The sequence below is a fragment of the Sphingobacterium sp. UDSM-2020 genome, from assembly GCF_016132525.1.
Lineage (GTDB): Bacteria > Bacteroidota > Bacteroidia > Sphingobacteriales > Sphingobacteriaceae > Sphingobacterium > Sphingobacterium anhuiense.
The window spans coordinates 4,346,833-4,462,175 of record NZ_CP066166.1; the positions used below are offsets into that span (position 1 = coordinate 4,346,833).

The window sequence follows — 115,343 nt, forward strand, 5'->3', positions numbered from 1 at the left end:
ATGGATATATGGGCGCATTGATGCAACGACCTGAGATCGCATTTGCCTTTACCACATTTAATGCATCCTATCCACAGTATGAAATGGTTGTTGACGAAATGAAGGCCAAACAGCTTCACGTGAATGTCTCCGATTTAATGACTTTGATGCAAGGATATTACGGAAGTATGCAAGCATCCGATTTCAATCGTTTTGGAAAGTATTACCGTGTTGTCATCCAGGCATCTCCTGAGTTTAGGTCAGATCCTTCCTCTTTAGATGGAATTATGCTTAAAAATCAATTGGGCCAGATGGTACCGATTAACAGTTTAGTACAATTAAAACCTGTATCTGGTCCAGAAACAGTAGAGCATTTTAATTTATTTAATGCCATTAACATTACCGCGATGCCAAAACCTGGGTATAGTACTGGTCAGGCGATGCAAGCTATAGATGAAGTTAGTGCCACTTTTTTACCCAATGGTTTTGCGCATGATTGGAAAGGAATGAGCCGTGAAGAAAAATCATCCAGTGGCCAGACTGCTGCTATTTTTGGATTATGTATTGTTTTTATATACTTCTTGTTATCAGCTCAATATGAAAGTTATATTCTGCCATGGGCAGTTTTGATCAGCATCCCCTGTGGTCTCTTGGGCGTATTTGTAGGAATTGGTTTTGCAGGTCTATCCAACAACATCTATGTACAGGTTGCTTTGGTTATGTTGATCGGACTACTGGCCAAAAATTCTATTTTGATTATTGAGTTTGCTATTCAGCGCAGACGCGCAGGAAAGAGTATCGTAGCCGCCGCTGTTGAAGGTGCAAAGGCAAGACTTAGACCGATTTTGATGACTTCACTCGCGTTTATAGCAGGTTTGATGCCGTTGTTGTTTGCAGTAGGGCCTTCGGCGATCGGGAACCATTCCATCGGTTATGCCGCAGTATTTGGTATGCTTGCAGGAACTGTGTTCGGGGTGTTTTTAACACCGGTCTTGTTCGTCGTGTTTCAGTACCTGCAGGAACGTATGAGTGGAAAGCCTGCGGAAGAAAGCGATTGGGAGTATGAAGAAACAGAAGTTTCACATTAAAAGTAAATCAAATGTTAAGCATTAACATAAATATGAATAAAATAAATATGACTTGCCTGTGTCTCACTTTAATGGTAACGGCTGCCTGTAAGTCTGTGAAATATGTTCCTAACCCAGTAGCAGTACCTGCAACATTTACGCAGGATAATCGAGTCATTGAAAGTAATAGCAGTTCCATTGCATCACTGTCATATAAAGAGTTCTTTAGTGATCAGATTTTATTAGATCTTATCGATACCGCGCTTTTGAAAAACAATAATCTACAGGTGGCTATTAAACAGATTGATATCGCAACCGAATCTATGAAACAGGCAAAATGGGGTGATTTACCACAGATTGGATTGTCAGCAGGAACGGGAACGGTAACCAGACCATCTGATAATAGTATGAATGGTATGATGGCTGGTCAATTTATGGGAAAAAAATACATGGAGGATTACACAACTGCAGTAAATATTTCTTGGGAGGCTGATATATGGGGTAAGATCAAGGGACGTAAAGAGATGGCGCTGACCAGTTATTTACAGACTCAGGAAGCGAGCAAGGCGATTCAAACGCGTCTGGTTAGTACGGTCGCACAAGGGTATTACAACTTGTTGATGCTGGATTTACAAAAAGATATCAGCTTAAAAAATTTAAACTTGATTGATAATATTCTGCAGATGACACGCGTGCAACATACTTTGGGGCTTACAACGCTACTGGCAGTGCAACAACAGGAAGGAAATAGAGATCTCATTTTAAAATCTATCCCTGTGCTGGACGAACAGATTATCATTCAGGAAAATGCTTTGCAGGCATTGACAGGTCGTATGCCCGGTCATATAGAAAGAAAAACTTCTTTAGTCACTTTACAGGCAAAAGATCATCTAGCAACAGGTGTTCCTGCTATGATGCTCGCTTTACGTCCGGATATAAGAACTGCAGAACTGGAAGTCCAAAAGTCATTCGCACAGGTGCATGTTTCTAAAGTAAGCATGTACCCGAGTTTAAATATTACAGCACAAGGAGGATTAAATGCCTTTAAAGCAAGTGATTGGTTCAATATCCCAGGTTCGTTATTTGGAGCCTTAACGGGTTCACTGACGCAACCAATAGTACAAGGTCGACAGCTAAAGACAGCTTTCAATCAGGCCAAAATAGCAAGTGCACAGGCGGAAATTCAGTTTAAAGAAAGTGTACTACAGGCAGTAGGTGAAGTATCCAATATTCTAGCCAGTATGGCATCTTTAAAAGAGCAGGAAGAAATATCACGCGGTCTGGTTGCCCGCAATCAGGAGATGATTCGAAATGCCGATATTCTCTTTAAGAATGATATGGCAACATATTTAGAGGTGATAGCAGCGCAGCAGAGTAAGTTGCAGGCCGAACTCGATAATGCAGCTATTAAGAGTCAAAGGCTCTACACTGAAGTCAATTTATACCGTGCCTTAGGAGGGGGTAGACATTAAAAGAATAGTACGTGGTAAGTCTATTATATCTGTTTAACGAGTGTCCTGAGCCCTAGCGCTTAGGACATTTTTAACAGTGAAAAGATAATTAAATTTTATTTAAACACAACAAAATCAAGTAATAAGTGTTTAACGATGTACTCTGGTAGCTTAAGACCAGAAAATCAATAATAACGAGAATTCTAATCCATTAATTTTAAATATCACTTAAATACAACAAAATGAAACAACAAGTGAATGAAGCAAAAGGTAAGCTGGGAATATTAATTCCGGGTCTGGGTGCAGTAGCCACCACATTGATCGCAGGTGTCGCAGGTATCAATAAGGGGTATTCAAAACCCATAGGTTCAGTATCACAATTGAGCCGCATTCGTTTAGGAAAACGTACAGAAGATAGAAATCCTTTGATTAAGGACTTCGTACCCTTGGCAAAATTAGAAGATATTGTGTTTGGAGGATGGGATGTATATGCCGATAATGTCTTTGAAGCAGCTTCAAAAGCACGTGTTTTAGAACCTTATCAATTGGAGCAAGTACGGGCGGAGTTGGAGCAAATTAAACCTATGAAGGCTGTTTTTGATCGTAATTTTGTTAAGAATCTCGATGGACAGCATATTAAAGAGGGACTTACACGAAGAGCTTTGGCCGATGCTGTACAAGCAGATATCCAGAACTTTAAAAAAGAAAATAACTGTGACCGTATCGTAGTACTTTGGTGTGGCTCAACTGAAAAATATATTGAAGGAAATGCTATTTTTGATAGTCTGAAAAATTTTGAAGATGCTTTGGATCAAAATGATCTGCGTATTCCACCTAGTATGATTTATGCATATGCAGCTTTAAAGCAGGGCGCACCTTATGTTAATGGCGCACCAAATTTAAGTTGTGACGTTCCTGCCATTGTGGAGTTAGCACAGTTGATGCAAGTAGCAATAGCGGGAAAAGATTTTAAAACAGGTCAGACTTTGATGAAAACAATTGTTGCTCCCGGTTTACAAGCTCGCGCATTAGGAGTTGACGGCTGGTTTTCAACCAATATTTTAGGAAATAGAGATGGACTTGTATTAGACGATCCGGAAAATTTCAAAACAAAAGAAGTTTCCAAGCTAAGTGTGCTTGAAGAGATTTTGGATGCCAAGAAAAACCCAGAGTTGTACGGTAATCTATATCATAAAGTACGTATCAACTATTACCCGCCACATGGCGATAATAAAGAAAGCTGGGATAATATTGATATTTTTGGATGGATGGGATACAAAATGCAGATAAAAATTAACTTTTTATGTCGTGATTCTATTCTGGCTGCGCCTGTCGCATTAGATCTAGCGTTATTTATAGATCTGGCACAGCGTGCAGGTATGTTCGGTATCCAAGAGTGGTTATCGTTCTATTTAAAATCTCCACAGACTGCTCCTGGATTACCTCCAGAGCACGATATTTTTAAACAGCTCATCAAGTTGCAAAACACGTTGCGCCATATGATGGGGGAAGATCTGATTACACACTTAGGTCTGGATTACTATCAAGAGCTAGTGGATAGCATGTAACGCATTATACAATTTACAACACCCTTGAAGTATTTTTAAATACTTTAAGGGTTTTATCAATTAAGATGGAGTACGCAATTATAGCTGCCGGTGAAGGGCAGCGGTTAAAGAAGGAAGGATTTAAGAAAGCAAAGCCTTTGCTGCCTTTATTAGGTGTTCCGATGATCGAGAGACTGATCAATATTTTTGCAACGCAGGGAGCCAGATCTGTTTTCATTATTATCAACGGAAAGAATAAAGAATTACATAAGTTTTTGGTCAAACATGAATTTAAAATTCCTATTCATTTGTTGATCAAAGATACCGTGAGTTCCTTACATAGTTTTGTTGCTCTGCAAGAAGCATTTCCCCATTGGGATTCCTGCTGTCTTACAACAACAGACACGGTGTTTGAACCGGATACCTTTGGCCAATATGTAGAGGCATTTCAGCAGGGAGATATGGACGGATTATTTGCTGTTACTCCTTTTGTTGATGACGAAAGCCCTTTATATGTGACCGTAAATAGCGATAATAGAATTGTTTGTTTTTCAGATAACAAATATCCGCAGGCAGCATTCGTATCGGGTGGTATTTATTGTTTACGAAAGAAAGCCATGCAGGCTGCTGTTGAATCCTTAGCCGCAGGCAATCAGCGCATGCGAAATTATCAGCGATTCCTTATCGATAAAGGATTTATGATCAAAGCGTATCCTTTTGCCAAAATTATTGATGTGGATCATCTACATGACAGGGAGACGGCTGAATATTTTTTAATGGAGCAAAAGAGCCAATCATGAGAGTATATGCAATACTAAGGAAAAATGATTTCTCGCCAAATCATGTTAATAATGATACAGCAATTTTTCAGGCAGTAATCGGATTACTGGAAAAAGAAGGTGTCAATATCACCCAGGTAACAGAAGATGATTTTCTTTCCCTGAAAGGTTATCAAAAAGAACCCATTATCACAATGGGAAGATCCAAAGCATTAGTGCGTTATTTGCAAGAGCTGGAGCGTAACGGCGTTTTGATTATCAACTCATCATTTGGAATCCAGAGCTGCTATCGGACTATTATGACAGAAAAACTGTTAGAAAATGATGTGCCTTATCCAGCAAGTGTAGTTGTTAATACCCACGATGATATAGGAGAGCTGTTTGATCATTTTGGCTTACCGGGTATATGGATAAAAAGAGGAGATTTTCATGCCGTTCATAAGGAAGATGTCAGTTTTGTAAGCACCAAGGACGAAGCAAATAATATATTGGCAGAATATGCTTTGCGTGGTATTGATGACGCTGTCGTATCGCAACATTTATTTGGCGATTTGGTAAAGTTTTATGCAGTCTCTGGGACTGATTTTTTCTATTGGTTTCATCCTTATGATCTAAATCATCATAAATACGCCGCTTATGAGCAAATAAACGGTGCAACAGCACATTACCCTTTTGATAATGAGGCTTTAAAACAGGCTGCGGAACGAGCGGCTGAAGTTTTGGGAGTCACTATCTATGGTGGAGATGCTATCGTACAAACTGATGGAAGTTTTCATATTATAGATTTAAACGATTGGCCAAGCTTTGCGCCCTGCAGAGAACAGGCCGCAGAAGCAATAGCCACTCATATTTTTGGAAAATTTTCTGAATTTATAGATCGGATGATCTTTAATGAAGAAGATAAAGATGATCGGAATTATGTCTAAATCAGAACATACATTATTTGAACAGTCACTCAAATCGAATGACACAGAAGAGCGAATCGATATTTGGTTTTACAGGCCGATAGGTTATCGTATCGCTAAGTTTTGTGCCCGAGTAGGAGTGACACCCAATGCCGTGACGATCACCAGTATATTTTTTGGTGTAGGAGCCGGGATTCTCTTTTATTACGGTGATCTATGGATCAATATCATCGGCATGCTCTTATTGGTATTTGCCAATTCTTTAGACAGTGCAGATGGACAGTTGGCCAGGATGACCGACAATAAAAGTCGGTTTGGAAGAATTTTAGATGGATTTGCAGGTGATTTCTGGTTTGCGGCCATTCATATTGCTTTATGTTTACGCTGTATGAATGAAGGTTGGTCAGCCTGGATTTGGGTACCAGGTGTTTTAGCGGGAGTATCCCATGTATTTCAATCAGCAATGGCTGACTATTATCGCAATGTCCATTTGTATTTTATAAAGGGAAAAGCAGGTAGTGAACTAGATAATTCGAAAGAGCTTCAGGCAGAGTTGGACAAAATGAGCTGGAAGAAAGACTTCTTTCAAAAATTCGTACTGAACGGCTATAAGAATTATACCACCATGCAGGAGAATTTTTCGCCAAAACTGCAACAGTTATTGCAGATGGTTAAGCGTAAGTATGCCGACCAGATGCCAGCATCATTTGTCAACGCATTTCGTATCCGTAACCGACCATTGATGAAGTATACCAATATCGTACAGTTTAATACACGCGTACTGTTTTTATTTCTATGGATCTTTATTGATCAAGTCTGGTTATATTTCTTTTTTGACATGTTTATTTTAAATCCGATACTGATCTATATGTGTAAAAGACAGGAGCAAGTAAGTGCTCATTTCATCGATCAATTAGCGACAAATCAATATGATGAAAAACATATATAAGCTTATTTTCTTGATCATTGGAATAGCTACACTTGCTTATATGATTTTCAGTATTGGTCCAGTAAATATTTGGAACAATCTGTTGCAGACCGGGTGGTGGTTTGTGCCCATATTACTAAGTTGGTTGGTGATCTATGTAATGAATGCTTTTGCTTTTAAATCAATCATTGAAGAACCGAACTTTCCTGAAACGAAACTGCCCTTTATCAAAATTCTACAGTTGACAGTAAGTGGCTACAGCATTAATTATGTTACACCCTTTGTCGCTTTAGGCGGCGAACCTTACCGTATTATGGAATTGAAACCACATTTGGGAGAAGCAAAAGCGAGCTCCTCGGTGCTGCTGTACGGTATGGTACATATTTTATCGCATATTGTTTTTTGGCTGGTGTCCATCTTTTTGATTCTAGCAGTAGTGCCCTTAAGTGCGAGCATGCTTATTGTCTGCTTATTTATTTTATTCTTTGGACTCGGTATTTTTTGGTCCTTTTCAAAAATTTATAAACGGGGATTTACAGTCACTATCGTACGCTTTTTTCAAAAGATTCCATTTGTAGGTAAGTACGCGCGTACATTTTATGAAGATAAAAAAACAGTACTCGAACATGTTGATCAGCAGATCCAAGATTTATATACACAGCGTAGACCACAATTTTTTGTAGCACTCTTTTGGGAATTTTTCGCTCGGGTTGTCGGTTGTGCCGAACTTTATTTTATTGGAGTAGCACTGGGACTCGATATAAGTGTGATTCAGGCTTTTATTGTTAGTTCAGGATCTTCGCTTTTCGCTAACCTGATCTTTTTTCTGCCTATGCAGCTGGGTACACGTGAAGGAGGATTGGCAATGGCAGTCACAAGTATTGGTTTCCCCGCATCGGTAGGTATATTTATGGGATTGGCAACCCGTATTCGTGAAATTATTTGGATTGGTATAGGGTTGATTTGGATGAGTATAGTCCGTAAAGATTATAAATTAAGATGATGAAAATAACAGGTATAAAGGGATTATTATTTGATTACGGCGGAACATTGGATACCAATGGAAGACATTGGGCAGCTGTTTTTTGGGAATATTATCAATTTTATGGAGTAGCGACCGATAAGTCCGGTTTCTATGATGCATATGTATATGCTGAACGAAAAATGGCTACAAATCCTATTATAAAGCCACTTTTTAATTTTAAAGATGTGCTTTTAGCTAAGATAACAGCACAATTTGAATATTTAAATATGACCTCTCTGGTAGATAGTGTCGGATTGCAAATTGTTAATGCCTGCAATAAACTAGTAGAAGATTGCCTTGATCACGTTAGGCCATTACTTGATACTTTATCGAAACAATATAAAATGGTGATGGTATCTAATTTTTATGGAAATCTGGAACATGTTTTAGAGCATTATCAGTTGCTGCATTATTTTGAGGCCGTTGTCGAATCTGCACGAGTTGGAGTACGTAAGCCTAACCCTGAAATCTATACTTTAGGTGTTTCAGCTTTAGGTATACCTGCAAATGCCTGTCTGGTGATTGGAGATTCCTATACCAAAGATATGGAACCGGGAAAAGTGAACGGTTGTCAAACACTTTGGTTGAATGGAGAAAGTTGGGAGGAACAACCGCTTCATTCAACTTCATCAGCAGACTATACCATAACAGATATAGCACAACTGAAGGAATTCTTGGTATAATTCCTTTTGTTGTATTTTGGAAATCTCCTTCACTGTTGGCTTTCTTGATTTCCGCCGACAGTGATTGGAGATTTTTATTTCGCTATTATTTTAGTGCTGGTAAAGGATTGAATCCTTCGGCACGAATTGACCAATTTCCATCCTTAGGGAATCCAGGATTTTTTGAGGATGAACCATCCCAACCACCGGCCATCATGGCAATTGCAGTTAGTAATCCACCATTTGATGGAAAATAGGGAAATGGACCACCTGTAGCTAAACCATGCTGGTCAAATTGAAAATTATTACTAGGGCGCAGTAGCAAATCGATCGCCAGTTCCGGATAGCCACAACGAGCAGCAGCCATAGTTAGCATGGGAAAGTCCCATCCCCATGTGCGATCAAAGTTCCAGGTTTCCAACACTTTTTTCAGTGTACGTTTGAATGTTTCTGGATCTACACCATCTCCTGGAAGCATGCCATAAGTACCAATTAGTCCAGGGTGTTCGTAATTATATTTTTTCCACATGTCTGGTATATTCTCATAAGTCTCATACAAGCCATTTTTTTGCGGTAGGGGGGCGAGTTTATCCTGTACATTTTTCCATTTTTTATTTGTTGGCATGCCAAGTCGCTCGCGCCACTGTTGTGCTAAGCGTAGTCCAGTACGCCAATAACTTAATTCAAATGTCGGATTTTTGGTTACTAATGGATCAGAATTTTCCGATACTAAGTATAGAGGAGGACCTAAATCAAATTGATTTTTTGTTTTGTCATACGAAGCATAATCTGCCATAAAATCTGCAGTTGCAAATACCACATCTCTCCATTTCGTTAATGTTTCCTTGTTCGTATGCAATCGATAATCGAGTTCCGCAAAATAAATGGGATGGGGTTGTTGCCATACAAGTGTCGCATGAATTAAGTCTGGCCAGTCTCGATCGATATCACCAGTACACTTGGGCCAGCGTACTCCTTGATATCCTTGATTGAGTGCCCTTTCTGTTGATGTTTTTAAAAAATTTTGATATGTCGAAAGACTTTTATCCCACAATGCCCATCTGTTCCAGAGCGCATAATGTACGCCATGCCACCAAATCATTTCGAAATGGAAACGACCAAACCAGCCATTATTGACCAGACCACTTTCTTGTGGAGGTAAAGAGCCCGACTCATTCAGTCGCATCAGGTATTGCGATAGTACAATTCTCCGTTCCAACTCTTTCCATCGCTGATCTTTGCTCTCAGATAGATCGATAGCAGCTCCAGAATTCCAGAATGCTTTCCATGATTTTTCACTTTCTTCAAAAAGGTTTGAAGTGATGGGTATCTGAATATCGTTAGTTTGATTTGAATAGAGACAAGTGAAGGAAAGTTTTGCAGTATCTTTTGGTATAAGTTCAAAACGATGCATTTGTTTTGTCTTTATCATCTGAGCATCAGTCGCCCATTTAATGGAAGCGCTATAATGTGTGCTATTCATTGTACGGTCTATACGTACAGAATTTTTTTCTAAACTCTGAAGTGTGGAAGTATGTTGATCACCGCCATCATATACGCCTAGGTAATTCTCATATCCTTGTTCTATGGCATAAGGAAATGCAAAGAAAACGGCGAGTTGCCCCTTTCCGATAAGTGCACTTTGAATCGATACCCCAATTGCATCGCTATCGGGATGACAAGCTGTTTTAACAAGGACCGGTACACCTTCAAACACAAAACTGCTGCTAATGATTCCTGTCCAGAGATCAACTTCTTGATGGGTATGTGCAATATCATTCTGATTTCCCAGTTTACCATCATTTCGAATTAGTTTGAAACCTATGCGTCCTAAATTGAAGCGATGCGGATTTGCAGCAAGCCAGTTGGATAGTTGTTCCTGTTTTGGATTTGGAAGATCGTATTGAACATCTTTGCCATTGGTTTTGAGAGTAGTCTTTTTGAAGTCACTTTCCTTCATACCTTTTGGTAAAGGACTATTGTGCCAACTCCAGTTTGATAAAGTGTTAAATGGTACAAATGTTTGTAAACCGGTAATATCTACTGCAAAAGCAAATTCGCCATTACCAACCTGTGCTGGACTCAACAGATCAAGTTTGTTGCTTACAATCCGATGTCTATCTACTACTGCTTTTCGATCAATAGCAATTTGTCCACAGGTTTGATGTAGAAAAAAAGGTATACATAGTAAGCAAAAGAAGAATCTTTTCATTATAATCGGTTTTGGACAATAAGATAAGCAATAAAACCCATTCCATTGTTAATCCAGTATGAATAAAAGCCCGTAATTGTCCATTTTTAGATATATGTATGTACAATCTAATATTTATTCTTGCATATGTACGTACAAAGTTTTATTATTGTATTATAGATGAGACGTGTGATGTTTATTAAGTGTGGTTTAATTTTAATTATACCTGCATGGCATCAATTGAAAGATCGAAATTTATTTTAAATCTTGTCAAATAATTACCCTTTAAACCAGTGATGATTGTGTCTATTTTTAATTGAATATTGTCGTTTTGATCCCATTTTTGAATTGGGTCAGAAAGCAGATGTTTTTTAAGAATAACCAATAAACTAAACAGTATGAATAAACGAAATAAATTTTTAATAGCAACAGGATTATTTTTTCTTGCTTTTGGACAGGAGGCATTAGCACAGCAAAATGTGATTTGGCAATTGGGTAAACCCGATGGTTCGAGTGCAGAGTTTGCATTAGCACCAGGAGATTATAAGAATTTTTTGGCTCATGATATGGGATATGAAGACAGACAGGTGATCATTGGTCAAAGTCAGCTAAATACAGAATTGCCCTATGTTCTTCCAGGGCCTGCAAACGAGTGGGGTGGTACAGGACCTACTTCAGGTTTACGAACACATTTTCTCAATTTCTATTACGCTTTGGATAAAGCATCTGGCAACGACCCTTATGTATTGGAAGTAGACCTTGTGAATTCGGATCCTAAAAATCACCCAACTTTGCAGTTATCTATTAATGGTCGAAATTATAATTATGACATTACTAATGGAGCCGGTACAGGAGAACCTGGAGTTGGAGCTTTGGGGAAGAAGAAACTCATCATAAAACCAGATCCATCTGTAATTCGCGCAGGATATAACCATATCACCTTAACCGTTTTGAAAGGTGGATGGGTAGAATTTGATTCTTTTCGTTTGCTGGGGCCAGCAAAATCCAAATTGATCACAAATTACGATGCTTTGGTAAAGCAGATCAAGGTTGCCGATTTTGAATCTAATGGTCCTAAAGGACGTATGCAGAATCTTTTGGTAGAGGTGCTTCGTTTAAAAAATGCCCAGCGTATCCGGATTCTTGTAGATGGTAAATCGGTCTATCAAGGAAGTTTAGACAAGGGCTTATCTATGCTAGAAGTGCCTCTTGATCCCGTCAAAAAACCAAAGCAAAGTATATGTGAAATTTACGTAAATGATAAATTAACAGATCGTTTGCAGGTGACACGAGCACCGAAAAGACTTGGAGGTGCCTCCGACTATGTTAATACAATGATCGGTACAGCTCATTCACGATGGATGATTGCCCCGGGACCCTGGATGCCATTTAGTATGGTGAAGATCAGTCCAGATAATCAAAATATTGGTTGGCAGGCAGGTTATGAACCCTCAATAGAATCGATCGGTACATTTAGTCATATCCACGAATGGACAATGGCAGGATTAGGAACCTTTCCTACATCAGGAAAACTGCAGGTTAAGGTTGGAGATCAGTACGAACCCGAATCAGGATATCGCTCACAGATTGATAAGACAACCGAACGTGCTCCATTAGGATCCTATCACGTCAAGTTGACCGATCACGATATCGATGTCGACATCACACAGACGACACGAGCAAGTTTTCAACGTTATACCTTCAACGGATCTGATACCGGCCGTGTAATGATCGACCTAAAAGCTAACGGCGAGTATCCTTACCAGATTCTAGATTATAAACTAAAGAAAGTATCAGACACTAAAATCATCGGGTATAGCAGTCAGCTATCTGAAAATGTGTGGTCTACCGATGCCAAGCAAGATTACATTGTTCATTTTGCAATCGAGTTCGATCGTCCCATCATGAACTTCGGAACATGGAAAGGTGACCAGGTCAGTTCTGGCCCAGATGGCGAAGGTAAGCAGGTGACAGAAGCTGGCATGTTTGTTGAATTTGATGTCAGGAAACAAAAAACAGTTCAATTACGCACAGGCATATCCTATGTGAGTATCGAAAATGCCGAAGAGAATTTGCATCAAGAAATCACCCAACCTTTTAAATGGTCTTTCGATCAGGTTGTAGCACATCAGCACGATGTTTGGAATGAGTTGCTCGACCGCTTGGAAATCACCTCCGACGATTATTTGGAGAAAGAGAAATTCTACACCAATATGTACCGTGCACTTGCCAGTAGAAACACGTTTAGCGATATTAACGGACAATGGCGAGATTCACGTGAAGTAGTTCGTACACTCACAAACAAGAATGATCTGGCACTTGGATGTGACGCATTCTGGAATACCTTTTGGAATCTGAATCAATTTTGGAATTTGGTGACTCCTGAATGGTCAAACAAATGGGTTAAATCACAATTAGCCATGTACGATGCCGATGGCTGGTTAGCTAAAGGACCAGCAGGAATGGAGTATATACCAGTGATGGTTGCAGAACATGAAATTCCGCTGATCGTCGGAGCATATCAGATGGGAATTCGTGATTATGATGTAGAAAAAGCTTTTACAGCAGTTAAGAAAATGCAGATGACCAGTCCTCTGAAATTTGAAGGCGGATTCGCGGGAAATAGAGATCTGGATGTGTATTTAAAATATAAATATGTACCATCAGATCTGGGCCGTTTTTCCAATAGTTTAGAATATAGCTATGATGACTGGACGGTAGGTCAGTTTGCCAAATCATTAAACAAAACTGACGATTATGCATATTTCAATGACCGGGGGACCTGGTGGAAAAATGCAATCGATCCTTCAACCGGCTATGCTCGGATGAAAGATTCAAAAGGCGAATGGTTAAAAGACTTTGATCCCTTTAAATCTGGAGCAAACCATCATTACGTAGAAGGTAATGCATGGCAATTAACCTTCTTTGTCCCTCAGGATCTACCTGGGCTTTCCAAATGGATCGGTGAAGATGTGCTGTTAAAGCGATTGGAATGGGGATTTGGAGAAAGTGAAAAATGGCGTTATAATGGGCCAAATGATCAATACTGGGATTACCCCGTTGTACAAGGTAATCAGCAATCGATGCATTTTGCCTATATTTTTAATTACATGAACAAACCTTGGCTCACGCAAAAATATAGCCGTTCTATCGCCGAAAGGTATTATGGACAAGGAATTTCCAATGCCTATCTCGGTGACGAAGATCAAGGACAGATGAGTGCATGGTATATCATGACTGCAATCGGTTTATTCCAGATGGATGGAGGAACCCGAAGCAAACCGGTATATGAAATTGGAAGCCCCATGTTCAAAGAGATCAAGATTAAACTGGATAACAGATACGGTAGAGGAAAGCAATTCGTGATCAAAGCCAATAACAGCAGCAAACAGAATATCTACGTGCAGGCCGCAACCCTGAATGGAAAGAAACTTGATACATTTTATTTTGATGCTTCCGAGCTTCTGAAAGGAGGAGAGCTTGTCCTAGAAATGGGATCTGAACCAAATAAACAGTGGGGGCTTATGCATCATTAAACCATTGATTCAGGTAGATTATACGTAATCATTGTTAAAAAGCTCATCTGCACTAAAATACAGATGAGCTTTTTAATGATTTTTTCATCCAATTCACGGGTTGCTATCATCAGCTACTATGCCGATAGGTAGCGCTTTTGCATCATCTATCGCTAAATCTGCAACATCGTTTAATGCTTTCAATCGATCAGCTTGCTGATGCAAAATCTTCAACAGTCATGCGAAGAGCATGGGCATTATAATGAAGATGTGAGAAGACATCTGGTTAATGCCATTATTGTCATAGCAGCAAGGAATATTGCGATTGTTAAACCAGAAAATATTTCACAGACTGCAGATACGCGCATACTGCAATTATTGGATTATATACAGGAAAATATACGGCAACCCGAATTTTTAAAAATAGGAGTAATGGCCGAAAAATTTGGACTATCTTCCACTTATCTCGGAAGCTATTTTCGTAAACAATGTCATGAATCTATACAAAAGTATATCTCTTCGTATCGGATCCGCTTAATAGAACATCGATTAAGGTTTAGTGATAAAAGAGTTCATGAGATTGCACATGAATTTGGATTTGCGGATGAAAGTCATATTAATAAGTTTTTTAAACGTCATCATGGACTGAGTTTAAAAAAATATAGAGAGAAAACGGCTGGATAACAAACCAGAAGCAGATATTTGAACGTAAGCTTATTGATTAAGAAAGAACTGAGTATGTAGTGTATTAAATTTACGGTGCCCCAATATACTAGTTCGTTATTTTTTCACTTGAAATCATTTTTAAAATAGGGTTATCTTGACTATAAGGATTATTGACCAATGTAATTGAGTCAGCCGTATTAACTAAAAATTCAAAACTATATTTATCATCATTCGTTAAAAACTGCCATAGCGTGGTGTCATTCTCACCTCGTAACGTATATCTTTTACCTTGTGCTACGAACAATTTTTTATTCCTGTTATCATAGATACTGATAGAGAACTGTCCATCACCACTATATTCTTGATTTAGAACGATTAATGTGTATTGAGAAGATGAAGCAGCTTTTCCTTCATAGGTACGGATCAATAATTTTCCCAAAGTAGAATCAGTTTTAACCGGTTGTATGGCCGTTAAATTGCTGATTATTGAACTATCTGTCACTGTAGATAAGCTATCAGTTATCTTTTTATTGTTTACTTTAGTCGTTTGATTTGTACATCCCAAGTAGATTAAACTTAAAAAAAGGAAGGTATTTCGTATAGTCATCTGTTTACCGAATTAATCTTATAAATAGTCTCTATTTGCGCTCTTTAAGGTATTTTATTTTTTTAAATATTTCTCACAAGGCACTTTCGAGCACGCTCTACACTTTATAAAAATAACAAATTAATCCGAAAATAGGATGTCTGTCTTGATATTCAATTGATCAGGATTTAAATCTTTAAAGGAATATTTTACTTTTTTCTCCAGATACTCAATACATCCTGCCAATTGCTCATTTTCTTTTTTCATTCCAATTAATTTGAGCATTTTCGATCCATAAACCAAATAGAAATGAAAAGAACACTTTTGTTATTGCTGCTACTTTTATTTTTTAAAACCTGGGCACAGGACCAGCAGGGGAATGACTACTTTTTCGGAGAGAACTTTCATTTTCATGGTTTTTCAACAGATAAGCGTATGATGATACGTAATAATGTTGAATATGTCACATCAGCTAAATATATATGGCATGTCTATGGTAGTTTTGATAATAAAGTAAAAGTACCTGGATCTGGCCTGAATAATGTTCCCAATTCCCCAATATTGCTCGGTATAAAATTGAGCCCTAAGCTTAAAAACTATTTTACGGCACCTGTTCAAAACATATCCAAACTCTACTATAGTTATATCGTACCCGATAGTTCCGATGCTATCATTGTCGCTATGGGGATTAATAAAGATAATTATAAGGATTATGTTTACCGGGTCGTAGAGCATGATAGCATCGAGCTAGTTCCCTGGTCTCCGATACCTAAATTGTCAATGGAGTATGGAGCCAAAATCCCTTATGGTGCTGTAGGCACTTTTAATTATCCCGGAAAACAGATCCTTGTAGAGGTCAGGAATAAGAAGAATTACGGCATCAGAGATGGTTATATCATTGACTGGCGTAAAAATAATCGCCCCGTACTGAAGCAACTGATAGCAAGAGGATCAGGAAAATATGGGTATTTCAATGTATTAAACGACTCTTTGAATAAGGGGCAGGTTCAATCCTATGATACGGATACTGGAGTTCCGGTAAGATGGACCTTTCAGAAAGATAGTATTACTGAATTTGATCTAGAATTTGACAAGCATGAGACCGTTCCATATTCCATTCATTTAATTAAAAATAGCAATGGTCAGGTTGATACACTTCGTCTGGAGTGGTGGACACAGTTAGACAAGTTTACTATTTCAAATCAATATTTGAATGAAGTAGGTCAGTATGAACTGCTGGTGCATAAAACCGGAGATCTTTCGGAATATAAAGATAGCGAGATCTTGCGCATTTCCTATCGAATAGTGCCGACAGCAATAAAGACCACACAAGCGGTGTGGCCTATCATATGGCCCTATCTTTTAGCCAGCTCAATTATGGTATGCGCTGGATTCTTCATGATGAGGTCTCGAAGTCGGAGAAAGATGAAACAAGTACAGCAGCAAAAGCAGGCGGTTACACTACAGATCAAGAATATTCAGGCACAGTTAAATCCCCATTTTATGTTCAATGCTATCAATTCCATTCAAAATTTGATTCAAAAGAATGATTTGATCGGAACCAATCATTACCTAAGTAAATTTGCATCGGTTACTCGCGCAACATTAGAAAATGCAGAAAAAGAAATGAATCCACTAAGTGAAGAATTACAATTATTGGATGATTATTTACAGATGGAACAGTTAAGATTTGGTTTTCATTATCAGATAGAAAATAAAATTTCTGTTCATGCAGATCTCATTGAAATACCAACTATGCTATTACAGCCTATAGTTGAGAATGCCGTAAAACATGGTATCGCTATATTAGGAAATACAGGTATGATCAATATTATCATTGATCAGCTTGGACAGACCTTGCGTATTTGTGTCGAAGATAATGGAGCCGGATTTGATTATACGGTTGATAATAATGAAAGTGGATATGGTCTTCGATTGAGCAAAGAACGTCTAAATTTACTTAATAAGCTTTATCCAGAAAATACATTTCATATTGAGATTAAGACTACTAACAATAAAACTCAGGTCTGTATCCTAATTTCTAACTGGATTTCTAAAAATTAATCATATGATCAGATATGTAATTATAGACGATGAGGTAAACAACATCGAAATATTAAGTTCTTATTTAGAAAAGTATAGGGATAATCTACAGTTGGTCGGTACAGCTACCCATGCTGACGAAGGTGTTTTACTGATAAAAAACACACAACCGGAGTTAATTTTTCTAGATATTCAAATGCCTCAAAAAAATGGTTTTGATCTGTTACAGGAAATAGGAGAGCGTAGTTTTGAAGTGATTTTTGTAACGGCTTATGATAAATTTGGAATTCGGGCTGTTAAGTTTTCAGCATTGGATTATCTGCTCAAACCATTGAATATAAAAGAGTTGGAAGAAGCATTGTATAAAGCCGTTGAAAAAATTAGGCAGAAGAAATACAATGCCAATCTGGAGAACTTAATCCAGAATCTCAATAACAAGCAACATGATGAAGATAAAATTGCTTTAAGTACTGGAAGAGAAACCCGGTATATTCCCGTCGCTCAAATTGTTCGATGTCGTGCAGATGATAATTATACCGAGATCTACCTGTCGGAGGGAGAACCAATTGTGATCAGTAAGACCCTTAAAGAATACGATGAAATGTTAAGTCAATATGGATTTATAAGAACACATCAGAGCCATCTCATAAATCCGAAGCATGTGTTGGGGTATACCAAAGGAGATAATCCGGCAGTTCATATGCAACATAATTTTTTGGTACCGATTGCCAGACAGAAAAAAGAATATGTTTATCAAATTTTAAACCAGATTATAAAACCATGAAAACTCTTATTATTTACTTTTTTAGCATCGTTTTTCCAATAGCTTTATTTGCTCAGGGAAAAACTCATCCAATGCCACTTACAGATGCGGCTTATGATACACAATCTACTCATCAAGTACGAGCTCAGATAAAGGGAAAAGTGTTACATGCAAGCCCGTCCGATCTCGAAAGAATTACGATTGAATATAGCATCGTGAATGCGGGCAATCCTTTTCAATCAAGTTATACAACCAAAGTAGCTCCAGATGGCACTTTTAGTATTGTCATACCAGATAAATTAATGAATCAGCAAATTTGGTTCACGTTTGGAGAATATGCATATTTCTGTATCTATTTAAATGAAGAACTGGAGCTCACCTTCGATCTGGACAAATTGAAAAAGAAATTTGTTTACTGGAATGGCGAGGGAGTTACTTTTGGTGGTAAAGATGGTAAAAAAAATGAGGTGATGAATAATTATATATTATTCGATAAAAAACATAATGAAAGTTTTTCAACGAAATTGCAGGATCTAAATAAAAAAGATACAGCATTCTTAACCAATCTAGATAGCTTATTTGCTGTTCAGGATCGTGTTAATGATATGTTCTATACTACATATGGCGATACTTATCAATATTTAGTCGAAAGTGAAACAGCGGCCAGTTATTATGAAGAAAAATTGAAATATTTACTTGAAAACAATATTCAAGTAAAACAGATAGAAGACTTACTGACTCCTGTTTACGCGATATCAAATAACTCACGCACATATATACAATTTTTGAATTATTATGTAAGATCCTCTTTTAAAACTACCGGTCAAAAATATAGTCATGTCAATCTTGCTAATTACTGCGATAGCATATTACCGGCAGCTTACGCAGATTTAATCAAGTTACAGCTAGAAGATAGAGATGTTAAACTTCAGCGTGATCTTTATAAACAATTAGCACCGACCCTCCATTTCAAGTGGTCTAGCGAGTATGTACGATCTCAGATTGCCATGTTGGACAGTAAGATTGAGAAAATTGATTCAATCAACCAGGCATCAACTGTTAAAGAAAATGTCAAAGAAAATGTTGCATCAACGCTTGGAAAACACATATTAAAAACCGGATCTGGAGCATTACTTTATATCGATGAACATCAATCTGGGGCTGATTTTTTGCGAGATTTGAAATCTACATTTCCAAATAAACTTGTTGTAATTGATTTTTGGGCAACCTGGTGTATCCCATGTATTCAAGCAATGCCTTATAGTAAAGAGCTACATAAACAAGCAAAAGAAGCTGATTTACCAATTGAATTTGTCTATATCTGCACATCATCCAGTTCAAGTGAAGAGAAATGGAAAAATAAAGTGCTTGAAATAGAGCAGCCCGGTATTCATGTATTTGTTAATGAAAAGGTGACAAGCGAAGCGATGAATTTATTTAATAAAGGTGGTTTTCCTTCTTATATTATGCTAAAACCTGATGGAAGCTATGATTCCGAAACGATTACCAGTATGCAGGGATTATCGTTAGATATGTTGAAATCACAACTCTGATTCAGAGATCATGATGAATAGGATGATCATGTAATTCAGACCATTTATTATTATCTTTTGTGTTAATAGTTTAAAATGCCTTTACTCTTCGTATCTTTGTCCCATAAATATAATAACATGCCAAGAGAAACAAAAAGAGGGCTATATCAAGGAATAATTGAGCAAGACGAAAAGGGTAATTACTTTTGTGGGCCATATTTATTGGACTATCAGTTAGTAGAACTTCATTTTAGATTAGGAGATAAAGTAAGCCTTAAAAAAGTAATTGGTAATACCAGTAGAAAAAGTTTTGATGATTATCCTCAAAAATCAATCAAGTTCTCTCTAGCTGGAGAAGACCATGATGAAGATTAGTCATTAAATTATACAGATCAGCTGCGATTTATTCAATGTTGATCTGTATCTTAAATCTTTTCCTCATCATAATCCTTATTTACACCATATCAGTATGAGTTATGGGAATTTTTTAACATCGCTTGGATATTCTGGGCACTTCTGTGATCTCGGTCTATGTTAGCCACATTTAAGAGTTTTCTTGCTTTTGAAAGAGACTTAGGTAAGTGAATTCCTTCCAAATACAATTTTGCCAATATATAATTAGCCTCTTCAAATTCGTAGGCGGAATAATACTTTTCTAACCTTAAAATAGATTTATAATAACAAATTGCCCTTTTAATGTCCTGCTTGGTTCCAATTCCATAATAATAACACGTTCCTATTTCTAATGCACAATATTTACCCATATTGTCCGCTAGATGATAAAACTCAAATGCTTTTTTATATTTCCCATTCGTAGTATACAAACGAGCTAAATTAAAAGCACCTAAACAGTCATTTGCTTTAATCGCTTCTTTATATAGTTTTTTTGCTAGCGCTTCGTTTTTGTCACAGGCATACCCAACAGATAAATAATTGGCATAGCTTATCATAGCTTGTTTGCTACCATTCCTATAGGCCGCTTCTGTTAAATCGAATGCTTCTTTTTTATCTTGTTGCAAGATGGGTTCTTCATCAATCCATAATCCATCATTATAATAATTTGCAAGTAAATATTGACTATCTGAATCTCCATGTTGAGATTTATGCATAATTTCTTCCAAATCTTTAAGTGAAAAACGCTTACTTTTGTATCTGTACATGATGTGATGTGTTATAAAACAATTTCAATTTACATAATTCTAAAACACTTTTATAGTACAGCTTTCCGCAATATTTGATTTATAGTCATACACTTTATCCTCAGTTTGAAATCTTTCCCCTATTGATTATTAATTTTTTGTTACTTTATTCTAGAATTCATTGTTTTTAATAACCTTATTATTAACCCTAGTACATACTTTTTTATGTGATAAATAATTTTGTCATTACAGGAGAAATTGTTAACTTCAAAAAACCAATGTTTTCAATGTGTTTAGAAAGAAGACTCAATCAATACTCCACATAAATATGAACTTAAATAAACGCGTAAAATTATTATCATTATCAGTTTCAACTGTTGCATTGTTTTTCAGTACGGCTATTTATGCCCAATCTGATCGTTTGAAAGTACATAAAAAGGTACTGTATAATATGACTTTTCAAATGGATAGTTTAAATACAGCATCTAAAACTACCGAGTTGACCGAGTTGCTGTTATCAGATACGGTTTCTTTATTTAGAACACTTCATAAAGCTGAGCAAGATGCCACTTATGCAGCTTATATTAATAATAAAGTTATCCAACTTTCTGCCCCAGTGGTTGTGACAATTGGAAAGATCAATAACCTGAATTATCAAATATTAAAATCTAATACTGGACAGATCAAAGTCTATGATGAATATTCGGGCAGCAATTTAAATCATGTTAAAGAAATAAATTATTATACAGAGCCTGCTACAGCAATGGACAGTTGGAAATTATCTTCAGACACAATTACCATTGATCAGTTTCTTTGTCAAAAAGCTGAAATAGACTTTGGCGGTAGGCATTGGACAGCTTGGTTTTCAACAGAAATTCCAATATCGGATGGGCCTTACAAATTCGGAAAATTACCGGGACTAATATTAAGATTAGAAGATTCAAGTAAAACATGGAAATTTGAATTTCAGTCTATTCAAAATGTAGACGAGGATATAGAATTAAACAAAAAAGAAAATGTTGAAATTAAAAAAATCAACAAAGATAAGCTGTTCAAAGATAGAAGGTACTATCAAAAAAATATGCTTTCTATAATGGAATCAAATGGCGGAAGTATTGCTGAGGATAGAAAAGCGGCTCAAGAAAGGTTGAATGAGGTGATAAGAAAAGATAATAATTGGATTGAGCTTTAAATTGTATTATAAATTCAATCGACACCTTGTCCAAAAGTTAATAGATTGTTGTCAGGATCGAGCAACGAAAATTCTTTTTGCCCCCACGATTTAATTTCCAGAGGAGCATTTGGATGAATAGCGACATTATTGTCTAAGAACTGCTGATAAACGGTCTCAATATTGTCCGTTCTAATGTAAACCTGGCCATAATTTTCTTTCGGATCAAGTTCTTTAAATTCAAAAAAGTGAATTTCAATACCTTCTTTGAAAAGCATTAAATAACCTTCATAGTCGTGGTCGCCGAAAGTTTCAAAACCTAATTGCTTGACATAATAGTCTTTTGTTAGCGATTTATCACGCATAGGTAACTTCGGATGTATTGCTGTTAGCATAGTTTTATTCTTTATTTAGCGATGTTAAACCTGTATGTATGACTAGAAAACTTTAACATCATATATACTGTATGTATAAAATTAACGATTTATTTTTGAACAATGATATACAGCCATTAATAATGAGGATGTTAAAAGAATAAAATTAGCGGATTTCAGGGGTGTATTTTTCGGTTGAAAATCTAGATATTTGGAGAAACGGGTTATCAATGAAGCATATTCTTATTTTTTCACTCTTATTATCAACTGTTTTAGGTTTTTCGCAGACAGTTCAGACTGCAGATGCGATAGGCTTCGGAGGTTCGATGTCTCCATTAGTAAAAGTCAAAAAAGATAGAAAAGAATATTTTTATCATCTGGATGGCAATCATTTCATAGATGATGTGGAAGAACATGATTCAGATCTATTTGTTGTCGTGAAGAAGGGGCATTATGGTGTCTTGAATGATAAGGGAAACATGGTCGTTCCTATCGATTATGATGAAATTGAGCTCGCTACGGAATACGAAGGACAGTGGTATGCAGGAATATCATACAATTACAAATACATCATTTTAAAAAAAGATGGTAAAACCGGAGTCGCTGATGATAAGGGCAACATTATTATTCCCTTACAATTTCAGAATGCCACAGTTATTAATAAAAATAGTATTGGAATTGCCAAAAATAATCTTTGGGGCTGGGCTTCAGCCTCTGATGGTAAATTAGTACATGAGCCTGAATATGAATATATCACAAATTTTTTTTCTGACGAGTATGTGGAGGTTCGCAAGGCGGATAAAAGTGGACTTGCCAAAGCTAGCGGGCAAGTTATCATCCCCGTCGAGTATGATGACTATTTAAGGTATATTGTAGGGGGTAAGCAGACCTATATTGAGGGAACAAAAAATAAACAGCTTTATTTAATGGATACTACAGGTACCATATTACTTTCAGGAAATACCGACTATAAAGCAATTGAAGGATCAAAGCTCTTGATATTTAAGCAAAAAGACTTGTTTGGAGTTATTGATCCCATTACCCAAAAAGTAATTGTATCGCCTGCATTTGAATCATTGGGTCCTTTTATTAGAAATCTGGGAATAGCCAAAAAATCCGGTAAATACGGAGTGGTTGATATGCAGGGAAAAACACTTTTGGATTTTCAATTTGAGGAGATAAGATTTTTAGCGGCAAATGGCCATCATAAATATGACACCGGCTCCGATGCATTAACCGAGAAAATGTTGGCCAGAAAACCTCCAGAAGTTGTCAGATTGAAGTTAATTTATGAGCAGCAGATAAACCAGGCACCCTATTTTATAGAAGTCACGAAGGCTGGAAAAAAAGGGCTGTACAGCTGGAACGGAAAAACAATTATCCCATGTGGTAAATACAAGAATATACAATTTCACTATTACAGAGGTAAGTCATTCTTTCTTGTAGACTCCGAACTAAAATCTGGAATTGTGGATGAAACTGGAACCGAAATATTACCAGTTCAATACACATTTAATGATTCTTATCAATATTCCAAAGAAGCAGTACAAAACGAATTCGATCTCGCGAATCGTTTTATTGTATTCTCAGAAGGAAAAGAAGAAGGAAGTATTGCATTAAAAATTGGATTGTTTGATCTGGATCAAAACGAGATTATTTTTGCAGCGCATGAACAGTATATTACATTACTGAATCACCGTTTCTTTCTACTGCGAAAACTGATTGCCGATTATAATTACGAGTTTTTACTCTATGATATCAAACAACGTAAGCTTCGTAAATTAGGAGCTGATATTACCGATATACATGTGGTGAATGACAGTTTTCTGCAGATCGAAACGAAAGAAGGTGTTTATCAATTGACCACTTTTGATGGTACAAAGATCTATGCGAACCCCTCATGGAAGGTCCAGGGTAATTATCACCTTATTCGTTTCCCCAATTATAATAAGCATGCTATGAGTGGGTTTTATTTTGGGCTGAAAAAAATATATGCGGGAGAAGGAAATCTTTTTATTGATACCTTAGGTCAGGAGAAAAGATTTACGGGCATTGATCAAGTTGATTGTTTTTACGATGGATATGCTGTTGCGGCAAAGAAGATCGAAAACAAAGAAGCCTCGAGTGGATTCAAATACTTGAAAGGAATGATTGATTTGGATGGTAAAACAGTCGTTCCATTTGAGTATGATGAAGTGTATGCCGCTGGCGCAGATGCTGAAATATTAGCTTTTGCTAGAAAAGATAGCCAGATGTTAGTACGACGAGACGGTACGGTTATTTTAGGAGCAGAATACCATGACATAGAGACAAGTAGTGCATATCCTAATTTTACCTTTGCGAAAGGGAACAAGTATGGATTGGCAGATTGGGCTGGTAATATCCTTGTAGCACCCCTATATGACGATATTCGTAGGAATTATGAAGGAGATCAAAAAACCTGGCCCTTATTGGTAAAAGAGGGTGACTGGTATTACTTCGTTGGGAAAGATGGTCAAAAGTATTCCATAAAAGCAAAAGAACGCTCTTTTTAATCTAAATATAATCGCTTATGACATCATTTTCATCATATTTAAAATACAAGAATTTGAATTTTATACTTACTGCATGCTGTTTTGCTGCAACACTTTGTTTTTCACATCCTGCAGCGGCACAAATAAGCAGTTCATATGTTGAAGAAGATCGTATGGCACCCTTTAGAAATGGCTTCGCGAAAATAACAGATAAAGGTCGGGTTTATTATATTAATGTGCATGGAGAGAAAATTGAACTTGCAGAAACTACCCCCGTAAGTTTTAACGATGCGTATTCAGTACAAGATTATCAACGTGAGATTAAAGAGGAAGCAGATTTTCTTCCAAAAAGTGTATTGAAGTATCTGAAAAATGGAAAAATCGGAATTATTTCGCCAAAAGGAGATCTTTTGTTAGCAGCAGACTACGATGATATTGATATCGAATTTCGGCAGTTCTGGAAGGTAAAGCGCAATGGAAAGGTCAGCTTATTTTTAGCTGATAAAACTTTTTTACCTTATTTCGATGATATCGGATATTTAGATGGTGAATATTTTGATGTTAAACAAAATGGAAAATGGTATTTATACAGTAAATCGCAAAATAAAGTAATGACCAGTCAGGGCTATGATGCATTTGATTATTGTGGTGGATGTGGCAATGGTTCAACCTATGTATATGCACAGCAAAATGGTAAGTGGGGAGTAATGGATTGGAGTGAAAAAGTGCTCGTTCCATTTAAATACGAGCATGCACATTGGAATATGCGGAGTGATAACTGGGTGGCTTCCTTTTCAAAAAGTGGACAGCCGCTTATCATACATATTCCATCACAAAGAGAGTTTGTTAATGCCAAAATATTAACAGGCGTTTTACTTGTAAAAGAAAATAACAAATATGGTGTATACGGGCAGGACGGTGATCTGAAAATACCATTTGATTTCGATAATATCGAACTGCCTAACGATAATTCATATTTAGGTTATTATGGAGACTATCTGTTGACCACAAAACAGTATAAAAAAGGAATTTCAGACTTATCAGGGTCAGTTATTATACCAAATGAATATGATGATATAAAAGTATACGACGATTATTTTGTTGTTAAAAAACAGCAAAAGTCTTATCTGATGGATAAGACGCGGAAGGTGCTTTTCGAAATCGAGAATGGAGAAATAACACATGTCAATGATTACTTTTACTCATCCGGCAGTAATAACTTAGCTACTTTTAAGATTAAAAAAGGCGCATATTATGGTTTGTATTTTGCCAATACAAACACCTATATTGAGCCACAATATTATAAGATTGATCTTTTTAAGTTTAAGAACAACGAACCAAAAGAGCAATATATCATTACCGAGAAAAATAAAATCTCCAGCCTATTTGATCAAGATGGACACCTGTTGTTAAGCGATTTTGAAGGGATTTCCGAACTCTATGATGCGCCGGAAAATCTAATGACATTCATCAAAAATGGACAAATGGGGATTTACGATTTAGATACCAAAAAGGAAATCATTCCACCCGCTTACGATAGCTTTATTATGGGGAAATTGGGGAATAGAAACTTTATAAAAGCAAACAATGTCCGGAAAAAAGATGCAGATGATTTGGATAATCAGAGTAGTGATCTGTATGATCTTGTAGGAAAAAAGATATTGGAGACAGCTATTCAACGAATAGACACCATAGGAGTTAAATACTGTTTAATAAAAGATATAAAAGGAAAATACCTTTTACTCAATATGGATGACATGGAGCTGCAGGCGTTTGATTATCAATCTGTTTATCCGATCAATAATCCCAATCTTCTATTAGTGTCGAAAAATGACAAAACCGGGGTTCTTTATGATATTAAGGCAAAAAAAGAACTCAAAGGAGCATTTAGTGTAACCTATGTAAAAGAAGGTTATCTGCCAAAGGATCCCGGTAAGGAAACGGTGATCTTGCCCTATAAAGGTGACATGGCTTTGCTGTACAATGAGAGAGGATATGGCTATATCAACAATAGGGGTGAGGTAATTGTCTCACCACAATATGTTTGGGCATTTGATTTCCGGGGCGATGCCGCTATGGTATGTCAATCTGAAAACTCAGACAGCCGTGCACTGGTTTTTAAAATGGGTTTTATCAATAAAAAGGGAGCATTGATCTTTCCCCTGACATATGATCTCACAAATTCTAGGCTAAACCACGAAGAATCTGTGTTTATTAATAATTCAGTCTTTTTACCAAAAGTAAACGGTTATGAATATCTGTATGGATTGGGAGATCTTACCACAGGAAAAGAGGTGCTACCGGTTGAATACGCACAAATTCGGGCCCTTCAGAATGGAACTTATTTTCTGCTTCAAAAAAATAACAAATTTGGTATATCGGATGCTAAAGGAAAGATAATCGTGCCAATTGAATTAGAAGAAATTCTATTTGATGCACCTACCTTTTTCGACTCATCTTCAGATACAAAACAAGAAGTGTTCCCTCTATTGGTTTATCGGGACGGAGTGTGGAAATATATTGATGAAAAAGGCAATTATCTCAAAATAAAATAAGAGTTTTAGATTTAAAAAGTCTTGTAAATTCTCATGCTGTGAAAACAGCTTCAATTATCAATTGAAGCTGTTTTTTTTAAATAATTAAAGCATAATATGATTAAATTTAGTGATGAGTGTATATCCTAATTTAATTTTTCTCTTGCTTAAATAATGCCTCTAGTATGGCGGCTTGTTCCTGAAATTGATCGAATACATTTATTTCTTCCGCAAGATCTTCTTTAAGATTGTAGAGTTGAGGACCATTTTTTCCAAATGGAGGTATATACTTCCAGTCTCCAGATACAATAGCAAGGTTGCTATATCCTTCTTGTATCAATGTCTTTCTTCCTTGTTTCGCGTTGCCAACAAAGGTATCCCATAAATTTTGACTATCAGATGCTTGTCCATCTGGAAGTTTTTGATTGAAATAACTGGCAAAACTGGCAACGAAATCAATCTGACAAACCAATTCTTGACTTACAGCAGGTTTAATGTGTGCGGGCCAGCTGATAATAAAAGGGACACGGGTTCCACCTTCATATAGGTCCGTTTTCCATCCTCGTAGTGGACCTGCGGGACTGTGAATTCCGTTTAGTTCTTCTGCTTTATCAGCATATCCATCATCCAGTACAGGGCCATTGTCACTGCTGAAAACGATCATCGTATTCTGTTCAATACCAAGTTCATGAAGTTGCTTTGTTATTTGACCAACGATCCAATCCATTTCCAAAATAGCATCACCCCGATAACCTAAGTTGCTTTTACCCTTAAACATGGTGGCAGGCATTCGCGGCACATGAATATCATGCAGTGCAAAATACAGGAAAAATGGTTTCTTATGATTTTGCGCTATGAAATCCTGAGCTTTAGCTAAAAACGTAGTTCCCAATTCTTCGTCTGTCCATCTTGTTTGTTTTCCACCGGACATATAGCCAATTCTTCCTATACCGTTTACGATCGTATGGTTATGACCAACAGAAGATTGTAACTTTAACAATTCAGGATGTTCCTTTCCAGTAGGATCATTTCCTATTTTACTTTTATAATTCACGATAATAGGATCTTTGGGATCCAGGCCTATTATCCGATGGTTCTCCATAAAGACGGTCGGAACTCTGTCAGCTGTTGCAGGAAATATATATGAATAATCAAACCCGACCTCATTTGGTCCTGGTTTAATATCCGCATTCCAATCCTTATTAATTTGGTCACCTAATCCTAAGTGCCATTTACCAATGATAGCAGTGGTATAACCTTCAATTTTAAATGCCTTAGGCAAGGTAATCTGATCTGTTGGTATAATCAAAGCTGCATCTCCGGGAAGAATATTTCTTCCCGGTTTTCTCCAGGGATACTGACCAGTCATTAAACCGAATCTGGAAGGAGTACAGGTTGCAGAGGTTGCATGTCCACGCGTAAATCGCAGTCCATTTGTGGCCAATTTATCTGTATTTGGTGTCGAAATAGCCTTTGCGCCATAACAGCTTAAATCACCATATCCCAAATCATCTACGTAAATAAAGATAACATTTGGTTTGCTCTTTTTATTTTGTGCAACTATACTAAACGGAATAAAAATACCCGCGATCATAAGGGTTAATAAATGTCTTTTTTTCAAGGTATAGTGTTTCGGTTCAATGCAAATATAATAATCAATCTAAGAAAATTGCGAAATGCTTTCAGAATAAAATCGGTGTAATAAGTTTATAAATAATTGGAAAGGACAAATAATATTATTTTTACTACATACTTCAAAGGTTTTTTATGAAAAAACGGTTAAAATATTCACGATCAACTTGTAATATAAAGCTTTAATTCTTATTTTTGAGTAGACTCCCAAGTAAGACTTAAATTATGGTTAGAAAAATCTGCTTATTACTTTTAACAAGCTGTTTACTAATTTCATGTTCTGACAAAGAACTTGGTTCACTTGTCGACGAAATTGATGTCGAACATCCTACTGGCGAAGAAGAAAAAGTACCGATCAGAATAGTTGCAGATAAGAGCAATCAAAATTTCTACGAGATGGTGATGTTTGAACTAAAAGATAGTACTTATAATGGACCAAACGGATCAATGCTAATTCCCTTAAAATATCAAAATTTAGATTCGCTCACATGGGAAGTTGAAGGAAGTCCCAAGAAACTGAATCTTGTCGTTAAACAATCCGGAGGATATCGGTTTACTACAGCTTGGGGGCATTATTTTTATTTACCAGGAAATTATAAAACCTACTTAAAGGGGTATAGAGGAAAGGACTTAGTTGTAAAAGATTCTGCAACAATCCGTATTTCTGGCGATGGAGACTTTTTGCACGTTAAATGGAGTGAGCTGAGTGGTGATCCGAATGAAAATATTGGCTACACCAACAATGGAACACAAGATTATGAATTTCAAGTCTACAGCAATAAAATCGGTAAAGAAATTTTCTCGAAATTAAATGTGCGATTTGAGCATTTGGATTATAGGAAGTTTAATCCTGAAATAGGAAAACGAGAACTGGAAGTTTTTACAACATATATATCCTCCCTATATGGAGAACCTAAATATGATGAAACCACTAAAGGTATCCATGCCAAGTTCAAAAAGCTTTTTAGGAAAGGTGTAAGAGCAGAGCAGGTGATCAAGATCTGGCTCGGTAAAACTTCAAATATGGCTCTTTTAAAGAAAGAGTCCTGGAAGGAAGATGGATTTGGCTATGAAATCCATGCTGAACCAAATCATTAAATGGAATAATAAAATTTGATCACAATTATACATGTTTTACATTTTAACAGTAAAAATAAACATGATAACTGCGATCTATAGTTGATTTAAAGCGCTGTTAGTGTTTATAAAGCATATTGTTTAGCGATCTTCTCTTCCGGTTTTTCAGTGAATAAATACAGACAAAAGATAAAAAAGTACTCCAGAGGTTTCATCAATCTGTATACCAAATTGGATTTTTGAGTCGTATTAATCTTTTTTGATAAAGGATAACCAAAACGATCATAAAATCTTCTGATGACTTGATGTAGAGATGGAAAATGATCTGAAATTAGTTCTTCGAAAGCATTGGCAACGAGTAGTTGCCTGTTGACAACGACTTCATTTCCATGCCTTTTCCCTAAACGAAGTGGTTTTACAATCGTTGGATCTCCACAAACAGCTACAGTACATAAATAATGTCCCCTATGATCTAAAAAAGGTGGGTGAGTTTTGCTTGAAAAATTCCATGTAGTCGTTTCCGTAAATACTTTTGTTATGGAATTTACTTCCTGTCCAAATAAAACCAATATCGCAACAATAATCACAAAAACAGGAATAAGAAAGACGAGAATGTAAACGGGTTGATGGCTCACATTCGCCATTTTCGTGTTCAGGTAGTTAAGAAATTTATTCGAGTAATGTTTATTTGTTGCGGATATAGCTTCTTCTCCGATACATCTAAAAATTAAAGTAAATGCAGTCACCATATAGGTGACGGGCAGGAAAAAGAATAACCAAGAATCGTAGAATTGCGTATTCGATGAGATCTGTATTAAGACAGCAACGCTCATAATTATTCCGATAATGACAAAGATCAGTGACAGTACAAATAGAAGTGGAGGTGCTGATCTTCCTTTTAACCATAGCTTTATAATTCCAAGCATGGCAAGTGCGAAAAAAGTAACTAATGTCAAGCTATGTTCTAAAGCAAATGGCGAGTAACCGCCGTCGACAATATCGATTGCTTCCGTATAATGCGAACCATAAAGCATAAGTCCGAAACCAAATAGTACAGTCGAAATACAAAAAGCAACAATAATAAGGTACTCCGAAATTTTAGTAGAGGTATTAGCTTTTTTTCGCAACTGTTTATAAACCCAAAATCCTAGTAGTGGAAATGAAATTAGAAAAAATATGATCAGAAACTCCATTGGCTTTTCTACTTTAGTTTATAGTTAAGGGATGCAATTTTTTATGAATATAATCAAAATAAGGAAAGGTATTTGGTTCTCAATTATTTTTATTACTGATTATATTCTTTTTCTAGATGTCGTTTTAAAATGTGTAAAATTAATGGTTCGGACTCGTATAAAAAATACTAACTGTACCTATGAAAATTAGTATTTCTGTATCTGTACCCAAAGAAATAGAGTCTTTAAATTTGCTTATCACCAATACAATAAGAAGATGAAGATTAATGAAATTAATGGATTTAAGATTGGAAATTTTTATTTGTCCGAACTCCGTACCGTGGTTTCTTTATATAAAAAACTTCAGGAGAAATCCGATTTTCAGGGAAAGGAGGCAAGGATAAATATTTTGACGGCCGAATTTGGACTCCCTTTAGCTGTGATCATGCAGGCTAAAGAAGTTATTGGCTATGCATCTGCAATTATTAATCATTCAAACAAGGTGGAAATGACTTGTTTCTTTTTATCAGAATTTCATCAAGTCGAACTTAAGGAAGCATTAGAAGTCAAAGCAAAAAGAAATTATATCCAGACATTCGGAGATGATGATCATAGCATCTCTAAACTTAAATTGGCGATTGAACGACTTATTGATTGGCTCAACCTTTAAACTGAATGAAAAGGTGAATATTTAAAACATATAGCATAGGTGCTGTTGGATACATATGATATCCTAAAATATGTAAATTGCAGCGTGTTCTATATCCAACAATTTGAAGGCAGTGAATAATAAGATTAAAAAAAAGGGAAAATAATTAAATAGCGTAAAATCCATGAAGAAAGAATCCTTATACCTCAAGATTGCTCATATTATTGAAGAACAGATTGTTTCCGGAACAATGCAATTGGGTGATAAACTCCCTTCGCTTCGTGTGGTTCAGAAGATGTATCATGTGAGTATCAATACGGTTAAACAGGCCTTTCTAGAGTTAGAAAGCAGGTCTCTGATTGAATCTAGACCTCGATCTGGTTATTTTGTGAGTAAAATAGCGCAACGACGTTTATCACTTCCCTCAGTTGGTCGATTACAGGCCTCGGATAATGAGCACGACCAGGAAGATCTTATTGATAAAGTTTATAACTCGCTAAAAAAAGAAAATCTGACACAGTTCTCTTTAGGCGTTCCTGCACAAAGCATGCTTCCGATAGCAAAACTAAATAAAGGAATTGTGAATGTGATACGAAAACTTGACGACGGCGGGACCAGTTACGAACTTGCGCAGGGAAGTATTAATTTAAGAAGAAGCATAGCCAAATGGAGCATGGAGTTTGAAGGACAACTAACTGAAGATGATCTGGTGACCACTTCCGGAGCCATGAATGCTATTTTTAATTGTTTGTTAGCCGTGACAAAGCCAGGCGATACGATCGCAATGGAAACACCTGTATACTTCGGGACAATTCAAATAGCCAAGTCACTTGGACTTCACGTGATCGAAATACCTTCCCATCCGATTTCTGGGATCGATATGGACGCATTAAAGAAAGTTATTTCTAAAATAGATGTATGTTGCTTCACCGCAAATTTCAGTAATCCATTAGGCAGTCTTATGCCAGAAGAAAACAAAATCGAACTGGTGAAGATGCTTACCGAACGAAATATACCGTTGATCGAAGATGACCTGTATGGTAACCTTTACTTTGGCACCAATAGACCTAAGCCCTGTAAAGCCTTTGATGAAGCTGGAATAGTCATGTGGTGCGGTTCCTTTTCAAAGACACTGGCACCGGGGTACCGTGTAGGGTGGGTAGCGCCAGGAAAATTCAAGAAGAAGATCATTAGGCAAAAACTGTTGCAGACCATCTCAACACCTGTTTTATATCAGGAGGTTATTGCAGATTTTATGGAGCATGGCCGTTATGACCACCACCTTCAAAATTTTAGAAATAAGCTGTATTCAAACTGCTTTCAGTACCAACGGGCTATCGGAGAATATTTTCCGGACAATACTAAAATATCCGACCCTCAGGGCGGATTCGTGCTTTGGCTCGAATTGGATAAAAGAATTGATACAGCATCCTTGTTTGATACAGCTATCCGCCAGAATATAAGCTTTGCGCCAGGTAGAATGTTCACACTTCAGGACCGTTATCATAACTGTATGCGGTTAAATTTTGCTTTAGAGTGGAACGAACGAATCCATGCCGATCTGAAACGGCTGGGTACGATTGTGAAGAATGCTTTTTAAACACTTCTTATTCGGTATTCTTTCTGTGGTAAGACTTTATATGGTATGCTTTAATGATTTGATTTTTAGTTGTATGTAGATTAAAAATCAGATTGTGTTTCTAGGCTATCCCTTTATTGTTTTGCTATATATTGACCAGTTTTCATTCCGGTAAAAATACATCCCCCTAGAAAAGTTCCTTCCAGAGCCCTGTAACCGTGCATTCCACCACCTCCAAATCCAGAAGCTTCTCCAACAGCAAATAATCCGGGCAGGACACGACCTTCTGCGTCAAGCACTTGACCATTTAGATTGGTTTCAATGCCACCTAACGTTTTTCGAGTCAGAATATTCAGACGTACAGCGATCAATGGACCATTTTTAGGATCTAGGATTTTATGCGGTTTTGCAGTTCTGGCAATTTTATCGCCGAGATATTTTCGCGTATGCTGGATGTAGTTGATCTGTATGTCCTTGCTAAATTTATTGTCAAGTTGACGGTCCCGGTCCTGAATCTGTTTTTTTATCGTATTATAGTCGAGCAGTTCGTTTCCTGCTTTCTGATTCATTTTTGTCACCAATTCCTCCAGATTTGTTGCGACAATAAAATCATCGCCATGAGTTTTAAAAGCTTCCACAGGCGCTGTAGCAGCTTTTCCAAAAAGTCTGCTCAGAATGAGTCGATAATCTTTATTGGTCAGGTCTGGATTTTGCTCAGAACCAGAGAGTGCAAATTCTTTTTTAATAATTTTTTGAGTGAGAATAAACCACGAATAATCGTATCCCGTAGCTTGTATAAATTTCAACGTTCCGAGCGTATCAAAGCCAGGAAAGAAAGGAGCGGGGAGCCGATTGCCCGTTGCATCGAGCCAAATTGAAGATGGCCCCGGTAGAATACGAATTCCGTGGTTCGACCAGATGGGATTCCAGTTTTTTAGACCTTCAGTATAATGCCACATCCTGTCTTTGTTGATGACGTGTGCGCCAGTCTGTTCCGCGATTTCAATCATCTTGCCATCCACATAATCTGGAACTCCACATACCATATGTTGAGGAGGAGAGCCCAGTCGAATCGGCCAGTTTTTTTTCACAAGTTCCAGATTGGCTCCAATTCCACCCGAAGCGATGACAATGTGTGCTCCACGAAAACAGAACTCACCGATACAATTTCTATTAGTTTTCTCACCTCGTTTTTTATCATCAGCTTGAAGAATATCACCTTCGACACCGACAATAACTCCATTTTCGATCAATAACCGCGACACACGGTGTCGAAATTTGAACGTAAGCAAACCTTTTTCTTGAGCTTCATATGCTTTGTCAACAAAAGGCTTGACCACGCCAGTTCCTGTGCCCCATGTAATGTGGAATCTGGGTACAGAATTGCCATGTTCCGAAGCTGAACCAGCACCACGTTCAGCCCAGCCGACGATCGGAAAAAACTTCATTCCTAATTCCGAAACATAGTTGTATTTTTCTTCTGTTGCAAATTTAACATATTCAGAAGCCCATTTACGAGGCCAGAAATCTTCAGGACGATCAAACGAAGCCGTACCTTCCCAATCCTGATGAGCAAGTTGAAAAGAATCTTTAATCCCCAAAATTCGTTGTTGTGGAGAGTTTACGAAGAAAAGACCTCCAAATGACCAATATGCTTGGCCACCAATATTCGTTTCAGTTTCCTGATCTAAAATAAGCACCTTTTTACCGGCTTTCGTCGCTTCATATGCAGTAACGAGTCCTGATAATCCACTTCCAATGATAATTGTTGCATACTGTTCCATGTCAACATAATTTAGCTTTCTTGAAGTTAAGAAATTTTGAACAGTATGATCTTATTTTTTTAGAACTGTGTCAGTTATTGTCATATAGCATAGAATTTTATAAATACCAGCGTCTTCCGCTTACCGGATAAATGATGAATTATTAATGACCGTAAACCAATTCCTGTAGCAATTCCTGAAGGCGCTTTGTTAGAGGTCCTGCTGCTGGGCTAAACTCTTTATAACCCAATAAAGCAGTTACAGGAGTAATATTTTTAGTAGTTGAACTAATAAATGCCTCACTTGCCGATGCAATGTCCTCAATGCTAATATTGCGGACTTCAACCACCATGATAGTTTTTGCCAATTCGATAATTTTTTTACGTGTAATACCTTGTAAAACATCTTCACCAGCAGTTAACAATTTGCCATCTTGACTTATTAAAAAGAAGTTAGCACGCGGGCATTCCGATATCAAGCCGTTTTGTATGTAAACCACATCGTCAGCCCCCTGCGATTTAGCTGCCTTAAGCGCCTGTATACCCATCACATAATCGATAGATTTGACGAGACTAAATGGACGGTGATAGTGAAAAGGAAGTAGTTTCAGACCCTTACTTTCCAACACTAAATTTCTTTTTAAAGCTTGTTGACTGATAATTAAATTGGGCTCACCAATACTATACCCATCATTACTATATCCGCCGGTCAATAAAATTTTAATACCAGAATCCGGAATCATATTTGCTTCCATCAAACTTTTTATTTGAGCTTTCAGTTCATCTCTGGAGTAATTTACAGGTAGATCCATCAGCTCAGCAGATTGATAAAATCGATCTAGATTATCTTCTAGGAATACTGGAATACCGTGTACCGTTTTGAAAAAATCAAAAATACCGTAGCCGCGCACAAGAGCAAGATCCATAATTGATAATTTAGCTTCGTTTTCAGGAATTAATTTTCCGTTGAAGATCACATAGCCCATTTGCATATACTTTTTTATATTGAATGTTTAGCGAACACAAACCTATACAATCCTCCATTGAAAAACAAGTTCTAGCCACGTGTTTAATTTGAACTTTACCCGCAAAGTAACCTGTATTTGGTAAAGAATATCACCTTTAATTTAAGAGATTTAGCGCGAACTATATTGTTCATCATGCGCAATGGTCGTTTTCAAAAAAATCAAACTCATTCTTTTTTATTAATGATTTCAGATCAAATTCACCATTTTTATAACTTTTTACAAGTCCCATTCTATGGTATTCGACGAGTTACAGTTCAGCGTTAAAATAGATGAGCTCGCAGATTATCTTTTAGCCGAGTTTATATATACTTACAGCCCTAGATATGCATTGTAAGCTTCGATAAGTGCTTGTTTTTTTGTTTCGTCTTTTACAAACTTATAGATTGGAATTACACCATCTTTTTTAAAAAAATCAACCAGGGTAGGAGCAGTCTTCGAAATATTATTCCATTCCTGAGAAACAATTTTTTCTCCGGTGTAATTCGTGACATCGATCATCCAAAAATTGGGCGCTAGTTTATTTCCTCCAACCAGTTCAACAGCTAAATTCTGTTTTAATGGAGCGGCTTCTTTCGGTGTTTCTGTCCAAGTAGAAGGGGTGGGCATAAAATATTTATACATCGTTGGTATAAACCACTTTCTTCCATTAGACGCTTGATTATGACGATAGAGGTAATCCATTCGTTGTCCAACATCGATTTTCTTTAAAACATGTGTTCCATAAAGAGCTATTATTTCTTTGGCTGTTTTTGTCTCCAGATCATTTTTAAACGCTGAGGTTAGATACTTAGATTGAAATTCATTGAGATCCATTTCAAAGATTCCAAAAGTAGCATATACTAGTACTTGCGAAACCCCTTCATATTCATAATCTATTGATCTAAATGTTGTATCATTCTTAAATGCTGATTTGAAAGTCTCTCTAAAAATATGTTTATATTTTGCAAGCTCATCGCTGCTAAGCCCCGCTCTTTGCCCCATCGTCTGGATACATGTTTCTTTTGTTCCACTTATTTCTAATTTAGGACCACCGCTTGAACTGAAACTTTGAAAGATCGTTCCACCATCCTTGTCAAATGCTTCAACATCGATTACTTTGTTTCTAGTAGATGCAGGATGCGCATATTTACCCGTAATATCATAACCGTAGCCGAGCATATAATAGGTGTCTGTAAGATCCTTAGTTCTCCAATCTATATGAGCAGTATTAGATAGATCTATACCTGTAAAATAAGGATTGATTTTTTCTTCGTGAGTGATTAAATTATCTTCTTTTGCTTTATTACATGAAGCAAATAGAAATAAAGATAGCGCTATCAAGGGTAATTTATTTATCATGTTATTGATTTGAAATTCAAAGATAAATAACTTCTTTACATTTTATGTTTTTTTATCAATGATTTAATTAGTTGTCGCTACTGGGAAATCGATATTCAGATTTTGATCATGACTTTACGAAATACTAGGGTTAGTTTTTTAACAATTTGATCTATCATATGCTGCTAAGTACTAATTTTTTACATATCGGTATAAAATAAGACAAAAATTCAACGATAGGGAATTTATGGCAGGATGAATTTAGTAGTATGATTAGTTTTTGACGTAAAGTACTATATACTATTATAAGGTAAAGATGAAATCATCAGATCAGTTGCTACACTTCCTTTTTTAATTTCGTATCCTTTGAATCGAGGACGTTTTAATTTTTTACGTTTAAGTGTCATTAGTTTTTTTAGATTTACCGCCCCGATGTATCAGAAACAAAGCGAAAGATTTTGAAGAAGTTAAAAATAAAAGATAATCAGCAAAAGAAGGAAGACCAAGATCTGTCTTTTAGAGTGTTTGATTTAACCAAAGAAAATTTGGATCAATATATAATAGCGCATAAGAAGGATCACTTTTGCATCTACGTGATTGAAAATGGGACCATGCAAATGAGTGTAGAAGATAAAATCCATACACTAAAATCAGGTAAGATTGCCGTGATATTTCCAGAGCAGGTGAGTTTAATCGCAAATCAAAGTATAGATCTAAAAGGTAAGATCATCCTATTTGAAGAAATATTATTCTGTTCCGATATTTTGAAAAATGAATTGAGTACATACAATGTTAACCTTTCCACCCAGCTCAATTGCACGATGCTTGCCGCAGCAGATTTTCAGCGGAGTCTCGGGATGATCAATATTATTCAAGATGTTTATCAGAACCCCTCTCTAGTTAAAAAGGAGCAAGCCAGATTTTATATTAAAATTTTATTACTCGGATTAATTGAATCTGTCCATGGTTTACATCCCATAATGTATCAAGAAACTAGCGATAAGCCCATTTATATCAAGTACAAGAAATTGTTGAATATACACTACAAACAACATCGTACAGTTCAGTATTATGCGGCGGAACTGATGATAACGACAAAAAAATTAAATGCCATCACCAAAAAACATTGCGGTGAAACAGCTATTCAAACTATTCATCATCGTATTTTAATGGAAATTAAAAGGCAATTGATGTTTTCCGATCTAGCACACAAAGAGATAGCTTTTGATCTAGGGTTTAATTCGCCATCAGCATTGAACAAGTTTGTGCGCTCCAAATTAAAAGAAACACCTACACAGCTGCAGCAGGAACTGTCGCAAATGTATAACGGATAATCCCATTTGTATAACAGTGGTAATTCCTGCTCATGTACTTTTGTCAAGTACAAAAAAATATAAACATGAGTAAATTATTTATTGCAGGTGAGGTTTTCCATGGTGCTGGAAGTCTTGAAGAGCTGAAAAATATCAAAGGTCAAAAAGCTGTAATCGTAACCGGTGGCAGCTCGATGAAAAAAAGTGGTACTTTGGATAGAGCCATTTCATTTCTTGCAGAAGCAGGGGTAGAAGTAAGTGTTTTCGAGGGCGTTGAAGAAGATCCTTCTTCAACAACTTGTTTAAAGGGAGCAGCGCAGATTCAAGCATTTAAACCCGACTGGATTATCGGATTGGGAGGCTGTTCTGCTATTGATGCCGCTAAGATCATGTGGGTTTTTTACGAATATCCTGATATTGATTTTGATAGTATTATAAAACCTTTTACAGTTCCGGTTTTAAGAAATAAGGCCAAATTCATAGCGATTCCCTCAACAAGTGGTACAGGAACAGAAACAACAGGCCTTGCTGTGATTACAGATCGTGAGAAAGGTGTCAAATATCCGGTTGTTTCTTACGAACTTACACCAGATATTGCTATTGTTGACGGAGAAATCTGCGCGTCTATGCCTGCCCATGTGACAGCAAATACAGGTCTTGATGTATTGACCCACTGTGTTGAAGCTTATGTTTCCAACATTGAAAACAATTATGCTGATGCATTATCAAAAGGCGGTTTAGCGCTTGTATTTGACAATCTTAGCGAAGTTGTCCTTCATCCGGATAACATTACAGCACGTCAAAATATGCATGATGCCTCATTTATGGCCGGTTTGGCTTTCAATAACGCTTGGTTAGGTATTGTACACTCGCTATCACATCAGGTAGGAGCATTATACGGAATACCTCATGGAGCTTCCAATGCGATTTTTCTGCCCAATGTAATCCGCTATAATGCCCAAGAAACTACACGTTATCCAGATTTAGCGAAAATAGTAGGTGAAGAGACAGCAGAAGGATTAGCACAAGCTATTGAACGTTTACGCTCTGAAGTGAATAACAAAGCTTCCATCAAAGATTTTGGTATTTCAAAAGAACTTTGGGAGAAAAATTTGGATTTTATTGCTCAAAATGCACTGGTAGATCCATGTACAGGATTCAATCCACGTGTTCCTTCTTTAGAAGAATTGAAGGCAATTTATAATGCTTGTTACGAGGGAGTTGTGTTTTTGGAAGAAGTTGTAAATGCTTAATAAGATCAGCATTCTTTACAATGGTTTTGCATACAGGCAGAACCATTGTAAAGAATTTAAAGAACAGGGAGTTTATATGATTCCCTGTTTATTTTCTTAAACGCAGAAGAGATGGAATTTAAGAAGCAGTTTGTAATACGAGTTCATGAAATCGTAGTCACTTCATAAAGAGCATTTTTAAACTCACTGGGAGTTTGGTTTTTAATCGTCTTAAAGACTCTATTGAAATTTGATAAGCTATTGAAACCACAATCGTAAGCAACTCTATGTATTGAAAGTTGATTTTCTACAATTAATTTGCATGCCTGCATGATGCGTACTTCATTGACAAATTGCACAAATGTTTTTTGAGTTTGAGTTTTGAAATAACGGCAGAAAGCATTTTTGCTTAAATTCATTTCCACAGCGATTTCCTCTAAACTGATTTCTCTCGAATAATTGGTCAGTACATATTGAACTATCTTATCAATTTTTAGAGCGTTGTTAGGAAAGTGAATATTTGAGTAGTCAATGTGACATAAAACATTTTTGTCCGATGCATCTTGTAGTTTTTCGATGATTTGCAGAAATATAATTATTCTTTTCAATCCTTGGGCATCCAGAAGTTTGTACAATAATTTTTTGATCTGCTCTTTGCATTTTCCTTCATAGCGTATCCCCCTTTTAGATAGAAGCAAAAATGCCTGTAATTTCTCAGTATCATGAAATGATGATAAGATTTCCACTAAACGATCCGGATCAAAAAACAAGGCAATAGAATTAGCATGATGTTCCTTGTCCGATTCAATAACATCAGTATACCATACATGAGGGAGCTCCGTCCCAGTTAAGGTGAGGTCTTCACTTATAAAATAATCGAAATGATCACCGATTAAACGTTTACCTTGGCTCTGCACAATATAAGTCAATTGACATTCTTTATGAAAATGATAATCGGTAGAGAATGCTTGCTGCTGTGTTACCCGTACTGCAAACAAATCTTCCCCCATCGTTTCCATTACTTTTGCAAAAATTGGTTTCATAACAAGGTTGTATGTTTTTTCAATATAAAAAATAAGAAATCATTACAGCGAAGTTTTCATTGTAACCCACAAGATCGAACAGTTAAAGTTTTCGTAATGCGAATGAGTAAGATACGCGCGACCGAGCACAACGATCGTACTACATTTATGTAAAAATTCTCTTATGTGAAAATCATCAAAAAAATTTATCCTTACTACTGCTAATTTGATTTATTCTAATGTTTTTTTGCAATGCACTATAGAATCTCAACACATAGTTTTTAAACCGGGAAATATACTTTGCGCTATTAATATTATTTAAAAAAAAATAATGCCTATCTTAAGACTGTAGACAACATTTACAATTTAATAAACACGGCCAAGAGAAGAAAGGTTATCATTTGATCATAATTGTAGGTGTCTTTTTCGACGAATGATCATTACCTTGACTGGTCTGTTATTTTTTCTAAATGATGTAGAGCGCTATTCTGGTAAACTAAATTGATTGAACAGTCCAAATTATAACATTATGAATAAATATTCGAACATCATTATTGTAGCTTATATTTTAGTAGAAACCGTTAGCATAGTTTTATTTTCTATCGGGGAAATAGGTTTACGAAGTTTTTTGCTTTCAACAGGTGTGTCCGCTCGGGATATTCGCGGAGATATTGAGGACAAATAAAAAAAGAAAATTAAACGATATTAGACAGTAGAATTATACTCGATCTATATATGCTATAACTTCATAGCCTTATTTTGCAGTTCTATTTGTGATAAGACTTCTTGATCGAAACCTGACTTTTTCAAAATTTGAAGAATAAAGGCTGTTTTTCCTTCTACATAATGATCAATATCATCAGGATACTTTGCCGCTAGTTCGGTTTTTAATCGTCCATAGTCTTGTGCTTCATTCAGATTTGCGCGTAGGTAATCTCTTAACAATAAATGATTTTTTAAACTCTCACTATCTTCTACACAAACATATAAATGATGCTCATGCCAATAATAGCCAGAACCATCCATAGGCGTTAATTGGTCATCTCTTTTAAAGGCCTCTCTTCCAGGAATACCCATTTCACCGGAATACGTATAACCTAGTTTTCTGAGTATACTTTTGATCTCATCAAATTTTTCTTTATTGCTGATTATAATATCGATATCGATAATAGGTTTAGCGGAGAGACCAGGTACAGCGGTACTGCCCACATGTTCAATGTTACATATTAGCGTTTTCAAATAATCTTGGAAAACGGATTTAAGTTTTTCAAATTCATTAGCCCAATCTACAGTATAGGGTACTACTACGATCTTTTTTACTTTCTTATTTCCCATGCCGTGTGTTAGTTTGAATTTCAAAATTAAGGAATAAGTTTAAATTCAAGTTATGCTCGATCATCAAGACTTGTTTTTGCTCTATTGCGGACTGTATGTTTTAATTGCTACGTACACTGGACAACAGGTTTTTAATTTTAGAAACAATGTTGATGCCAAGGTCAGCAAGCGGCTCACTGTAGGTACCAATGTATCTTTCACGTATAATGATAACGATGAGGTCACCACAGACCGCTATGACAGCAGCCCTTCCATGGCCGCATTGATCTATTTATCAACGATACCGGTTTATAATGAGGATGGTAGCTATGCGAAATTTTTAATGGTTGTACTTTCGGCTAATAACTATGCTGTCCAGAATCCGGAAAACCCATTGGCATTACTAACCCCATAATTATAGTAATTTACAGGTCTCTTTTTGAGACCTGTAAACAGCGTTATGAAAAAATACTTGAGACAATTATCGACCAGCTTTTTAATGTCATTCATTTCCTTTTTAGCACTTCATGCTCAGACAAAGACCGAATTGACAAATGTATTTCTTGGATCTTCTGGAGATCACGGACAGCTATCTCCCGCCGCATCAAAGCATTTGTACGCACCATGGGTGACGACGCCGGCGCTATGTCAGGCTGGTTTGTACTCACGGCACTGGGTTTACATCAACCTCTGATCGGACAGCCCATTTATTATGTCAGCATCCCTTTATTTCCAGAGATTATCGTACAGCAGGGAGAGCAGAAACTGAAGGTCAAAGTGCCTAACTATAACGATAAAAACAACTATATCAAACGAGTTTTACTCAATGGTAAAAATATCAAAAGACTTTGGTTACATCATGATGAACTTGATAAAGGTGGAATACTGGAGATAGAGGCCTACGCCGAACCCTCACTTATGGTATAGATAATATTTGGGTTTCAGATCTGAAAGAATGAGATTAAAATCTGATTGATGAAGAGCCGTTTGAAATCACCAAACGGCTGTTTTATCGATTTGGTATTGAAATTTTGGTCAATGATTGTAGCCTGCATCGATTCTTTTATAAGTATTCGTCGCAATATCCTGATTCCCTGCAAAAGGAAAAAACACGAGAAAACCACCTGCTGTGGTTTCATTTGGTACGATTAAGTTGCCATTTTTAGATATGGCGAGGCAAAATGTTGTCGAGGTAAATCTATTTAATAAAATGTAAATGTCCACGTCTGTATTTCGAAACGAGATAAAGTTTTGCGGTTCCGATTTGATTTTTATTGTTTTTTCCCGTACAACATGATCCGCAGTATCAATCAATTTAAAATGGATTTTATCTTTGTTCGTTAGTTCCATTGAAGTTCTGTAAAGGTACTGCAGACTATCCCGTTTATAATAACCAGGTTCAATGAAATTCCAGAGACAATCGACATTTTCCTGTGAACTCTTTTCCAGAATGGGATTTATACGGTTTCCTATTTTTTGTGGAAAATTATCAAAGGTGTAGACCTCCTGGGATACTATTTTAGAAATAGTATAGTTATTGGCAGTTTCTGCTAAATATTTCGGAGATATTGAACCGCAGGAACTGTATAAAATCACAAGTAATGCTGAAAATAATCCAATACAAATTCGGTATGCTTTTTTTGCATAAGCTTTAGTTCTTCTCATAATCACTTAACAATTTATTTTTAATCATTCGTCAAAAGAAGCTCACGTTAAACAGTTAAAGATACGTTTACTTATTGTTAATAACATCATTTATTTGCCTTTGTGTATATGCTTTATAGATCACGCCGAGTCTCTGTGCATTATCTTCCACTGTAGAATCAAAACCAGCTTTTTTCCGTCTCTTATTTACGTTTTTAGCATCTTTAATAGGCATCACATATTCAAATGGCTCTTTTTTACCGGTTTTTGGATTATTGACCATTTGCATATATACTTGGGTACCGTATATCTGTTCTTTTCCTTCGCTAGTAAGTTTTCTATCCAGCATCATAGCAACATATCGAAAAGGTAATTCTTTATTTTTTCCTGCATTTTCAATTATTTTATAATACTTTGAGATTTTATCTGAATGCTGTACTACATAAAAAACAGCTGTATTTTCAGGTTCACCAACTAATGTTTTACCTGGGTAACCATATTTTTCAATGATATGCTCTACCTTTTCAATATTTATTGAATCAATTTTTTGCATAATTTTCCACTTACTTTTATCCAGTAAAGCTCTCGGATAATTGAGGAACTGAGCAATGGTATCTTTCCTTTCATCCGTAACCTGAGGATCTAAAAATTCTCTTATACCCTGATCAGTTCGTAGAATGCTATCCAATTGTTTCTTTAATTCCAGATTTAATGGCTGTTGAGCATAGCAGCTTATGCTAATGAGTGCTAATACTGATAGGAATACTTCTTTCATAATTACAACTTATTTTACTTACCAAAAATACACGATAGGAAGAAGCCCAAAAGGTATAAATCGGACAACTTTCACATCAGTTTAAAAACTGAACTCCCATTTCCAGGCAGGAAAGTACCTTTTGTAAATGACCTCAATGCACAACCTGTAAATTGTACAAATTCTTTTCTGAAATGCGATGAATCGTAATAGTCTTCCGTAATTAAAAACCTATGGTATGCGTTTGTATTTTTTGAGTATTGCGCATCCAGGACATTCCTAAATCTAATTATTTTTTTAAAGAGGGAAGGAGTGCAACCAACGTACTTTTTAAAATACCGTAAGAAATTTCGTTCAGACATACAGGCGGATGCTGCCAGCTCTTTCACGGTCAATTTATCGACTTTAGAAGTGCTGTTATAAATTCTTTCTAATGGATCACCTTTGTGCACGCTTAAATTTAATAAAAGAAATTCTTCGAGGCATTCAATTCTCTTTTCTAGAGGAATTGAAAAGAGTTGTGAAGCAAATCTAGACCATTTGGATTCGTTCAGTAATTGATGTGATTGAGCGGCTATTTCTAAAAATGGTAACTCGAAAAAAAAGTTGATACCGCTGGGTGTAAAATTAATGCTTATTTCGTTTACAGGATTATTAAACGTGATTAGTGTCGGTTGTGTTAATCTACCCAGTACAATAATTTCAGGCCCATGGGTTTCATCTCTTGTGAAAGTAACTTCGTTGGGCTGTATGGATATCGAGGTATGGTTAAAGAGGGCTAGACACGTGCCGAGATTTGGAAACGCTGTGTACCTTAAAGGAAAAGTCTCTCCAGGATGTGATACTGTAAAACAGGTAATATATTTTTTTAGTTGATCGGAAAGTGGTATAATATTGGTAAACATAATAGTATATCTAAAAAAATTATAAAAGGAGATATATCTTAAAGATAATAAGATTATCGCGCACTTGCACCGTTAAGAGGCACATTTCCAAAAGTTATCTCCCGTATGATCTCTAGTTTTTTCTCCCTTATCATCCTGCCTAATTCAATCACTACAATCAATATATGACCATGGCGATGGGTAATATCCCATTTCTATCGTTACTCAGAAACATGGAATTGATAAAAAAATAATATTCTATTTCCAATAATTAGTTTATAATTGCTGTTCATTATAAACAAGCTATAATTCGTATTTTCAAGTCTCACATGATATTACAACATTAAGAAGACACTGGCGCATTTTTGTGAGTAAGGGAAAAGTTGAATGGATTGGGCTGATTAAAGAATGATCATTTAAAAGAATAATTGATAAAATGGATAACAGGAGAGATTTTCTAAAAAAAGCAGCGATGCTGGCAGGTGGTATGTCCTTGTCGCAACTGCTACCTCAGTCTATTGCTAAGGCCATGGCCATAGATCCTACTTTAGGGAGTACGTTTTATGATGCAGAACATGTTGTGCTGCTTATGCAAGAAAATAGATCATTTGACCATGCATTTGGCACCTTAAGGGGAGTTCGAGGATTTAACGATCCACGTACTATCCGTCAGCCCAATAACCAGAAAGTCTGGTTACAGACACAAGCTGATGGTAAAACATACGCTCCTTTTCGACTGGATATAAAAGATTCTAAAGTCACTTGGATGGGCTGTCTGCCACATAATTGGACAGACCAGACCGATGCACGTAACCAGGGTAAAATGAATCGATGGCTGGATGTAAAACGTTCGGGATTTAAAGATTTTAAAGAGATGCCCTTAACATTGGGTCATTATACGCGTGAAGATATACCGTTCTACTATGCCATGGCCGATGCATTTACCATCTGCGATCAACATTTTTGTTCCAGTCTAACAGGCACCAATCCCAATAGGCTTTATTTTTGGACAGGCAATATCAGAGAAAAACTGACCGATAAAGCACTGGTGTGGAACGGAGATTCCGAGTTCAGTGGTAAAGCCACATGGAAAACTTTTCCTGAACGCCTGACAGAAAGCGGAGTGGATTGGAAAATATATCAAAATGAAATATCCTCCAGTAGTGCCGGTTACAGTGGTCAAGAAAACAGTTGGTTGGGGAATTTTGGGTGTAATGTAATGGAATATTTCCCTCAATATGCTGTCAAATATAGCAAGCGTTATCAAGATCTATTGATAAAAAAAAGAAAGCAGATCGACGCAAAGCTTGAGGAGCTAAAAGAAAAAGATATAGTAACTGGGGTAGAGTATGATAAATTGCAAAAGCAACTGCAAGAAACCTTAAAAGAGCAAGAGCTATATACGGACGAAAACTTTGAGAAGTTAAGCGCGCACACAAAAGAAATCCACCGACGTGCATTTGTCAATAACAGTGCTGCTCCCGATTATATGGAGCTCGAGCAGATGGAATATCAAGAAGGCGATGAGACCCGTCACCTCCAAATACCGAAGGGTGACATCTTGCATCAGTTTAGAGAAGATGTCGACACAGGTAAACTGCCAACAGTATCTTGGCTGGCGGCACCACAGCTTTTCTCGGATCACCCCGATTCACCTTGGTTCGGAGCCTGGTATGTCAGTGAAGTTCTGGACATCTTAACCAAAAATCCAGAAGTATGGAAAAAGACTATCTTTATCCTTACTTATGACGAAAATGATGGTTATTTTGACCATGTGGCACCTTTTGCGGCGCCAAACCCTTATCGTCAAGATTCAGGTAAAGTTTCTCAAGGTATCGACACACGGTTGGAATATGTAACAAAAGAAGAGCAATATCATCCCGAAAGCGGCCGTGAAAGTAACATCGGCCTTGGGTATCGTGTACCGATGATCATAGCTTCTCCATGGTCCCGTGGAGGTTGGGTAAATTCACAGGTGTTTGACCACACCTCACCATTACAGTTTTTAGAGCGGTTCATTAATCACAAAACACGTTCTGATATCAAAGAGACTAATATTACAGCATGGAGGAGGGCCGTTTGTGGAGATTTAACCTCCGCTTTCAGACCATATAACGGCGAAGTGATAGCAAAACCCGAATTTGTTCAGAAAAAGCCATTTATTAAAAGCATTCATCAAGCACAATTTAAAGATGTGCCCAAAGGATTTAAAGTCTTAAATCAAGCTGAAATAGAGCAGATAGAGCAAGATTCTCGAACTTCGCCCAACTTCCCGAAACAAGAGAAAGGGAATAGAGATTCATGTGGGCTACCTTATGAACTCTATGTTGATGGATATTTTGATCAAGAAAATGCAGCATATAAAATCTCCTTTGAGTCTGCAAATAGCGTATTCGGTGCCGCATCAGCAGGAGCAGCATTTACGGTTTACAGTGAAACTCCTTATCATAATGAACAGGGGAGAAGTTGGAACTATGCTACCGTCGCAGGAGACCGATTGTCCGATAGTTGGTCATTAAATGATTTCGAAAAGCCTGCTTATAAATTGAGCGTTTACGGTCCAAATGGTTTTTTTCGAACATTTACCGGAGGGAAAGAAAATCCGAAAATTAAAATTTCTTGTCGTTACGAACGTGATAAAAAAGGTAAAGGATTGACAGGCCGATTACTGGTCGAGATCGTGAATCAAGAAGACTGTCAGGTTAAAATATTGCTTCAAGATAACAGCTATGGACAAGCGGTACGTAACATGAAGGTGCGTGCCGGTTCGACCTCGGTTGCCATAGTTGATTTATCCAAACAGCATTTTTGGTATGATATAAAGTTAAGCTGTAATGGGTACTTGAACTATTTTGAACAGTTTGCCGGACGTATTGAAGTTGGGCAAAACGCGAAAAGCGACCCATTATTGTCATAAAAGTCGCAACGGTCTTTCCATTATTAAACAAAAAGCGTCATACATCTCAAATTGTACGGCGCTTTTATTTAGGTGCAAACTAACAGCGTATCATTCTATATATATGATTCCTTTTAATCGGGCATAAGTTTAATTTAATGTCGTTATTACTGCTGACATACTGCTGTCAGTCGCCATCGTTATCTTCGTTTAAATATTAAAAATCAAAAAATGAACAACATCACCATTCAAGAAAAGAAGATTATCGGTATGGCCATTCGAACTACCAATGAAAATGGACAGGCTGCAAATGATATCGAATTATTATGGCAAAAGTTTTGGAAAGATGAAACCATACATCAACTTGAGCAAAAGGTAAGTAACGATATCTATGCCGTTTATACAAATTATGAAACAGATTTTACGGGCTATTACGATACCATTATCGGATATGAAGTAAACACGTTAACGGTCGTTCCAGAAGGACTTAAAGGGCTAGTGATCGAAGGGGGAGACTATGCTGATTATGTGTCCAAAGGAAAGATGCCAGAAGCTATATTCAATACCTGGCTGGGCATTTGGGCTGATCAAGAATTTAATTCAAAAAGAGCTTACAAAGCAGATTTTACCGTACATGGTGAAAAATATAATGATGGCCCTGAAGCCGAGGTAGAGACCTATATCTCTGTTAAGTAGTGATCTTTATAGTTTTTGCAGCAGTACCAAAAAATATAAATAAGATAGTATAAAAATAAAAAGCCGTTTGGAATGACCAAACGGCTTTTATATGACCAAATTTTGATACTGCATGCTGATTCAACTTCTAAAAACCCAATAGCAGGAGAGTCATGTAACATATAATATTAAGTATAAAAACAATTTTCAGGTTGGTGGTAAGAAATAAAATGTTTAAGATACTTTAATAAATACTTAAATTTTTAATCAAATCAAAAGATATTAAGTCAGATAGATATGTTTACATTTAATAGTTTAATATTGCTTTTGGTGGGTATGTCCAAATTGTAGAAATCATTCCAGCCTTTCATAAATTCGGCCGGGAAGTTGAAGTAAAAATCTTTAATTTTTTTCAATTGTTAACGTTTTATGTATGATTTGTTTATATTAGTCAAGCCAATCAATGAGCCATACACATGTACGATATTAAGGATTTTAGTGAAGAGCAAAAACATAAAATCGCCATTATGCGTGATGAATATGTGTTTAAGGAGCTCTTCATTCAAAATATTGAAATTCTGGAGCAATATGCCTTATCCATTGTTAGAGACGATTGTCACGCTGAAGATGTCGCTAGCGAAGTATTTTGGGAAATCTGGAATATGGGTCCGAAGCTTATGGAGATCAAATCAGTGTCTGCCTACTTATACCGGGCAACAAAAAATAAATGTCTCAATCTATTACGAAATAAAATAGTTCGTTATGAATCTGTAGAAATGCATTACAATACCTTAATCGACGACCTATCTCCTGAAGCACTTCTAATATCTACCGAGAAAACCAAAGAGATTGAATTTGCAATCGACCAATTATCCCCAAAAACCAAAGAAGCATTTCTTTTGGTAAAAGACTGTCAGATGACCTATAAACAAGCAGCCGAAACCATGGGTATTGCAGTCAAAACAGTAGACAGACACATGCAGATTGCAATCGAAAAACTATATTTTCTATTAAAAGAAAAAAAATAACATATGGGATTGGGGATTTTGCTCTTTTCATGTGTCTTGCTATTAAACCATGAATATGTCATCAGCAGATCAGAAATATTTACAATTGATTCATAAAGTTTTGAACCTGTCGATTTCGGGTTCAGAATTGGATGAGCTGTATCGTCTAATGGCTGAAGATGAAAGTAGAATCGATCTCTACCTCTTTCTAACACAGAGCAAAAGTACATCTGGAAAAAAAACAGTCACCAAGGAAACACGCTACGAAAGATCAAAGCAAAAATTTATGTCCGATGCTGTTTACCAAGAACCTGCAATAGCACAACCAATAAAGCCAGGACGTAAAGTGCGAAAATATAGATTCTCAGTAGCGGCAGTGATTATATTTTTCATTTTAGCAATAGGAGTTACTTATATCTATATGCCAGCTACTAGTGATGATATCATCACACTCGTATCCGCCAAAGGAGAACGTAAATTCTACAGGTTAAAAGATGGTACGGAAATCTGGTTGAATGGCGAGAGCCAATTGGAGTACAATAAGTCATATGGACATAATAACCGTGATGTGAAATTATTGGGTGAAGCTTATTTTAATGTTGCAAAAAACAAAAACCTACCTTTTCATGTCGATTCTTATGGCAACCGGATCGAAGTATTAGGTACTCAATTTAATGTCAGAGCCTATCCCGAAGAGCAGAAAATGGAAACAGCATTGATTGAAGGGAAGATCAATCTACAAATAAAAGACAATGGCAAATATCGTCAATATCATATGTTGCCCGGAGACAAAATCGAAGTAACCAACATCATGAGCAATTCCATGCGTATCAGTAAAAATTATCAGAATACTTCTTCAGAAAATACGAAAGTAATTATTGATATGAAAAAAGCTACTGCGACAAATGGAGAACAACTGGATATGCTGTGGACTAAAAATAAGCTTGTTTTTCAAAATGATCCATTGGAGCTCATGACAAAAAAAATGGAACGTTGGTACAATAAAACGATTGTCATTGAAAATGAAAAACTTATGAATGAATCTTTTACCGGTGTATTTGAGGAAAAGACCTGTAAAGATTTACTTGACCTGTTGATTAAAACAGGTGTCAATTTACATTACACAGAAAAACAAGACAGTATATTAATTTATTAAAACCCAAAATTATGAATCAAACCTTTACAAAAAAGAGTATATCATAATGATATACCCTTAAAGATGACTGAACAAGCACAAAGCCCTAGTAAAGTAATGTGCTTAATTACTAACTTCTAATATCTAAATTATGAAAAAAAATTCACATGTCGTCAGTCATGTGCCGATTCTTTATTACCTAAAGTGGCTCTTCATGGTAAAATTTACGCTGTTGCTTATAGTAGCTTTTGGCTATAACAGTTATGCAAACTCGACACTTGCACAAGGCAACATTACTTTAAAAAACAAAAGCATAAAGTTTAAAACTTTACTCCAACTGATCGAAAAACAAACTGATCTGCGCTTTATCTACAATGACAACCAGATTGACAAATTTGTGATCAGTGATGTCAATGCAATTAGAAAACCATGGAATGAATTGTTAGAACCTATTTTAGAAAAAACAGGTCTTAAAATGCAGGAGATCAATGGTGGCCGAATTATTATTTCACCAATCGTAGTACAGGACCCCAGGTTTCATGGTAAGGTCATCGATAGCAAAGGCGAACCCTTACCTGGTGTATCCATTAAGGAAAAAGGATCTGATAGGAGTACACTTACAAATGAAAAAGGAGAATTTACGATTGCGGTTAAAAATACACAAAGTACGATCTTAATTAGTAGTGTCGGTTTTGTATCGAGAGAGGTATTATATTCATCGGCTTTTCAATCTATCCAGTTAGCCGACGATCTTGCTCAACTTGAAGAAGTCGTTGTCGTTGGTTATGGAGCACAAAAGCGCGTCAATTTGACCGGTGCTGTTTCCGCTATTAGCGGACGGGAATTGGAAAACAGGCCCGTTGTCAATGCAACACAAAGCTTACAAGGGATCGTACCAGGACTAAATGTCAATGTTGGCGGGAATACCAAGCCTGGTCAAAGCTTCAACCTCAATGTACGCGGAGTTGGAAATATCAGCGGAACCGATGGCCCATATGTACTTGTAGATGGAATGGAGATGTCATTAGCAGACATCAATCCCAGCGATATTGAAAACATCTCGGTATTAAAAGATGCATCAGCATCTGCGATATATGGATCAAGAGCAGCATATGGAGTTATTTTGGTGACAACTAAAAAAGGTACAGCAGGAAAAAAAGTAATCAGTTTTACCGGAAATACTGGACTCACATCACCTGTTAGATTGCCCGATATGGCTAATTCTGTAGAATTTGCCAACTTCTTCAATGCCGCGACCTTCAATGCATTGGGTACGAAACAGTATTCGGAAGACAAGATTGCGCTATTGCAACAGTATATCAATGATCCAAACAGTCTTTCAATTTTTCCAGAAGTCAACACCAACAATTATGCAAGCTGGGAAAACAGTGCCAATGGAATTGCTAATACCAACTGGTTCAATCTGCATTATAAACCAACTGCTCTACGTCAGAATTATACACTAAACATGAGTGGAGGCAATGCAGGTACCCAATTTTACGTCTCGGCAGGCTATTACAACGAACAAGGAATCTTGCGTTATGCAGATATCGACTATAAACGTTATAATTTTAACAGTTCTGTTTCCTCAGATCTGACCTCTTGGTTAAAACTAAAGGCCAATGTTAAATATACCAGAAGCAACAACCAAACCCCTCTAGCAGGATACGAAGACATGTTCTTCCATAATTTAGCGCGTATGCGTCCTAATGTTTCACCTTACGATTTTTACGGTAACTGGAATGAACAATCCATGGTTCCCTACTTACAGTCGGGAACAAAAGACGATTTGACAAACAATACACTAGCAGTACTAAGTGGTTTGGAAATAAGTCCCTTAAAAAACTGGAAAATATTTGCCGATCTCAATTATAGGTTAGATAATGATGCTAATGATATCTTAAAATTACCGGGAACCATTTATGGCATTGATGGAACTTCTTACCTTGTTAATCGTTCTGAATACAATATCCCATTAGGGGGCAGTTTTGAGCGTAAAATGAACAGCAACAATTACCTCACACCTAACGTCTATACGAACTATAAACTATCGCTGGACAGGCACAACTTTGATATCACGGCAGGTTTTCAGCAAGAACTCAATCAGTTTAAAGAAATCTACACATCCGCTAGTGATTTGATTAGTTTCGATCGTCCCGGAATAGACCTGTCGACAGGAACCAAATCAAGTAAAGAGGCACGTAATCATTGGGCAACACGTGGTTTCTTTGCGCGTTTGAATTACAATTTCGACCAAAAATACCTATTGGAAATCAATGGACGTTATGATGGTTCTTCACGTTTCGCGCCCGGCAATCGTTGGGGTTTCTTTCCATCGGTATCTGCGGCATACAACATCAGTGAAGAGTCATTTTTTAAAGATCAAGTCAGTTGGGTGAATCAGCTGAAAATAAGAGGTTCATACGGATCACTCGGGAATCAGGCTGGAGCAGGACTTTATGCATACTCTGAAAACATGAGCATCATCGTACCGGGTGCAAACGGAGCTGGAGGAAGATATTATTTTGAAAATGGTCGCGAGAGCTACATCAACGCTCCAGGTGCATTCAATCCATTGATCACCTGGGAAACTGTACGTAGTGCCAATTTTGGTCTTGATTTTACGGCATTTAAATATAGATTGACCGGAACACTTGATATCTATCAGCGGAATACCAAAGATATGCTCGGTCCATCTCGAGATGTAGCCGATCTTTTCGGTACAGTACCCGCAAAAAGTAACAATGCTGATTTAAGAACACGCGGTTGGGAAGTCAATGTCAAATGGCGCGATCAGTTTTCTGACGACTGGAGCTATAACCTAGGCTTAATACTAACAGATTATAGATCAATGGTTACGAAATATCAAAATCCAACAAAATTTGATCCAAGTGGACAATGGTACGAGGGCAAGGCCTCTGGTGAAATCTGGGGCTATACCGCCAATCAATTGATCCGTACACAGGCAGAAGCAGATGCTTATAATGAATTGGATCAATCATTTTTGTCCGCTCGCGATTGGATCCCTGGAGATGTCATGTATCTTGATACCAACAATGATGGTAAAATCAATAATGGCACCAACCGCTTAGGTGATATGGGCGACATTTCCATCATCGGAAACACCACCCCAAGGTATAGCTATAGTTTATCTGGTGGATTAACTTGGAAAAATTTATCGATGAATATGCTGTGGCAAGGTATTGGTAAAAGAGATTTTAGTCCAGCAGTTGCGGATGCTTACTTTTGGGGAGCAGGTGCCTTAGCACAAGTAACCGTTTTCAAGCAACATTTAGATTACTTCTCTGAAAGTAATCCCGATGCTTACTATCCCAATCCTTATGCAGCACCAGCAGGTGCCATCAATTCTTATATCAATAAGACACAGCTATCTTCAACACGTTATTTACAAAGTGCTGCATATCTACGCCTCAAAAATCTGACCATCAGTTATAATATTCCTAAATCATTGATCCAACGCTGGAAATTCGAGCGAATAAATGTATTCGTTAGTGGCGAAAACTTATTGACTTTTAGCCCATTGGCGAAAATGTTTGACCCAGAAACCATCAACGGAGGTTCAGGAACAGGGAAGATATATCCCTTGAGTAAAGTGTATTCTTTTGGTCTTAACGTTAATTTCTAATCCGATCACCATGAAATTATATAACTTATATTTATGCTTAATAACAGTCAGTATAACTGTATTTTCAGGATGTAATAGCAATTTTTTGGATCGAGAACCATTGGATCAATTATCCACAACAGGTAGTTTATCTTCGACCAATGAGCTAAAACTGTATGTCAATCAGTTCTATCAAACCTTACCTGGCCATCCAAATTTTACCGGTGGTATCGGGCCTGCTTTTGATGATGCACGTACAGATAATATGATATTTACCAGTGTAGACCCGAGACTTAGCGGACAGTTAACGGTTGCCAATGCTTCAAGTATCACTGAATATACGCAAATAAGATCAATCAATTTTTTTCTAAAGCAATCAAAAAATGCAAAAGGAAATCAAACTGATATCAACAAATATCTAGGTGAAGCATATTTCTTCCGTGCTTGGTATTATTTCGAATTGGTCAAAAAGTATGGCGATGTCACGTGGGTCAATCAATTGTTAAGTTCCGAGGATGAATCCACGCTATTAGCTCGAGACAGCCGTATTCTGATAGTGGATTCTATCCTCAATGATCTGAACCGTTCGATCGATCTTTTACCTACCGCATCTACCAATGCAAGTATGCGTGTACACCGTGATGTGGCTCTTGCACTAAAATCACGAGTTGGTCTTTATGAAGGAACATGGCAACGGTACCATAAACTAAAAGCCACACCATTTGCGAGTGTGGAAGCTACCGAAGATAAGATCAAAAGTTATCTGACTCAAGCACGAGATGCCGCCAAGACTATTATTGATGGTAACCGCTGGAAAATATATACCACCGGAAAATTCAATGATGATTATCGTAATATGTTCAATACTGCAAATCTGTCGACAAACAATGAAGTTCTATTATATCGTCGCTATAATCCTTCAGAAAATGTCGGTCACGGTGTCTCCAAATATTTATCAACAGGAGGAGGGGATATCGGATTGACCCAGAGTCTCGTGAGTGATTATTTAACAGCAGATGGGAAACCATTTGTAGGTACAATTCAGACCGAAGTACAAAAAACATACAGCCAAGATTTAAGACCTACAGTACGTGATCCACGTTTGGCACAGACAGCTGTAGTGCCGCAGGCACCGTTACGACCTGATGCTGTAGCAGCAAATTTTCCACCGATCAATCAAAGTGGATTCAATCGTTCAACTACAGGTTACCCGATGTACAAATATGTCGAGTACAATAGTCTGCCTGCCGTATCTGATGATGGCATGAGTGCTGCTCCGGTCATTTATTTCCGTTATGCAGAAGTATTACTCAACTATGCCGAAGCTATAGCTGAACTTAAGGAAGATCCGAGTAAAATTATTGACGCGATACGACCATTGCGCGCACGCGTTAATATGCCGGACATGGATTTCGATCGCGAGTACAATACTGCAGCTAACTACTCCTTTGCACAGCTAGACAAATATGTACAGGCAGTAAGAAGAGAAAGACGCGTTGAGCTTGTAGCCGAGGGGCAGCGCTTACAAGATATTTTCCGTTGGGCAGCGGCCGATCAATTGATTGTTGGCAAAAGACCCTTAGGTATTCTTTATATTGGAAGCAATATTGCGCAAGAAAACAGCAGTACAGGCTTTTATAAGGACAACCTGTTATATTATGACACAGCACCAGCAGGAAAAACAGTCAATTTCTTTTTGTCCGGTAATCCTGGTGATGCGACACGCTACATGGATCCTTACAAAGCAGTATTGCCAAGTGGGTATCGCTTTAGAGTCGATCGAGATTACTTACTTCCCATCCAGCAACGGATGATCGAATTGACAAATGGTAAATGGAAACAAAACCCAAATTGGTAAAATCACTATCATGAAGACATTAATTTATAAAAAAGGAAACTTCGGTGTCCTTATACTCCTAATCTTATTAGCGTTAATTGCTTGCAAAAAAGAAGACCTTCCTGCTAAACCTATCGCTGGTTCATTTCAGGTAACCAGTACCGTGACAAACGAAATCGAAAAAGCAGAAGCTGCTTATACCATCAGCATCGTAGGCAGTACCAATGGCTGGTGGGTTACATTGCCCGCAAACGTACAGTGGTACAGTGTGGAACGCAAATATGGCTCTGGTAACGTGACGCAGAAACTGACGATCAAGGCCAATGATTCGGGTCAAGATCGATTGGGCTGGGTCAAAATAAACTCCACTTCCAAAGAAGAAGTAACCATCAATTTTAAACAAAAGGGATCATGAAATTAAGTTTTATTGTAATTTTAGTGCTCGCCCTAACTACAGGACGACATGCTTACGGACAGAAAAGGCCTAATGTCGTCATCATCATTTCCGACGACCATGCTTATCAAACCATAGGAGCATACGGTTCAAAATATGGAAAAACACCCCAGATAGATCGTATTGCAAATGAGGGTGCTATTTTTAAAAATGCTTTTGTAAACAATTCAATATGTGGACCCAGTAGGGCCACTTTATTGACCGGGAAGTATAGCCACAAAAATGGATTTAAAGATAATGAGACTTCCGAGTTCGATTTCAGCCAAGATCTATTTGTCAAACAACTCCAACAAGTAGGGTACAATACCGCTTGGGTCGGTAAAATCCATTTGGGAGACAAATTACAGGGATTTAATTATTTTGACATCCTGGTTGATCAAGGCACATATTTCAATCCAGATTTTATCAGTAAACAAGGAAGTAAACGAAGCGAAGGATATGTTTCAGATATTGTGACCGATAAAGCTTTAACCTGGCTCGATACCATAAATCAAGAACAACCTTTTTGCTTGGTTATCGGGCATAAAGCTACCCATCGTACCTGGATGCCCGATCCTGCAGATTTTGGCACTTATGACAGCGTCGATTTTAAATTGCCGGAAACCTTTTACGATGATTACGAAAGCCGTAAACCGGCCAAGCTTCAGGAGATGTCTATTGATAAGGATATGCGCATGGGCTACGATCTAAAGATGTTCGAATCTGTTGAAGCGATGATGCAGGATGGTAATTTCAAACGTATGACACCAGCACAGCAAGAAAAATACATCAACTATTACAGACCTATCTATGAAGAGTTAAAGCAATCCAAGTTGACCGGAAAAGCTTTAGCCGAATGGAAGTTTAAGCGCTATATGACCGACTACCTCAATACCGCACAATCCATGGATCGTAACATCGGAAAAGTATTGGACTACATAGACAGTAAGCAACTTAAGGAAAATACAGTCGTAATCTATCTGTCCGATCAAGGTTTTTATATGGGCGAACATGGTTGGTTTGATAAACGTTGGATGTATGAAGAATCCTTCCGTACACCCATGTTCATGCGGTACCCGGCAATTTTAAAACCCCATACTGAAATCAATGCAAAGGTGGTCAATGCCGATATTGCACCGACTCTCCTGGAACTTGCATCAGTCAAAAAACCGAAGGACATGCAGGGTGAGTCTTTTGTACATGTGCTCAAAAATCCATCAACAGAACATCGGAAAGATCTTTTCTATCATTACTTTGAAAATGGAGAACATGCTGTCAGCCCACATTTTGGAGTCCGTGATGATCGTTACAAATTAATCCGATATTATAAACGTCAGGAAGCATGGGAGCTTTTCGATTTACAAAAAGACCCTCAAGAACTTCATAATGTCTATCATGATCCTGCCTATAGTTCCATCGTGAAAATGATGAAGAAAAAGCTAGTTAAGCAAATTCATCTGTTTGATGATACAGAAGCAGCTGCAATTTATAAGATAAACATCGATTAGCAATGTATAATAAAACTATTTTACAATCAGTTGGTTTGTGCTTATAAGCATACCTTATGAATAATTCTGAAGATATATTCATAGATAAAATAAAATAGCGTAAAGGTGTAATTTAAATCAATTTTAAAGCCGTTTGGTATCCCCAAACGGCTTTTCCTTTAACAAAAATTCTTGCTTGAATATTTCAAAATTTAAATGCCAAACCATGATCACATTGATACACCTGTTAATGGACCATGTTGTGCATTTCTCTTCAAGAAGTAGGTCGATGCTTACCAAATGATTGTTTCTCCATCTTCAATAGAAGCTGAGAGACTAATTCGGAAGAAACTCCGTATTTGTTGCATAAAATGGAAACAAATGATTGCATATTTAAAAGTATAGAATATATCGTTTTTAATACATATTGCTTGATTAAGGGACTTTATAATATTTGAATGATCATTATGTAAATTTTATTTTTAACTTGTCTATATCAAGTAGGAGATAAAGAACGCTAATTATGAATAAAATCAAAACGCTTATTTTGCTAGGACTAGTTGCATCTATTGAAGTCATTTATGCGCAGAATAATATTGTGCCTTCGTCAAGGAAAAAATTATTCGATCAATCATTGGCTACTCATCCAAAAAAAGAAAGTTTGCAGGCATTCGTAGAAAATACCTATGTAAACTCTTCAATATTTCATTATGTTGTTAAGCCAGCTTTAGAAAAAGGTGACTTTTCTGTACTGATTATGACAAGTGGTTCAGATACTAAATTAAAGAAAAGTAGGGAGCTTGCGCGGATCAAGAAAGAAGATATCTCTGAAATCTCGTTTAAGAAATCTAAAAGATGATGCCCTTTATGGAGAATTTGCTAGCACTTTTGGAATGGTTATTATAACACTTAAGAATTAAGTTGATGGATTTTTAAATCTCATGATGAAGTTTGTAATCGGATTTATATTTCTCTGTTTATCTTCTGTTGATGTTTCTCCGCAGAAAGAAGATATCGTTGTATCTGTTATATTAAAAAATGTTATTGGTAAGTCTTTTACATTCAATCAGAGTGATAGGAAAGACTACTTAAATGATGTCATAATTACCTATCTAGGAAAGGTCGAAACTAAAAATAAAAGTAAATATCATATTTTAACTTGGGGGAGAATATGGGGGCCAAATAGACATACAACAGGAACTATTTTGTTATATGATTATAAGAAGAGATACTTTGGTAAATATGTGCTAGGAGCAATTAATGATTTACCCGTTAAGTTAGATTGCAATAAGTTAATCTTTGATAATAAGCAAAAAATTGATTGTGATCAATCGATAATGACTACGATTGACTTCGAAACTATTCCAAAGGATATATTTCTTAAGTGTAATGGTGATCAAGGGGATATATATGAGCTTAGTTTTTGATGCTTCATATCACCAGTTCCTGCTGTATCATTTACGTTTACGACGCATTGGGTAATATTATTTGTGTATAGAAGGAGTAGATACACAGCAAATTCGACATAAACAAGGGATTAATTGCTGGATTGAAATACAGCTTTCTGATATTCGAATTTAAACATGTAAGTTTTTATTTTTGGGTACAATAATATATAAGTATCACAGAAAAACAGATATCACTATCATGAGCTGTTTTAATAAATAAATATGTTTAGGTTATTTAAAAATAAATTTAGAACACTAAAAAGCTGGGAAATTGATGTTTTCCGTGAACTATTAGATCAATTAGGTGTTGAATATAAACATTATATAGCGCAACTAAATTTTATTGAAAAAGTAGGTATTAATAGATCTGATATTCCAAATTTGATTAGTTTCATATACCCAACTTCCTTTTATAAAAAATTTGAAAATCATAAGGTATACAACTATATATTAGAGAACCTGATAATAAAAGATCTGCATTCAACTAGAAATATAGTAATAACACTGTATTTTGCTCATAATATCTTTTTAGGTTACTCAAGTGATCTGAAATACAGTACTTTTGAATGCGATAATAAAAATATTTTTTATGGAGATATTAAAAAGAAAGTGTGGGGCGAAGAAGGATTTAGGCTAATTAAAAAATATTTGACATCAGCGGAATTAAAGCATATAAATCGCAGTGAAGTTTATATTTCAAGTATAGAGGGAGTTGAATATTTTCATTTAAAGGAGCTTAGTGATGGAGACTTTTTAGGTGTCAATAATAACGGAGTTTTTTTCATAGTTACTCATGACCCACTTGAAATGAAAGAAATTACTAGAGTGTTTGCTTGTCATATTCTACAATTCGGTAATGAGCCGTTTAACTAAACTATTTTAGTATTAACTGGATTACATTCACTGAATAAGAATTGCTAAACTAAAAACTGCGAAAAATAAATATTATGATGAATAATTATGAAGATCCAATTCAATTTAATCTTCAAAAAAGTACAAAAGAGATCGAATTAACCTATTCGAGGTTAACAGAAATTTGTCAAGGTGGACCAGAAGTTGGACATCTCACTATTAATGGAGTTAAGATGTCAGGATTATTTGGTGGGCCTGCCATTATAGATGGTCACTATGTTTATATCCCTCTTTTTGTGAACAAAGTGATTGGGCAGGGTTTTAAATTGGCAGTAATTGATGCCTCTACTCTTGAAGTTCGTAAATTTGGTCCTATCAAAAGTCTTATTTTTTTAGACTGCATTGAAAATAACAAACTGTTGTTTTTTGAAAACATTGATAAAGCAGTTAAGCGGTGTTTTGAATTGCAAAAATTGCACTCGATATAAGGGAAAATAAGCAGCGAATATAAATCGTATTTAAATTTTTAATATTTTTTTCAGTACAATTTTAAACTACTAAAAATATGCTTGACTTTCTTGGAATTCTCCTCATTATTAACAAAGATCGAAAAATGAAGAATGCCATTATTTATTAAAGATAATGGCATTCTCTTTATGCTATATAATTCAGGTAAACAGTTTTCATGCTATTTCACAATTCTGTAGGAAGAGTTTGACTTACTTAGCATCGAAAACCTGTGTTAAGTCAACAAGTTCAAAGTTTTTGTCGACCTCAAAAAACTGTCTTAGTATAGCAGCATGTCCACTCCCCACCAGAACAAGAATAGTTTTGGTATGAGGTTTTAATTGATTCTGAATATTAGCGTACATAACCAAATTCCTTTTATACCAGTCAGTAACGAGATTGGACCCTAAATAATCTTTATTAGTCATCACTTTATTAGCAAATGAAATATAAAAACCACTGTTTTTATCTAAGTTGGACTTTTCATTTATACATATAAATATATCACTCAGATTGCTTTTTTCTAGGCAGTTATCCGACAAAGAGGCATTAATTTTACTAAATTCTTCTTTCAAAGCTGGATTTGCATTCACCTCTTTTAATAAAATATCAAATCTCATTTCTATCATACTATCAATAGGATATAATTCTTGGTGTTCTAATTTTTTCGCTAATCTATAACCTAACTGAAAAGTTTCACCTTCGATATAATATCTTTTTAACCGTTCTCTTTTTATTGTATCTATGAACTTGTGATATTGATCTTTTAAATATGATTGGTAGTTTGCATTCAATTCGTTCCTTTTGTTAAAATTACTCTCGACAAATATTTGATCGGGTTTATAAGCAGATGCCTTAATTTTATTGGTAATTTCTTCTAAATCTTGTTGGCTTTCTTTAGATAATATATTTCTGTCTTTTTGTTTGATCATATCATTTCCAGGATTATTAAAGTGATAAGTTCCTAATAATATGACTTTTACTTTTTCTTGAGCCGATACAAATGAGAATTGAAAAATTAAGAAAAATAAGATGAAGTTAATTTTGCCCATGTTTACTTATATTTATTTAAGTTATTGATTTTTTGCAAATATATAAAATCACATGCTTGTTAAATATAAAAAAGGATATAATTTATAAGGTAAATGATGCCTTTTCAGGTCTGGAAAGAGTTGCGCATGAGACTTTCGATTTTTAATGTAAACAATAAATCTGAACAGAATGCTACAAAGTGTCATCAATCTAGAAAGCCATTCCGTTAGGAATGGCTTTCTAGATTTTATAGCAGCGAACTAACTATTGCAAATGCATGATTGCTTAGACTTGCATGAATGCTTTGTTGCCATTATCATTTATTTAGAAAGATGCGTTATTGGCGTTAGTAAAACCTTACGGAATTCAACTTCAGCACCTTCAGCTTGAAGCGCAATCTGACCACTGTTTGCGGTACAGTCGTAACCTTCATTTACAAGGTCACCATTTACCCATACTTTTATCTTCCGGTCTAAGCATTCAATCCTCATACTGTTCCATTCACCAAGAGGTTTCTCAGAATTGTCGGTAAGATTCAAAATCCGACGTTTTTTATCTTCTGTAATGCCCCATTCAGCAGGTTCACCTCGACGCTCAACCATATTTGGTACTTTAATGTCCTCCACAATACACCAAAAGTCTCCCGCATTTTCATGCATCATCTGTACTTCAATAGATTTTGGAAACATTCCATAAAGCGCGCGTGGAGTAGAGGCATGCACCAGTACACCGCAGTTTCCTGGTTTTCCTGCAAAACGGTATTCGACATCCAGACTATAGTTCTTATGCGACTTATCGGTTATAATATGGCCATTTGGATTACCCATACTTACTAGCATCCCATCTCTGACAAGAAAAGGACTTTTTACAGTGGTATTTTTGTCCATTTCTGGAACATCGATATGCCAGCCAATTAAGTCCTTGCCGTTAAATAGGCTTTTTGATTGCGCACACGAAGATAGGGAAAACGCTAAGCTACTGACAATAAAAAGAGCAGAATAATAAAAGTTCATATTTGGTTTAGGTTTGAATGATTATTTCGTTAAAACAAACATACATAATAATTTTCATAGGAATAAAATAGAAATATTAGTTTTTACTTAGTATTTTGAAAAACTAACTCCAATAAAATATCAGTTCAAAGTTCAAAAAATCGAAGATTTGAAGGTTTCCAATTCTGATTGTAAATAAGAATTACTTTTTTTTATAAAAGTCGTAAGAATGATGGATTTACATTGAAATCTCACAACTCGATCTATTTAAAAGCCACTAGGTCTGGGGCATGAATTTGGGTTTTCAATTAATTTAAGTTATGATCTTTTGGAACTTTTGCACCCATCTCAACTTTAGCGGAAAACACCAAAATTTGAATTAATATTGCAATAACAATTAGGATCACGATTTCGATGTAAGACATTAATCTACTTCTGCTCGTCATACTGATTACTTCATCTAGCTTGACTTTTCCTTCCTCCAATTGAATCGAAGACAATGTTTCTAAAGTTTGTCGTGCTTGTTTGCTGATCTCAATAGCTTTAGCATGATCTGTGGCATTAACATTTTGCGCTATTTGTTGAATGCAGATTTTAAATGTATTAAAATTGACATTTTCTTTATCTGTTAGCACCGTTTTTTCATAAAGTGTATTGATTTGCTTGATTTTATCTAGTTCCAAATTAACGTTTTTAGATGAATATTGAGGTGCAGATAGTAAGACAAGTAATTTCTCCATGCGATTTGAAAGCTTGTGAATATAATCAGCCACCACTAAGCGATCCGAATATAAAGAAGTTACCGATTCATTAATTCTTTTGACCAAGTGTTGCTCTTGAATATTGGTCAACATCACCAAGCAAAGGACAGAGAAAAACAACATCGCAGCCTTAATTTTATTTTTCACTGTAAAAGTCCACATTGGTCGTATATTTTGGTAAAAAAACTGAAGAATAGCAATTTAATAAAAATTAAGCTAAAGAGGAAAAAGTAGTTTTTTATCCTGAGTTTTCTTCGCAGCAGCAGTTTCGAAAAGATTTATGACATTAAGAAGCGAGTATTGCTATAATCGAATATCAGTTAAGTTATGAATTATATATCTTTTTTAATTTGCTGATTATTTGTAGATTAGAGTAGTTAAATTAATGTATTATGGGATTAAAGATATTTAGTTTTGTTTTTGCGTTTATTTTTTACAATTTCCATGAGCCAATTTTAGATAAAGAGGTATTGAAAGGAAATTGGGAAAATCAGAATGAGGGGATTTTACAGCGTATAAATTTTATTGGTGAGAACATTGTCACTTTTAATTTGTTACATGATCAAAAATCCCAAAGTTATCAGAAACTTTATAAAGTAAAGAAGTCGGTTGCAAAGGAACTTATTTTGGAAGTGTATTCTAAAGATCTATACAGTGATAAAGTCTATGGAGATACTAAACTTCTTAAAATTGACCTATCAGTTCCAAAAACAATGAAAGTATCCTTTGGTACAGATGATAATAAGAGTTTTATATTAGTTCGTAAAGATAGATCGATTTTTCATTGATATATAAGAACTAACAAAAATTCTAATCTTTTTGAACACTTCGTCACTTTTTTTTAACAATCATGACCAAAGTACACTGCACCATTTAGTGCTATGTGTGCTTTGGTCATGCAGATGAATATTGTCTAACTTTCCCACCACTTAAAATACAAAATTGCTCGATCAGCTAGGTTCACAGAAACTTTTACGCACAACAACAAAAAGCACTAGTTCAAAACCCTCTTGCCACAAAAATTATTCTTCATATCACAAAGAATCTAGGATTCTTTATAAGGATTTTTATTTCGTAAATTCAACCTGAGAAGTTATTCCGATTACAATATGCGAATAGCTTCATTTATGCTAATAAAATGAATCCATGAACAGTACGAAACGAAATAAGGGTTTTATCTTTAAGCAATATGACGAGCCGTTTCAAACGCCTTTTGACAAATTATTTGATATTTTCAAGGAATTGATTACACACACCTCCGGTGATTTCGATGAAGCTATTGATTGGTTGCGGCAATTGGACAAAGAGTTTAAACTGACCACTACAGCATATACCGTTGACGATTTCATTGCAGATCTGAAGAATAAAGGATACATCAGAGAAAAATTGGAACCAGGTGGCAGTGGTAGCTCAGCTATTACCTCAAAGTTGGAAAAAGCATTACGTCAGCATGCCTTAGATCAGATTTTCGGAAAGATGCGAAAAGGAAAGTCCGGCAACCATAAAACCAATCACCATGGGCGGAGTGATGAAAATATGGGCGATTTCAGAAACTATCAGTATGGAGACAGCCTTGAGAAAATAGCCTTGACGGAGAGCCTTAAAAATGCGCAGATTAATCATGGAATAGGAGAGTTCGCCTTATCAGAAAATGATCTCGTTGTCGAAGACACCCAGTTTAAATCACAGATGAGTACCGTGTTGATGATTGATATCAGCCATAGTATGATCCTATACGGTGAAGACCGGATCACACCCGCAAAAAAAGTGGCTATGGCTTTATCAGAACTTATCCTGACACGTTATCCCAAGGACTCACTGGACATCATCGTTTTTGGTAATGATGCTTGGCCTATAGCGATAAAAGATCTACCTTATCTGCAAGTAGGACCATTTCACACCAATACGGTCGCAGGCTTGAAGTTGGCGATGGAGATCCTCAGACGTAAACGGCATGCTAACAAGCAGATATTTATGATTACTGATGGAAAGCCGAGCTGTTTAAACATGCCTGATGGTAGTTACTATAAAAATCCGATGGGTTTAGATCCTTTTATCACCAGCAAGTGCTATAGTATGGCCGCACAGGCCAGAAAGCTGGGAATACCCATTACAACCTTCATGATCACTTCAGATCCCTATCTGCAGGAATTTGTTGACGAATTTACGGCTTCAAATCAGGGAAAAGCTTACTATACAGGACTTGGAGATCTTGGAGAAATGATTTTTGAGGATTATGAAGAAAATCGCAGAAAGAGAATACGATAAACAATTACGTTAATAAGATATACATTTTGCGCAGCATTTGCGCTTCATTATAAGAACATATGGATTACACGAAGATAACAACATTTGGCGCACTAAAAGCTTCTGGCTATAAACCTAAGGCGATAAAAGAAGAATTGCGTCAGAATCTGATTACAAAGATAAGCAACGGGGAAACCGTATTTACCGGAGTACACGGCTACGAGGACACCGTTATTCCAGAACTAGAAAGAGCTATCCTCTCCAAACATAATATCAATTTCCTCGGTCTTCGTGGGCAAGCAAAGACACGTCTAGCCCGACTTATGGTTAATCTATTAGATGAATATATACCTGTGGTACAAGGCTCTGAAATTAATGATGATCCCTATAACCCAATATCGCGTTATGCTGTAGAACTATTAAAGGAAAAGGGTGATGATACACCGATTGATTGGCTTCATAGAAGTGATCGTTTTGCAGAGAAACTGGCTACACCGGATGTAACTGTCGCAGATTTGATCGGCGATGTAGATCCGATCAAAGCCGCAAATCTGAGACTGAGCTATGCAGACGATCGTGTGATTCATTTTGGTATGATTCCACGGGCGAATCGCTCGATATTTGTTATCAATGAACTGCCCGATCTTCAGGCGAGAATTCAGGTAGCACTTTTTAATATATTGCAAGAAGGAGACATCCAGATCCGGGGATTTAAATTACGTCTGCCGTTGGATGTCCAGTTTGTGTTTACTGCAAATCCGGAAGATTACACCAATAGAGGAAGTATCGTAACGCCCCTAAAAGACCGGATAGGATCACAGATATTAACACATTACCCTGAAACAGTAGCGATTGCAAAAACCATTACTGCTCAGGAAGCTAACCTAGAAGCTGCACAAAAAGAACAAATATATGTTCCAGAACTGGCTCGTGAATTGATTGAGCAGATCAGTTTTGAAGCCCGCAATAGCGAATATGTTGATGAAAAAAGTGGTGTCAGTGCTCGTATGAGTATTACCGCATTTCAAAACTTATTAAGTACTGCCGAACTGCGGATGCTCAAAAACGGAGCTTCAGCCACAGCAGTAAGATTGAGCGATTTTATGGGTATTGTGCCAGCTATCACTGGTAAAGTGGAGCTCGTATATGAAGGTGAGCAGGAGGGAGCCAGTACTGTGGCAATTCAGTTGATTGAGAATGCCGTTAAAAGTATATTTCTTACTTTATTTCCAAAAATTGAGAAGTTTGAAAAGGAAAATGAACGTTATCCCTACGATGATATTGTCCGCTGGTTCTCGGAATCTGAGGGTATTGAATTATCCGATGAACTCACTGATGTAGATTACGAACATGCACTGGACGATGTGACACCTATCCGCAGTTTGATACAGCAGTATCAGTCACAGACGAAGCCTGAAGATTTCTATTTTCTGACCGAATTCATCCTGTGGGGACTTACGCTCAATAACAAGTTAAGTAAATACAGAGTAGGTAGCGGTTTGCAGTTTCAAGATAAGTTTCAAGAATATCTGAGGAACAATCTATAGCAAGCTAGCAATGGAAAATCATATATTTTTTTCATTACTTACGTAAATGATGAAAAAATATGCTTTGTTTTATTTGCTGTTTATTATCTTCACCAGGCGAGCTATGATGTAAAAGTTTGATTCTAAATTTTGATTATATTAAAAATCAGCAAGTCACTTAATATTGACTTGCTGATTTTTAACTTTTAGTGATTGTAGGCGCTCCTCCAAATCTGAAAAGAATAGAGTCTTTTTTTAGTAAGAATTGGTGGAAATAGTAAACTTATGAAATGCAGTGATGAAAATAGATTATGCTTTTGTTGTATTCTTATATGCTTATATAAATCAAATTGATTTGTCTTTGGATAGAAGTAGATGGGAATCCATTGATAATTTGAGGAATTTTTATAAAAATCAAATTTCACCCAAAAATATTGTTGCTTATCTAATGAATAGATTGAATCTAGAAGTCGAAAAAGTGGATAATTTAATTTTTCTTAAGGAAGAATCTTTCGGGGGGAGAATTAAAGATTCCTTGCTGTCTTCTTTTAAAAAAGATATATTTTTGGAAGAAGATAATGTCTACTTTTTGTGTAACAGGTTACTTCTTTTTGATCAATTTTTAGAGAAGGATATGCAAGTTCATCGACTAGAATTAGAAAAACTAAGAATAGATTTCTCGAAATTAAATTTTGGCACATTCATGTGGAAATTAACCAGAAAAGATCGCTTAAGGGCATATAAAGTAGAACATTTTTTACAAAACACATCCGTAAATACACTTTCTATCAGTGAATTTAGTAAGAACTATTTTAAAAATTAACTTGATCTCCTTCGAATAAATTGAAGTCTATTTTTTTAAAAAATTAGTGTTAAGATCCGTCGTTCATTATCATTGGCAAAAAATGAGAAGCAAGATTAAGGGAATCAGCGTTCAAATTTAATTTTTATCATTTATTATAGAATAATATTAATAAAAATGGAAGATTCAGTAATAGAATTATTTTCTCCAAAGAATTTTAACTCATTAAAAAAATATCAAAATTTATTATGCCTCATAGCTTTTATAAATTTATCGATTGCATTGGTAATGGAATTTCCTTTTTCTTTTGAATCAATAAAAATGATGATTCAGACTATCTCATTAACATTATTTTGTATTTGCATATTTTTGTTTATTCTGATTTCCATAATACTGAGAATTTCCAAAAGAATATCTTATTGCTATATAAATAGAAGTGTTCTGTATTTAAAAAAAGATAGTTGCCCAGAGGAAATCAGTATGGATAATATCAGTTTAAATATTAGTTTATCCAATCTAGCTGAAAAAGATTCGTACTTAGATTGTGGACATTTTATAGAAATTAGCACTTCAGAGGGCAAATCCCAGTTTCCAATAAAATTTAACGCCAGTCTTTTACATGTATTCCCTGAATCTAATGTGAATTTTTTTCGTAAAAGCCCGATTTTATTTGTGAAACTAAAAAATTACTTAAAAACTTACTAAATTTGACTTGGGCCACTTCATAGCAATTTGGAGAGGTTACTAAGATAACGGTTTATGTGATTTTACTAGAATAGCACTGAAAAAGAATTATTTTTTACAATCATATTTTGGTCATCATATATAAGTAGTAAATGAAGACTTCGCATTTTGGTAGACTTATTATTTTATTAAAAAATCATCAAACAATCAAATATGTAATTCTTAGTCAGAATACATATTTGATTGTTCTTCAAAGAAGAGATGCTCTTCTTCATTCCATCTAATTTTTTAGAATAGATATTTAGCTAATATATCCCTAAGTTTATTACCACGTATTAGCTTCTGAACAATCTGAAGAGTTGTCCCAAATTCTGCCAGCAAATGCCCCATATTGATCATAAGTATCAATATCTTGTTGGCCTTGCGCATTCAGGAAGTTCGAATAAACGACTGAAGCACCAATAGAACGACGGCCACCTTGTAGCATTTCCAAAGCTGTTTCATCTAACTTATTGTTTTCCAGTGAAGAGAAGCTCTTCATTCCACTTAACTTTTTCATAATTAAATTTTAAGATTTTATTAGCGATTACCTTACCCTGACCTAGAGAGCTTTTGTTGCAATTGCTAGTTATTAAATCTAAAATTCGTTATATACAGCAGGTGAAGCAAACGAATACTGATATGCGATGGTTTTAAAACTATAACTGTCGTTTATTTATGGATATTCGTTATAGAAGCTATATTTTCGATAATTACTATTGGATTAGTGGTTGGTTTTTCGGTATTCATGGTTTACCAACGCTCTTCTTGTGATTATTTTATATCAAGGAAATGCTAAAGGAGAATTTGAAGGACTCTTTAAGTCAGTCTCTTGGCGAAAAAGTCATTCATCATGGGGAGAGCACTACGACACACCATCGACTACATTACTCTGTCGCTTCCTTGCAATTACGCAACGAAACAAAATCCTCATTTGGAAGTACACCATATCTCTTTTTATAAATAGCCGAGAAATAGTCAGATTTTGAATAGCCCAGAGCATACGCGACTTCATATATGGTATTGAACTGACCACTTTTTACCATTTCTTTTGCTAATAACAACTTTTCAGATAGAAAGAAGCTATTCGGATTGCATTTATATATTTTTTTGAATAATCGGGTATATTTAGTCACAGACATACAGGCTATTTCGGCTAGCTTTTCAGTACCTGGAAATTTTTCAAGCAACTGTTCCATGAGGTAAACTTGACTATTCACAACTTGTTGCACATCAAATTCAGATAGCTTACCTACTACAAATTTCTGTTCACTTAACCTTTCAATAAGACTTCCAAAAGCCTGTAAGGCGGCTCCTTTGAGAAATAGTTCGTAGGAACTGTCTTCATATTGACGATCTTTCAGTTTTAGAAGTAACACCCGGGTACGGCTATCCATGTGACTATAGAAATATATGGTATTCTTTTTCGCATACGTCTTTTCAACTATAGACTCTGGAACGATATTGCCCAGATGTTTATGAAGAAGCTGTTTCGAGATCAGTAACCGAAAAGAATACATTCGTTCTGAAATTGGGGGAATATAAGTACTGCTCAAACCCGCATCAACAAGCCCCATTCCTAATTTTGAATGATAACCAACTTTATTCTTCGTATCATTGACTTTGTGGATGCTGATTTGATCACTGATATCATAGTATGCAATGCAGAAATCCCCGGATGAAGCAACTTTAGTAAAGGATATGCTTTGATGAAAGGTGAGGTCTACCACAAGAACTGTCAAGCCAGGAATGACCTCCATAAGATAAGAGCCACCGCTTGCTAAATTTTCAGGAAAAACCAATTGCCGTTGATTAAGATATTTTGCTCCAAGTTTTTCGATAAAATCTTGCCTCCATTCTGTATCCATGGTTACCGTATGAGAAAATTGAATACTATTTTTTGCAGATGTCTCCATTATAATTTTGTTAAGTAGTCCTTGGGTAAAACGCCAAAGTAATTTTTAAAGAGATGTGTTAAATTGGATGCGGTTGGGAACTGCAGTTCGTGAGCGATTTCTCCAATGTTATAGTTCCCGCTTACTAATAGATCACGCGCCAATTCCAGCTTGTTATTAAGGTAAAATTCATAAGGAGTAAGACCTGTGATCTTTTTATACAATTTTTTAAATTTTGTTTCGGACATCAAAGCATGTTCAGCAATTGTTTTGATTCCCGGGAAAGAATCTTTAAGCTTACTGATCAGAAATTCCTGAGAGGATATGATAGCGGTAAAATCAGTGTCGTTAAGTTTACTGACAACAAGGTCTTTTTTGATCAGTTCATCAAGATATTCTCCCAATAAGTTATAGACCGTTGCACTTAGAAACAAATCAAAGGTTAGCGGGTCAATATTGTTCTTTCGAAATTCATTAATATATTGTAAACTATTATTGCTCATGATATTATAGTGAAAGATCGTATTTTGATTCTGATCAAAGACCCGATTGATCAGTTTTTTTAAATGTCCAGAACCAATTAAGTATTCTTTGAGAAGTGTTTTACGGATGAAAATGCAAAAGTTGTATGTCTTGGTTCCCGCTTTAACACGGTAGTCGAGGTTTACACTGCTCTCAACAATGGCAAGATTGTAGTTCCATCTTCCCATTGCTAAAGTGTCATTATTTGTAATGTGAGAAGAGTCGCCTTCAGTGAGATTAAAATAGATGCCAATAAAATCTGAATTTGTATTGCGGAGCTTAAAATGGATATCTTGGTGGTAGAGGACATCTGCAAACATGACCGTGATATCTGGATTTATAGACAGCACATAGCGGGTGCCGCTATGGACGGTATCCGGAATTAGCATATGGTTACCCTTAACAGCTCCATCTAAAGCTTTTGCCATCGGCTCTACCCAATCAGTTTCTATACCAAATTCATGGATGATTTCTTTCATATATAAATTATGCTCCTTTATGTAACTAAATATTTTACTTGGTAACAGGTACTGTATGATTGATTAGCATTACGTTAGCCCTTTCATTTGTGAATTGATTAACAACTTTGTTTTATAACGTATGAATAGATCGAGATGATACACGAGATCATGTATGGCTTAGCTTTAAAATGAAATAATAATTTATTTATCTGAATATTGGCGCAATTATTTTACCAATATTTAAATAATAGAAATATGTAAATGTCATGTCCTCAAATATTTTAAACACTTTGTTAATCAGAAATTTAGTTAAAGTGCAAATTGGTCTTCAGCTGATATTTTATAACGGTATGGTGGTATCACTTCTTAGGAGTAGCTCGTAATTTTGTCTTAAATAAAATTAATATATAAATATAATGAATATGAAGACAAGAAAGATGTTAGGTCAATTATTATTAGTATTAATAATAGCAATAGGCATTACAGCCTGCAGTAAAAATGATGCCGATGAATTAACACCTCCAACAAATGCAATCACATCTGTAAGATTAGTATTTACAGATAGTACAGTCAATGAAAAATCAGCTGGATCAAAAGTAGATCTAACAAAAGTAGCTTCGGTAAAAATAAAATATGCCGTAACTGAAGGAAATATAGGTATTAATGTAGTTAGGGAAGCAACGCTGATGGTAAAAGGTGATAGTAGTAAGGTAAGTACGTTTGATACGAAAACACTTACTTTCAAAGGTGGAAGCAAACTTACAATTTATGGTGCAACGTTATACGATAACAAAGATGCTGTAGTAGGTGGATGGTCAAAAGTGGACAATGATGTATTTGAAGTAACGAGCCCTGAAGGAGTAGTGGTGATGGAGCGTATTTATGGAACAGTAGGTTTAGAGAGATTATAGCAGTTAATCTTATCCTAAAAAAGTGTCGGAAGGTTATGCTTTCGACACTTTTTTGCTTTTATTTATAATTTTAAGATGATATTATGCCTTCTGGTCATTATTTTTAGTTCGAGGGCCACGGTTATAGATAATTAATCCATTGAGGAAATTCCGAAGTAACTGATCTCCGCAAGGTTTGAAATTTGGATGATCTTCTTTACGGAATATGGCACTTAATTCCGTTTTTGTTGCCCTAAAATCGACTAACGCTAATACATTAATAATGTCGTCGTCCGTGAATTTTAAAGCTACTCGAAGCTTTTTCATGATATCATTATTGCTCATCTTATAAATATGTTACCTTAAAATTTTCTATATTTTATTATTCGTGCCCAAGCCAAAACGCTGTTAGCACTGAATGTTCCTGTCAAACTTAGATATATTTGTCTTATTATACAATTATAATTACACCTTATATTAAACATAAATATCGGTTCTTTACAACAAATAATAATTATTTCTTGTGCGAGATCGATAATATGTAATTGTATATGAATGGATTGAGCAACATTCAAGAGTAAATCATAATCAATACTACTGTAACTATAATTGCCCTTAAGTGTAAGGCAGATCTTAATTTAAATATTATACACAGTATTTTAATTATCCTTAGACTTTACAAATAAAAGATATGCAAGTCGTTGTTGTGTAAAATCAGCATTTGGATAAATATCGCGTATAATGTTTTTACAATCTTCGGCACTGCAGCCGGTGTCTAACCGAGCGATGTATTCAGTGATATCTTCTAGATTGATGTATTTGATTGCCACAAGAGTGGCGCAATCTTTACTTTCTTTATTTAATGTAATCTCAAATACTTGCCCGGTCTTATACCGTTCATTGGGCATCCGTAATGTTGTAAATGCCTCGCAGTCCAATTTATTATTCCAGTTTTTCGAAAAGTTAATGTGTTCCATTTTGGTATTAGCGAGTAGTTATAGTGATATGCCTATTTGTAGAGTCCGTACTCAGTACAAATATAGGTACCTATAGGTATGCTTTAAAATTTGGTCATTTATTCTTTTAATAATATTCATCTATCACATTACGATTTAAATGAATATTTATATAAGCCATCATGATCGCCAAATGACATGTTTTCATGAGTCTGTTGGAATTTCGTCAAAAATGAGCTATTTTAAGGCATAATATACCAAGTTAGGATACAGGTGAATGTTAATTATTATATAATTAAGTATATTTGCTCAAACTGTCTAGTAACAAAATTTAATGCAAAAAAATAGAGTAGGGCTTATTGGTAGTGGTAGTTGGGCTACAGCAATGATTAAAATGCTGGGTGACAACGTCGTTGAAAAGGATATACATTGGTGGGTCCGTAAACAAGAAGATGTTGACTATATCAAAAAGCATAAAAAAAATCCAAGTTATTTAAGTGCTGTTGAAGTAAAACTGGATACAGATCATATTTCAACAAATGCAAGAGAAGTAATTCAGGTATCAAATATTATTATTTTGAATACACCTGCCGCTTACTTGAAAGCAGCCTTAAAGGATGTGACAAAAGCAGATCTGGAAGGAAAAATTATTGTTTCTGCCATAAAAGGTATCGTACCTGATGAAAATCTGATCATTGGCGATTATTTACAGGAGGTATACGATGTCTCTTTGGAGAATATTTTAGTTGTCGGTGGACCATGTCATGCTGAAGAAGTTTCTTTGGAGAAACTATCTTATTTGACTTTTGGTTCCAAATCTGAAGAAAATGCGAAGTTAGTGGCATCTTTACTGGAATGCCGGTATATAAAAACAATCATTTCGGACGATGTGTATGGGATTGAGTATGGTGCTGTATTGAAAAATATTTATGCATTGGCGGGAGGAATATGTCATTCGTTAGGCTATGGTGATAATTTTCAGGCAGTTTTAATCTCAAATGCAATCCGTGAGATGGAAACGTATGTCGAGACCATTGATCCTAATCCGCTTCGCGATATTAATAAATCGGCGTATTTAGGCGATCTTTTGGTAACAGCATATTCGCAGTTCAGTAGAAACAGAACTTTTGGGGCGATGATCGGAAAAGGCTATAGTGTACAGTCTGCCCAGCTCGAGATGAATATGGTAGCAGAAGGTTATTATGCTTCTGCCTGTATACAGCATTATATGCGTAAGCATCAGATCGCCTTACCTATCTGTGAAGCCGTTTACCAAATCTTATACCAGCATAAATCTGCTGCAACAATCATAAGCCAACTGGCTGAAAAATTAAGTTAATTCAAGATGATCGATAGATTAAAAATCGCTGAAACTTATAAAACAATTCAGGACGAAATATGTCAAGCACTTGAAAAGCTTGATGGTACCGCTAAATTTGAAGAAGAAATTTGGGAACGTGATGGCGGCGGCGGTGGCCGTACAAGGATCATGCAGCATGGCAATATCATTGAAAAAGGTGGGGTGAATTTCTCTGCTGTGCATGGAAAATTGCCGGAAATGATCAAGAAATCATTTGGTGTCGATGAAGATGAATTTTTTGCTACAGGTGTATCAATTGTTATTCATCCAAACAATCCATTCGTTCCTATTATCCACATGAACATCCGTTATTTCGAATTGAATGATGAAATTCGGTGGTTCGGCGGAGGCATTGATCTTACACCGCACTATGTTATTGAAGAAGATGCACAATTTTTTCATCAACAGTTGAAAAACGTATGCGATATCCATCACCAAGATTTTTACAAAGATTTCAAAAAATGGGCAGATGACTACTTCTATGTACGCCATCGTGAAGAAACACGTGGTATAGGTGGGGTTTTCTATGATAAACTAACACCTGAAAAAACAGGTCTGTCATTTGAGGAAATTTTTCAGTTCTCATGTGACCTTGGACGTACATTTGCACCAACATATACCGAGCTGGTAAACAAAAATCGCCATAAAGACTATACAGAACACCATAAAAACTGGCAATACCTCCGTAGAGGAAGATATGTTGAATTTAATCTTGTTTGGGATTCAGGAACAAAATTTGGTCTTGAAACTAATGGACGTATCGAATCCATTTTAATGAGTTTACCGCCACAGGCAAATTGGGCCTATGATTTTCAACCAGAAGAAGGCTCGGAAGAAGCCAAAACACTTTCTCTTTTGAGAAAAGATATCAATTGGATACAATAAATTAATTTAAATAACCTGAATGGTTTCTTATCAGAAATTTGAACTAGAAAATGGTCTTCGCGTACTTGTTCATGAAGACAATAACACAGCAATGGCCTGTGTCAATATACTGTATGATGTCGGTGCGCGGGATGAATCTCCAGACCAAACGGGATTTGCACATTTATTTGAACACTTGATGTTTGGTGGATCAGTCAATATTCCCGACTATGATACCCCTTTGCAACGTGTGGGCGGTGAAAACAATGCTTTTACAAGTAACGATATTACCAATTACTACATCACGCTACCTTCTTCAAATCTAGAAACTGCATTGTGGCTGGAATCAGATCGTATGCTGAGCCTTTCCTTCTCTGAACAAAGTTTGGAAACACAAAGAAGTGTTGTATGTGAGGAGTTTAAGCAGCGTTACCTCAATCAACCCTACGGTGATGTATGGTTGAAATTAAGACCCTTAGCTTACCAAGTACATCCGTATCGCTGGGCAACGATCGGTAAAGAACTTAAACATATTGAAGATGCAAAAATGGAAGATGTAAAAGCATTTTTCAAGAAGCATTATACACCACAGAATGCCATTATGGTCATTGCAGGTGATGTTAAGTTTGAGGAGATCAAAACACTGGTAGAAAAATGGTTCGCAGATATTCCTGCAGGAAATAAATACATGAGAAATTTACCTCAAGAACCAAAACAAATAGCAGAGCGTAGGGAAGTGGTAGAGGCTGATGTACCACTTGATAGTTTGTTTATATCTTTTCATGCACCTGCACGTATGGATGAAAACTACCATGCAATGGACTTAGTATCAGATCTACTCTCTCGAGGATCATCTTCTCGTCTATACCGTCGTTTGGTAAAAGAACAGGAACTATTCAGTGAGATCAATGCCTATGTGATGGGAAGTATCGACCCCAATTTATTCTTAATTGAGGGAAAACCATCAGACGGCATTAGTCTGGAACGAGCAGAGGAAGCCATCTGGAAAGAACTGGATATCTTAAAGTCTACACCTGTTCCGGCAGAAGAGCTTGAAAAAGTGAAGAATAAGATTGAGTCTACACATGTATTTGCCGAATTGTCGATCTTGGATAAAGCCATGAATCTAGCATATTATGAGCTACTTGGTGACGCCAATGAATTAAACAATGAAACAGCCAAGTATTTGGCCGTTCAATCAGAACATATACAGCAACAGGCAAACGAAATATTTAGAAAAGAAAACGCATCTATATTGTATTATAAATCAAAGGAGGTGGCAAATGCTGAATAGAGCAGTAGCACCTGAAGCCAAACCGATTGGTGATATTCATTTAAAAAGCCCAAAAGTACTTGCTTTCAACAATGGAATTCCTGTTTATGTCTTTCATTCGCCTGATCAAGAATTGGTACGCATTGAGTGGATTTTTAATAATGTCTTCAATGAAGATGAAAATCCGCTCCTAAATAGTGCCCTAAGCGCTTTGTTAAAGGAAGGAACAAAAAACTATAACAGCGCTGAGATTGCGGATAAAGTCGACTTCTATGGAGCTTTTCTAATGCCAGAATACGGATTTGATATCACTTCGCTGACATTGTACACATTAAATAAACATAGTAATGTGTTATTACCTTTGATCAAGGAGATTTTAACAGAATCAGTTTTACCGCAGAAGGAACTGGATACCTATCTCAGAAACAATAAGCAAAAGCTTCAGGTTTCTCTTCAGAAAAACGATTATTTAGCGAGAAGAACCTATTATAATCATGTTTTCGGTTCTGGAAACCGTTATGGAAAAACGCCCTCTTTAGAAGAATATGATTTGATTTCTAGAGATGCTTTAATCGATTTATACCATAAGCAATTTACTCCATCTAATTGTCGTTTAATTATTTCCGGTAATGTATCTGAATCTTTGCTCCAAGAGCTTAGCTTATATTTTGGTGATCAATGGCTGGCTACAGATGAGGTACCATTGACCGAACCGAATTTAACTGCAGATATAGGACAATTGATTTATGACGAAAGAGCAGAGGCATTGCAATCTGCCATACGTATCGGTATGCCGAATATAAATCGTAACCATGTGGATTATCCCGCTTTGCAATTTGTAAATACGTTACTGGGCGGTTTTTTCGGGTCAAGGCTCATGCGTAACATTCGAGAGGAAAAAGGCTATACTTACAGTATCGGTTCAGCTGTGGGTTCTTTAAAATATGGAGGTTTTCTGACTATTGCGACAGAGGTTGGTGTAGATGTAACCGATGCGACATTGACGGAAATCGAAAAAGAAATTGAAATTTTAAGAACAGAATTAGCGACTGTAGAGGAATTGGACTTAGTGAAAAATTACCTCTCAGGATCTATGCTAGGTTCTTTAGAGAGTATTTTTTCACATGCAGATAAGTTTAAAAATGTGCTACTTGCTAACATGGATTTGACTTACTATGACCATTATATGAATGAAATCAATGCGATGACTCCTGAAAAAGTAAAGAAAATCGCTATTCAGTATTTTGACTATAGTAAGATGATTAAAATTGTGGTTGGAAAAATGAAAACCCTAGAATTAGTCTCTGAATTGTAATTAAAGGCTGACAATAAATAATAAATCATTCATACTTTGTATTTTTGTTGTATACAATGATGTATGGAACAATTTAATAAATAAAATTCGTAATGGAATTGAAACTCAAGAAACCTTTAGCATTCTTTGATTTAGAGACTACAGGAATCAATATCTCAGCAGATAGAATTGTTGAAATATCAATATTAAAGGTGTTGCCTAATGCTGAGGAGCAAGTATATACGAAGCGGATTAACCCGCTTATGCCTATTCCTGCAGAATCATCCATGTTCCATGGTATCTATGACGAAGATATTATAGACGCGCCAACATTTCAAGCGATTAGTCAAGAAGTAGCAGATTTTATTGGTGACGCAGATTTAGCGGGTTATAACTCCAATAAATTTGATATCCCTATGCTGATGGAAGAATTCCTACGTTCAGGAGCTGATTTTTCGTTGGAAAATCGTGTTTTTGTTGACGTACAGAATATTTTTCATCAAATGGAACAACGTACTTTGAAAGCTGCTTATAAATTCTATTGCAATGAAATCCTAGAAAATGCACACAGTGCAGAAGCAGACGTAAGAGCTACATATGAAGTTTTGAAAGCACAGTTAACCAAGTACGAAGGTGCTGTGTATGAAGATAAGCATGGTAAACAATCTGTACCTGTTGTAAATGACGTTGAAGCATTGTCAGATTTTACCAATATGACAAAACCAGTGGATTTTGCAGGACGGATTGTGTACAATGAAGACGGAGTAGAAGTCATCAATTTTGGAAAACATAAAGGACGTCCTGTTACAGAAGTTTTTGATGTAGAACCAAGTTATTATGCGTGGATGCAAAATGGCGACTTCCCACTTTACACGAAGAAGTGTTTAGAAATAATCTGGAACCGTCATCGTTCTGCTAAAAAAGCGGCAAAATCGACAGAACCCATTCATGCAGCTGAAGATAAGAAGCAAGCTAAAAAAGAGTTTCAAAAGCAAGAAAATAAAAGCCAAGCAACAGCGATCACAAATGATATGTTAGCAAGTCTAAAAAATAAATTTGGTTAGGTCATAGTACTCGTTAATTAGAAAACAATATTTTATAAAATAATATTATGTCTCAAGAAATAGAACACCTACAGTGTTTAATAATTGGTTCAGGACCCGCAGGATATACAGCAGCGATTTATGCAGCCCGTGCTGATATGAAACCTGTTATCTATACAGGGATGGTACCGGGCGGTCAGTTGACGCAGACAACAGAAGTGGATAACTTTCCTGGATATCCAAAGGGAATTACAGGGCCGATCATGATGGAAGATCTACGTATGCAAGCAGAACGTTTTGGTACAGATGTCCGGTTCGGATATGCAACTAAAGTTGATTTCTCTGGTCCAGTACATCAGGTTGAAATCGACGGAATTAAAACTGTTACTGCAGATACAGTCATCATCGCTACAGGTGCAACAGCAAAATGGTTAGGACTGGATAGCGAGCAAAAATATAACGGTTTTGGTGTATCTGCATGTGCAGTATGTGACGGTTTTTTCTTTAAAAACCAAGAAGTTGCTATTGTAGGTGCTGGCGATACGGCAGCTGAAGAGGCCACCTATTTAGCAAAATTATGTTCTAAAGTACATATGTTGGTACGTCGTGATGAATTTAGAGCTTCTAAAGCAATGGTTCACCGTGTGATGAACACACCAAATATCGAAGTACATTACAATTCAGAAACGAAGGAAATCTTAGGTGACGGTCAAGTGGTAACAGGTGTTCGTGTTTTAAATAACAAAGATCAATCTGAAAAAGTATTGGATGTAACAGGATTTTTTGTTGCTATTGGACACAAGCCAAATACAGATCTTTTCAACGGTATCTTAGATATGGATGAAACAGGTTATTTAATTACACAGCCGAATACGACGGCAACGAATATTCCAGGTGTATTTGCCTGCGGAGATGTGCAGGATAATGTATACCGCCAAGCAATTACAGCAGCAGGAACTGGTTGTATGGCTGCTTTGGAAGCAGAGCGTTATCTAGCAGCTAAAGAGGATGTTGCGTAATTAATAAGTAATCATGTAAAAAGGCCAGGAAATTATTCCTGGCCTTTTTTATGCCCTGCTCGCTTAAAATTTTTGAGTTAAGCTTTAGCTTCTTCCATTTCATATACTGAATCAATCTTCCAGGAAGATTTATCTTTCGAAGCTTTTACAGCCAACTGATCGCATCGTTCATTTAAAGGATGACCAGCATGCCCTTTTACCCATACTAATTTAACCTGATGCAGTTTGTAAACCTGCATCAATCTTATCCAGAGATCTTTATTTTTCTTTCCTGCAAATCCCTTTTGAATCCAGCCATATACCCATTTCTTGTCGATGGCATCAATGACATATTTGGAATCTGAATAAACTGTAACCTTTTGGTTGAGATTTTTTAAAGCTTCTAGACCAACAATTACCGCCATCAGCTCCATACGGTTATTAGTGGTTTTACGATAGCCACCAGAAAACTCTTTCTCAATCAGTTTACCTTTATACGCTTCATTATCACCCGTATAAACTGTCCTTAATATCGTACCGTAGCCACCTGGTCCTGGATTACCGCTCGAAGCACCATCCGTGTATAATTCAATCATCAATACAAAGATAAATTATTAAGCCAAAAAACCGACTTTAAGTTTGAATTGAACGAATAAATTCTTACTTTTCACCTTTTTAAAACCTGATATTTCAATAAGTAACTATGATTCGGAAGAAGTCAATATTAGCAGTGTTGTTTTTAGCACTTTCTAGCTATAACGTTTTTGCACAAGAAACTAAAAACAAGAATGAGGAAGTCAAAAAAATGGAATGGTTTGAAGATGCAAAATTAGGCATTTTTATCCATTGGGGAATTTATTCGGTTAAGGGGGTTTCTGAATCTTGGGCTTTTTTCAATAACTATATCAGTCATGAAAATTACATGAAACAACTGGGTGGTTTTACAGCCAACCAATATCAACCGGAAGAATGGGCAAAATTGATTCAGGAATCCGGAGCAAAGTATTCGGTCATTACAACACGTCATCATGATGGTGTATCTCTTTGGGATAGCAAATCGAATAATGCAATTACAACAGCGAAAGATGCTGCTGCTAAAAAGGATGTTCTGACTCCTTTTGTATCGGCACTTCAGAAGAAAGGTCTTAAAACCGGATTGTATTACTCATTACCGGATTGGAGTCATCCAGATTATGATGTCAATACGAGAATAAAAAAACGTTATAACGTAGGCGATGATGCCAATCGTTGGAATAAGTTTGTTAATTACTATCAGGGACAGTTAGCAGAATTGTCTAAAGCATATAAGCCAGATCTAATTTGGTTTGATGGCGATTGGGAACACAATGATCAGGAATGGCGTGCAAAAGAAACATTGACGCAATTACGCAAGTATAATCCAAATATCATTATCAATTCCAGACTGAATCAACATGGTGACTATGATACTCCAGAGCAGGGTATTCCGGTTGTAAAACCTGAAGCACGCTATTGGGAGCTCTGCTATACCATGAATGATTCTTGGGGATATCAGCATTTTGACCATCATTATAAAACTCCAAACATGATCGTCCGTACTTTGGTAGATTGTATTTCAATGGGCGGAAATCTTTTATTGGATATTGGCCCCAAAGCCGATGGGACAATCCCTACAGAACAGGTGCAGATCTTGAAAGAATTAGGAAGATGGACTTCTAAACATAAAGATGCGATTTACGGAACGCGTGCAGGAGTGCAATCTCGGTTTTGGAATGATAAAAATGCTTTTTCTAAAGATGGAAAAACATTATACATCTATTTGGATAACGTAAAAGATAAATTAGTTTTACAAGGTCTGAAAACCAAACCTGCTTCAGTTAAATTTGTTGGAAACCCAGATAAGATAGATTATCAGTATGATGACTATACACTGGAATTAAATCTACCTACAGCTAATTTCGATCCAGCTGTAACTGTTGTAGCCATTACCTTTAATGAGAAGCCAGCTATTGATTTGGAAAGAAAAGAAGTGAATTATACTGCTTATGAAATTGCAGGCCAAAGTCAAGTAGCGCATGCAATTGCCACAATTAGTAAATCTACAGCCATAGGATCCAATTTGTTTAAAGACAAGATCAGTGCAGACGGCGATTTATTAGATAAAAACTTAAAATTTACAGCTGCCGAAATTAAAGAGTGGGTAACGAAAAATGCAGAAATCTTACATGATGCTGCAGCTGGAATTGCTGATGGACACTACGCGGGATTAAGTGCACTATCTAAAGATAAGCAGACACTTTATCTTTTCGTTGAAGGAACTCCAACGGGGCCAATTGCATTAAAGGGGCTTAAGAATACCATAGCACGTATACGCATAGTAGGTGAAGGTTCTATGATCGGACATGATATATTCAATAAATTATACTGGAGCTCGACACCAGGTATTGTGTATATTGATGTTCCCAAAGAACGGATCGATAAAAACATGACAATAATTGCGGTTTTATTAGATAAACCAATTGAATTGTATCGAGAGCACGTAGGAGCTATTGAAAGTAATTTATAAATTTGTAAAGAGGCAATTAAAAATGCCTCTTTTTTTATGACTATGAAATTTTTATTACCACTGTTATTTTTACCACTGCTAATTTCCTGTAATAACGGAAACGGAAGTAAAGCGCAAAAGCAACGTGCCGATTCACTTGCCCTGGAAGTGGTAGAGCAACGCTTGGATATTAGAGATCTCGCAAATTCCGATCATTTCATGTATTATGAGGATAGCCAAGCTCAAAATACAACTGATATAAAGAAACTTACTGGAATCGAAAAAATAAAAGCTAAGGTAGTGGCTTATAGGATCTATAAGAATCTTAGTTTGGAAAACAACCGTTATGTTTTTAAAGCCAAATCTCCCTTAGAATTGCATATACCGAATAAAATTTTTGTGAGTTTTGAAAGAGCATTTTTAACATCCAACAATAGTGTCATCAGCAGCAAAGACTCAATTAAACTACAGTTGCCAACAAATTTCCAAGATTCGGTATTAACTTGGTAGTAGATAAAAAAGATATGAAAAAAAAAATCATCGTATTTACCGGAGCCGGTATCTCAGCAGAAAGTGGTATAAAGACATTTAGAGATGCCGATGGCTTGTGGGAGGGCCATGATGTCGAGGACGTTGCTAGTATTGATGGCTGGTACCGTAATCCCAAACTTGTTCAAGATTTTTATAACATGAGGCGACAAGTCGCTATGCAGGCTAAACCGAATGCTGCACATCAAGCTTTAGTTGTTTTGCAGAAATCATTTGATGTACAGGTTATTACGCAAAATGTAGATACATTACATGAAAGGGCAGGTTCTGATCATGTGCTTCATTTGCATGGAAGATTAGATCAAGCTTGCTCATCGAAAGATAAAAGGTTAATCTATCCAATCGACGGTTACGAGATCAAAATGGGTGACTTATGTGAAAAAGGTTCTCAATTAAGACCTAATATAGTATGGTTCGGTGAGGCAGTTCCAAATATGGAGACCGCCATTTACATGGCACGAGAGGCCGACATAATGATTGTTATCGGGACCTCTTTGGCAGTATATCCAGCTGCTGGTTTGGTCGATGTCATAGCTCCGACCTGCGATTTGTATGTTGTTGATAAACAAATTAACACATCGCGGATACCCAAAAGAGCCAGTACCATAGAAAGTACTGCATCGGAGGCAGTTCCATATCTGGTTGCCCAGCTCATAGAGCGATATACTACTTTGTAAGCAATTCATTACGCTAACGTTTTCGTTGTTTGCACAATCGTTTGCATCCTCGATATTCCCTGAGATGATCCGCAAGAAGCATATATTTAAATTTTATAAATCGAATTAATACGTTGTTCTTTCTGACCACACCTTGAGAAAATCAAGGCGTAGTCGTGATAGGTTTAATAAAATTTTATGATCACAAAAAAACTGGGCAAAGCAGCAGCATTTATCGTCTTGCTTACGATTAACTATAGTGTTACGAAAGCACAGCTATCCCTAATTCCAAAACCAGATTTTATACAGATTAGGGACGGGCTGTATTGCTTTCCTTCGTTTAGTAAAATACAGATTGAAGATAAGGAGTTTACCCCTGTAGGTCGATACCTGCAGAAGCAGCTTTTATCAAAATTTGGTTATACAGGACTTGTTCATCATGATAAGAAGACGGTTTCAAACATTCGATTTGTTCATAAGGAAAATCTTGAAATTGAAGAATATGAAATTAAGACAGATAGCAATACGTTAATTATTTATGCAAGCTCTCCTGCAGGAGCTACTTATGCAGTAAGCTCGCTTTTGCAGGTATTGAGCTTTGGAAAAAAATCAACATCGGGAATCAGTGTAAATATTTTTGAGATCAAAGATAAACCTGCATATGTATGGCGAGGTTTTATGTTAGATGAATCACGTCACTTCTTTGGAAAAGAAAAAGTGAAATCAATTTTAGATTGGATGGCATTTTATAAGCTCAATAAGTTTCACTGGCACTTAACTGATGAACCTGCTTGGCGATTAGAAATTCAAAAATATCCACTTCTATCATTGATCGGTGGGATTGGCTCTCAGACTGATCCATATGCTCCCGCGGCCTATTATACGCAGGCAGACATTACAGAGATTGTAGCTTATGCACAAGAAAGGAACATCGAAGTCATTCCTGAAATCGATATGCCTGGCCATGCCACAGCGGCAAATCGAGCTTATCCCCAATTAAGTGGTGGTGGAAATGATAAACACCCAGATTTTACTTTTCATCCGGCGAAAGATATAACGTATTCTTTTTTAACTCAGGTGTTGCGCGAAACAAAAGCGCTGTTTCCTTCTTCGGTAATACATCTAGGGGGAGATGAAGTATCATTTGGCAGTGAGGCATGGAATTCAGATACCAAAGTGCAGGATTTGAAGCAAAAACATCATCTCAATGATAACAAGGCGGTAGAAAATTACTTCATGCGTCGCATGGCAGATTCGCTAAAAACAATGGATGCCACTTTGCTTGCCTGGGATGAAATGGTAGATGCCGATTTATCAAAAGAGAAAACTATACTCATGTGGTGGCGACATGATAAACCTGAACAGTTAAAAAAAATATTAAAGGCTGGCTATAAAACAATACTGACACCAAGATTACCGCTTTATTTTGATTTTGTACAGGAAGAATCACATAAGTATGGACGAAAATGGGGAAAGCTATACAATCCTTTGGAAAATGTTTATAATTTTTCTCCGGATAATTACGTTTCGTTGACAACCGAGAAAAATCAAATTTTAGGCATTCAGGGTAATTTATGGACAGAAACCGTTATCAATACCACTCGATTGGACTATTTAACTTTTCCACGATTAGCCGCTTTGGCGGAGGTCGGGTGGACAAAAAGTTCAAATAAAAATTACGTGCAATTTGCAGAATCATTAAAAAAACATTTGAACCTGTACCGTGAAGCAAATTTATACTACTACGATCCATTTACGAATGCACATCCTGAACCTGTGGTGATAAAAAAGACACAACGTGCTTATATTGATAATCCTGAATAACCAACTAAATATGAATAACTTATTAAAAAAGTCTGTACTTGCTGTGGCATTGTTAGCTGGAGTTAATTCCCTACAGGCACAATGGACCGGACCAAAAATTAAATCAACAGAAATCAAAGAAATTAAGTATGGACCATTGTCACCTGCCAATCGGACAGATGAGGCAATGGTTGCATTCCGCAATTATGGATTAGGTCAATTTATACATTGGGGTCTCTATGCAATACCGGGTAATGAATGGGAAGGAGTGAGTGCCCGTGGTGGTGCAGCAGCATCCGAATGGATCCGTTCATGGAGAGGATCATCAGCTCCAAAAGATTGGGTGAATACGTACGACAATCTTTACAAACAATTTAATCCCAAAGATTTTGACGCAAAGCGTTGGGCAAAGCAGGCAAAAGACATGGGGGCAAAGTATGTAATTTTTACGACAAAGCACCACGATGGTTTCGCGATGTGGCCAACCAAATATTCCCCTTATAATATCAGTAAAACACCCTATAAAAAAGATATAGTCAAAGAGGTAGTAGATGCTTATACCGCAGTAGGTATCGATGTTTACCTTTATTTCTCTGTATTAGAATGGAACAATCCAGATTACATGGGTAAAGAACCTAAAACGGAAGAGGAAAAGAAAAAGTTTGATAAATTTTTGAAATATACTAGAAATCAGTTACTGGAGTTGATGACAAATTATCCACAGATGAAAGGATTTTGGTTTGATGGCACTTGGGATCAGTCTTGGATAAAGTCTTATGATTTTACTTATAATCTTGAAAAAGAACTTCGGGAAAAGCACCCCGGTCTTATCATCGGCTCCCGTTTCCGAAATGATGAATTTGGGAAACGTCATTTTGATTCAAATGGTCAGATGTTGGGCGATTATGAACAAGGTTGGGAACGCAAATTGCCGGGAGATATTACTTGGCTAGAGGGACGTGATTGGGATTGTGTGATGACAATTCCACCAAACGGCTGGGGATACATGAAAGATTGGTCGGGTATTTATACCAAAACGACAGACGATATTATCGATATGCTGACCTATTCAGCATCCCTAAGTGGTAATTTTGTTTTAAATTTCGGTCCAGATGGCCAAGGAAATATGCATCCTGAGGAAGATAAAATAGCAAAAGAGCTTGGTGAATGGATGAAAATAAATGGTGAAGCAATTTATGGAGCCAAACATGCTGGGATGACCACTTCTAAACTAGGATACTTCACTAAAAAAGCTGATAACTTATACCTCACAGTTTTCAACAGGCCCGTTAACAATATTGTCCGGATATCTGTGCCCAAAACTGCGAAAGAAGTTCCTGTGTCTGCCACTTTATTAGCCAATGGACAAATGTTAGAGGTGCGTCATTCAGATCTTGGTATTGATCTCGATAAAAACACCTATTATGACGTGTTATTGCCCAAAAGTTTCCAGTCGAATCAAGCGTTTGTCATTAAAATGAAAACCGGCGTACCTAAAGGAAAAGCAGAGAAGCTAATGGATGCTAAGATGTAATATCTTTTATAAACGTCTAAAAAAGCCAAAATTTAATGATTTTGGCTTTTTTTTATTACTTTTAAAAATCAATTAATGCACCGCAAATGATCAAAATATTAGTTACCATTTTTACTTGTACTGTTTTATTGTCATGCAACAATAACAACAAAAATCAAGGAACAACTTCTCAACAAACAGAAACAGAAAATAGCACAGAAGGAAAAAATCAACAGGTCGTACTGGATTCTACTGAAGCAAAAAGGATATTGGCACTGCCGTTACATTGCCTTGAACAGGAGTATCCAAATAAATTGGGGCAGGTCATCGGATCTGCTAAGGATCTAAAATCACCAAAACAATTACATCCCATTTTTTATGGCTGTTTTGATTGGCATTCATCCGTTCATGGTTATTGGTCCATCGTTAAAATATTGAAAACATTTCCTAATCTTAGTGAAAGTAAGCAGGCGAGACTGATCTTGAACGATAAAATAACTAAAACGAATGTTGATCAGGAAATTGCTTTCTTTCTAGACAGTAATAACACAAGCTTCGAACGCACCTATGGATGGGCGTGGCTCTTGCAGTTACAGGCTGAATTATTGACTTGGAATGATGCTGAAGGGAAACAGTGGGCCACAGCATTGCAACCTTTGGCAGATCTGCTCGTAAAACGCTACGAGGGGTACTTGCCTAAACTCGTTTACCCAATTCGGTCGGGACAGCATGATAACACCGCTTTTGGATTTACCTTATCAATGGACTATGCGAAGGTAACGCAAGATACAGCTTTTCAAAATTTAATTACACAACATGCAAAGCGCCTTTTTATAAACGATAAATCCTGCTCGCTCGCATATGAACCAAGTGGTAGCGACTTTCTTTCTCCTTGCTTAGAAGAGGCATTGTTGATGACAAAAGTTTTAAATGATGACGAATATAAAAAATGGCTAAAAGGCTTTATGCCTGATTTGTTTGTTAAAGAGTTTAAGTTAGAGCCGGGTATTGTTAAAGACCGTACGGATGGTAAGCTTGTTCATTTAGATGGACTGAATTTTAGCCGTGCAACTTGTCTAAATGGCATCGCGACAAAATTACCGGAATTAAATCATTTACATCAACAGGCGAATAACCACCTCACTTACTCGTTGCCAAATATCAGCAATGATGACTATATGGGCTCGCATTGGTTAGGAACTTTTGCATTATATGCTATTACACATCAGTAAGTTTATGATCAAGTTTATTTTTTCGATTATAATCGCATTGAGCATGATCAGTTCATGTAGCCCGATTTCTTTAAATAAGAAGGAGAGTGCTGCCGATGTTGTCGATCAGCATCCTTTACCACCTAAAGGTATGGATGAATTTATGCGCTATATTGGAGATAATTTTCATTATTCTAAGGAGATGATCGATAATCAAATTTCAGGTTTGGTGGAGATCTCATTTGTGGTTGAAAAAGACGGATCAATAGTCGACATGAAAGTTGAAAAAGATCTGGGGTTTGGTACGGGGGAGGAAGGAATACGGCTCATCAAAGAATATGGCAATTGGAAACCTGGTTATCAAAAAGGTAAACCGGTTAGAGTAGCCTACACACTTCCGATACGTTTAAATTTAATGGAAACTTCTGAAGCACCGTTGATTAATGAATCTATTAAGACGATATTTGATATGCCCTTATCGTGGAAAAAAGATGAAATCATCGGATTCGTAAATCAGAAGAAATTGTCCGTTCATGATCAAGGTCATACTGTTTTTGTTCCCAATTATAAATTCAAAGATCTAACAGCCAATTTTTTTGGAATTCGCGCTTCAGACGAAAAAAAGGTCGATGAGTTTGCACTCATGTATAAATTTTCTAATGATGGAAAAGACGAGATAATCTCTAATTACAATCGTTTTTTGCAAGAATTGATACTCCTTTATGGAGAACCTTCGCTTATAAAATTTAGGAAAATAGATCAGGATACCGATTTGAACCAATTGGAAGCAAATCCTGTTATTTGGAACTGTACAAATGCAGTAATTTCAATAGCATTTGATAAAAATGCAAATGAATTGTTGACGACAATAAAAAATAAAGATTAAGTCAAGCAATGAACAGCCCTGATATTGTCATTTTAACTTAAAATATGACATCTTGTCTCAAATTGACTGTTTGGAATATAGATTGATGTTTAACTGTGAAATCAATTAGCAATTAAATATAAAATATATATGAACACAGAAAAAGGATCTATTTCAATCCACACGGAAAACATTTTTCCTGTCATTAAAAAATTCTTATACTCTGATAATGAGATCTTCTTACGCGAGTTAGTTTCAAACGCGGTAGATGCTTCTCAAAAAATAAAGCGCTTAGCTTCATTAGGTCAATACCAAGGTGAAGTGGGTGATTTATTAGTTGATGTAAAACTTGATGAAGCAGCAAAAACGATTACCATTTCGGATAATGGTATCGGTATGACAGCTGACGAGATTAAAAAATACATCAATCAAGTTGCCTTCTCAGGTGCAACTGAATTTATGGAAAAATTCAAAGAAGCAAATGATGCAAATGAAATCATCGGTCGATTTGGATTAGGTTTCTATTCCGCATTCATGGTTGCTGATAACGTTGAAATCGAAACATTATCTTACCAAGATGGGGCAGAAGCTGCGCATTGGACATGTGATGGTAGTACTTCGTATGAAATTTCTGAAGGTACACGTACGACACGTGGTACTGATATCATTTTGCACATTAATGAAGAGTCTTCAGAATTCCTAAGTCAATCGCGTTTACAGGAGATCTTGGACAAATATGCGCGTTTCCTTCCTGTAAATATCCGCTTCGGAACGAAAACAACTTCTGAACCAGATGGCGAAGATGAAGAAGGAAAACCAAAATATAAATCTGTTGAAGTTGATAACATCATCAACAACACAAGCCCAGCTTGGACCAAAGCTCCATCTGAACTGACAGATGCAGACTATTTGGCTTTCTATAAAGAGTTGTATCCATATTCAATGGACGAACCATTATTCTGGATCCATTTAAATGTTGATTATCCATTTAATTTAACCGGAATTTTATACTTCCCGAAAATTAAAAATGAATTAGAAATTCAACGTAATAAAATCAAATTATACTCACGTCAAGTATTCATTACCGACGAAGTAAAAGATATTGTTCCTGAATTTTTAATGTTGTTACATGGTGTAATCGATTCACCGGATATCCCGTTAAACGTTTCAAGAAGCTTCTTGCAGGCAGATAGTAACGTGAAAAAGATCAACAATTATATTACTAAAAAAGTAGCTGATAAGTTGCAGGAAATCTTTAAAACGGATCGTAAAGGTTTTGAAGAAAAATGGAATGATATCGGTCTATTTATCAAATATGGTATGTTGAGCGATGAGAAATTTGCTGAAAAAGCAAATGAATTCTGTTTATTGACCAATACAAATAAAGAGAACTACACAATTAAAGAGTATTACGAAAAAGTAAAAGATATTCAAGTTGATAAAGATGGAAATATCATTTATTTATATACCCATGATGCTGCTCAACAAGATAGCTTTATTGCTACAGCAAAAACAAAAGGCTATGATGTATTGGTTTTAGACGGACCTCTGGATACGCATATCACTTCTTATTTGGAACAAAAAGGAGGTGAAAAGGTACAGTTGAAACGTGTAGATGCCGATGTCATCGATAAGTTGATTCAAAAAGATGAGAAGCAAGAATTGTCAATTTCTGAAGAAGAATCTAAACAAGCCTTATCAATCTTTGAAAAAGCAATCAGCCGTCCTGACATGAAAGTTGAAGTGGATGCCTTATCTGCAGAAGAATTACCAGTATCAGTAACGATCGATGAATTTATGCGTCGTATGAAAGATATGGCCAAAACCAATGGCGGTATGAACTTTTACGGTAACTTACCTGATAACTATAAGGTAACGGTAAATGGTAACCACCCACTGGTAAAACGCATTTTATCAAGTACTGAAGAAGAAGGTGCACAATTGGCAAAACAAGCGTTTGACTTGGCTTTATTATCACGCGGTTTGTTAACAGGTGCTGCATTAACATCATTCGTGAAACGCAGTGTTGAGATGATCTAATAAAAATTAAAAAATAATAGCTTAATCCTCATTACGATACGTTGTAATGAGGATTTTTTGCTTAAAAACATTTGGAGTATATCAAATAAAATTCTACTTTTGTAGCACAAACACGGTAGATGTAGCTCAGTTGGTTAGAGCATCGGTTTGTGGTACCGAGGGTCGTGGGTTCGAGCCCCATCATTTACCCAAAAGGCGAAAGATTTATCTTTCGCCTTTTCTTTTTTTAAACTTTTATGATACTCAAAATCCGATATAAACGATATGTTTGTAAATGCACTCGAGTGGTTTAATTCTTGCATTGCTATACTTAAGGTTATGATTTGAAACTTAGTATTAAGAATGGTTATCTTTATTACGAAAGATTGTAGCCGTTTCTAATAAGTAACTAATTCGACAACCAGCAATTATAAGTGATTAGTATCCGATATTATGAAAGAATTCATTAATAAAAATCCAAAACTGATATTTGTCATACCATTAGGTATTTTTCTGCTTCTTGGAATCCTGCTATTATTTTTCGCCGTGAAATATCCAGAAAATGTACCGGTCTATGGATGGATTACCATTATCCTGTTTGTACTTTTGCCAGCGATCTGTATTTATGGTTTTATATTTGGTTTCCACTTATCTGAAAAACAACAGCGATCTAGTGAAGCACATCGGAATATTATCACTTATTCAAAACAAGAAATTTGGATTCATAAGCCCATAGTTGACGGCACCTATAGCATTAATTGGTCTATTATTGACAAGATCGTCTATTTCGATTATCCCGGCGATGATCATGCTTATTATACCTTTTATCTGAACGATTTCCCTGAATTTATTAAAAATAAGAAGCAATGGTGGTTAAATAGACTATTTCCGGTGAATGTAAAGATGAGAAAGTTTACTCTTTATAATGATTGTCAAAATTTTTATGATTTACCGGAGAAGTTAAACGAATATTTAAATGTGGTTACTGATATTGATTTTGCAGATCCGCGTAAAGGAATACTCATCTCGAAGAAAGAGGTCTATAAATCTGGATATACTGAAACGATTGAACATTGGCAGCCGAGTCGTGATATCAAATGGGAGAAAATTTTATTTCAAAGATCTGACAACAATACGTAGGAGCGAAGAGCGAAACGTTCGATCAATTACTAACCTATAAGATTAACAATAAACATCGATGAAGGCTTAATAAAATAAAAAAGGAGCTATCCGGTTAAAGATAACTCCTCTGATATAAGAGGAAATTATATTATTTTAATTCAAATTTAGTAGCTAAAAGATCCTGCGAATTTTTACCGATAAATAAGGTAAAATCTCCCGGTTCAGCGACAAACTTGAGATCGTTATTATAGAATTTTAAATCTTCTTCCGAAACAGTAAAAGTTACGACTTTAGATTCTCCAGCTTTTAAGAATACTTTTTGAAAACCTTTTAATTCTTTAACAGGACGTGTAATTGAACCAACCAGATCTTTAATATAAAGTTGAACAACCTCTTCACCGTCATATTTACCCGTATTACGCAACGTCACCGATGCTTGGATAGATTGTCCAGCTTTAAAAGAAGACTTATCCAATTTCAGATCTGAATAATCAAATGTTGTATAACTCAAACCATATCCAAATGGATAAAGCGGGCTATTGATCACATCAATGTAGTTAGATCTAAATTTTTGGAAAGAACCGCCTTCTGCTAATGGTCTTCCGGTACTTTTATGTCCATAATAAATAGGTAACTGACCAACATTTCTAGGGAAAGTTGCCGTTAATTTACCTGAAGGGTTAACATCTCCAAATAATACCTCAGCTACAGCAGCTCCAGTTTCAGATCCACCAAACCATGCATTTAAGATAGCAGGAACATGTTCATCTTCCCAAGTTAAACTCATCGGTCTTCCTGCAAACAAAACTAAAACAACAGGTTTTCCTGTTTTTAATAGCGCTGCTAAAAGACGTTGTTGAATAGCCGGAATACCAATTTCTGTACGGCTAGAACTTTCACCGGACATCTCCGAAGATTCACCTAATGCTGCTACAATCACATCTGCTTGAGCAGCAGTTTGTAACGCTTCAGCAATAATATCCGACTCAGGTCTATTATCTCTAGGGATCGTACGTCCAAACATGGTAGCATGTTCTTGATAAATAGGGTCTTCAAGTAAATTTGAACCTAAATGTGTAACGATCTTCACTTGGTTGCCCAATACCGACTGCATACCCTCAACCAAAGAAGGAGTATTCACTAAGTCAGAGCTTACTGACCATGTGCCCACCATGTTCGCACGTGTATTCGCTAATGGACCTATTACAGCAACTGTACCTTTTTTCTGTAAAGGTAGAAGCTGCTTGTCATTCTTTAACAAGACAAATGATTTAGTAGCCGCATCACGGGCAACTTTAAGATTTGCAGGCGTCAGTAACTCGGTTTTAGCACGATCTTCATTACAGTAACGGTATGGATCCTCAAATAAACCTAATTTATATTTAGCCTCTAAAACTAAACGGCATGCGCGGTCTATATCAGTTTGAGAGACTTTGCCTTCTTTTAAAGATTTTTTTAAGGTATTTAAAAAACCTTCAGAAATCATATCCATATCCACACCTGCTTTTAATGAAAGTGCAGACACTTGTTGTAAATCTCCTAAACCATGATCCATCAGCTCTGCAATACCGGTATAATCTGTAACCACCATACCGTTGAATCCCCATTCCTTGCGAAGAACATCAGTTACTAACCATTTATTAGCTGTTGCCGGGATACCATTGATATCATTGAAAGATGTCATAACTGTAGCTGCACCAGCTTCTACAGCCGCTTTGTAAGGAGGGAAGTATTCATTGTACATGCGGTGCAGACTCATATCTGTGGTGTTGTAATCTTTTCCAGACTCCGCTGCACCATACAAAGCCCAGTGCTTCACACAGGCCATCATGGTATTGATTGCTTTTAAGTCATTGCCCTGATAACCTTTAACCATCGCGCTTGCAATCTGTGAGCCTAAGTAAGGGTCTTCTCCGGAACCTTCCGAAATTCTTCCCCAACGGGCATCACGAGAGATATCGACCATAGGAGAGAAGGTCCAATTGATTCCATCTGCAGTAGCCTCTTGTGCTGCGATACGTGCAGTTTTTTCGATTAGAGGAATATCCCACGTAGCTGAAAGACCTAATGGAATTGGAAAAGTAGTTTTATAACCATGGATGACATCTAGACCGAAGATCATCGGTATTTTAAGTCTTGTTTTGTTGACAGCAAGTTCTTGAGCAGCACGAATTTTTTTAGGTGTAGTCATAGAAAAGATTCCGCCAATTTGACCAGCAGCAATTTTTGCTTCAACTCCAGTACTGGCAGTGGCACCTGTGGTCACCTCGCCTGCAGTAACTAGATTCAGCTGGCCAATTTTTTCGTCAACTGTCATTTTTTTCATCAGTTCTGAAACAAACTTATCCATTTTGGGATCTTGTTTGTGCGCCGGCTGTGTGAATGCCAGAGTCGGAACTAATGCAACAGCGACTAATAGGGAAGTCCATTGTTTCATGTTCTAGTAGTTTTTTGTATGTGAATAAAATGCTTATAGATTCGGACCTTTAAAACCTAAGTTCTTCAATCCTGCTTTAACTTCGGGAGCCTGCATAAATAAATTCCAGATCAATCCAGTTCTGTAATTTTCAATCATGACAACAATAGGTCCCTGGTCAATTGCTAGATAACGCTGTGGATACCAATTTTCTGTTTCTGAAAAAGCATCATAAAATCCATATTTACCAAAAAGCTCTGCACCTTTTTGTTCATAAAAATAGCGCATCGCTTGCAAACTCTCTTTAGGAGCATATGGAATGGATGATAGCGCTGCTGTAGGAGAAATAACACCTTTATCATTATCAGGATGGTGAGCATCGTATCCCTTTACAGAATAGCTCGCGGTCAATCCCCAAGAGTTTTCGCCATATCCTTTAAATTGATGAGGATTTTGTTTAGCGTATTCAATGTTAATTTTAGTGTGATTAACGTTCACTTTCCAGTAATCAGCATATTCATCTTGTAAGCCCTTTGGATTTAAACCTAAATAGGAGTAATGAGACCAGAATAGTGGACCTACAGCATTTTCGGGTGCATTGTGTTTTAGCACCAGTGGAATTCCAAACTTCTCAGTACTGGATACGATTGCACCACTTCTTGCCCAACCTTTATGATAAGTAGAGGCAGGGATTGGATGTGTCGGTGAGCTCGCACCCAGCACATAGCTGATCAAGCATTCATCATAACCCTGTATCGCATGATTCATACCCCAACCATGTGTTGGACTCCAGTGCCAGTACAGGACATCTTTACCATTGCGAAAGAAATTCCAATCAATACCTTTCCAAAGTGCGTCTGCTTTTTGAGCGACTTGTTTTTGTTGGTCGTTTCCATTTTGGTAATACTCCCGTAGACAGATTAAGGCCTGGGCCATAAATGCTGTTTCTACGATATCTGCAGCATCATCCTGATTTCCGAAAACCTTCGATTTTCCAGTAGGACCATCGATCCAGTGTGACCATGCGCCATGGTAACGATCGGCTTTTGCTAGAAAATCGACTATGCGATCAAACCTTTTAGTCGCTTCTTCAGCAGAGATAAAACCACGTTCGGCAGCTACGATCGTAGCCATTATACCAAATCCGGATCCGCCGACAGTGACAACATTAAAATCATTCAACGGATATTGACCATCGATATGGATTCTTTCCCTTGCCATTCCCGAATTAGGTTCAGCACCTTCCCAGAAATAGTTGAAAGTTTGCTTCTGTACCAAAGTCATTAAAGAATCATCAGAAATAGTGGTCTTTTGCAAGGTCTGAGGTGTTTTACACGCAGTAATGCTTGTACCAATTAAGATTAAGCCTAAGATAAGCTTGGGATTAAATTTTAATTTCATAGTAGAGTAAGTAGAGCGATGGATATTAAAGAACTGGGACTTAGTGCTAATAAGTCCCAGTTTCGATGGTTTATTAAGATGTTGGCTTAAAAACCAGGATTTTGCACCATATCTGGTGTTTGTGTTAATTGTTCATATGGAATTGGGAACAAATAGTTTTTGTCAGTGAATGTTTTTCCATCCGCTTTCATAGCTTCAGGGGCTTGTTTCGTACGAACTAGATCAAACCAACGATCGTGCTCAAAAGCTAATTCCAGACGACGTTCCTTCCAGATTGCTTTGCGTAAGTCGGCTTGATTGGTAGCTGTGGTATTAGGCAATTTAACTCGCGTACGAATGGTATTAAGAGCAGTTGTGGCTTCTCCAGTGTTGCCCATTTCATTAGCAGCTTCTGCTAAGATCAAATATACTTCGCCTAAACGTAAATAGCGTACATTTTTATCCCCATCACCAGCCCCGGCATTTGCTGAAGAGTATGCTTTCTCATTGTACATCGGATTATCCACACCGGTACCTACCAAACGTCCATCATATAAGGTTTCGCCACGGAAGATAATGGTTGCATCTCTACGAATATCATCTTTTTCTGCGTTAAAGGCATTTAATAAATTCTCGGATGGTGTATTGAAGCCCCAGCCCCAGCCAGTAACACCACGTGCACCCTGTACTTCAGAATATTGTTGAACACCGTGTGCAATTGCTTCACCACGCGCCTGGAATTCAAAGATGGACTCTGTGCCATTCTCTGAAGTGACGCGCCAAAGCACCTCATATTTAGACTCCAAACCATATTGACCGGAATTAATTACTTCTTTCGCTAAAGTATAGGCTTCATTCCAATTTTCATTGTATAAGTATACTTTTGACAATAAAGCTTGCGCAGCACCTTTTGTAGCGCGACCAAGGTCTTTAGATGCATAAGCAGATTTTAAAGGTAATGCGTCTATAGCCTCTCTTAAATCTTTAATGATATAAGCATAAACATCAGCTTTAGGCGCACGGATTATTAAATCCTGCTCTTGGATAGGGACATCGCCCCAGCCACGCACTAAATAAAAATAATTGAGGGCGCGTAAAAACTTAGCTTCACCGATTAATCTATTTTTATAAGCAGCATCTTCTATCGTTGATGATTGAGTCACTTCAATAGATTGCGTGGCGCGTCCAATTGATTTATACCAGTGAGACCACAAGGCTCCAAAGGAACCTGATGAACTTGTATACTCTAATTTGTCGATTTCTTGCTTATCGCCTCCTGGGTCGGTAGGAGAAGAGCCTTTGTCCGCATTATCAGAAAGCATATCTGTAATGGCTACATAAGAAAAGGAATAATTCCAGTCGGTAAACATACCATAGATGGCGTTGACATAAGACTCAGGAGTATAAACTTGATCTTTATCTGTTTCCTCCACAATTTCTTGAGAAGGTACATCCAGAAATGCCGAATCTTTACAGGCAGACATGCTCAGACCTGCTGTTAAAATTAAGGCTATATGTAATTTGTTAAATTTCATGATTTTTAATTTTTAAAGTTTAGAATGAAACATTGACTCCGAAAATAAAATTACGTGTTGTTGGATAAGCTGAAAGCTCAACACCTGCCGTTTCAGCTGGATTACCTGAACCTTTACCTGTAATCTCAGGAGAGAAACCTGTATATTTTGTGAAAATAAACGGATTTTGCGCTGTTAAATACATTCTAATTTTAGAAGTAGCGTTATATAATTTTGGAATGGTATAACCTAATGTTAAATTATTGATTCTAAAATAGGCTCCAGATTCTAAGTAATAGCTAGAAGCTAAGGCATCATGAGCTGCTCCAGGATGTGTATTAGATGTTCCCGCACCAGTCCAACGGTTATCAAATGTTTCTTTTGTAACGTTTTCCCCACCATTAACTCGAGTTCCTTTTAATCCATTGTAGATTTTATTGCCTGCAACACCATAACCCTGAGCACTGAAATCCCATTTTTTGTAGTTAACACTTAGATTTAATGCAAACGTTGAAGAGGGAAGATATGATCCATGGAAAGTTTTATCCTTTGCGTCGATAACACCATCTTCATTCTGATCTTTGTATTTTAAGTAACCAGGTTTTGCTCCAGTTGTAGCAACGCCATCCGCTATTTCAGCATCCGTTTGCCACACACCAATCGCTTCATACATATACCATGCGTAGATAGGTTGATTTGTCTTTAACTGCTTTGTGAGTTGACTATTATTTAAACTTCCTCCTTCAGTGCCATCATAAGCAGGTTTAACATCTTTCAGCGTATTCTTATTGTAAGAATAGTTACCACCAATACTGTAGGATAGATTTTCATTAATTTGATCTGTCCAGTTTAAACCGATCTCCACCCCCTGATTTGATACTCTTCCACCATGATCAAAGTATTTTTGAGAAAATGGTGAATTCAATAAAGGTTTTACTTCTAGAATAACGTTGGTATTAGTCTTATTGTAATAATCCACATTACCACTTAAACGGTTGTTTAATAGGGTGAAATCAACGCCTACGCCAGTTTCTTCAGTTACTTCCCAACCAAGGTTTCGAGCTGGACTTCCATATGCCGCTCCAAATACTAAATCTTGACCTGGGCCGAAAATGTAATTGTAGTTTTCTGATCCTGGTGATGATAGGATTTGAGAGATGTTTAAAGGAACGTTTTGATTTCCTAATCTACCCCAGTTTGCTCTTACTTTCAAGAAATCGATGCCTGAACCTTGCATAAAGCTCTCATTGGATACGGTCCAGCCTGCTCCCACAGATGGGAAAATACCATAATAGTCTCCTGAAGCTTTAAATGTACTGGAACCATCACGGCGTACAGTCGCTGTTAAATAGTATTTTGAGTCGTAATTATACTGAGCACGGGCAAAATAAGAAATTAATGCTCTCGGCGTATAATAGGTCTGTATGATCTGTTTAGCATATTTTGATGATGCCAAATCAATATTCCAGTATTGCGATTGATTGGGAACATCGTAACCTGTCAGATCAGACATATCGCCAATGTTGGATTTCTCTCTTGAATTTCCTAAGGTTGCATCTATATTATGTTTACCAAAGCTTTTTTGGTAGGAAACAAAATTCTCCCAAGTCCAACGGAAAGTCTGCGTTTTAGCAATATTTAGACTGTTGTTCGCGTAGGTTAAAGAAGAGGGGTTTTGTGCTTTTAACTGTTCAAATTCTGCAGATGTTCTTAAAGGATCAGCATTTAGATAGCGGTCCCTAATATCATTAAAACCTCTGTTTTGAGAAAAAAACTTGGTCACTCCTAGACGAGAAGTGAATTTCAGATCGCTGGTGATTTGGTATTCTCCCTGAAGTCCACCTTGAATAGATAAGTTTTTGTTATACTGCTGTTGCATTTTGTTCTCGTACACAGGATTACCTACATCATTTAACTTTCCTCCCTGCTGACCTGCATCCAGGATATAAGTAGCTTCTCCAGTTGTTTTATTGTAAATAGGTCTTCCATAGCGCCCATTTTCATACATAACAGGAACCAACGGCGATTGACGGTAGGCCGCATCAAAAGCACTTAATGGTTTATTACGGTCGTTTGAAAAAGAGATATTTAAGGTCTGGCTAAGCTTTAGTTTATTATCAAAGAATTTGTAAGTGTTGTTATTGCGAATCGTGTTGCGTACATATTGAGAACCTTCTGTAATTCCCTTTTCTGTAAAGTTATTATAACTAAAGAAGTAATCCACTACATCTGAACCTCCAGCTAAGCTAACGACATTATTGGTCACTATACCAGTCTGTAATAGTTCGTCATACCAATCCGTGTTGTTTTTTTGATTTAGTGCTAGAGGCGATCCAGTTTTATCTACTACTGCTAAGTTTTCATTATAATGGGTGGCGTATTCATTGCCATTAGCCATTTTAACACGGTTGAGAATATCCTTAGCACCTACATAGCCATCATAGGTAATCTGAGCACGACCAGCTTTCCCCTTTTTAGTTGTGACTAAGATCACGCCATTCGCGGCACGGAGACCATAAATGGAAGCTGAAGAAGCATCTTTAAGGATATCAATAGATAAAATATCTGCCGAATTGATATTGGTAATATTATCAACTGGAAATCCATCAACAATATATAATGGATCACGACCACCTATTGCAGTACCTAAACCACGGATAATTACTGTTGGAGAAGAGCCAGGTGCTTCATTAGCAATGATGTTAACCCCAGATACTTTTCCTTGAACGGATTGAACCGCATTAAGTGCCGGTTGTTTTACAATATCACTTGAAGTGACACGGGATATAGAACCGGTTAGATCGACTTTTTTAGCCGTACCGTAACCAATAACCACGATTTCATCTAAAGCCGTATTTTGTTCTTCTAGATTGACTTGTACATTGTTCTGTTGACCAATTACAACTTCTTTTCCATCATAACCGATATAGCGGAAAATTAAAACCTGATTGGGGTCTGCTGTAATTTTAAATTCTCCATTCGCGTCAGATTGCGTAGCAACGCTAGTTCCTTTAACCGCAATGGTTACTCCTGAAAGTACAGCGTTTGAAGATTTAGCTGTAATTTTTCCAGTGATCACTTTTCCACTCTGTGCATAAACTGACACATTGAATTGGCAAAATGCTGGGAGTAATAGTAATGTAAATAACTTCCTCATAGGTGTGACTTTTGTGTTATTTTAATTTATCAATTCCAATTAATCTGAATGTTTGTTAACAAAATTTAACCCTTTCATTAAATTTTGATACAGCAAAGATGTGATGTAGTATGCGAAATGTATAATTTAACACTTATACATTAATACATCACCATTTGAGATAAACATAAAAATTCAATTTAAAGAAATAATACATCTGATGGTCAGGTTATTAAAGTAAGTGATATATTACTTTATTTAATACTAAGTGTTTAAAGCACACTATAGCGCGTGAGAGGTAATGATGTAGTGTTTTAGTGTCTTTTAATAACAAAATGATCTCATGTCGTAGATAGGGTTCTGCCAATAAGGGCATTTTTCTAGCTAATATTCATTAAAAAATCAGTTAAATTCTGTTCAGTTGTTATATTCAATTTTTTACGTAATCGGTAACGTCTAATCTCGACACCACGTGTCGTTATATTTAATAAGCTGGCAATTTCTTTACTGCTCATGTTCAACCTCAGATAGGCACAGAGTTTTAAATCATTGGGCATTAATTCGGGAAATTGATGCTTTAACTTTTTAAAGAAATTCTCATGAGTTTCATTAAAACTCTGCTCAAACAGATGCCAGTCCATATTATCTTCATAAGCATTTTTAAGGATCTTGGCCACTTTTTGTAATTGCTCAGGTTGCAATTTATTTCCATTTTCGTCCTTCAACTGTAATAATTCGTGATTCAGTGCATTTAATAATTCATTCTTTTGCACAATATTCATCGTAGCATTAGTCAGTTCTTTATTCTTATTATATAATTCCTGTTCCAGTTGCTTATTTTTAATTTCGATCAAGTGTTGCTGTGCTCGGATTGCTTCCTGCTTTAAAAGTTCCTCCTGTTTAAGTAAATAAGCCTTTTTCACTTGTTTTTCATGCTTAATTAGCTTTTTGTTGTACCATTTACGGACTTCTTTTATTGCTAAAACCAGTAATATTAAATACCCTAGATAAGCATACCAGGTTCTATACCAAGGAGGTAGGATTTCGATTTCAACTTTTGTTTCCTTAGTGATAAAGCCATTTGGCAGTTTTGCACGAACTGTAAATACATACTGACCAACTGCCAGATTCGTAAACTCTTTGTAGGGCAATTTAGACCAATCAGACCATTCCTCCTGCGTGTTTGTTAATTTAAATTGATATTGAACAGCAGTTTCAGTGTAATAAGGTAGCGCATAACATACTTGTAAACTGTTGTTTTTGTATTTTATCTCAACTATTTTTTTATCACTATTAAAATCTATACTGTCCGTTGAGAAAAGAGATCTGATATTCCTGATGAGGGGAGACGGTACATCAGTGGGTTTAAAATTATCCCTTCCCAAATTGAGCAAAGAGAAGCCATTATCAATACTGATCAGGTATTGATTAGGATTGAGAGCCGAGATATTTTCATAATATTTCATCATATTATCTTCTAGAGAAGCTAATTTGATAGAATCAACCCTTATTTGCCCTCCTTGTAATAAATCGACTAAAGCAATTCTGGTTTTATTAATAAACCAATAGCTATTATTTCCTGCTGGTATGATTTTATTTGCTTTGGAGAATGTGCCCAATTTATTGTTTAATTGATGATAGGGCGTGAATTTATCAATAAGCTCGTCATAAACATATAGCCCACTATCTGTCGTAAAAACATTGATGGCGGCCAATTTGTAAACACCTAAATAACCCGATTTGGGTAAACCATTTTTTTGGGCATAGGGTTTAATCTGTTTAATAACACTAAAATCATCTGAAAATTTAAGTAGATTTAGTTCATTGTAACCTGCCGCCCAAACCGAATTTTTACTTTGTGTTTCTAACAATTGTACGCCAGATCTGAAATTAGGATATTGCGTCTGATAAGTTAATGCATTAGGTAAACTGTTAAATAGGGACACACCTGTATAATTTCCCTGTAATACATATGGTGCATGAGGGGAAAGCAGTTTGATAACCCAACCACCTGTTTTTGGCGATAATAAGGACATCGCTGTACCTTGAATTTGAAAGGTACCTGTATTATGTCCACATACCAATACGTTATTGATTACTTCTAGATTCCATACTTGGCCCTGAGAGCCATGGATCATCTTAAAGTCTATAGGCTGATATTTTTTGTTCGGATTCCATGAAGTATAAAATAGACCTTGGTTAGTCCCTAAATAAAGATATCCTTGGTAAATTTTTGCAGAATAGATGGTGCCAAGTTTTCCTGAGTTATCCGAATAATAGTAGAGATCAGCATTAATCGCAATGCGGTCAATACCATTGTCCAGACCAGACCATATATTTGACTGTTTATCTACTGTTAAACTAAGAACGGTATTATTTTGCAAACCAACACTTTTATTAATATGCTGAACAAAAGATCCATTTTCATCAAGAATGTAGATACCGTTTAAGATCGTTCCGAATACGTAATAATGGTTGAGTAGCTTGATCCCATTGTTGATCTGTACATTTTTTAATTCTTCATTGATGTCATTTTTCCAGGTCGTTATTTCTCCAGATTTGCTCATTAAAAATAATCCGCCTTTAGCTGTTCCAATTAAGAATGACGCTGCATCAAAGGGAAGAATACTTAAAATGTTATGTCCCTTTAACTGCTCTTTACCCGAAATAGGAATGAGCTTGTCATTTTTTAGTTCATGAAGTCCACTCGGTATTTTTTCTACGAAAATTCTCTTATTCGCTTGAAATGCAAATAGAAAAGGCTCTCCATCTTCAGTAATAGTTTTGATCTTATCATTTTCATAAATATAGATCGTAGAGAAAGATTGGAAGATAATCCGATGGTCTTGAATGATTATTTTCCAGATCTCATCATTAAGATCTTTAAGTAAGCGCTTACTTATGGAATGGTAGGTTAAACGACCATTATTATTTTTCAGCCAATAGCCAAATTCTGATTGGCCTCCCGTATAGATTTTCCCATCTGGATGTACCTGTGCAACACGGACGATACCTTTATTAGGGTGAGGATAGAGATTCCAGTATGCGCCATCATACTCTAATAAACCATCAGAATTAGCGGCGTAAATCAGACCATTCTGATCTACACTCAAGCCCCAGTTTTGATTGCTGGCTTTGTAAGTAGATTTTGTAAATTGCTGTACCCAAGGGCTAGCGAGATATTGAATATCATTGGCCTTGCTTTCACCAAAGAAGATCCCGAAGATTATAAAAAGAAGAAAAAATATTTTAAATAAAAATTTCATGCACAAAATTATGTTTGCCTTAACAATAATTCTACCATGCTAAAAAGACGAAAGTGTCTCTGAGCGTATTTATGTAATAGAAATTGAAAGAATTATTCCCTAGACAAATTTAACAATAAATTTAGCTGTATGAGTCATTATAAAGTATTATGATGTCTATTCAGCAATTCCTTAAGGATCTATACACACCGTTTTCGAAACTTTTAGCTACTCATGATCGTGTTTAAAAATAATTAATAAAAATTTAACATAAATTTTGTTTAGTTTTAATGAACAAAGTTTAGTTTTGTTAAACATGCAGAAGTGTGAGACCGTATGTGAAGGAAGATTGTTGTGTAACAGGGCTCATGTAAGCTCATAAATAAATGTATGGAAGGAAATTACAGGCTATAAACGACTTGTTTTAGATTAGAACCTTTTCCTAAAAGGTTTGTTTTACATCCTCTTGACAGGATAGCGAGTGTAAATACTGAGAATAAGGAATACGGACATGCTTTGATGGCAAAGACGGAAATTAATTCCGATTGAGTTTTTAATATAGCCGAAATAGGCATAAAGACCTCATATAGCCTATATAAATTGAATAAAATAAATAATAGCATAATAACACAATAGAAAGATATGGAAAGTAAAATTAAGATGGTCGTATTTGATATGGCGGGAACAACTGTTAATGAAGATAACATCGTTTATAAAACACTTAGAAATGCAATCAATAGCGTTGGTGGTTTTGATCTTAGTTTAGAAGAAGTTTTAGAGCATGGTGCAGGTAAAGAAAAATTGGAAGCTATAAAAACTATCTTGAAAAATAGTTTAGATTTAGAAAATGATCAATTGGCAACAGAGATTTTTCAATTGTTTCTTGTGCAGCTTAAAAGTGCTTATGAAGTGGAAACCATTTATCCATGTACTAATGCGGCAGCACTTTTCATAAAGTTAAAAGATATGGGTATTTTAAGAGTGCTTAATACTGGATATGATCGATTGACAGCAGAATCATTATTGAAAAAACTGAATTGGGAAGTAGGTAAAGACATTGATCTTCTCATTACTGCTTCGGATGTTGAAAATAATCGACCAGAACCAGATATGATTCAATTAGCAATGGCGAAGATGGGTATTACCGATGCTTCAACAGTTGCAAAAATTGGCGATTCAACGATTGACATTCAAGAAGGACAAAATGCAGGCTGTGGATTGAGCATAGGTATCACCACAGGAGCACATACCGCTGTACAATTGGCTACTGCCAATCCGGATCAGGTTATTAGTGATCTGTTGGATATGCTACCTGTAATTGAAAACTATAGTAAGAACAGTTACGCAGTATCATAAAAAAACTGATGCTGTGATTTTTAGAAATGAAGATCACAGCATCTTTATTCATAACGAGGGTTTATGTTAATGATTATGCAGTCTTTAATATGCCTGATTAACGTTTGATCCTTAAAAAGGCAAGAAGCAGAAGTATTTTGAATATTTGTAAATCAAAGCATCTGATTTGTAATTACACTTCTTTAACATCATTAGCAAAACCTTTAATAAGGGCCTTCCATTGTGGATAAGATGCTCCCAAAACCGCACCAAGTCCTACCATAAAGTTTCGGACATTATCGATGATATGCGTATTTTCGGTATTTAAAACCTCATTTCGTCCAGCATACTGAAACAATAAACTGTTATTTCTTTGCTCAACAATCAAAGTCGAAGTCGCTATTCCCTCAAAAAAATGTGCTGTTTCTTTATTTTCAGGATCAGTAGGATCTGGACATGGCTTTAGACTGACTGATAGGATTTTAAATTCGGCCATTTCCTTAGATTCCATATGCACAACGTTAACCCAGTCATAACCTTTTGTTCGGGGTAATCCAGGTCCTGGAATATCAATTTTGATGTAATCGTGTAGCTGAAGTGGACGATGCAATTCGAGACCATTGTTGTCAACAAGCTTAAATACCGCCGCAGGAAGTTCTGCAATTTTGTGCCATTCATTGACCGCCAATAGGTTGTAGGATGCTATAATAAAAGCCTCGCTGGCAATTTCAGTGCTTGTAAACTCAACTGTTTCAAAACAGTCAAGTTTATTGCCTTCTTTCTGGGTTGGAATAATATTCTTCATCTTTTTAATAGAATAACAATTAAAAATGAACTTATGTTCATGTGAATCAATAGATTTACTTGGGTTGAGGAACTATCTGATTTTGTAATTTCTCCATTATGTAGAAGTATAATAGACCCAACCCTGCAAATTTTCATATGCATCTGCCTGCTTCAGATCGATTAAAATATTACTATCCATAAATAAGAGGCGTTTTGTGTCCGTATTTAAATCGTAGATAGGATAGAAGATGGCATTCTCATTTGGAAGTTCTACATTACTCTGTAAAGCAGTATAACCCTCTGCAAGTAAATTGTCAATAAGTGTTGGAGTAATTGCGTTAAGGTACCGCATCATCTTACCAATCCATTTCTTTTCGTTTTCTTCATTGCCAGGGTAGTGTTCAGTTGTAAAATCTAAGATTAATTTTTCGCCTTCTTTATCCAATCCATCTCTGATCATGCGCAATCCCATGCACCTCGTTTCTTCCTGATAATAATCATGTCCATACTCAAATTGAATATCACCTGCAATGGGGCTATCTTCAATTTTTGCTCGAAGTGCCATCTGGCGATTCAGCAATTCATGTACATATGCATAAGTCTCATCCATAGTGATTTGATTTAAAGCTATAAGTATTTATGATGTCATCACCAAAAGAACAATTCTGAAAGACTAAAAGTTTGTTTAAGAATACTTTAGGATAAGTAGAAGGATACGTGATGCACGTTTAAAGTATATTTTTGAAGCATTGATCAGGTATACTGTCGTTAATTTCAGGTATTTGTTACGGTAATTGAAATACAAACTTTTGACATAGCACCACGTTATATCATTACAATAAACTAAATGAATACGATTATGGCTACTAAAAATGAAAATGCAAAAGTCGGTATTGTTGATAAGGACAAGCAACCGAAGAAAAAGAAAACAATTACCTCAGTTGTAGATAAGAGAAATAAAAAGCAGGAAGGTGACGGGGAAGCCGGCGTTGATCCTCAAAATGATCAATTGAATGATATGCCAGAGCCAGATACATTTCCTCGTGAGCAGGTAAAACCTTAGTGCAGAGGACGTATGTTTGAAATGAAAAAGATAATTTGGGAAGGCGCTGAATGGGATTTCCTTTTAGAAATTGTGGGACGGTCAGTCATCATGTTTATCCTGATATTGGTGATTCTTAGGCTTTCAGGAAAAAAAGGTGTAAGGCAATTAACGCTTTTCGAGGTGGCGATTATTCTGAGTCTCGGATCGGCGGCTGGTGATCCCATGTTTCAAGAAGAATTACCCGTTATTTATGCCTTTGTTGTATTATTTTCGGTTATCATTATCTATAAATTTATAACTTGGTTATCATCAAAATCGGTGTTTATCAATAAGATTTTAGAAGGGGAAGCGATGGTAGTTGTGAGGGATGGAATGTTTGATTTAAAACATGAACATGATGGTGACTTTTCAAAAATGGAATTCTTTTCCGAACTACGTAATCAGTCGGTTGAACACTTAGGGCAAGTGAGAATGGCCTTATTAGAAATTGATGGTTCGATGAGTATTTTATTTTACCCAGAAGATGAGGTGAAGTATGGTCTGCCTTTATTTCCAGATGATTATAAAAAAGTTGAATCATTTCAGTTATATGACTTTCACGCCTGCATGTATTGTGGTTTTATCGAACAATTGCATAATAGAGAATCAAAATGTCCACGATGTAGACATACAGAATGGAGTAAAGCAATCAACACAAAACGAAATTAATCTATTCTTTTAAAGCCATCATGCATGCTTCAGTATTTCCCCTAGGGGTTATAAATACGATTCAAATGTTCTAAATACCCGAAATGATTATGATTTAAACTATTTCTGCCTTGAGGTTGTTTTCTAGATAAATCAAGAGTTTTAAATTTATATTTCAAAAAATAGAGCTATGGAAAACAGAGCAAATGATCCGGCAATTATCAATGATCTGATAAAAATTAACAACGATAGGATAGCTGGATATAGAGAAGCATTAGATCTAGCACATAGTATGCGGATCGATGATCTAGGTGGTATATTTGCCAAATATATCCTGCAGTCAGAACAGTTTATTACCGAGCTTACTCCATATGTCACACTTGAAGGTGAACAACCTACAGACAGTACGTTGTTGAGCGGTAAACTTTTTAGACTTTGGATGAATATAAAAGTTAATATTTCGGGAAATGATCGTAAAAGTCTATTGGAAAGCTGTGAAAAAGGAGAAGATGCTTTTAAAGCTACCTATAGGAAGACCCTTGAAGAAGATCGGGAGGCTTTATCCATCCATGTGGTCAGCTTAATTGAAAATCAATTAAGTAAACAATTGGTTGCGCACGACCAGATTAAATTGTTACGAGATACCATTTCCGATACGATTTAATTATATCAAGCGTTTAGTATAAAAAATCATTTCAATATTGAGGTTAACAGGGAAAAGGGGCAATTGCCCCTTTTTTTTATAGTTTACACGATGATCAAATGTAATAGGTTATTTTTCACAACGTGATCTGATAAATTTCAGCAGCGCTTTTTCGGTCGCACCATCTGTATTTTGCACCATTTTCCGTTTAAGTTTTAATAATTCATTTTTTAAATCACCATCTACATACTGTTTCTGCAATTCCGGATGAATATAATAGTTCCTTGTAACTGATCTGGTATTGCCGAGTTGTTTAGCGACATGATCAAGGATGGTGACCAGTACTTTTTTACGTTCAGAAATAAGTTCGCCATAAGGCTCATTAGCCATCATCATAAAGGCAAGCGTGCAACCTGCCCATGTACGGAAATCTTTACAGGTATAATCTTCTTGCATCGCTTGTTTTAAATAGCGGTTCAGATCTCCTGAATCAAGCCGTTGAATAGCACCATCATGATCGTAATATTGAAAAAGCTCCTGACCGGGGATTTCTTTGACGTTTTTAAGCATTTTAGCTATTTTTGCTTCCTTGATATAAACCTGCTGAAGTACGCCTTTTTTCCCTTTAAATTTAAAAAAGATTTCATTTTTGTCAATTTTGACATGTCTGTTTTTCAATGTGGTGAGCCCATATGAGCCGTAGTTATGTTCATAGGATTTGTTTCCTGCACGAATGTAAGTTGCATTCATGGTAGAGATTGCAATCGCACAGACTTTTTCTTTGGATAATTTCTTTTTCCGTAGATCTTTCCGCAATTGCGTGCGGAGTAATTTCATCTTATTTGCAAAGCCCAGTAACCGATCAAATTTTTTGACATTGCGTATGGTTGACCAGTCCAGATGATAAATATATTGCTTCCTACCACGCTTATCAATACCTGTTGCCTGTATATGACCATTTTTAAATTTGCATATCCAGACATTTTCCCATGCTGGTGGGATCACAAGAGACGCTATCCGCTTTAAGGTATTTTTATTTTTGATTGGCTTGTTCTTGGATAGATAAGTGAATTTGCCTTTTGTATATGTGCGGCAATAACCAGGTTCCGTATCTGTAACGTAACGTAGATTTAGAGCGACAGATGGGTGAGATGAAGGTGTTAATGTTTTCATGTGCTCCAAATTTGTGAAGGAAATGTTTTGTTAATATTCAATTCCGCCGCCACATGTAATATGCGGAAGAAATTATTTTGATTAATTGAAATAAATTTAATGGTTCCTAATAGCCTTTATCAGTTCATCTTTTTTCATTGAATGCCTACCGGCTATGCCAATTCTTTTTGCTTCTGCAAGTAGGTCTGATTTTGTCCTTGAATCCAAGTCAGTAGCTTCTCCGCCTTTCTTGCTGGCATCCGGAGAATTTGCAATTCGTGCGGATTTTTCCTTACTCATTCCTTTCTTGCGTAATGCTTCATATTGAGCATCGTCTTTAATCTGTCTTCCGTGATCTTTTGCCATTGTTTTACATTTTAAAGTTTACATTACTCTCTTCTTAGCTGAGATTTCCCAAAGTAAGAACGGCTTGAAACGAACAATGTTTAAGAAGACGCTTCGAATGCGTAGTATTTGAAAAAAACAGGTATTTTCTTACTCTTCTGGACAGAAAGTTATCATTTTATCAATCAGGTATTTTGACTTGTATTATCACGTATATACAATGATTTCGTACCGAATTATACCTGTTTTAAAATATTTTATTAACCACTTTTATTTCACTTTGTTTTATAATAGTATTTCCGTTATAACTTTTAAATATGAAAAACCTGATTGTACTTTTATTTATTCCGGTCCTGTCATTTTTAGGCTTAGTGATTAATCTGCTTATTGCTATGCTAACCCGTATCAGACTAAGGGCATATTCATTTTTTAAATCAGAAGACAAGGGTAAGAAAAATTTTATTACTGCAGTCCTGATTAATGGAATTTACAATAGCGACATGATCTTTATTTAACAATCGGCCATATTTAACAATCGGCCATATTTAACAATCGGCCATTAAGAATGGATCGTATTGTGATTATTATCATATTAATGAACCATTTAGGTAAATTTCAAATTATTAATATAAAATTAGAGTGAAGCTGGTAGATGATCACGTATCGTGATCATCCATAAGTTTTGCGATATTATTATCAGCTTCCTTTTTTGCAAAATGTTCTCGCGCAAGCTTTAGTCCTATTGCAATAGCCGTTCCTTCACTGGCGCCTTCTTTTAATAGCGCATTCGCAATTTCTACAGCTTTCTCACGAATTTCAACGGGCTGGTTTTTATAGGACGGTGGATAATCATTGTTGTACCAGGGCATAAATTCTCCTTTCTAGTAGTTAAATAAACAATATCAAAGCAATGAGTTCCATAAAATCGGTGACTCACTAAAATCTTTTGTGAACTGTAATTGTATAACGCATAAGCGCTTATAAAGTTGATTCTTATATTCTAGATAAAGAGAAATTATAAATTTTCTTCAAAAACCGAATAAAAAAGCAAACAACTTGAATTACAGATTTGTTCTATAATAACAACAAACTACTATGAAGTAAAATTTTTTATTTACCTAATCTCCTACATGTTATGCGATTCACTTCCTTATCCCGACCCTTACTTCTAGATCTCAAGTGCAGAGGATATAACTTATTGACGTCCTATAATTCTCTTGATTTATCTAACTCGACATGGCAACCTCTCCGGGTTCACAATGTACACGAATATCTTCTACAAATGAATTTTAATGGAAGTAATACTTATCTAAAAAAGCCGACCATTCTCGTAATAGATCAGGTTTTAAAACACATAGATGATAATAAATTTGGTGGAGAAGTATTTGTAGAAGATGATCATTCGCAACGTTTGCAGCAGAAATGTAGACTATATGATCTTCGTTATCATTTCACAGCCAATCCAGAAATTTACGATTTTTCATTCGATCCACAACGGTTACTGATCCGGAATCATGCCTTACGTACGGGTGACTACGACATTTATTTTAAATACCTAGAGATGTACTATCAGGAGCATGTGACTTATGAAAGGCGGGATATAGAAGAACTGACCGGAACGCTAATGTGTCTGGATGCAAATCAAGCTGAAAAATGGTTTAAAAAGCATCATGTAACCGTTATGGAATCAGATATTTGGATATGTGACGAAGATGCTATTCTGAAAGTACTTGCTGTGAAAGAGCATGACCATCATTGGGGAATTTTGGATGATACAGAGGAAATGATCTATAATCTAATTAACCCCCAAGAACTCGTGTTATTACGTGATATTTTCTGGATAGATCCCAGGATAATTTAATGACTAATTGGACGTTTCTATTTATGTTTATTCCTAGCTAGGGATTGGATCACCGATCTCATCAAGTGAAAAGTAGAAGGTCGTTCCAGATCCTTTCTCGCTTTCTACTTCAATTGCTGAATCATGATAACGCAGGATCTCAGAAACAATGTAAAGCCCTATGCCGAACCCTGATATGTGTGCAATTTCATCATTATCAACTCTGTAGAAACGGTTAAATAACTTTTCTTGATCTTCTTTAGCAATTCCGATACCTTCGTCACTAACAAACAATTTGACTTTCCCGTCTTTTTTCTCACAACCAATCGTGATGGTGCCACCGGCAGGTGAATATTTTATTGCATTTGAAATCAAATTGGTAAAGACCTGTGCTATTTTATCATGATCTGCAAAGATTGTAATTGGTTCTGCGCAGGCAAACTTAATTTTATGCTTAGATATCATCAATTGCGCTTCCTCTCGCACTTCCTCAAATAAAGATAGAAGTGTTATGGACTCTTTATTTATTTGCAGTTGATCTTCTTCAATCCTGGCGAGGCTGAGGAAATCCCGTATCATGGCAATCATTTTTTTAGACTGGGTTTCAATTTTGTTACTCATCTGTTTACCCAGATCATTTTTATTGTCCTGGTAATTTTTCTGCATGATCTGAGTAAATAATAAAATGGAGGTAAGCGGAGTTTTCAGTTCATGGCTCACCATGGAGATAAAATCATTTTTCCTCCTTTCTTCCTGTTTTTTTTCAGAAATATCCCTAGCAATTTTTGAAACTCCTATTATTTGACCAGTAATATCCCTAATGGGTGATATGGTTAGAGACACGTCCAGCAGCTGTCCCGTTTTGGAGATACGAATAGTCTCAAAGTGTTTTAATGATTGACCAGCTCGTAATTTCGCAAGGATATGATCCTCTTCACTTTTGCGGTTTTCAGGAATTAACTTCAAAATAGGCTGACCGATTATTTCACCAGCTTTAAACCCAAATAATTCTTCTGCTGCAGCGTTCCAGCTTGTTACGATGCCTTCTAAAGTTTTACTGACAATGGCGTCATTGGAAGAATTAACAATTGCCGCCAGTTCAGCATTTTTAGTTTCCGAATTTTTAAGTTCAGTAATATCAAGTACCGAACCAATAATTCTATGCATCTTATTTGTATTATCCATATAGGTAGCTCCTTGAACGCGTATCCATATGGTACTATTTTTATCGCTCTTTAATACCCGGCATACAAAATCAAAGTGTGAATTGGAACTGCTTTCTTTTAGCTTTTGTATTATAAAGTTAACGTTATTTTGATCCTCTGGATGAAGGAGCTCTAAAATGTGGTGGTAGTTAAGGTCATTGAGGTGTAGTCCAAGAATTTTTTCGGCTTGTTTAGAAATATAGAGTTTGTTTTCTTCAAAATCCCAGTCCCAAGTGCCTAGATCAGTGGCCTCAATGGCCAGTCTAAGTCGTTCTTCACTCTCTTCCAGTAAAGTCATGAGCTTGTTTTTCCTTTTTTCTTCTTCAACCAGCGGCGTTACATCTTTTGTAAAACAGCGCGAATGTATAAACTTTCCATCTTTGAAAAGTACATTTGAACTGATTACAACATACTTAATAGAACCATTTTTACATTTCAATCTTGCAGGAAAATCCCGTATGGTTTCTTTGGCGGTAAGGCGGTTAAGAATTTCTTCGATTACTGCTGCATCCTTATGGAAATCACTGATCGGATGGCCAATATATTCTTCTTTGTCATAACCCAATAGATCTAATTCTGCTTGGTTTGCCCAAATAATAATCCCGCTCTCATCCACCCAATGTAATGGGACAGAACCATTTTCAATAAAGTCGGAGAGTTCAGCAACGCGATTTCTAAGTTCATTATTTTCCTTTTCCAGAATTGCTAAATTATCAGATATATCAATCTTATTCATGCTGTACGTCTCTTTTTGTATTTAAAGATAAAGAATAACTGCACAATTTTGTACTAATAGTCATATAAATTAGCAATTAAGGAAGTTTGTGGAATTGCATTACGCTTCGTCCTTGGTGTTTTTAACCAAGCCTATTCCAGAGAAGAAAAAGATTAGACCAATAATTCCGACTACGATGAGCGTCGTATAGGCCGTACTCTTATTAACCAATTCATAGCCCGTATAAATCATTCCTACAACACCTAATAGCGTCAGTATCGTTCCGAAAATTCGTTTTACATTCATCTTTTTTTATTATAAGTGATTTTTTTTGAAATTTTATCTTAC

99 protein-coding genes and 1 tRNA gene (1 of these 100 running past the window's edge) are annotated in these 115,343 nt (G+C 36.3%); 64 read left to right on the forward strand and 36 right to left on the reverse strand.

What is annotated here, in order from left to right; all coding sequences use genetic code 11:
- The 8 genes from JAZ75_RS18200 to JAZ75_RS18235 form a co-directional block, all read left to right on the forward strand.
- Positions 1 to 1,067, forward strand: partial view of an efflux RND transporter permease subunit gene (locus tag JAZ75_RS18200; protein ID WP_208697293.1) — the final stretch only. 2,098 nt of this gene lie to the left of the window's left edge; 1,067 of the gene's 3,165 nt are visible here — the last part of the coding sequence; its start codon lies beyond the left edge, outside the window; it ends in the stop codon at positions 1,065 to 1,067.
- A 32-nt stretch (positions 1,068 to 1,099) separates the two neighbouring features.
- The gene (locus JAZ75_RS18205; protein ID WP_208697295.1) at positions 1,100 to 2,518 is read left to right on the forward strand and encodes an efflux transporter outer membrane subunit; all 1,419 of its coding nucleotides are present in this window, start codon (positions 1,100 to 1,102) and stop codon (positions 2,516 to 2,518) included.
- Positions 2,519 to 2,739: 221 nt separating this feature from the next.
- Positions 2,740 to 4,065 (forward strand): inositol-3-phosphate synthase, encoded by a 1,326-nt coding sequence (locus JAZ75_RS18210; protein WP_208697297.1) that lies wholly within the window; start codon positions 2,740 to 2,742, stop codon positions 4,063 to 4,065.
- Positions 4,066 to 4,130: 65 nt separating this feature from the next.
- Positions 4,131 to 4,844, forward strand: coding sequence for an NDP-sugar synthase (locus JAZ75_RS18215; RefSeq protein ID WP_232789255.1), 714 nt, complete (start codon positions 4,131 to 4,133; stop codon positions 4,842 to 4,844).
- Positions 4,841 to 5,749 carry a hypothetical protein gene (locus JAZ75_RS18220; protein WP_208697299.1) on the forward strand — a complete coding sequence of 303 codons (909 nt, stop codon included), beginning with the start codon at positions 4,841 to 4,843 and terminating at the stop codon, positions 5,747 to 5,749. The genes JAZ75_RS18215 and JAZ75_RS18220 overlap by 4 nt, the downstream gene beginning before the upstream one ends.
- Complete coding sequence (locus tag JAZ75_RS18225; RefSeq protein ID WP_031289181.1) at positions 5,742 to 6,677, forward strand: CDP-alcohol phosphatidyltransferase family protein; 936 nt, start codon at positions 5,742 to 5,744, stop codon at positions 6,675 to 6,677. The genes JAZ75_RS18220 and JAZ75_RS18225 overlap by 8 nt, the downstream gene beginning before the upstream one ends.
- Complete coding sequence (locus tag JAZ75_RS18230; RefSeq protein WP_208697300.1) at positions 6,658 to 7,659, forward strand: lysylphosphatidylglycerol synthase transmembrane domain-containing protein; 1,002 nt, start codon at positions 6,658 to 6,660, stop codon at positions 7,657 to 7,659. The genes JAZ75_RS18225 and JAZ75_RS18230 overlap by 20 nt, the downstream gene beginning before the upstream one ends.
- Positions 7,656 to 8,363: an HAD family hydrolase gene (locus JAZ75_RS18235; RefSeq protein WP_232789256.1), complete on the forward strand. Its 708-nt coding sequence runs from the start codon at positions 7,656 to 7,658 to the stop codon at positions 8,361 to 8,363. Before JAZ75_RS18230 ends, JAZ75_RS18235 begins: the two co-directional genes overlap by 4 nt.
- An 85-nt stretch (positions 8,364 to 8,448) precedes the next feature.
- Here the strand turns inward: JAZ75_RS18235 and JAZ75_RS18240 are convergent, their stop codons facing one another.
- Positions 8,449 to 10,554: a hypothetical protein gene (locus tag JAZ75_RS18240; protein ID WP_208697302.1), complete on the reverse strand. Its 2,106-nt coding sequence runs from the start codon at positions 10,552 to 10,554 to the stop codon at positions 8,449 to 8,451.
- A 377-nt stretch (positions 10,555 to 10,931) separates the two neighbouring features.
- On the opposite strand from JAZ75_RS18240, the gene JAZ75_RS18245 reads away from it, so the two are divergent.
- A complete protein-coding gene (locus JAZ75_RS18245) occupies positions 10,932 to 14,069 on the forward strand; it encodes a GH92 family glycosyl hydrolase (protein ID WP_021191433.1) in 3,138 nt (1,045 codons plus the stop codon).
- Between the two features lie 198 nt (positions 14,070 to 14,267).
- Positions 14,268 to 14,732 carry a helix-turn-helix domain-containing protein gene (locus JAZ75_RS18250; protein ID WP_208697304.1) on the forward strand — a complete coding sequence of 155 codons (465 nt, stop codon included), beginning with the start codon at positions 14,268 to 14,270 and terminating at the stop codon, positions 14,730 to 14,732.
- 88 nt (positions 14,733 to 14,820) lie between these two features.
- Here JAZ75_RS18250 and JAZ75_RS18255 read toward each other — a convergent pair whose 3' ends face one another.
- Positions 14,821 to 15,321: a hypothetical protein gene (locus JAZ75_RS18255; RefSeq protein ID WP_208697306.1), complete on the reverse strand. Its 501-nt coding sequence runs from the start codon at positions 15,319 to 15,321 to the stop codon at positions 14,821 to 14,823.
- 120 nt (positions 15,322 to 15,441) lie between these two features.
- Positions 15,442 to 15,567: a hypothetical protein gene (locus JAZ75_RS26090; RefSeq protein ID WP_262896127.1), complete on the reverse strand. Its 126-nt coding sequence runs from the start codon at positions 15,565 to 15,567 to the stop codon at positions 15,442 to 15,444.
- A gap of 42 nt (positions 15,568 to 15,609) precedes the next feature.
- On the opposite strand from JAZ75_RS26090, the gene JAZ75_RS18260 reads away from it, so the two are divergent.
- The 4 genes from JAZ75_RS18260 to JAZ75_RS18275 all read left to right on the forward strand — a co-directional run bounded on the left by JAZ75_RS18260 (position 15,610) and on the right by JAZ75_RS18275 (position 20,013).
- Positions 15,610 to 17,364, forward strand: a complete 1,755-nt coding sequence (locus JAZ75_RS18260; protein ID WP_208697314.1) for a sensor histidine kinase — start codon at positions 15,610 to 15,612, stop codon at positions 17,362 to 17,364.
- 4 nt (positions 17,365 to 17,368) lie between these two features.
- The gene (locus JAZ75_RS18265) at positions 17,369 to 18,127 is read left to right on the forward strand and encodes a LytR/AlgR family response regulator transcription factor (RefSeq protein WP_208697316.1); all 759 of its coding nucleotides are present in this window, start codon (positions 17,369 to 17,371) and stop codon (positions 18,125 to 18,127) included.
- Positions 18,124 to 19,659: a TlpA family protein disulfide reductase gene (locus JAZ75_RS18270; RefSeq protein ID WP_208697318.1), complete on the forward strand. Its 1,536-nt coding sequence runs from the start codon at positions 18,124 to 18,126 to the stop codon at positions 19,657 to 19,659. Before JAZ75_RS18265 ends, JAZ75_RS18270 begins: the two co-directional genes overlap by 4 nt.
- 117 nt (positions 19,660 to 19,776) lie before the next feature.
- Positions 19,777 to 20,013 carry a hypothetical protein gene (locus tag JAZ75_RS18275; RefSeq protein ID WP_132767691.1) on the forward strand — a complete coding sequence of 79 codons (237 nt, stop codon included), beginning with the start codon at positions 19,777 to 19,779 and terminating at the stop codon, positions 20,011 to 20,013.
- An 89-nt stretch (positions 20,014 to 20,102) separates the two neighbouring features.
- On the opposite strand, the gene JAZ75_RS18280 is transcribed toward JAZ75_RS18275, so the two are convergent.
- A complete protein-coding gene (locus tag JAZ75_RS18280; RefSeq protein WP_208697320.1) occupies positions 20,103 to 20,798 on the reverse strand; it encodes a tetratricopeptide repeat protein in 696 nt (231 codons plus the stop codon).
- Between the two features lie 307 nt (positions 20,799 to 21,105).
- Here JAZ75_RS18280 and JAZ75_RS18285 point away from each other — a divergent pair, with 307 nt between their 5' ends.
- The gene (locus JAZ75_RS18285; RefSeq protein ID WP_168126364.1) at positions 21,106 to 21,969 is read left to right on the forward strand and encodes a GLPGLI family protein; all 864 of its coding nucleotides are present in this window, start codon (positions 21,106 to 21,108) and stop codon (positions 21,967 to 21,969) included.
- 14 nt (positions 21,970 to 21,983) lie between these two features.
- On the opposite strand, the gene JAZ75_RS18290 is transcribed toward JAZ75_RS18285, so the two are convergent.
- Entirely contained in the window at positions 21,984 to 22,343 is a 360-nt protein-coding gene (locus JAZ75_RS18290; protein WP_132767697.1) for a bleomycin resistance protein, read from the reverse strand.
- Between the two features lie 209 nt (positions 22,344 to 22,552).
- Here JAZ75_RS18290 and JAZ75_RS18295 point away from each other — a divergent pair, with 209 nt between their 5' ends.
- Positions 22,553 to 24,856 carry a WG repeat-containing protein gene (locus tag JAZ75_RS18295; RefSeq protein ID WP_208697322.1) on the forward strand — a complete coding sequence of 768 codons (2,304 nt, stop codon included), beginning with the start codon at positions 22,553 to 22,555 and terminating at the stop codon, positions 24,854 to 24,856.
- Positions 24,857 to 24,909: 53 nt separating this feature from the next.
- Entirely contained in the window at positions 24,910 to 27,390 is a 2,481-nt protein-coding gene (locus tag JAZ75_RS18300) for a WG repeat-containing protein (RefSeq protein WP_208697324.1), read from the forward strand.
- A gap of 130 nt (positions 27,391 to 27,520) precedes the next feature.
- Here the strand turns inward: JAZ75_RS18300 and JAZ75_RS18305 are convergent, their stop codons facing one another.
- The gene (locus JAZ75_RS18305) at positions 27,521 to 28,990 is read right to left on the reverse strand and encodes an arylsulfatase (RefSeq protein ID WP_317192268.1); all 1,470 of its coding nucleotides are present in this window, start codon (positions 28,988 to 28,990) and stop codon (positions 27,521 to 27,523) included.
- A 236-nt stretch (positions 28,991 to 29,226) separates the two neighbouring features.
- Here JAZ75_RS18305 and JAZ75_RS18310 point away from each other — a divergent pair, with 236 nt between their 5' ends.
- Complete coding sequence (locus JAZ75_RS18310; protein ID WP_132767702.1) at positions 29,227 to 30,099, forward strand: hypothetical protein; 873 nt, start codon at positions 29,227 to 29,229, stop codon at positions 30,097 to 30,099.
- A 104-nt stretch (positions 30,100 to 30,203) separates the two neighbouring features.
- Here the strand turns inward: JAZ75_RS18310 and JAZ75_RS18315 are convergent, their stop codons facing one another.
- On the reverse strand, positions 30,204 to 31,271 hold the full coding sequence (locus tag JAZ75_RS18315; protein ID WP_208697326.1) for a DUF6688 family protein: 1,068 nt from the start codon (positions 31,269 to 31,271) through the stop codon (positions 30,204 to 30,206).
- Between the two features lie 256 nt (positions 31,272 to 31,527).
- Between JAZ75_RS18315 and JAZ75_RS18320 the strand changes: the two genes are divergently transcribed.
- Both JAZ75_RS18320 and JAZ75_RS18325 read left to right on the forward strand, forming a co-directional pair.
- The gene (locus tag JAZ75_RS18320) at positions 31,528 to 31,920 is read left to right on the forward strand and encodes a hypothetical protein (protein WP_208697328.1); all 393 of its coding nucleotides are present in this window, start codon (positions 31,528 to 31,530) and stop codon (positions 31,918 to 31,920) included.
- A 163-nt stretch (positions 31,921 to 32,083) separates the two neighbouring features.
- Positions 32,084 to 33,499 (forward strand): PLP-dependent aminotransferase family protein, encoded by a 1,416-nt coding sequence (locus JAZ75_RS18325; protein ID WP_208697330.1) that lies wholly within the window; start codon positions 32,084 to 32,086, stop codon positions 33,497 to 33,499.
- A gap of 113 nt (positions 33,500 to 33,612) precedes the next feature.
- Here JAZ75_RS18325 and JAZ75_RS18330 read toward each other — a convergent pair whose 3' ends face one another.
- The 3 genes from JAZ75_RS18330 to JAZ75_RS18340 form a co-directional block, all read right to left on the reverse strand.
- The gene (locus JAZ75_RS18330) at positions 33,613 to 35,262 is read right to left on the reverse strand and encodes an FAD-binding dehydrogenase (RefSeq protein WP_208697332.1); all 1,650 of its coding nucleotides are present in this window, start codon (positions 35,260 to 35,262) and stop codon (positions 33,613 to 33,615) included.
- 142 nt (positions 35,263 to 35,404) lie between these two features.
- On the reverse strand, positions 35,405 to 36,232 hold the full coding sequence (locus JAZ75_RS18335) for an aminotransferase class IV (protein ID WP_208697334.1): 828 nt from the start codon (positions 36,230 to 36,232) through the stop codon (positions 35,405 to 35,407).
- Between the two features lie 345 nt (positions 36,233 to 36,577).
- Positions 36,578 to 37,606 carry a hypothetical protein gene (locus JAZ75_RS18340; protein ID WP_208697335.1) on the reverse strand — a complete coding sequence of 343 codons (1,029 nt, stop codon included), beginning with the start codon at positions 37,604 to 37,606 and terminating at the stop codon, positions 36,578 to 36,580.
- 437 nt (positions 37,607 to 38,043) lie between these two features.
- Between JAZ75_RS18340 and JAZ75_RS18345 the strand changes: the two genes are divergently transcribed.
- Positions 38,044 to 38,919, forward strand: a complete 876-nt coding sequence (locus JAZ75_RS18345) for an AraC family transcriptional regulator (RefSeq protein ID WP_208697337.1) — start codon at positions 38,044 to 38,046, stop codon at positions 38,917 to 38,919.
- Positions 38,920 to 38,984: 65 nt separating this feature from the next.
- On the forward strand, positions 38,985 to 40,151 hold the full coding sequence (locus tag JAZ75_RS18350; RefSeq protein WP_208697339.1) for an iron-containing alcohol dehydrogenase: 1,167 nt from the start codon (positions 38,985 to 38,987) through the stop codon (positions 40,149 to 40,151).
- Between the two features lie 143 nt (positions 40,152 to 40,294).
- Here JAZ75_RS18350 and JAZ75_RS18355 read toward each other — a convergent pair whose 3' ends face one another.
- Both JAZ75_RS18355 and JAZ75_RS18360 read right to left on the reverse strand, forming a co-directional pair.
- Positions 40,295 to 41,173 carry an AraC family transcriptional regulator gene (locus JAZ75_RS18355; protein WP_208697341.1) on the reverse strand — a complete coding sequence of 293 codons (879 nt, stop codon included), beginning with the start codon at positions 41,171 to 41,173 and terminating at the stop codon, positions 40,295 to 40,297.
- Between the two features lie 717 nt (positions 41,174 to 41,890).
- Positions 41,891 to 42,487 carry a GrpB family protein gene (locus JAZ75_RS18360; protein WP_208697343.1) on the reverse strand — a complete coding sequence of 199 codons (597 nt, stop codon included), beginning with the start codon at positions 42,485 to 42,487 and terminating at the stop codon, positions 41,891 to 41,893.
- 52 nt (positions 42,488 to 42,539) lie between these two features.
- Here JAZ75_RS18360 and JAZ75_RS18365 point away from each other — a divergent pair, with 52 nt between their 5' ends.
- Positions 42,540 to 42,881: a hypothetical protein gene (locus JAZ75_RS18365; RefSeq protein ID WP_232789257.1), complete on the forward strand. Its 342-nt coding sequence runs from the start codon at positions 42,540 to 42,542 to the stop codon at positions 42,879 to 42,881.
- A gap of 209 nt (positions 42,882 to 43,090) precedes the next feature.
- Entirely contained in the window at positions 43,091 to 43,393 is a 303-nt protein-coding gene (locus JAZ75_RS18370) for a glycoside hydrolase domain-containing protein (protein WP_208697351.1), read from the forward strand.
- Positions 43,394 to 43,501: 108 nt separating this feature from the next.
- On the opposite strand, the gene JAZ75_RS18375 is transcribed toward JAZ75_RS18370, so the two are convergent.
- The 3 genes from JAZ75_RS18375 to JAZ75_RS18385 form a co-directional block, all read right to left on the reverse strand.
- Positions 43,502 to 44,131, reverse strand: coding sequence for a hypothetical protein (locus JAZ75_RS18375; protein WP_208697353.1), 630 nt, complete (start codon positions 44,129 to 44,131; stop codon positions 43,502 to 43,504).
- 67 nt (positions 44,132 to 44,198) lie between these two features.
- On the reverse strand, positions 44,199 to 44,885 hold the full coding sequence (locus JAZ75_RS18380) for a DUF6624 domain-containing protein (RefSeq protein ID WP_208697355.1): 687 nt from the start codon (positions 44,883 to 44,885) through the stop codon (positions 44,199 to 44,201).
- 71 nt (positions 44,886 to 44,956) lie between these two features.
- Positions 44,957 to 45,769 (reverse strand): helix-turn-helix domain-containing protein, encoded by an 813-nt coding sequence (locus JAZ75_RS18385; RefSeq protein ID WP_208697357.1) that lies wholly within the window; start codon positions 45,767 to 45,769, stop codon positions 44,957 to 44,959.
- Between the two features lie 415 nt (positions 45,770 to 46,184).
- On the opposite strand from JAZ75_RS18385, the gene JAZ75_RS18390 reads away from it, so the two are divergent.
- The 12 genes from JAZ75_RS18390 to JAZ75_RS18445 all read left to right on the forward strand — a co-directional run bounded on the left by JAZ75_RS18390 (position 46,185) and on the right by JAZ75_RS18445 (position 61,631).
- Positions 46,185 to 48,665, forward strand: a complete 2,481-nt coding sequence (locus JAZ75_RS18390; protein ID WP_208697366.1) for a phosphocholine-specific phospholipase C — start codon at positions 46,185 to 46,187, stop codon at positions 48,663 to 48,665.
- A 210-nt stretch (positions 48,666 to 48,875) separates the two neighbouring features.
- Positions 48,876 to 49,340: a GyrI-like domain-containing protein gene (locus JAZ75_RS18395; RefSeq protein ID WP_208697368.1), complete on the forward strand. Its 465-nt coding sequence runs from the start codon at positions 48,876 to 48,878 to the stop codon at positions 49,338 to 49,340.
- A gap of 455 nt (positions 49,341 to 49,795) precedes the next feature.
- Positions 49,796 to 50,347, forward strand: a complete 552-nt coding sequence (locus tag JAZ75_RS18400; protein WP_208697370.1) for an RNA polymerase sigma factor — start codon at positions 49,796 to 49,798, stop codon at positions 50,345 to 50,347.
- A gap of 49 nt (positions 50,348 to 50,396) precedes the next feature.
- Positions 50,397 to 51,482, forward strand: a complete 1,086-nt coding sequence (locus JAZ75_RS18405) for a FecR family protein (protein WP_208697371.1) — start codon at positions 50,397 to 50,399, stop codon at positions 51,480 to 51,482.
- 130 nt (positions 51,483 to 51,612) lie between these two features.
- Complete coding sequence (locus tag JAZ75_RS18410; protein WP_208697373.1) at positions 51,613 to 55,107, forward strand: SusC/RagA family TonB-linked outer membrane protein; 3,495 nt, start codon at positions 51,613 to 51,615, stop codon at positions 55,105 to 55,107.
- Positions 55,108 to 55,117: 10 nt separating this feature from the next.
- On the forward strand, positions 55,118 to 56,944 hold the full coding sequence (locus JAZ75_RS18415; RefSeq protein WP_208697375.1) for a RagB/SusD family nutrient uptake outer membrane protein: 1,827 nt from the start codon (positions 55,118 to 55,120) through the stop codon (positions 56,942 to 56,944).
- A gap of 10 nt (positions 56,945 to 56,954) precedes the next feature.
- Positions 56,955 to 57,338 (forward strand): BACON domain-containing protein, encoded by a 384-nt coding sequence (locus tag JAZ75_RS18420; RefSeq protein WP_208697377.1) that lies wholly within the window; start codon positions 56,955 to 56,957, stop codon positions 57,336 to 57,338.
- Entirely contained in the window at positions 57,335 to 58,864 is a 1,530-nt protein-coding gene (locus JAZ75_RS18425) for a sulfatase (protein ID WP_208697379.1), read from the forward strand. The genes JAZ75_RS18420 and JAZ75_RS18425 overlap by 4 nt, the downstream gene beginning before the upstream one ends.
- A 502-nt stretch (positions 58,865 to 59,366) precedes the next feature.
- A complete protein-coding gene (locus JAZ75_RS18430) occupies positions 59,367 to 59,702 on the forward strand; it encodes a hypothetical protein (protein WP_208697380.1) in 336 nt (111 codons plus the stop codon).
- 82 nt (positions 59,703 to 59,784) lie between these two features.
- Positions 59,785 to 60,270 (forward strand): hypothetical protein, encoded by a 486-nt coding sequence (locus tag JAZ75_RS18435; protein ID WP_208697388.1) that lies wholly within the window; start codon positions 59,785 to 59,787, stop codon positions 60,268 to 60,270.
- 243 nt (positions 60,271 to 60,513) lie between these two features.
- Complete coding sequence (locus JAZ75_RS18440; RefSeq protein WP_208697390.1) at positions 60,514 to 61,164, forward strand: hypothetical protein; 651 nt, start codon at positions 60,514 to 60,516, stop codon at positions 61,162 to 61,164.
- A 74-nt stretch (positions 61,165 to 61,238) separates the two neighbouring features.
- Positions 61,239 to 61,631, forward strand: coding sequence for a hypothetical protein (locus JAZ75_RS18445; protein ID WP_208697392.1), 393 nt, complete (start codon positions 61,239 to 61,241; stop codon positions 61,629 to 61,631).
- Between the two features lie 231 nt (positions 61,632 to 61,862).
- Here JAZ75_RS18445 and JAZ75_RS18450 read toward each other — a convergent pair whose 3' ends face one another.
- From JAZ75_RS18450 to JAZ75_RS18460, 3 genes are all read right to left on the reverse strand, one after another.
- Positions 61,863 to 62,702, reverse strand: a complete 840-nt coding sequence (locus JAZ75_RS18450) for a DUF5694 domain-containing protein (protein ID WP_208697394.1) — start codon at positions 62,700 to 62,702, stop codon at positions 61,863 to 61,865.
- Between the two features lie 300 nt (positions 62,703 to 63,002).
- Positions 63,003 to 63,695, reverse strand: a complete 693-nt coding sequence (locus JAZ75_RS18455) for a DUF1080 domain-containing protein (RefSeq protein WP_208697396.1) — start codon at positions 63,693 to 63,695, stop codon at positions 63,003 to 63,005.
- Between the two features lie 287 nt (positions 63,696 to 63,982).
- Positions 63,983 to 64,597 carry a hypothetical protein gene (locus JAZ75_RS18460; protein ID WP_208697398.1) on the reverse strand — a complete coding sequence of 205 codons (615 nt, stop codon included), beginning with the start codon at positions 64,595 to 64,597 and terminating at the stop codon, positions 63,983 to 63,985.
- 230 nt (positions 64,598 to 64,827) lie between these two features.
- Between JAZ75_RS18460 and JAZ75_RS18465 the strand changes: the two genes are divergently transcribed.
- The 5 genes from JAZ75_RS18465 to JAZ75_RS18485 all read left to right on the forward strand — a co-directional run bounded on the left by JAZ75_RS18465 (position 64,828) and on the right by JAZ75_RS18485 (position 69,715).
- Positions 64,828 to 65,223, forward strand: coding sequence for a hypothetical protein (locus tag JAZ75_RS18465; protein ID WP_208697401.1), 396 nt, complete (start codon positions 64,828 to 64,830; stop codon positions 65,221 to 65,223).
- 358 nt (positions 65,224 to 65,581) lie between these two features.
- Positions 65,582 to 66,703, forward strand: a complete 1,122-nt coding sequence (locus JAZ75_RS18470; RefSeq protein ID WP_232789258.1) for a vWA domain-containing protein — start codon at positions 65,582 to 65,584, stop codon at positions 66,701 to 66,703.
- Between the two features lie 59 nt (positions 66,704 to 66,762).
- Entirely contained in the window at positions 66,763 to 68,229 is a 1,467-nt protein-coding gene (locus JAZ75_RS18475) for a sigma 54-interacting transcriptional regulator (RefSeq protein ID WP_208697410.1), read from the forward strand.
- A 277-nt stretch (positions 68,230 to 68,506) separates the two neighbouring features.
- Positions 68,507 to 69,031, forward strand: a complete 525-nt coding sequence (locus tag JAZ75_RS18480) for a hypothetical protein (protein WP_208697412.1) — start codon at positions 68,507 to 68,509, stop codon at positions 69,029 to 69,031.
- A gap of 156 nt (positions 69,032 to 69,187) precedes the next feature.
- Positions 69,188 to 69,715 carry a hypothetical protein gene (locus tag JAZ75_RS18485; protein ID WP_208697414.1) on the forward strand — a complete coding sequence of 176 codons (528 nt, stop codon included), beginning with the start codon at positions 69,188 to 69,190 and terminating at the stop codon, positions 69,713 to 69,715.
- Between the two features lie 304 nt (positions 69,716 to 70,019).
- On the opposite strand, the gene JAZ75_RS18490 is transcribed toward JAZ75_RS18485, so the two are convergent.
- The 3 genes from JAZ75_RS18490 to JAZ75_RS18500 all read right to left on the reverse strand — a co-directional run bounded on the left by JAZ75_RS18490 (position 70,020) and on the right by JAZ75_RS18500 (position 72,629).
- The gene (locus JAZ75_RS18490) at positions 70,020 to 70,253 is read right to left on the reverse strand and encodes a TIGR04139 family peptide modification target (protein ID WP_132767738.1); all 234 of its coding nucleotides are present in this window, start codon (positions 70,251 to 70,253) and stop codon (positions 70,020 to 70,022) included.
- A 367-nt stretch (positions 70,254 to 70,620) separates the two neighbouring features.
- A complete protein-coding gene (locus JAZ75_RS18495; protein WP_208697417.1) occupies positions 70,621 to 71,649 on the reverse strand; it encodes a helix-turn-helix transcriptional regulator in 1,029 nt (342 codons plus the stop codon).
- Positions 71,649 to 72,629, reverse strand: a complete 981-nt coding sequence (locus JAZ75_RS18500; protein WP_208697419.1) for a helix-turn-helix transcriptional regulator — start codon at positions 72,627 to 72,629, stop codon at positions 71,649 to 71,651. The genes JAZ75_RS18495 and JAZ75_RS18500 overlap by 1 nt, the downstream gene beginning before the upstream one ends.
- A 404-nt stretch (positions 72,630 to 73,033) precedes the next feature.
- Between JAZ75_RS18500 and JAZ75_RS18505 the strand changes: the two genes are divergently transcribed.
- On the forward strand, positions 73,034 to 73,522 hold the full coding sequence (locus JAZ75_RS18505) for a hypothetical protein (protein ID WP_208697422.1): 489 nt from the start codon (positions 73,034 to 73,036) through the stop codon (positions 73,520 to 73,522).
- An 81-nt stretch (positions 73,523 to 73,603) separates the two neighbouring features.
- Here JAZ75_RS18505 and JAZ75_RS18510 read toward each other — a convergent pair whose 3' ends face one another.
- Positions 73,604 to 73,828 (reverse strand): DUF1456 family protein, encoded by a 225-nt coding sequence (locus JAZ75_RS18510; protein WP_232789260.1) that lies wholly within the window; start codon positions 73,826 to 73,828, stop codon positions 73,604 to 73,606.
- A gap of 332 nt (positions 73,829 to 74,160) precedes the next feature.
- Positions 74,161 to 74,478: a hypothetical protein gene (locus JAZ75_RS18515; protein ID WP_208697424.1), complete on the reverse strand. Its 318-nt coding sequence runs from the start codon at positions 74,476 to 74,478 to the stop codon at positions 74,161 to 74,163.
- A 313-nt stretch (positions 74,479 to 74,791) separates the two neighbouring features.
- Here JAZ75_RS18515 and JAZ75_RS18520 point away from each other — a divergent pair, with 313 nt between their 5' ends.
- From JAZ75_RS18520 to trxB, 6 genes are all read left to right on the forward strand, one after another.
- Positions 74,792 to 75,796, forward strand: a complete 1,005-nt coding sequence (locus JAZ75_RS18520) for an NAD(P)H-dependent glycerol-3-phosphate dehydrogenase (RefSeq protein WP_132767747.1) — start codon at positions 74,792 to 74,794, stop codon at positions 75,794 to 75,796.
- A gap of 6 nt (positions 75,797 to 75,802) precedes the next feature.
- Positions 75,803 to 76,702, forward strand: a complete 900-nt coding sequence (gene hemF / locus JAZ75_RS18525) for an oxygen-dependent coproporphyrinogen oxidase (protein ID WP_168126402.1) — start codon at positions 75,803 to 75,805, stop codon at positions 76,700 to 76,702.
- A gap of 19 nt (positions 76,703 to 76,721) precedes the next feature.
- Positions 76,722 to 77,975, forward strand: coding sequence for a M16 family metallopeptidase (locus tag JAZ75_RS18530; RefSeq protein ID WP_208697426.1), 1,254 nt, complete (start codon positions 76,722 to 76,724; stop codon positions 77,973 to 77,975).
- On the forward strand, positions 77,965 to 79,269 hold the full coding sequence (locus JAZ75_RS18535) for a M16 family metallopeptidase (protein ID WP_208697428.1): 1,305 nt from the start codon (positions 77,965 to 77,967) through the stop codon (positions 79,267 to 79,269). The genes JAZ75_RS18530 and JAZ75_RS18535 overlap by 11 nt, the downstream gene beginning before the upstream one ends.
- Before the next feature lie 92 nt (positions 79,270 to 79,361).
- Positions 79,362 to 80,312 (forward strand): 3'-5' exonuclease, encoded by a 951-nt coding sequence (locus JAZ75_RS18540; protein ID WP_208697429.1) that lies wholly within the window; start codon positions 79,362 to 79,364, stop codon positions 80,310 to 80,312.
- Between the two features lie 47 nt (positions 80,313 to 80,359).
- Positions 80,360 to 81,310: a thioredoxin-disulfide reductase gene (gene trxB, locus JAZ75_RS18545; RefSeq protein WP_208697431.1), complete on the forward strand. Its 951-nt coding sequence runs from the start codon at positions 80,360 to 80,362 to the stop codon at positions 81,308 to 81,310.
- Positions 81,311 to 81,387: 77 nt separating this feature from the next.
- On the opposite strand, the gene rnhA is transcribed toward trxB, so the two are convergent.
- Positions 81,388 to 81,885: a ribonuclease HI gene (gene rnhA / locus JAZ75_RS18550; RefSeq protein WP_132840251.1), complete on the reverse strand. Its 498-nt coding sequence runs from the start codon at positions 81,883 to 81,885 to the stop codon at positions 81,388 to 81,390.
- Between the two features lie 107 nt (positions 81,886 to 81,992).
- Between rnhA and JAZ75_RS18555 the strand changes: the two genes are divergently transcribed.
- The 10 genes from JAZ75_RS18555 (at position 81,993) to JAZ75_RS18600 (ending at position 93,569) form a co-directional block, all read left to right on the forward strand.
- On the forward strand, positions 81,993 to 83,834 hold the full coding sequence (locus tag JAZ75_RS18555; RefSeq protein WP_208697433.1) for an alpha-L-fucosidase: 1,842 nt from the start codon (positions 81,993 to 81,995) through the stop codon (positions 83,832 to 83,834).
- A 42-nt stretch (positions 83,835 to 83,876) separates the two neighbouring features.
- Positions 83,877 to 84,323: a hypothetical protein gene (locus tag JAZ75_RS18560; RefSeq protein ID WP_165902336.1), complete on the forward strand. Its 447-nt coding sequence runs from the start codon at positions 83,877 to 83,879 to the stop codon at positions 84,321 to 84,323.
- Between the two features lie 14 nt (positions 84,324 to 84,337).
- Positions 84,338 to 85,039 (forward strand): SIR2 family NAD-dependent protein deacylase, encoded by a 702-nt coding sequence (locus JAZ75_RS18565; protein ID WP_208697435.1) that lies wholly within the window; start codon positions 84,338 to 84,340, stop codon positions 85,037 to 85,039.
- Positions 85,040 to 85,216: 177 nt separating this feature from the next.
- Positions 85,217 to 86,842 carry a beta-N-acetylhexosaminidase gene (locus tag JAZ75_RS18570; RefSeq protein WP_208697437.1) on the forward strand — a complete coding sequence of 542 codons (1,626 nt, stop codon included), beginning with the start codon at positions 85,217 to 85,219 and terminating at the stop codon, positions 86,840 to 86,842.
- 10 nt (positions 86,843 to 86,852) lie between these two features.
- A complete protein-coding gene (locus tag JAZ75_RS18575; protein ID WP_208697439.1) occupies positions 86,853 to 88,355 on the forward strand; it encodes an alpha-L-fucosidase in 1,503 nt (500 codons plus the stop codon).
- A gap of 86 nt (positions 88,356 to 88,441) precedes the next feature.
- A complete protein-coding gene (locus JAZ75_RS18580; protein WP_208697441.1) occupies positions 88,442 to 89,566 on the forward strand; it encodes a DUF2891 domain-containing protein in 1,125 nt (374 codons plus the stop codon).
- Between the two features lie 4 nt (positions 89,567 to 89,570).
- On the forward strand, positions 89,571 to 90,431 hold the full coding sequence (locus tag JAZ75_RS18585; protein ID WP_165905818.1) for an energy transducer TonB: 861 nt from the start codon (positions 89,571 to 89,573) through the stop codon (positions 90,429 to 90,431).
- 129 nt (positions 90,432 to 90,560) lie between these two features.
- Entirely contained in the window at positions 90,561 to 92,450 is a 1,890-nt protein-coding gene (gene htpG / locus JAZ75_RS18590; RefSeq protein ID WP_132767769.1) for a molecular chaperone HtpG, read from the forward strand.
- 115 nt (positions 92,451 to 92,565) lie between these two features.
- Positions 92,566 to 92,639, forward strand: a tRNA-His gene (locus tag JAZ75_RS18595).
- Between the two features lie 243 nt (positions 92,640 to 92,882).
- Complete coding sequence (locus JAZ75_RS18600; RefSeq protein WP_208697443.1) at positions 92,883 to 93,569, forward strand: hypothetical protein; 687 nt, start codon at positions 92,883 to 92,885, stop codon at positions 93,567 to 93,569.
- A 130-nt stretch (positions 93,570 to 93,699) separates the two neighbouring features.
- Here the strand turns inward: JAZ75_RS18600 and bglX are convergent, their stop codons facing one another.
- The 5 genes from bglX to JAZ75_RS18625 form a co-directional block, all read right to left on the reverse strand.
- A complete protein-coding gene (bglX, locus tag JAZ75_RS18605; RefSeq protein ID WP_208697445.1) occupies positions 93,700 to 95,988 on the reverse strand; it encodes a beta-glucosidase BglX in 2,289 nt (762 codons plus the stop codon).
- 33 nt (positions 95,989 to 96,021) lie between these two features.
- Positions 96,022 to 97,368, reverse strand: a complete 1,347-nt coding sequence (locus tag JAZ75_RS18610) for a glucoamylase family protein (RefSeq protein WP_208697447.1) — start codon at positions 97,366 to 97,368, stop codon at positions 96,022 to 96,024.
- A gap of 86 nt (positions 97,369 to 97,454) precedes the next feature.
- The gene (locus tag JAZ75_RS18615; protein ID WP_208697449.1) at positions 97,455 to 98,882 is read right to left on the reverse strand and encodes a RagB/SusD family nutrient uptake outer membrane protein; all 1,428 of its coding nucleotides are present in this window, start codon (positions 98,880 to 98,882) and stop codon (positions 97,455 to 97,457) included.
- Between the two features lie 19 nt (positions 98,883 to 98,901).
- The gene (locus JAZ75_RS18620) at positions 98,902 to 102,018 is read right to left on the reverse strand and encodes a SusC/RagA family TonB-linked outer membrane protein (protein ID WP_208697450.1); all 3,117 of its coding nucleotides are present in this window, start codon (positions 102,016 to 102,018) and stop codon (positions 98,902 to 98,904) included.
- Between the two features lie 359 nt (positions 102,019 to 102,377).
- Positions 102,378 to 105,263, reverse strand: a complete 2,886-nt coding sequence (locus JAZ75_RS18625; protein WP_208697452.1) for a transcriptional regulator — start codon at positions 105,261 to 105,263, stop codon at positions 102,378 to 102,380.
- A 621-nt stretch (positions 105,264 to 105,884) separates the two neighbouring features.
- On the opposite strand from JAZ75_RS18625, the gene JAZ75_RS18630 reads away from it, so the two are divergent.
- Positions 105,885 to 106,598 (forward strand): HAD family hydrolase, encoded by a 714-nt coding sequence (locus tag JAZ75_RS18630; protein ID WP_208697454.1) that lies wholly within the window; start codon positions 105,885 to 105,887, stop codon positions 106,596 to 106,598.
- A 172-nt stretch (positions 106,599 to 106,770) separates the two neighbouring features.
- On the opposite strand, the gene JAZ75_RS18635 is transcribed toward JAZ75_RS18630, so the two are convergent.
- Positions 106,771 to 107,382: a hypothetical protein gene (locus tag JAZ75_RS18635; RefSeq protein ID WP_021188397.1), complete on the reverse strand. Its 612-nt coding sequence runs from the start codon at positions 107,380 to 107,382 to the stop codon at positions 106,771 to 106,773.
- Between the two features lie 96 nt (positions 107,383 to 107,478).
- The gene (locus tag JAZ75_RS18640; RefSeq protein WP_132767783.1) at positions 107,479 to 107,973 is read right to left on the reverse strand and encodes a hypothetical protein; all 495 of its coding nucleotides are present in this window, start codon (positions 107,971 to 107,973) and stop codon (positions 107,479 to 107,481) included.
- 249 nt (positions 107,974 to 108,222) lie between these two features.
- Here JAZ75_RS18640 and JAZ75_RS18645 point away from each other — a divergent pair, with 249 nt between their 5' ends.
- From JAZ75_RS18645 to JAZ75_RS18655, 3 genes are all read left to right on the forward strand, one after another.
- Complete coding sequence (locus JAZ75_RS18645; protein ID WP_031287256.1) at positions 108,223 to 108,426, forward strand: hypothetical protein; 204 nt, start codon at positions 108,223 to 108,225, stop codon at positions 108,424 to 108,426.
- Between the two features lie 21 nt (positions 108,427 to 108,447).
- Entirely contained in the window at positions 108,448 to 109,116 is a 669-nt protein-coding gene (locus tag JAZ75_RS18650) for a DUF421 domain-containing protein (RefSeq protein ID WP_232789261.1), read from the forward strand.
- A 169-nt stretch (positions 109,117 to 109,285) separates the two neighbouring features.
- Entirely contained in the window at positions 109,286 to 109,759 is a 474-nt protein-coding gene (locus JAZ75_RS18655) for a ferritin-like domain-containing protein (RefSeq protein WP_132767787.1), read from the forward strand.
- Between the two features lie 108 nt (positions 109,760 to 109,867).
- Here the strand turns inward: JAZ75_RS18655 and JAZ75_RS18660 are convergent, their stop codons facing one another.
- A complete protein-coding gene (locus JAZ75_RS18660) occupies positions 109,868 to 110,911 on the reverse strand; it encodes a DNA topoisomerase IB (protein ID WP_132767789.1) in 1,044 nt (347 codons plus the stop codon).
- A 96-nt stretch (positions 110,912 to 111,007) separates the two neighbouring features.
- Positions 111,008 to 111,256, reverse strand: coding sequence for a Rho termination factor N-terminal domain-containing protein (locus tag JAZ75_RS18665; protein WP_208697456.1), 249 nt, complete (start codon positions 111,254 to 111,256; stop codon positions 111,008 to 111,010).
- A 296-nt stretch (positions 111,257 to 111,552) separates the two neighbouring features.
- On the opposite strand from JAZ75_RS18665, the gene JAZ75_RS18670 reads away from it, so the two are divergent.
- Positions 111,553 to 111,750, forward strand: coding sequence for a hypothetical protein (locus JAZ75_RS18670; RefSeq protein ID WP_132767793.1), 198 nt, complete (start codon positions 111,553 to 111,555; stop codon positions 111,748 to 111,750).
- A 141-nt stretch (positions 111,751 to 111,891) separates the two neighbouring features.
- Here JAZ75_RS18670 and JAZ75_RS18675 read toward each other — a convergent pair whose 3' ends face one another.
- A complete protein-coding gene (locus JAZ75_RS18675; RefSeq protein WP_208697458.1) occupies positions 111,892 to 112,104 on the reverse strand; it encodes a hypothetical protein in 213 nt (70 codons plus the stop codon).
- A gap of 413 nt (positions 112,105 to 112,517) precedes the next feature.
- Here JAZ75_RS18675 and JAZ75_RS18680 point away from each other — a divergent pair, with 413 nt between their 5' ends.
- Complete coding sequence (locus JAZ75_RS18680; RefSeq protein WP_208697460.1) at positions 112,518 to 113,096, forward strand: hypothetical protein; 579 nt, start codon at positions 112,518 to 112,520, stop codon at positions 113,094 to 113,096.
- 33 nt (positions 113,097 to 113,129) lie between these two features.
- Here the strand turns inward: JAZ75_RS18680 and JAZ75_RS18685 are convergent, their stop codons facing one another.
- Together JAZ75_RS18685 and JAZ75_RS18690 are read right to left on the reverse strand one after the other, a co-directional pair.
- A complete protein-coding gene (locus JAZ75_RS18685) occupies positions 113,130 to 115,016 on the reverse strand; it encodes a PAS domain S-box protein (protein WP_208697462.1) in 1,887 nt (628 codons plus the stop codon).
- Positions 115,017 to 115,115: 99 nt separating this feature from the next.
- Positions 115,116 to 115,301 (reverse strand): hypothetical protein, encoded by a 186-nt coding sequence (locus JAZ75_RS18690; protein ID WP_021188383.1) that lies wholly within the window; start codon positions 115,299 to 115,301, stop codon positions 115,116 to 115,118.
- Positions 115,302 to 115,343: the final 42 nt, after the last annotated feature.

Bases quoted from the DNA above. Each gene is read 5' to 3' on its own strand.
- JAZ75_RS18205 (WP_208697295.1), top strand. From the start codon at position 1,100: ATGAATAAAATAAATATGACTTGCCTGTGTCTCACTTTAATGGTAACG.
- JAZ75_RS18210 (WP_208697297.1), top strand. From the start codon at position 2,740: ATGAAACAACAAGTGAATGAAGCAAAAGGTAAGCTGGGAATATTAATT.
- JAZ75_RS18215 (WP_232789255.1), top strand. From the start codon at position 4,131: ATGGAGTACGCAATTATAGCTGCCGGTGAAGGGCAGCGGTTAAAGAAG.
- JAZ75_RS18220 (WP_208697299.1), top strand. From the start codon at position 4,841: ATGAGAGTATATGCAATACTAAGGAAAAATGATTTCTCGCCAAATCAT.
- JAZ75_RS18225 (WP_031289181.1), top strand. From the start codon at position 5,742: ATGTCTAAATCAGAACATACATTATTTGAACAGTCACTCAAATCGAAT.
- JAZ75_RS18230 (WP_208697300.1), top strand. From the start codon at position 6,658: ATGATGAAAAACATATATAAGCTTATTTTCTTGATCATTGGAATAGCT.
- JAZ75_RS18235 (WP_232789256.1), top strand. From the start codon at position 7,656: ATGATGAAAATAACAGGTATAAAGGGATTATTATTTGATTACGGCGGA.
- JAZ75_RS18240 (WP_208697302.1), bottom strand. From the start codon at position 10,554: ATGAAAAGATTCTTCTTTTGCTTACTATGTATACCTTTTTTTCTACAT.
- JAZ75_RS18245 (WP_021191433.1), top strand. From the start codon at position 10,932: ATGAATAAACGAAATAAATTTTTAATAGCAACAGGATTATTTTTTCTT.
- JAZ75_RS18250 (WP_208697304.1), top strand. From the start codon at position 14,268: ATGCAAAATCTTCAACAGTCATGCGAAGAGCATGGGCATTATAATGAA.
- JAZ75_RS18255 (WP_208697306.1), bottom strand. From the start codon at position 15,321: ATGACTATACGAAATACCTTCCTTTTTTTAAGTTTAATCTACTTGGGA.
- JAZ75_RS26090 (WP_262896127.1), bottom strand. From the start codon at position 15,567: ATGAAAAAAGAAAATGAGCAATTGGCAGGATGTATTGAGTATCTGGAG.
- JAZ75_RS18260 (WP_208697314.1), top strand. From the start codon at position 15,610: ATGAAAAGAACACTTTTGTTATTGCTGCTACTTTTATTTTTTAAAACC.
- JAZ75_RS18265 (WP_208697316.1), top strand. From the start codon at position 17,369: ATGATCAGATATGTAATTATAGACGATGAGGTAAACAACATCGAAATA.
- JAZ75_RS18270 (WP_208697318.1), top strand. From the start codon at position 18,124: ATGAAAACTCTTATTATTTACTTTTTTAGCATCGTTTTTCCAATAGCT.
- JAZ75_RS18275 (WP_132767691.1), top strand. From the start codon at position 19,777: ATGCCAAGAGAAACAAAAAGAGGGCTATATCAAGGAATAATTGAGCAA.
- JAZ75_RS18280 (WP_208697320.1), bottom strand. From the start codon at position 20,798: ATGTACAGATACAAAAGTAAGCGTTTTTCACTTAAAGATTTGGAAGAA.
- JAZ75_RS18285 (WP_168126364.1), top strand. From the start codon at position 21,106: ATGAACTTAAATAAACGCGTAAAATTATTATCATTATCAGTTTCAACT.
- JAZ75_RS18290 (WP_132767697.1), bottom strand. From the start codon at position 22,343: ATGCTAACAGCAATACATCCGAAGTTACCTATGCGTGATAAATCGCTA.
- JAZ75_RS18295 (WP_208697322.1), top strand. From the start codon at position 22,553: ATGAAGCATATTCTTATTTTTTCACTCTTATTATCAACTGTTTTAGGT.
- JAZ75_RS18310 (WP_132767702.1), top strand. From the start codon at position 29,227: ATGGTTAGAAAAATCTGCTTATTACTTTTAACAAGCTGTTTACTAATT.
- JAZ75_RS18315 (WP_208697326.1), bottom strand. From the start codon at position 31,271: ATGGAGTTTCTGATCATATTTTTTCTAATTTCATTTCCACTACTAGGA.
- JAZ75_RS18320 (WP_208697328.1), top strand. From the start codon at position 31,528: ATGAAGATTAATGAAATTAATGGATTTAAGATTGGAAATTTTTATTTG.
- JAZ75_RS18325 (WP_208697330.1), top strand. From the start codon at position 32,084: ATGAAGAAAGAATCCTTATACCTCAAGATTGCTCATATTATTGAAGAA.
- JAZ75_RS18330 (WP_208697332.1), bottom strand. From the start codon at position 35,262: ATGGAACAGTATGCAACAATTATCATTGGAAGTGGATTATCAGGACTC.
- JAZ75_RS18335 (WP_208697334.1), bottom strand. From the start codon at position 36,232: ATGCAAATGGGCTATGTGATCTTCAACGGAAAATTAATTCCTGAAAAC.
- JAZ75_RS18340 (WP_208697335.1), bottom strand. From the start codon at position 37,606: ATGATAAATAAATTACCCTTGATAGCGCTATCTTTATTTCTATTTGCT.
- JAZ75_RS18350 (WP_208697339.1), top strand. From the start codon at position 38,985: ATGAGTAAATTATTTATTGCAGGTGAGGTTTTCCATGGTGCTGGAAGT.
- JAZ75_RS18355 (WP_208697341.1), bottom strand. From the start codon at position 41,173: ATGAAACCAATTTTTGCAAAAGTAATGGAAACGATGGGGGAAGATTTG.
- JAZ75_RS18360 (WP_208697343.1), bottom strand. From the start codon at position 42,487: ATGGGAAATAAGAAAGTAAAAAAGATCGTAGTAGTACCCTATACTGTA.
- JAZ75_RS18365 (WP_232789257.1), top strand. From the start codon at position 42,540: ATGCTCGATCATCAAGACTTGTTTTTGCTCTATTGCGGACTGTATGTT.
- JAZ75_RS18370 (WP_208697351.1), top strand. From the start codon at position 43,091: ATGGGTGACGACGCCGGCGCTATGTCAGGCTGGTTTGTACTCACGGCA.
- JAZ75_RS18375 (WP_208697353.1), bottom strand. From the start codon at position 44,131: ATGAGAAGAACTAAAGCTTATGCAAAAAAAGCATACCGAATTTGTATT.
- JAZ75_RS18380 (WP_208697355.1), bottom strand. From the start codon at position 44,885: ATGAAAGAAGTATTCCTATCAGTATTAGCACTCATTAGCATAAGCTGC.
- JAZ75_RS18385 (WP_208697357.1), bottom strand. From the start codon at position 45,769: ATGTTTACCAATATTATACCACTTTCCGATCAACTAAAAAAATATATT.
- JAZ75_RS18390 (WP_208697366.1), top strand. From the start codon at position 46,185: ATGGATAACAGGAGAGATTTTCTAAAAAAAGCAGCGATGCTGGCAGGT.
- JAZ75_RS18395 (WP_208697368.1), top strand. From the start codon at position 48,876: ATGAACAACATCACCATTCAAGAAAAGAAGATTATCGGTATGGCCATT.
- JAZ75_RS18400 (WP_208697370.1), top strand. From the start codon at position 49,796: ATGTACGATATTAAGGATTTTAGTGAAGAGCAAAAACATAAAATCGCC.
- JAZ75_RS18405 (WP_208697371.1), top strand. From the start codon at position 50,397: ATGAATATGTCATCAGCAGATCAGAAATATTTACAATTGATTCATAAA.
- JAZ75_RS18410 (WP_208697373.1), top strand. From the start codon at position 51,613: ATGAAAAAAAATTCACATGTCGTCAGTCATGTGCCGATTCTTTATTAC.
- JAZ75_RS18415 (WP_208697375.1), top strand. From the start codon at position 55,118: ATGAAATTATATAACTTATATTTATGCTTAATAACAGTCAGTATAACT.
- JAZ75_RS18420 (WP_208697377.1), top strand. From the start codon at position 56,955: ATGAAGACATTAATTTATAAAAAAGGAAACTTCGGTGTCCTTATACTC.
- JAZ75_RS18425 (WP_208697379.1), top strand. From the start codon at position 57,335: ATGAAATTAAGTTTTATTGTAATTTTAGTGCTCGCCCTAACTACAGGA.
- JAZ75_RS18430 (WP_208697380.1), top strand. From the start codon at position 59,367: ATGAATAAAATCAAAACGCTTATTTTGCTAGGACTAGTTGCATCTATT.
- JAZ75_RS18435 (WP_208697388.1), top strand. From the start codon at position 59,785: ATGATGAAGTTTGTAATCGGATTTATATTTCTCTGTTTATCTTCTGTT.
- JAZ75_RS18440 (WP_208697390.1), top strand. From the start codon at position 60,514: ATGTTTAGGTTATTTAAAAATAAATTTAGAACACTAAAAAGCTGGGAA.
- JAZ75_RS18445 (WP_208697392.1), top strand. From the start codon at position 61,239: ATGATGAATAATTATGAAGATCCAATTCAATTTAATCTTCAAAAAAGT.
- JAZ75_RS18450 (WP_208697394.1), bottom strand. From the start codon at position 62,702: ATGGGCAAAATTAACTTCATCTTATTTTTCTTAATTTTTCAATTCTCA.
- JAZ75_RS18455 (WP_208697396.1), bottom strand. From the start codon at position 63,695: ATGAACTTTTATTATTCTGCTCTTTTTATTGTCAGTAGCTTAGCGTTT.
- JAZ75_RS18460 (WP_208697398.1), bottom strand. From the start codon at position 64,597: ATGTGGACTTTTACAGTGAAAAATAAAATTAAGGCTGCGATGTTGTTT.
- JAZ75_RS18465 (WP_208697401.1), top strand. From the start codon at position 64,828: ATGGGATTAAAGATATTTAGTTTTGTTTTTGCGTTTATTTTTTACAAT.
- JAZ75_RS18470 (WP_232789258.1), top strand. From the start codon at position 65,582: ATGAACAGTACGAAACGAAATAAGGGTTTTATCTTTAAGCAATATGAC.
- JAZ75_RS18475 (WP_208697410.1), top strand. From the start codon at position 66,763: ATGGATTACACGAAGATAACAACATTTGGCGCACTAAAAGCTTCTGGC.
- JAZ75_RS18480 (WP_208697412.1), top strand. From the start codon at position 68,507: ATGAAAATAGATTATGCTTTTGTTGTATTCTTATATGCTTATATAAAT.
- JAZ75_RS18485 (WP_208697414.1), top strand. From the start codon at position 69,188: ATGGAAGATTCAGTAATAGAATTATTTTCTCCAAAGAATTTTAACTCA.
- JAZ75_RS18490 (WP_132767738.1), bottom strand. From the start codon at position 70,253: ATGAAAAAGTTAAGTGGAATGAAGAGCTTCTCTTCACTGGAAAACAAT.
- JAZ75_RS18495 (WP_208697417.1), bottom strand. From the start codon at position 71,649: ATGGAGACATCTGCAAAAAATAGTATTCAATTTTCTCATACGGTAACC.
- JAZ75_RS18500 (WP_208697419.1), bottom strand. From the start codon at position 72,629: ATGAAAGAAATCATCCATGAATTTGGTATAGAAACTGATTGGGTAGAG.
- JAZ75_RS18505 (WP_208697422.1), top strand. From the start codon at position 73,034: ATGAAGACAAGAAAGATGTTAGGTCAATTATTATTAGTATTAATAATA.
- JAZ75_RS18510 (WP_232789260.1), bottom strand. From the start codon at position 73,828: ATGAAAAAGCTTCGAGTAGCTTTAAAATTCACGGACGACGACATTATT.
- JAZ75_RS18515 (WP_208697424.1), bottom strand. From the start codon at position 74,478: ATGGAACACATTAACTTTTCGAAAAACTGGAATAATAAATTGGACTGC.
- JAZ75_RS18520 (WP_132767747.1), top strand. From the start codon at position 74,792: ATGCAAAAAAATAGAGTAGGGCTTATTGGTAGTGGTAGTTGGGCTACA.
- hemF (WP_168126402.1), top strand. From the start codon at position 75,803: ATGATCGATAGATTAAAAATCGCTGAAACTTATAAAACAATTCAGGAC.
- JAZ75_RS18530 (WP_208697426.1), top strand. From the start codon at position 76,722: ATGGTTTCTTATCAGAAATTTGAACTAGAAAATGGTCTTCGCGTACTT.
- JAZ75_RS18535 (WP_208697428.1), top strand. From the start codon at position 77,965: ATGCTGAATAGAGCAGTAGCACCTGAAGCCAAACCGATTGGTGATATT.
- JAZ75_RS18540 (WP_208697429.1), top strand. From the start codon at position 79,362: ATGGAATTGAAACTCAAGAAACCTTTAGCATTCTTTGATTTAGAGACT.
- trxB (WP_208697431.1), top strand. From the start codon at position 80,360: ATGTCTCAAGAAATAGAACACCTACAGTGTTTAATAATTGGTTCAGGA.
- rnhA (WP_132840251.1), bottom strand. From the start codon at position 81,885: ATGATTGAATTATACACGGATGGTGCTTCGAGCGGTAATCCAGGACCA.
- JAZ75_RS18555 (WP_208697433.1), top strand. From the start codon at position 81,993: ATGATTCGGAAGAAGTCAATATTAGCAGTGTTGTTTTTAGCACTTTCT.
- JAZ75_RS18560 (WP_165902336.1), top strand. From the start codon at position 83,877: ATGAAATTTTTATTACCACTGTTATTTTTACCACTGCTAATTTCCTGT.
- JAZ75_RS18565 (WP_208697435.1), top strand. From the start codon at position 84,338: ATGAAAAAAAAAATCATCGTATTTACCGGAGCCGGTATCTCAGCAGAA.
- JAZ75_RS18570 (WP_208697437.1), top strand. From the start codon at position 85,217: ATGATCACAAAAAAACTGGGCAAAGCAGCAGCATTTATCGTCTTGCTT.
- JAZ75_RS18575 (WP_208697439.1), top strand. From the start codon at position 86,853: ATGAATAACTTATTAAAAAAGTCTGTACTTGCTGTGGCATTGTTAGCT.
- JAZ75_RS18580 (WP_208697441.1), top strand. From the start codon at position 88,442: ATGATCAAAATATTAGTTACCATTTTTACTTGTACTGTTTTATTGTCA.
- JAZ75_RS18585 (WP_165905818.1), top strand. From the start codon at position 89,571: ATGATCAAGTTTATTTTTTCGATTATAATCGCATTGAGCATGATCAGT.
- htpG (WP_132767769.1), top strand. From the start codon at position 90,561: ATGAACACAGAAAAAGGATCTATTTCAATCCACACGGAAAACATTTTT.
- JAZ75_RS18600 (WP_208697443.1), top strand. From the start codon at position 92,883: ATGAAAGAATTCATTAATAAAAATCCAAAACTGATATTTGTCATACCA.
- bglX (WP_208697445.1), bottom strand. From the start codon at position 95,988: ATGAAACAATGGACTTCCCTATTAGTCGCTGTTGCATTAGTTCCGACT.
- JAZ75_RS18610 (WP_208697447.1), bottom strand. From the start codon at position 97,368: ATGAAATTAAAATTTAATCCCAAGCTTATCTTAGGCTTAATCTTAATT.
- JAZ75_RS18615 (WP_208697449.1), bottom strand. From the start codon at position 98,882: ATGAAATTTAACAAATTACATATAGCCTTAATTTTAACAGCAGGTCTG.
- JAZ75_RS18620 (WP_208697450.1), bottom strand. From the start codon at position 102,018: ATGAGGAAGTTATTTACATTACTATTACTCCCAGCATTTTGCCAATTC.
- JAZ75_RS18625 (WP_208697452.1), bottom strand. From the start codon at position 105,263: ATGAAATTTTTATTTAAAATATTTTTTCTTCTTTTTATAATCTTCGGG.
- JAZ75_RS18630 (WP_208697454.1), top strand. From the start codon at position 105,885: ATGGAAAGTAAAATTAAGATGGTCGTATTTGATATGGCGGGAACAACT.
- JAZ75_RS18635 (WP_021188397.1), bottom strand. From the start codon at position 107,382: ATGAAGAATATTATTCCAACCCAGAAAGAAGGCAATAAACTTGACTGT.
- JAZ75_RS18640 (WP_132767783.1), bottom strand. From the start codon at position 107,973: ATGGATGAGACTTATGCATATGTACATGAATTGCTGAATCGCCAGATG.
- JAZ75_RS18645 (WP_031287256.1), top strand. From the start codon at position 108,223: ATGGCTACTAAAAATGAAAATGCAAAAGTCGGTATTGTTGATAAGGAC.
- JAZ75_RS18650 (WP_232789261.1), top strand. From the start codon at position 108,448: ATGAAAAAGATAATTTGGGAAGGCGCTGAATGGGATTTCCTTTTAGAA.
- JAZ75_RS18655 (WP_132767787.1), top strand. From the start codon at position 109,286: ATGGAAAACAGAGCAAATGATCCGGCAATTATCAATGATCTGATAAAA.
- JAZ75_RS18660 (WP_132767789.1), bottom strand. From the start codon at position 110,911: ATGAAAACATTAACACCTTCATCTCACCCATCTGTCGCTCTAAATCTA.
- JAZ75_RS18665 (WP_208697456.1), bottom strand. From the start codon at position 111,256: ATGGCAAAAGATCACGGAAGACAGATTAAAGACGATGCTCAATATGAA.
- JAZ75_RS18670 (WP_132767793.1), top strand. From the start codon at position 111,553: ATGAAAAACCTGATTGTACTTTTATTTATTCCGGTCCTGTCATTTTTA.
- JAZ75_RS18675 (WP_208697458.1), bottom strand. From the start codon at position 112,104: ATGCCCTGGTACAACAATGATTATCCACCGTCCTATAAAAACCAGCCC.
- JAZ75_RS18680 (WP_208697460.1), top strand. From the start codon at position 112,518: ATGAATTTTAATGGAAGTAATACTTATCTAAAAAAGCCGACCATTCTC.
- JAZ75_RS18685 (WP_208697462.1), bottom strand. From the start codon at position 115,016: ATGAATAAGATTGATATATCTGATAATTTAGCAATTCTGGAAAAGGAA.
- JAZ75_RS18690 (WP_021188383.1), bottom strand. From the start codon at position 115,301: ATGAATGTAAAACGAATTTTCGGAACGATACTGACGCTATTAGGTGTT.